Here is a 113,953-nt window from a genome sequence, read left to right as displayed (position 1 = left end):
TTACAGGTCCGGCTTCTGGGGGTGCCTGGTCTCGCTGGACGTGAAGGGGCCGACGGCTGAGTTCTTCAGTGGGGACGGGTCGTTGCCCTGGTGGTCGCTGCGGGCTGATTTTGGGAACTGGTCGTCGGTCTTCATTACTCTGTGTAATGATGCGAGGGCAGTTTCCCCGCGTGCCTCAACGATTCGGGCGGGTCGTTCGTCTGCGAGGGCTTCGTCCAGGCTTCTGCTCTTCCGCGTGGCGGGGCCGTCAGGTAGCGGCGGGCGGGCGGGTCGCGGATCGGTGAGGTCACGGGTGACGGCGGGGCGCCGGCTCCAGTGCAACCGGCGACCCGCCGTCACCACATGACGGCGTTACTACAAGGCGTCACTACAAACCATAACCACATGGCGGCGTTACCCGTGGCGCTACCACATGGCGGCGTCACATGGCGGCGTCACCACGTGGGGTCGCCATATGGCCACGTGGGGCCGCCATATGGCGGCGTCACCACGTCGGGTCGCCATATGGCGGCGATGCGGGGCAGCTGTGGCGGCGGCCGCGGAGACGCGCTCTAGTCGCCGAGAGGGGCGGAGCCGTCTCTGAGGTCGCAGGGGGCCACCGGGCCGTTGGAGATTCGGGCCCAGATGCCGGCGACGACGGTGCCCGCCTCAGCGTTCTCGTTCACGGCGAACTCCAGCACGCCGGTCTGGCCGGGCTTGATCTGCTGGGGGTCGATCTGGAAGCCGCCCGTGTCCACGGTGGGCGGGAAGACGGCGAGCGAGTCCTCCTCCTTCGGCACCCAGGTCGTGCCGCGCGGGCGGGTGGCGCACTTCTTGCCCTCGGGCAGATAGTCGACGACGATGTTGTAGCCCATCTGCCTCAGGTCGGACTCAAGGGCCTTCGGGTTCTTGGCCTCGTTGACGGTGATGGAGATGGTGCCGTCCGGGTTCTTGGCGACGGCGTAGGCGGGGGTGCCGCCGAACATCAGCGGCAGGGCCACCGCGGCCGCGGCGGCCAGGCCCAGTGCGGGAGCCAGAACGCCCGGGCGCAGCAGCTTTCGCCGCGGCCGGGATGAAGCGGGCGGAGTGGGTGAGGCGGGCGACGAAGTCGGCTGGGGAGGGGTGGGGTTGTTCTGGAGGGCGGTCATCACGAACTCCTTGAGCAGTTGGTGACGGCCCTCAGGAAGATCCCGTTCCGGCGGGAAGATGTTCATGAGGTGGACTCCTTGACGGACCGGACCGCGGTGCCGCGGTCACCATTCCTCTGTCGCCGGGCCACGGCCAGTTCCAGTTTTTTCCTGGCCCGTGACAACCGTGACCTGACGGTGCCGATCGGGATGCCGAGGGCTTCGGCCGCCTCGGCGTAGTCGAGCCCGGCCCCGGCGCACAGCAGCAGCACGTCCTGCTCGGGCTTGCGCAGCCGGCCGAGGGCCTCGCGCACCTCGGCTAACCGTTCCTGGTCGGTGAGTTGGCCGGCCAGGTCGTCGGCGAAATCAGGTACGGCGTCGTCGCGGGGCATCCTGGCCATCGCGTTCTCGTGCCGCCGCCTGGCCCGTCGCAGGTTGCGGGCCACGTTCGTGGCGACCCCGAGCAGCCAGGGCCGCAGTGAGCCGCCGTCCGGGGCGAGCCGTTCCCGCAGCCGCCACGCCTCCAGGAACGTCAGCGACACCACGTCCTCGGCCGCCGACCAGTCGCCGGTCAACCGCCAGGCGTGGTTGTAGACGGTTTTGGCGTACTGGTCGAAAAGCTGCTCGAAGGCGCGTTGGTCGCCGTCGCGTACGCGGGTCCGCAGGTTCACATCCACAAGCAGTACTGTCCGCCGGGCGCGGGCGGGTTCCCGGAACAGCGCGAGAGCCGGGCGCCCGTCGGCGCCCGGCTCTCGCCTTCATGAATGAGCTGAATCATCCGTCTTCAGTGAGGAGATCCTGCGCCGGCGGCAGGATCTCCCCGATCACCACTGCAGGAGCAGGGCGCGCCGGAGGCGGTCGTTGGCCTTCTGTACCTCGCGCTGCGCCCGTCGCACACGCTGTACGCGCAGCGCGAGACGCTCCTCCTCCGCCTCGCGGTGGAGGGTTTGTATTCGGTCGTTCACGAGGTCATGGATGAGATGGGACATTCCGGTGCTCCTCGTCGGTCGAGCGTTCATCAGTCTCGGTTTCCTCTCGGTGTGGTGCGTTCGTACGGGTGGGTCAGGCAGCGACCGGGTGCTTGCGGGGACGCCCGCGCGGACGCTTGCGGGGAACGACGGTCCCCCTGAGGATCAGCTCGCCGCCCCAGACGCCCCACGGCTCCTCGCGCTCGAGCGCGCGGTCGAGGCAGGCCTTCTGGATCGGGCAGCCGCCGCAGAGCGCCTTGGCGAACTCCACGTCATCCGGCGACTCGGCGAACCACAGGTCAGGGTCGGTACGACAGGGGATCTTGGCTTCGTCGATCAGGTCCATGATCGTCTTCGCCCCCATCTTCTTTCTCCTTCGATCGATCCTTTTGTTCTTGGTTGGACACCTCGTAGGTGGTCGGATCGCGGGCAACAAAATGGCCGCGGATCCGTCTGTGGATCCGCGGCCTGGGGGCTACTGTCGCCGGTCAGGTTATGACCGGTGTATCCCTCCAGGGCTGCGGACCGCACAGTCCACCGTTGGTGAGCTGGCTGGCCGGCAGTTCGATACGTCCTGCGTAGACAGCAGCCACCTGCGGAGCGGCGGCGCCGAAGTGGGCACGCGCGTAGAAGGCGGCGGACTGGCTACGGGCAGACTTCTCCTGCCGTGGCTTGGCGGGCTCGTGGGCGAGCAGCACCGAATCACGGCATGCGGAAGCGAGCCACGGCGTGGCTGCAGTCTTCAGAATGCTCATCACTGGGCTCACCTCCACTCTGCTGATCGTCGGAAACAGTCGTGTCCGACTCGCTTGCCCATGACCCTAAACCGGAAGGCCGGGACCCGGCAACATATTTTCTACCTGCGATTTCGCTATCGCAGCGGCCGGATCATCGCCTCCTGGACGACGGAGACCACGAGGTCACCGGACGCGGTGAACATCTCACCGCGCGCCAACCCCCGCGCCCCCGCAGACCACGGTGACTCCTGAGCATAGAGCAACCAGTCGTCGGCCCTGAAAGGGCGGTGGAACCACATGGCGTGGTCGAGGGAGGCGCCCATGACGTTGGACATCCCCCACGCCATGCCGTGCGCCAGCAGGATGGTGTCCACGAGCGTGAAGTCGGAGGCGTACGCGGCCAGCACGACGTGCAGCAGCGGGTCGTCGGGCAGCTCGGCGTCGTAGCGGAACCAGACGTTGGTCTCGGCGCTGCGCAGCGACGGGTCGTTGTACGCCTCCCACGTCAGCGGCGAGGCGTAGCGGGAGTCGACCGGCCGGGGGCGCGACACCCAGTCGCGGAACTCGGGGTGGTCGCCGACCAGGGCGAACATGCGCTCCTGGAACGTGGGCAGCGTCTCGGGCGCCGGCACGGCCGGCATCACCGACGCCTGGTGCTCCACCCCCTCCTCCGCGATGTGGAACGACACCGACATCGTGAAGATCGCCTTGCCGTGCTGGACCGCCTGGACCCGGCGGGTGCTGAACGAGCGCCCGTCGCGCACCCGCTCCACGTTGTAGACGATCGGGATCGACGGGTCGCCCGGCCGGATGAAGTAGGCGTGCAGCGAGTGGACGAAGCGGTCCTTGGTGACGGTGCGCCCGGCCGCCACGAGGGCCTGGGCCGCCACCTGGCCGCCGAAGACGCGTTGGATGCGCTCCTCGGGGCTCCTCCCCCGGAAGATGTCCAGCTCGATCTGCTCCAGGTCGAGCAGGTCGAGCAGCTCCTTGAGCGCCTCGTTCACGTGTCGGTCCCCCTCGCGGGCCCCGGCGCCGTCCGGTGCGTGAGGGCGGCGGGGCAGGTCTTCTTCTCGGACAGGTATCCGGTCCTGACACAAGTTTGACGTGCCGCCGGAGCCGGTCCGCATCCGGCCCGGCGGTCCGATGATGACCGGCCGGCGTTTCGCGGTTGTTACACCGTGCCGGGACAGGCGCTTGTTACACCGCGCTTGTCACGCCGCGCCGCGGCAGAGGGCGAGGACGGCCTCGCCGTAGCGGTCGATCTTGACGCGGCCGACGCCCGGGATCGACAGCAGCTCCTGCTCGGTCGCGGGCGCGCGCTCGGCGATGGCCTGGAGGGTGACGTCGGTGAAGACGACGTACGGCGGGATCTTGTTGTCCTTGGCCGTGGCGGTGCGCCACGCCTTCAGCCGCTCCAGCAGCTCCTCGTCGTAGTCGGCGGGGCAGGTCGCGCAGCGGCCCAGCTTCTGCTCGGCCGCGGCCGTGAGCGTCTTGGCGCAGATCCGGCAGTGCACCGGCGCGGCCACGGTGCGCCGCTCGCGGGCGGCGCCCGGGATCGGGCGCGACGGGGCGGCGGCGCGGCCGGTGAGGCCGTCGAGGAAGCGGGAGGGCCGGCGGCCCTTGCGCCCGCCCGGCGCGCGGGCCAGCGCCCAGGAGAGCGTCAGGTGCTCGCGGGCGCGGGTGATGCCGACGTAGAGCAGGCGGCGCTCCTCCTCGATCTGCTCGGGGGTCTCGGCGTAGACGATGGGCAGCATGCCGTCGGTGAGGCCGACGAGGAACACGGCGTCCCACTCCAGGCCCTTGGCGGCGTGCAGGGAGGCCAGCGTGACGCCCTCGACGGGCGGCGCGTGCTGCTCGGCCGCGCGGCGTTCCAGCTCGGCGACGAACGCCGGCAGGTCGGCGCCCTCGGCCGCCAGGTCCTCGGCCAGGTCGGCCAGCGCCTTCAGCGACTCCCACCGCTCCCTCGCCTTGCCGCCGCCGGGCGGCGCGGGGGTGAGGCCGACGCCGGCGAGGATGTGGTGCACCTCGGCGGCCAGCGGCTCGCCGGCCGCCGAACGGGCCGCGCCGCGCAGCAGCACGACCGCCTGGCGGACCTCGGGGCGTTCGAAGAAGCGCTCCGCGCCCCGCAGCAGGTAGGGGATCTCGGCCTTGGCGAGCGCCTCTTCGTACGCCTCCGACTGCGAGTTGACCCGGAACAGCACCGCGATCTCGCGGGCCGGCACGCCCTTGTCGAGCAGCTTTCTGATGGCCCTCGCGACCCCGGCGGCCTCGGCCGGCTCGTCGTCGTAGTCGGCGAAGGCGGGCCGTGGGCCGTCGGGCCGCTGGGCGACCAGCTCCAGCCGGTGGGGCGAGCGGCCGCGGGCGATGACCCGGTTGGCGAGGTCGACGACCTGGGGGGTGGAGCGGTAGTCGCGGACGAGCCTGATGACGGCGGCCTGCGGATGCTCGACCGCGAAGTTGGTGAGGTAGCGCGGGCTGGCCCCGGTGAAGGAGTAGATGGTCTGGTTGGGGTCGCCGACCACGCAGATGTCGTCGCGGCCGCCGAGCCAGGTGTCGAGCAGGAGCTTCTGCAGCGGGTTGACGTCCTGATACTCGTCGACGACGAAGTAGCGGTATTGCTGGCGGATCTGCGTGGCGACCTCCTGGTGCTCGGTCATCACGGCCGCGGTCAGCTCAAGGATGGTCTCGAAGTCGACCAGGTGGCGCTCGCGCCGGAGCTGCTCGTACGCCTCGTACAGGCGGGAGATCTCCTCGGCGGCCACCGGGGGCGTGCGGTGGTGCTTGGCCGCGGCGGCGGCGTAGTCCTCGGGGCCGATCTGGGTGACCTTGGCCCACTCGATCTCGGAGGCGATGTCGCGCAGCTCGGACCGGTCGGGGCTCTTGCGGATCAGCCGGCACGCCTCGACGAGCACCGGCAGCTTCGACTCGATGACCGAGGGCGCCTCGCCGCCGATCACCCGCGGCCAGAAGTAGGTGAGCTGGCGCAGCGCGGCGGCGTGGAACGTGCGGGCCTGCACGCCGGGCGCGCCGAGCGCGCGCAGCCGCTGGCGCAGCTCCCCCGCCGCGCGCGTGGTGAAAGTCACAGCGAGAACGCTCTGCGCGTCGACGACCCCGCTCCGCACCGCGTGCGCGATCCGGTGGGTGATCGCCCTGGTCTTGCCCGTCCCGGCCCCGGCCAGCACGCAGACGGGGCCGCGCACCGCCTCGGCGACGGCGCGCTGCTCGGGGTCGAGGCCGATCAGGACGTCATCCACGTGTGTCACCCCTTCATCTTCCCAGCACTGGCGGCCAGGGGCTTTATTCTGGCAACATGCGGGCCGTCGTATGTTCCTGGGCGGCGAGATGCAAAGAACTGGTCTCTTCCCCCACAATGGGGCCGACCATTGACCCTGGGGGAAAGGAAGGCCGTGCGGATAGCGGTTCATGTGGGCGCTCTGGCGCTCGCTGCCGTCGTGCTCACGCCCGTCAGCGCCGATGCGGTCAGCGTGGGCGCGACCGCGGCGCAGCCCACTCCCTCACCCAGCGTCGCCACCTCGGCGACCACGGACGACGTCTACGGACTGAGCACGGAGACCATCGCGTACGGCGCGCACAGGCGGCAGCAGATGGACGTGTGGTGGACCCCCGACGGCCAGCAGCGGCCCGGCGTGTTCCTGATCCACGGCGGCTGGTGGTCCAGCGGCGACAAGCGCTACATGAAGGAGATCACCCGCAGCTACGCCGAGCTCGGCTACACGGTCTTCAACCTCAACTACCGCCTGTCCGGTGACGCGGCCTGGCCGGCGCAGCGCACCGACGCGCTCACGGCGATCGCGACGGCACGCAAGTTCGCCGACCGGTGGTCGTTCGACCCGGGCAACTACGTGGTGGTCGGCTTCTCGGCGGGCGGGCACATCGCGGCGGCGGTCGGCACGTACGGCGACGGCGTGAGCGGGCTGAAGGGCGTGGTCGGCCTGTCGCCGATCACCTCGCCGCTGCAGGCGTACGCCGACGGCGACGCGAGGAAGACCACCGACCTCAACAAGCGCAGGCTGCGCAAGGCCGCGATCAAGCTGGCCGGCGGCTGCGCGCCCAAGGGCAAGTGCGCGCGCGTGTGGGCCAGCATGGAGGTCGCCTGGCACGCGAGCAGGCGCGATGCCCCGGTGCTGACCATTCACTCGCAGGACGAGTTCGTGCCGCCGTCGCAGGGCATCCTGCTGCGGGAGATGCTGGCCAAGGTGGGCGTGCCGGTGACCGTGCTGACGCAGCCGGGCATCAACCACAGCGCGCCGCTCTACCGGGAGCCGGGCGTGGCCGAGCGGGTGCAGACCTGGATCGCCGAGCGCATCGGCTGAGCGCATCGGCTGAGCACAGGCCTCTTGGCCAAGGGATTAAGCGGGCATGCCGGGTTGTTGCACCGGACGCCTGACTTCTGACCTGGGAGGGATCACCCGACATGGCGCTCACCGTCTACAGCACGAGCTGGTGCGGCCCCTGCAAGCGGCTCAAGGCCCAGCTGACCCGTGAGGGCATCAGCTTCGACGAGGTGGACATCGAGCGCGACCCGTCGGCGGCGGAGTTCGTGATGAGCGTCAACAACGGCAACCAGACGGTGCCGACCGTGGTGATCGACACGCCTGGCGGCCGCGTGGTGCGGACGAACCCGTCGGCCCTGGAGGTCAAGGCCATCCTCGGCGCCGCCTGATCGGGCCGCCTGATCGGGCCGCCTGATCGGGCCGGTCACTCGTAGTCGAGCTGCCCGCCGTACCACGTCTCGATGAGGCGGCGGGCGATCGACACCGCGGGCGGCAGGCGCAGCTCGCCGGAGTCGAGTGCCGCGGTCAGCTCCTCGCGGGAGAACCAGCGCGCCTCGGCGATCTCCTCGGCGTCGGGCCGCAGCTCGGTCGTGACGGCCTCGGCGAAGAAGCCGAGCATGAGGCTGCGCGGGAACGGCCAGGGCTGGCTGCCGAGGTAGCGCGGCCTGATCACGCTGACGCCGACCTCCTCGGCGACCTCGCGCACCACGGCGTGCTCCAGCGACTCGCCCGGCTCGACGAACCCGGCCAGGATCGACATGCGCCCCTGCGGCCACTGCGGACCGCGGGCCAGCAGGCAGCGGTCGTTCTCGTCGCGGATCAGCATGATCACGGCGGGGTCGACGCGCGGGAAGTGCTGGCTGCCGTCCTCGGGGCAGACGCGGATGTGGCCGCCCGTCCGGATCTCGGTGCGGTTGCCGCAGCGCGGGCAGAACTCGTGGGTGGCGTGCCAGGCCTCCAGCGCGACGGCGTAGACCAGCAGGCCCGCGTCGCGGTCGCCGAGCAGCCCGCCGACCTGGCGCAGCCCGGCCGCGACCGGGTCGCCGTCGGGGGTGTCGGCCAGCTTCATCGCGAACGTGACCCGCCCGTTGGCCTCCTGCCTGGGCACGCCGGGCAGCGGCGCGGCGACCGCGAAGTAGGCGACCTCGCCCTCGACGCCGAGCAGGTAGCGCGGCCCTTCCGGCGCCTCGTCGGTGCTGAACAGCACCGCCCGCACCTGGTCGCCCTCCCTGCGCACCAGCGTGTGGCCGTCGTCGATGACCAGCACCCTGGTCGCCGGGTCGGCCCAGGCACGTTCCAGCCACCGCTCGTCGGCGCGCAACGCCGCGGAGCGGTCGATGGTGCCGCGTGCGAGAAGCAGGGGTCCGATCAGTTGTTCTTCCGCCGTGATCTCCACAGGCCCGCCCCCTCCAGAATTTCCATGTCATCCTATGACCTCGCGGGTCAGCGCCCGATCGCCGATTCGGGCCCGCCGCCGTCCGCGCTCCGGCTAAGATCATCGGGTTAGGTTAGCCTTACCTGATTCCGGGGGTGCCTCGACGTTGCGGCTCTACCTCACCGCGCTCAAACCGACCGACTCGGTGACCGCCGGCTTCCTGCCCGCCGCGCGTGCCCTGGGCTGCGAGGTGACCGTGCTGACGGACCGGCCCGAGCAGCATCCCGGCGCGGTGGCCTGCGACGTCCGCGATCCCCGCGCCCTGATCGACACGGTCGAGCGGCTCGGCCAGCCGGACGCGATCTTCTCCAACTCCGACCACCTGCAGGCGGAGACCGCGCTCGCGGCCGACTACTTCGGGCTGCCCGGCAAGGACTGGCGGGCCTGCCTGGCCGCCAAGAACAAGTTCCTCATGCGCCGCGCGCTGCGCGAGGCCGGGATCGAGCGGGTCAGGTCCGCCCGGCTCGCGCCCGGCGATCCCGTACCGGAGGGGTGGCACCTCCCCGTGGTGCTGAAGCCCAGGGAGGGCGTGGCCAGCGAGGACGTCGTCCTCGTCGAGAAGGACCTCCCCGGGGCCGTCGCCGAGGCGCGGCGGCGGCGGCCCGGCCAGGCCCTCGTCGTGGAGGAGTACCTGGAGGGCCCGCTGCGCACGCTGGAGACCCTCGGGGACGGCGCGGAGGTGCGGGTGCTCGGCGGGTTCGAGACCCGGCTCGGGCCGCTGCCGCACTTCGTCGAGGAGCGCCTGGACTGGGCCCCGCCGCAGGACGGGGCCGCCGAGCACGTGCTGGCGGCGCTGCGGGCGCTCGGCGCCGGGTTCGGGGCCTGCCACACCGAGTACGCCCTGACCGCCGCGGGCCCGCGGATCATCGAGATCAACTACCGCGTCATCGGCGACACCTGCGACTTCCTGCTGGCCGACGTGCTCGGCATCCCGCTGTTCGAGTGGATCCTGCGGACACACCTCGGCGAGCGCCTGCCCCAGGCCGGGCCGGCTCCGGCCGGGCACGGCTGCGCGGTGAGCGTGGTCGCCGACCGGCCGGGAACGGTCAAGGAGGCCCCCGCCGACGAGTACGTCGACCGCGACGGCGTCCGCCTCTGGCACCGCCCGCTGCGCGCCGAAGGCGACCAGGTCTCCGTCACCGGCACCAACCGCGACTACCTGGGCGTCATCCGGGCGGTCGGGCCCTCGAGGGCGCGGGTGGACGCCGCGGTGACCGCGTACCAGGCGGCCCGGCCGTGGGTGGTCGGATGAGCGAGCGGGAGGCTTACCTGGCCGCCCGGGTGCTGAACGCGCTGCTGCGGGAGGACTACGGCGGCCTGGCCGGGCGGGTGACCCGCACCAAGGACGGCGTGGGCCTGCTGCTGGCCGACGGGCGATGGGCGCGGCTGGAGCCCGGCCTGCTGTTCCAGGACTTCGTGGTGGCCGGGGACGAGCGGCTGGGGCTGGAGCAGGTGCTGGAGACGCTGGTGGAGGTGGCCGACCCGGCCGACTCCGAAGGCGTCGCGGCCTTCTTCGAGGAGTGCCTGGCGGCGCTCGCGGGGCTGGAGCTGATGGACGCGCACGCGGCGGAGGTGCTGCGGGGCGGGCCCTCGTACGAGACGCTGGCGGCGCTGGCGGACCATCCGGTCTACCCGACGTCGCGGGCGCGGGTCGGGTTGTCGGAGGAGGAGCTGCTGGCGTACGCGCCGGAGTTCGGGCCCCGGTTCCTCCTGCGGTGGGCCGTGGCGCCGCGTGACCTGCTCGCGCCGGGCTCGGCGGCGTCGCTGCCCGCCGAGCTCACGCCGCCCGGCGTCCGTCCCGAGGGGGTGCTGTTCCCCGTGCATCCGCTGGCCGTCGAGCATGTACGCAAGATCGACGGCGTACGGGTGCTGGAGGAGGAAGCGCTGGAGGTGCGGCCGACGCTGTCCATGCGGACGGTGGAGGTCGATGCGCGTACGCATCTCAAGCTGCCCCTGCCGATCAGTACGCTCGGCCTGCGCAACCGGCGCTCGATCAAGCCGGGCTCGCTGGCCGACGGCGCGCGGGCGGAGACGCTGCTGCGGCGGCTGGCCGGCCCGGACGTCCTGCTGGCCGACGAGCAGACCTACGCGGCCACCGGGGACGAGCACCTGGCCTGGATGGTGCGGCGGCTGCCCGAGGGCACGATCGTGCCGGTGGCCGCGCTCACCGCGCCCGGTGTGGACCTCGGCCACCTCGTCCCCGCCTACCTGCGGCTGCTGCTGCGCTGGAACGTCGAGCTGTTCGTCCGCTACGGCGTCGCCCTGGAGGCGCACCAGCAGAACCTGGCCCTGGTCCTTCAGGGCGAGGAGCTGAAGCTGCTGGTCAAGGACAACGACGGCCTGCTGGCGTCGCCGTCGCGGCTGCGCGCGGCCGGGATCGAGGCGCCGGCGTTCGCCGACGAGCGGATGCTGACCGACGACCCGCACGCCCTCGCCGACGTGTTCGTCACCATCACCCTGCACCTGTCGGCCGCCGCCGTCGCGTTCGGGACGCTGCCGCCGGCCCGCGCCGCCGCGCTGCTGCGCGACAGCCTCGCCGAGGCGCTGGACGAGCACGGCGACCACCCCATGGCCCGGCTGTTACGCGCGAGGACCCTCGACGCGGTCCGCCTGACCGGCAAGTCCATGGTCACCGCGGGAACGCTCGCGCCCAAGTGGCGCACCGGCGCGCGCGACGTCAACAAGCACTACGGGACCAGCGGCCCCAACTACCTGAGGAGAGCCTGAATGCCCGGACCGGCCATCGACGCGCCCTGCGCGCCGGCCGAGGAGGCGACGCTGGCGGCGCTGCTGCGCTGCTGCGTCCGGGAGGTGGCCGGGCCGCGCGGCCTGGTGTGGCCGGCGCCGCCGAACCTGCTGCTGCGGGTCGCGGGGACGCTGCTGCGGGTGCGTACGTACGGGGGCGCCGCCCTGCGCTTCGACGGCCCCGCCGAGCGCCTGGACGCCGGGGCCTGGCGTCCGCTGACCACGGCCGAGCTGGTGGAGCTGGTCCAGGCCGAGCTCGGCGGGCACAACGGCGAGTTCGCCGGACAGGTCGCCGCCAGCAGGGACGCGGTCGCGGCCATCCTGCGCGCCAGGGCGGCGGCCGAGCCGCCCGCCGACCCGTGGCTGGCCTCGGAGCAGTCCCTGGTGTACGGGCACCCGTTCCATCCGAGCCCGAAGGCGCGCGGCGGCGACGGCTGGCTGCGCTACGCGCCGGAGGCGCACGCCGCGTTCCCGCTCCGGCTGCTGGGCGTGCGCGCGCCGACCACGATCGAGGAGGGCGAGGTCGGGGCGCTGGACGGGCTGGGCCGCGCGCCGGACGGCTACCTGCTGCTCCCCGCGCACCCGTGGCAGCTCGACCTGCTGCGGCCCGCGCTCGACGGGGACGAGCTGATCGACCTCGGCCCCGGCCCCGAGGCGGTGCCGACGTCGTCGGTGCGTACGCTCTACGTCCCGGACGCGGGAGTCTGCCTGAAGTTCTCCCTCGACGTGCGGATCACCAACTGCGTGCGCAAGAACGCCTGGTACGAGCTGGCCGGCGCGGTGGAGCTGACCACGCGCCTGGGCCCGGTCTTCGAGCGGGTCACGGCGGCGCACCCGGCCACCCGGTGGCTGCCCGAGCCCGGCTACCGCACGGCCGCCCGGCATCCCGAGGAGCTGGGCGTGATCGTCAGGCGGAGCCCGTGGGAGGTGTGCGACCCCGGGGTGACGCCGGTGCTGGCCGCCGCGCTCGCCCTGGACGCGCGGCCGGCCGAGTCGCCTGCTGGGCCGCTCGCCTGGTGGCGGGCGTACGTGGTGAAGGTCGCGCTGCCGGTGCTGGAGCTGTTCTTCGCGCATGGCGTGGTCCTGGAGCCCCACCTGCAGAACGTCCTCGTCGGGCTGGACGGCGACGGGATGCCCGCCCAGGCCGTCTTCCGCGACCTGGAGGGGACCAAGCTCGTCGCGGGCCGGCACGACCTGTCCGGGGTGCGGCCCGAGGTGGCGGCGGCGCTGACGTACGACGCCGGGCGCGGCTGGGCCCGGGTCGTCTACTGCCTGCTGGTCAACCACCTGACCGAGATCGCGGCGGCCGTCGCCGGGCGCGACGACGCGCTGCTGCGCACGCTGTGGGAGGCCGCCCGCGAGCTGATCGCCGGGCAGGCCGACGCGCTCGGCCGGCCGCTGCCGCTGTCCGACCTGCTGGCGGGCGCGCCGCTGCCGGCCAAGGCCAACCTGGGCGTGCGCTGGGCGCGAGCCGCCGACCGCGCCGCCGGGTACGTGCCGATCGCGAACCCGCTCGCGTGATCCCCTTGATCCCCGGCCGGGTCAGAGAGTCCGCCGCCGCGCTCCCGGCACCGGCCTATGTCTACGACCTGCCGGGCCTCGACGCGCACGCCGCGGCCGTGCGGCGGGCGCTCGCGGGCGTCGAGCTGTACTACGCCGTGAAGGCCAACCCCGACGCCGAGCTGCTGCGGGTGCTGGCCGGGCACGTGGACGGGTTCGAGGTGTCGTCGGGCGGCGAGCACGCGCACGTCACCGGCCTGTTCCCCGCGATGCCGGTGGCGCTCGGCGGGCCCGGCAAGACCGACGCCGAGCTGCGGCTGCCGCACCACCGCCTGCACGTCGAGTCCCCGAACGAGCTGCGCCGCCTGCGTGCCACCGGCCTGCCCGCCGACGTGCTGCTGCGGATCAACCCTGACCTGCCGGTCGAGGGGGCGGCGCTGACGATGAGCGGGCCGTTCGGGATGGACGAGGCGGGCGTGGCGGAGTGCCTGCCGCTGTTCGGGGGGCGGCTGCGGCTGCGCGGCCTGCACGCACACCTGGCCAGCGGCCTGGACGCCTCTCAGCTCCTGCGCCTGGCCGCGCGGCTGCTCGACACCGAGCACGAGGAGGTCAACCTCGGCGGCGGCATGGCCGTGTCGTACGCCGAGCCGGAGCGCCGCTTCGACTGGGTTGCCTACGGCGCGGGCCTGCGGGCCCTCGCGAAAGGGCGGCGGCTGCGGATCGAGCCGGGCCGGGCGCTGACCGCGTACTGCGGCTACTACGTGACCCGGGTGGTGGACGTGAAGCGGGTGCGCGGCCAGGCGTACGCGATCCTGCTGGGCGGCACCCACCACCTGCGTACGCCGGTGACCAAGGGCCACGACCAGCCGTTCGAGGTGCTGCCGACGGGCGCGGGGCCGGGCGTGACGGACGAGCCCGTGACGCTCGCCGGTCAGCTCTGCACGCCGAAGGACGTCTTCGCGCGCGCCGTGCCGGCCTCGCTCAGGATCGGCGACACGGTGGTGTTCGCGATGGCCGGCGCCTACGCCTGGAACATCTCACACCACGACTTCCTCATGCACCCGAAGCCGGCTTTCCGTCATCTTCGTTCCTGACGCTCTCCACGAGCGCGACCAGCCCGGCCTCGTCCAGCAGGTCGACCGGGCGGACGGTGCGGCCCGCGCGTACGTAGTGGAAGGCCGCGCCCACCCGCTCCAGCGGCACCCCGGCCAGGTGCGACCAGGCCATCCGGTAGGCCGCGAGCTGCACCGACGCCGCCTTCGCCGCCTTGCCGCGCGGCGGCTGCCCGGTCTTCCAGTCGACGACCTCGTAGCCGCCGTCCGGCGTGGCGAAGACCGCGTCCATGCGCCCGCGCACCAGCCGGTCGCCGATCATGGTCTCGAACGGGACCTCCAGGTCCACCGGTCGCCGGTCGGCCCACTCGCTGCGTTCGAAGCGCTCCTGCAGCTCGGCGAGGCGCACGTCGGCCTCCTCCGGCTCCAGCTCGTCGTAGAGCTCGAAGTCGTCGATGAGCCGCTGCTGGTCCCAGCGCGTCTCCAGCCACCGGTGGAACGAGGTGCCGCGCCTGGCCAGCGGCGCCGGCTTGACCGGCACCGGGCGGCGGATCCTGCGGGCCAGCTCGCGCGGGTCGGCGGCCAGGGTGACCAGCGACGAGACGGTCAGCTTGGCGGGCAGCTCGACGATCGTGGGCGGGCGGCGCAGGTGCCGCTCGCGCTCGCGCAGCAGCAGGTCGGTGTCGCGTTCCCAGGCCCGCATGCGCTCCTGCTCGTAGGCGCGTACGGGCTCGTCGTCCTCGTCGTCGTCCTCGCCGAGCGCTCCGGACAGGACGTCCTCGACCAGCCGGGCGCCGTCGAGCACGGACTCGTAGCGCAGGCCCTCGGGCGTGACCGGCCAGACGGCCTCGGCGGGCTCGGCGAGCAGCGGGTTGGCCGCGCCCTCGGCGAGGCCGCCGGCCCAGACGGCGACCCGGTCGGCGGTGTCGCGGATCTCCAGCAGGAACTCCGAGGGCTCCAGCGGCTTGGTGGCGCTGCCCCAGCGGTAGCCGGAGGCGATGAGGTGGTAGTGGGCGCGGGTGACGGCGACGTAGGCGAGCCTGCGCTCCTCCGTCAGGTCCCGCTCGCGGCACAGCTCGTCGAAGACCGCGAGGTCCTCCTTGCCGAGCCCGCCGAGCCGCGGCAGGTCGGCGGCGTCGCCGCGCAGCGGGTACGGCAGCTTGCGCGGGTTCTCCGTCCACCGGCTGTTCATGACCGGCGAGGCGGGGAAGACGCTGCCGGTCGAGACGTGCCCCTTGGAGTTGACGAGCTGCGACAGCCCCGGCACCACCACGACCGGCCACTCCAGGCCCTTGGAGGCGTGCACGGTCATGAGCTTGACGCTGTTGCTCTCGCCGACCCGCCCGGCCTCCAGCCCGAACTCCTCGCTCTCGGCCGCCTGGAGGTAGGCGAGGAACGCCCCGAGCGTCGGGTCCTCGGCGTCGCCCGCGAAGCGGGAGGCCGCGTCGATGAAGGCGTCGAGGTCGGCCCGCGCCGCGAACGCGCCCGCCGTGCCGCTGCGGGCCGCCACCTCGATGTCGAGGCCGAGCCTCCGCTCCACCTCGGTGATCAGGTCGGGCAGCGGCTGCGCGGCGTGCGCGCGGAGCTGGCGCAGCTCGTGCGCGAGCGCGACCAGCCGGGTGCGGGCCAGCGGGGAGAACGCCGCCAGCCACTCCTCGCGGTCGGGCAGCTCGTCGAGGGCGTCCACCAGGCTGCCGCGCTCCTCGGCGAGGTCGGCCACCACCTGGTCGAGCGGGTCGGTGGCGCGCTCGCTCTCGCTCAGCTCGCGGGCCAGCTCGCGCGCGCACTCGCCGAGCACCCGCAGGTCGGCGGGGCCGATCCGCCAGCGCGGCCCGGCCAGCAGCCGGGCGAGCGCGTCGCCCGCGGTGGCGTCGTAGAGCACGCGGAGGGTGGCGACGATGTCGCTGACCTCGGGCACGGTCAGCAGGCCGCCGAGGCCGACCACCTCGACCGGGATGTCGCGCTCCTCCAGCGCCCGGCGCAGCGCCGGGAACTGGGAGCGGCGGCGGGCCAGGATCGCGACGTCCTGGGGCTGGAGCGCGAGGGTCTTCTTGCGCTCCTTGTCGCCCCAGGGCAGGCCGTCGGGGGCGACCTCCTGGCCGAGGATCTTCGCGATGCCGTCGGCGACCCACGTGGCCTCGTCCTCGGCGGTCTCGTGGAAGGCGCAGGTCACCCGGCCGCGCTCGACCCGGTTGGGACCCGGCACCAGGACCGGGACCTCGCGCGCCTCCATGCGCAGCGGGAGCTGGACGCGGGCGGCCACGTCGAGCACCCGGTCGCCGTTGCGGAAGCTGACGCTGAGCTGGCGTACGGGGGCCGGATCGCCCGCGGCGGTGCGGAAGTCGCGGGCGAAGCGGCGCAGGTTGCCCGCGGACGCGCCGCGCCAGCCGTAGATGGACTGGCAGGGGTCGCCGACGGCGGTCACCGGGTGACCGCCGCCGAACAGCGAGCGCAGCAGGACGAGCTGGGCGTGGCTGGTGTCCTGGTACTCGTCGAGCAGCACGACCGCGTAGCGCTCGCGCTCGATCTCGCCGACCTCCTTGTGGCGGGCCGCGATCCTGGCGGCGAGGGCCATCTGGTCGCCGTAGTCGATGACCTCCCTGCGGCGCTTGAGCCGTTCGTACGCCTCCACCAGCGGCAGCAGCTGCTCCCTGGCCGCCTGCACGGCGAGCGGACGGCGCTGCGCGAGCGTGGCGCGGCCGGGCACGCGGCCCAGCCACTCGCGCAGCCGCTCCCCCACCTCGCGTACGTCGTCGGGGCCGCGCAGGTGCTCCGACAGCTCGCCCGCCAGCTCCAGGAGGGCCGCGGTGACCGAGGGCGGGCCCAGCTCGACGCGGTCCATCGGCCCGTCGTAGGCGGCGACCACGCGCGAGGCGAGCTGCCACGACACGGCCGGGGTGACCAGGCGCATCGTCGGCTCCAGGCCCTCGCGCAGCGCGTGGTCGGTGACCAGGCGGGCGGCGTAGGCGTGGTAGGTGGAGACCGTGGGCTCGTCGTCGAGCGCGCCGGGGTCGACCAGGCCCGCCTCGGCCAGCCCGGTCAGGCGCTCGCGTACGCGGGTGGCGAGCTCGGCGGCGGCCTTGCGGGTGAACGTCAGGCCCAGCACGTTCGCGGGCTTGACCAGGCCGTTGGCGACCAGCCAGACCACCCGTCCCGCCATGGTCTCGCTCTTGCCCGAGCCGGCTCCGGCCATGACGACCATCGGCTCCAGCGGCGCCTCGATGACCGCCGCCTGCTCGCTCGTGGGGGGAAGGACGCCGAGCTTCTCGGCGAGTTCGGCGGGGGTCAGCACACCTGGCCCCCGTTGTCGTTGACCGGGCAGCTCGACCGGGCCGCGCAGGTGCGGCAGCCGTCGTTGACCTTGGCCTGGAAGAACGGGCCCGACATGCCGGTGGCCACGGTGTCGACGAGGTCGGCGGCCCAGCCGGGGTTGGCGTCGTCGGCCAGCGCGCCCTGGCGCTGCTCCAGTGCGTCGTTCTTGCCGCCCGCCTTGCCGAGCTGCACCAGGGCGGCCCCGCCGGGCTCGGTCATGCCGTGCCTGGCGAAGGCGCCGAGCAGCGCGGCGAGCTGGTAGACGCCGAGCTGCGGATGCCGGTCCAGCTCGCCGGCCTTCGGCTTGGAGCCGCCGGTCTTGAGGTCGATGATCACCGCCCGGTTGTCGGAGTCGCGCTCGACGCGGTCGACCCGGCCCTTGATCTGCACGCCCTCGGAGATCGTCGCGGTGAACGACTCCTCCAGCGCGACCAGCTCGCGCGGGTTCTCCTTGTGCCAGCGCAGGAACTTGCCGATCATCTGCTCGGCGACCTGGCGCTGCTTGCGGTTGTACCAGGTGCCGCCGAAGTCCAGCTCGTGCCAGACCTGGTCGAGGCGCTCGCCCAGCAGGTCCTCGCTCGGCAGGTCGGTGGCGGCCAGCACGGCCAGGGCGTGGATGACGTTGCCGAGACCCTGGGCGGTGCTGGTGCCTGCCGCGCCGACGGCGGTCTCCAGCAGCCAGCGCAGGCCGCACTTGGTGAAGCTCTCCACCGCCGACGGCGAGATGCTGACGACGCCCTCGGGCCAGCTCAGGGGGCGGTCGTCGGTCATGGGCGTGAGGGCGTACCAGTCGTTGGGGTGGGCGCCTTGGACGCCGGCGGCGGCCAGGCGGGCGAGCTGCCTGGCGGCCTTCCTGCGGACCTTGGCCGGTTTCGTCGGGTCCGTCACGGCGCTGCGCAGGTCGGCCACCAGCGCGGACATGTTGAGCCAGCGGGCGCGGTCGTCCACGGTGGCGGTCTCGACCTCGCCGGGGGCCAGCTCGGACAGGAACCGCGAGGGACGCTCGTCGGTGTCCTCGCCGCCGACGGCGGTGACGACCAGCCTGCGCCTGGCCCGCGTGGCGGCCACGTAGAACAGCCGGCGCTCCTCGGCCAGCAGCTTGGAGACCAGGGACGCGGCGTTGGGCTCGCCGCCCTCGACGGTCTCGACGAGGTCCTCCACGCCCAGCAGGGAGCCGCGCAGCCGCAGGTCCGGCCAGACGCCCTCCTGCACGCCCGCGACCACGACGACGTCCCACTCCAGGCCCTTGGCGCGGTGGGCGGTCAGCACGCGTACGGCGTCGCCGTCGGGGGCGCGCTCGGCCAGGGTGTCGCCGGGGATCTCCTGGGCGGCCAGGTCGTCGATGAAGACCTCGGGGCCGGCCTTGGGCATGCGGTCCACGAACTTGGCCGCCTGGTCGAACAGGGCCACCACGGCGTCGAGGTCGCGGTCGGCCTGCGCGCCGCGTGGACCGCCCGACATGGCGAGGTCGCTCCAGCGGGAGGCGAGCCCGGCGGCGTCCCAGACGGCCCACAGCAGGTCCTCGGCGGTGCCGCCGGAGGCGACCGACTCCCTCGCCACGCCGAGGAGCCGCGCCACGCGCTCGGCGGGCAGCGCGACGTGCGGCTCGATCCTGGTCAGCTCGCGGGCGTCGCGCACGGCCGCGACCAGCAGCTCGCCGGACGAGCGGGCCTCGCCCTGCTCGGACGCCTCGTTCTCGGCGATCTTGAGCGCCCGGCGCAGGCGGCGTACGCCGATCATGTCGGTGCCGCCGAGCGGGCCGGTCAGCAGCTCCTCGGCCACGTTCTCGTCCAGCAGGGCCGGGTCGAGGGCGACCTTGAGCACGGTGAGCAGCGGGCGCACACCCGGCTCCTGCGCGATCGGCACCTCGTCGCCGGCGATCATCGTGGGCACGCCGGCGTTGGTCAGCGCGCGGCGCAGCAGCGGCACCTGCCGCTTGGCCGAACGCACCAGGATCGCCATCCGGTGCCACGGCACGCCCTCGATCAGGTGGGCGCGGCGCAGCGTGTCGGCCACGATCGCGGCCTCCTGGCTGGTGCTGTCGGCCAGCAGCACGCGTACTTCGCCCTCGGGCAGGCCGGGCACCGGCACCAGGTCGCGGTGGTCGTGCCGGTGGTCGAAGCCGGGGGCGACGGGCAGCTTGGCGGCCAGGCGGCGGCTGGCCCGCAGCAGGCCCGCGCCGCTCCTGCGGCACACGCGCAGGGCCAGCACGGGCGCGTCGCGGCCGTCGAGGGTGCGGAAGCGCTGCGGGAAGCCCATGATGCCGTGGACGTCGGCGCCGCGGAAGCCGTAGATCGACTGGTCGGGGTCGCCCACCGCGACCAGGTCGCGGCCGTCGCCCGCGAGGTGGTGGAGCAGCAGTTCCTGGGCCGGGTCGGAGTCCTGGTACTCGTCCACGAAGACCGCCTCGTGCGCGGCCCGCTCGCGCGCCCGCACCTCCGGCCTGGCCAGCAGCGCCGAGGCCGCGCCGACCAGCTCGGCGTAGTCGAAGGTCTCCTCCGGGTCGAGGTCGAAGCGGTCCTCGTAGCGCTCGGCGAAGCGGCCGGCCGCCACCCAGTCGCGGCGGCCGTGGCGGCGGCCCAGCTCGACCAGGCGGGGGCCGTCCAGCCCGCGCTCGTTGGCCCGGGACAGGAAGTCGCGCAGCTCCTCGGCGAAGCCGCGGGTGCGCAGCGGCTCGCGCAGCGACGCCGGCCAGTCGGGCGCGCCGTTCTCCAGCTCTCCGTGGAGCAGGCGGCGGATCTCCAGCAGTTGCTCGGGGCCGGTCAGCAGGCGCGGCGGGGCCTTGCCGGCGAGGACCGCCTCGCGGCGCAGCAGGGCGTAGGCGTAGGAGTGGAAGGTCATCGCGAGCGGGGTGCGGGTGGTGCGGCGCAGCCGGGCGGTGACACGCCTGCGCAGCTCCTCGGCGGCCTTGCGGCTGAAGGTGAGGATGAGCGCCCGCTCGGGGTCGAGGCCGCGCCGCTCGATGCGGTCGACGACGCTCTCGACGATCGTGGTGGTCTTGCCGGTGCCAGGACCGGCGAGCACGAGCAGCGGGCCGCCGGGATGCCCGACCACGGCACGCTGATGCTCGTCCAGCACAGGGGGCACATCAGGGGCGGTGTTGCCACGTCGTACCAGGCGCCAGGTCTGACCACTCACAGCACTAGATTCCACCAGACCACAGGGGTAGATCGTGCCGAGTTGCCCGGTCTTCTCGCGCGAACCGCCTACGTTAGCGGCGGAAATCGCGGAAATCGCGACGACACGCCGAGGTCCCGGGCCCCGGGACCTCGGCGGACGCCCTCTTTAGGAAAAGAGGTGGTCCACGACACGGACCGTCGCCTTGCCGTCGTCCCGGGGAGCGAAGGTGGCGCGGAAGGCGTCGTAGCGGTCGGCGTGGGCGGCCGCGACCTCGTCGATCGAGCGCAGCGCCTCGACGACCTGCGCCGAGGTGGACAGCACCGGGCCGGGGGCCTGCTCGGCGAGGTCGAGGTAGAGGCCGCGCTTGTTGGCGTATTTGACCTGGTCGTAGGCGTAGAGGACGATCGGGCGGCCGGTGGCGGCGAAGTCGAACATCACCGAGGAGTAGTCGGTGACCAGGACGTCCGCGATCAGCAGCAGCTCGGCGATGTCCGGATATGTGGTGACGTCACGCGCGATCTCGGGGACCGCGGGGACGGCCTGCATCGGGTGCGCCCGGACCAGGATCTCGTGGTCGGCCCCCAGCGCCTCGCGCGCCTTGGCGAGGTCGAGCTTGACCATCGCGTTCTTGCGGTCGTAGTCGCGGTAGGTCGGCGCGTACAGGACGACCCGCTTGCCCTCCGCCAGGCCCAGCCGCTCGCGCACGGCCGCGGCGAGCTCCTCGCGGTCGGGCGAGTTGAGCACGTCGTTGCGCGGCAGCCCGCTCTCCAGCACCTCGCCCTTGTAGCCGAACGCCTTGCGCAGCACCGGCGTGGCCCACGGCGACTGCGACAGCAGCAGGTCCCAGCCGCGCACCTCGGCGGCCTGGCGGTGCCAGATCGGCGGCCTCGGGTCGCGCTGCATGTGCGGCAGGTCGTTGCCGACGTGCTTGGCCGGGGTGCCGTTCCAGGTCTGCACCACCACCTGGTCCTCGCGGGCGCGGAACCAGGTGGGCAGGAACGCGTTGGTGATGATGTGCCGGGAGCGCGCCAGTGCGGCGTGGTGCTCGCGGCTGCCCGCGCGCACGACCGTGGCCGGGCCGGGCGGCACGAAGGCGCCGTCCTTGACGATCCAGATGTGCTCGCGGTCGTCGCCGCGCCGCAGCCGCTCCTCGTAGATGGCGCGGACGCTGTCGGCGTAGAGGCGGCCGTCGTTGACGACGTAGACGGTGGCGTCGTTGAGCGGCTCGGTGCGCTGCGCCGGGTAGAAGACGCGGCGCAGCACGTGGGTGCCCGCCACGCCGCGCTCGTCCGCGGGCCGGGCCTCCTCGACCGTGACGACCGGCACGTCGAAGCGGGTGGAGAGCATGCGGTAGACGCGGCCGTCGAGCGTGCGCGGCTCCTCGTCCAGGCCCGCCAGCGCGGCGTGGTCCATGCGCAGCGGCACGATCTCGCCCGACGGGTGGCGCAGCGACAGGTTCCAGGTGCCGGCGGCCAGCGGCACAGGCTCGCCGAAGCGGTCCATCGCCGAGGGTGCGACCCGGACGGAGAAGCCCTCGCCGGACCGCTCCATCGGCAGCTGGTAGGACAGCCCCGACCGGTGCCGCAGGGTGAGCGTGCGCGGGCCGGGCGCGTCGGGGTAGCGGCCGCTCAGCACCAGCGCCGAGCCCTCCCACACGGCCGAGGTGATGACCGGCCTGATGCGGTGGGCGGAGACCACGACGCGGTCGCGCCGGTCGCCGAGCACGGTGATCTCGCGGTCGCCCACGACCTCGCGGGCCTCGGGCAGGTCGGCCAGCATGACGGAGGCCGCCGGGTCGCCCTTGGGCTCGACCCAGAGCCGCCGCCCGTCCTTCTCCTGGAGCAGGGCGGGCACGGCCAGCCCGACGACGACCTCGGTGCCGCCGGTGACCGGCGTGAACTCGGCCGCGATGCGGTGGCCGCCCAGCCGGGCGTGGCCCTTGGTGACGGTGCGGCCGGGCAGGGAGACCCTGAGCTCCAGGCGCTCGCCGTCGAGGGTGACGCCGGTCAGCTCGGCCCGGTTGGGCTGGAGCACGACCTGGAGCGCGCGGTCGGAGGTCCAGACCGGGCGCACCCACCAGCCGGGCTTGAGCTTGAGCCCCGCCGGCCGCTCGGGGCGGCCCAGCGAGGAGCCGCGCAGCAGGCCGGTGGCGCGGGCGCCGCGGCTCCAGAACACGATCTCGGCCCGCCACGTCGTGGTGTCGGGCACCGACGGGCGGTGCCGCATGCGGCGGCGCACCGCCGACACGACGTTGCGCACCGCGCCGCGCCAGCGCAGCGGCCACGGGCGCAGCTCGGCGGAGAAGCCGGACCAGTCGTAGTTGCAGCCGGGCTCGCGTGCCCCGTGGGTGGCCTCCGGCTCGTACGTCCGCCGCGTCCGCATCCGGATCGGCGGCAGCCAGCGCGGCCCGCGCAGCACCACGGTCGCCCAGTTGGCGCGCCTGCTGCGCACCGACAGGCCCGCCAGGTAGGCGAAGCCGGTGACGCGCAGCTTGCCGTCGACCCAGGCGATGTCGTCGATGTGCGTGACGGGCACCATGTCGGCCCGGCGCAGCCGGTAGAGGTCGGGCGCCAGCTCGTCCTGCAGCGGCAGGTCGGCGTACCAGCGCAGGCCCTTGCGGATGCGCCTGGACGGCTCGGCCGCGGCCTCGACGACCTTGACCAGCGTCTCGCCGTCGATCAGCTCGTCGTCGGGACGGGTCTCGATCAGGTGGACGATCACCCGCCGGGCGACCGGCAGGTCGCGTTTGACGCCCGCGTCCACGGCCGCGAGGTAGGGGCGCACGAGCGCCAGCATCTCGCGCCGCCGCGCGGGACCGCGTTTGACCGCGAGCTCGATCCGGCCCCCGAGGGGACCGCTGAGCACCTCGGTGTCGAACGCCGCGTCGCGTCCGCCGGGGCCGACCGCTCGCATGACCGCTTCGAGAGGCTCGCCACGATCGCAGAGATCCTGGACAGCCTTGAGGCGGTCGGCGAGGGGTTCGCCGCCCTGGCTCTGGGCTGTGACGCCGGTGGCCATAGGGGAGGCACCGCCTTTCGGGCCGCCATCAGTGTTCTGCCCATGGTAATGGGCGTCACATGTCACGAAATCGCCCGATCAAGGAATCCGCTGGTCAGGACCCTTACTGAAACTTCGCTGAAGGGTCCGCCCCGTCGTCTGCCGGGCGGCCGTCCCAGCGGGCGCGGCGCATGTCGACCCGCTCGCCGCGCAGCGGGGTGCCCTCCTCGCGCCAGTGGGCCAGGCATTCGCGCAGGTGGTCGGGCGCGGCGCCGCTGCCGTCCGCGTGCACGACGCGCCACCAGGGCACGCCGCCTCCCCAGGTGGACATCACCTTGCCGACCTGACGGGGGCCGCCCTCGCCGAGATATTCGGCGATGTCGCCGTAGGCCATCACCTTGCCGGGAGGGATGCGCTCGACCAGATCGAGCACCCGCTCGGCGAAGGGGTTCAGGGGGTCCACGCCGCCGGTCCGGCGTCCACGATCTCCTCGAACTTGCCGAGCTCGGCCACGCTGCCGCCGCTCTCGACCTCCATGACGCCGTCGCGCAGCCGGTAGACCTCGCCGTCCTCGCCCACGAGCCGGGCGCCGAGCGCGGCCGACAACCTCAGGAGCTGGGCCACCTGCCAGTCGGAGCCGGGCTCGCCCACCACCAGGCCGGTCCAGCGGGCGACCTGGTGCGTACGCCCGTCGTGACCGATGACGATCTCGTCAGATCCGCGCAGCTCGAATCCGGCCGGCGCGATGGCCTTCGCCAAGTCCGCGAAGGCGAGTGGCGACTCGCGTACCACTCGCAGCTCGTATCCCATGACGGGGGACCATAGCGGATCTTTCATGACTCTCTACGCTGATTCAGGACGACGATCGCACCACAGAACGTGATGAGCGCCACAAGCGTGCCGCCTCCGTAGAGCCAGAGCCGCAGCGGGTCGGGCCCCGGCCTCTGGGGCACCGGCGCCTCGCCGCTGCCGAAGTGCTCCTTGCCGCTCGGGTCGACGACGCCGCTCGGCCGGCCGGCCAGCGCGTCGGCGGCGTTGAGCGCGGCGGCGGCGTCGACCACGCCGAAGCCGATCTGGTCGTCGTAGCCGGCGGCGGGCCGGCCGCGGGCGCCGGTCGCGAGGGCCTGCGCCACCTGCTCGGGCCGCAGACCGGGATGCCGGGACTTGATCAGCGCGGCCACGCCGGAGATCAGCGCGGCGGCCGAGCTGGTGCCCTCCGACAGGTCGTAGCCGCTCCCGCGCCTGACCACCGGCACGCCGACGCCCGGCGCGGACACCAGCACCGACAGGTTGTCGCTGCTGAACGAGGCCCGCCTGCCCTGCTTGTCGGTGGCGGCCACGCCGATCACGCCCGGATAGCCCGCCGGGAAGCTCCAGTAGGAGGTGCCCTTGTCCTGGGCGTACTGGGTCAGGCCGTCGTTGCCCACGGCGGCGACCAGCACGACGCCCTTGTCCAGCGCGTACGACACCGCCTCCCGCTCCGACCTGACCGGGCCGTACGAGCCGATCGACATGCTGACGACCTGCGCCCCGTGGTTGGCCGCGTACCGCAGGGCGCGCGCGAGCGGGCTCTCCGCGGCGGTCTCGGCGTCGGGCGCGGGCGGGATGCCGATCACCGGCTCGTCGTCGGTCGCCATCGGCAACGACAGGATGCGCGACTCGGGCGCGATGCCGATGAGCCCGCCGCCGGTCCCGGAGCCGGCGATCAGGGCCGCCATGGCGGTGCCGTGCCGGCCGGGCGGCACGTCGTGCACGGCGGTGCCCGAGGTCATGTCGGGGCCCTTGGTGACGCGGCCCTTCAGCTCCTTGACGGTGTCGTCCACGCCGCTGTCCACGACCGCGACGGTGATCCCGGCGCCCTTGGTGACGCTCCACGCCTGCTCGACGTTGAGCGCGTCCAGCACCCACTGCTGCTGGTCCCTGACGGGGGTGGCGGCGGTCTGGCCGGTGAGGGCGAGCAGCACCGCGGCGACGGCGCGCGCGGCGGTCAGCACACGTTTCCCTGCGTGCAGGGCGGGACCTTGGGCGGGTCCGCGAGGAAGTAGGCGATCTGGTTGCCGATGGACTTGCCGGCCGGCCACAGCTCCGGGTGCAGGATCTCCTCGGGCGGGATCGCGGCCCTGGTGCGCCCGTCGGCGTAGCCGCCGGTGGAGAAGACGAGGTAGGGGCCCGCGCCGACCCAGCTCGTACGCTGCCGCTGCTCCGGCCCGAAGCGCTCGCTCACCGTGCCGGGGAAGGCCACGGGCAGCACGCCCACGCGGTCGTCCTGGGTGAGCTCCTCGCCGGCCGACATCCTGGACTCCTCGTCCTTGAGCACGGCCACGCCGACGGTGAAGACGAACGACGCCGTCTGGTCCATGTACGTGGCCCGCAGCATCGTGACGCAGCCGTGGCTGCGCAGCACGTCGGCCACGGGGGCGTCGACGCCCTTGGCGCACTCGGTCTCGGGGGCGATGCCGACCCGGCGGGCGTACTGCTGGGCCCGGTCCAGCCCGAGGTACTTGACCTCGTCGGGGAAGACGCCGGTCGTCGGCCACGCCTGCCAGCGCCGGGCGATCTCCTCCTGCTTGTACTGGTTCTGCTCGGCGGGGGTGAGCGGCCGCGAACGGGTCTCGCTGAGCAGCCCGATGGTGCCGAGCAGCACCACGGCCGCGGACACGGCGACGATGACGCCGAGCAGCGTCACGAAGATGCGCCGGTACTGGATGCCCTGCTGGAGCTCCAGCAACTCCGCGCGCTGCCGCGCGGCGCTCGCCCGCCTGCGGCCGTCGCCGGCCGGCCAGGCGCGCACCCGAGACCCGCGGCCGGTGGCGGCGCCGAGCGGATTCCTCCGACCCGGCGTGGCTTCCTCTCCGGCGCGCGGCAACCCTGACGTCGTCCTACGTGCCTTCACCACCGCCTCGTTCCCGGTTCGGTCTTGTGTCTAGTTCGTCCCCCTACGGGGACAGATCATGCGTCATGGGGGCTGTGCGCCCGGCGTACCCGTCTGACCAGGGTGAATATGACCCCCAGCGAGGCGAGCGCGCCCGCGCCCGCCGCCGTGGCGATGGCCGCAGAGACGGCCACCCGCCGGTCGTCCCGTACGACGACCCTGACCGGGCCCGTCCGGCCCCCGGCGAGGGGGCGGCCGGGATCCTGGACCGCGGCGCCGGTGGCGACCGCCGTGTGGCCGGCCAGCCGGTCGGCCGCCGAGAGGGCTCTGGCGGCGCTCACGACGCCGAAGCCCGTGGAGGTGTCGTAGCCGCCCGGCGGACGGTCGAGCGCGCCGGCGGTGAGCGCCTGCGCGACGAGCGGCGGCGACATCCGCGGGTGCCGCGCCTTGATGAGGGCGACGACGCCGGACACCAGCGCGGTCGCCTGCGAGGTGCCCCGCCCCACCCAGTACTCGTCGCCGGGGCCCGCGCCCATGATGTCCACGCCGGGCGCGGCCACCTGCACCGAGGGGTTCCAGTTCGAGAACGCGGCCCGGCGCAGCCGCCGGTCGGTCGCCCCCACCGCGACCACGCCGGGGAAGGCCGCCGGGTAGGAGTAGGGCGCGTAGTCGCGCATGAGCTTCCTGTCGCCCTCGTTGCCCGCGGCGGCCACCAGCACGACGCCCTTGGAGATCGCGTAGCGGACGGCGGCGCGCTCCTTCGCGGTGGCGAGCTCCTTGGAGATCGACAGGTTGATCACGTCCACCCCCTCGTCGACCGCGTACCTGATGCCGCGCGCCACGACGTCCTCGAAACGCTCGGCGGTGTTGAACTCCCGGAAACCGGGCTCCTCGTCCTCGAGGATGACCCTCACCGACAGTACGTCCGCTTCGGGCGCGACGCCGATGATCCCCCGTTTTCCGGCCGGCCCGTGCCCGTGGCCGGCGATCAGCGAGGCCATGTACGTGCCGTGCAGCCTGCGCGGCGGCACGCCCGGCGGGTTCGCGCCCGCCGTGAAGTCCTTGCCCGTGCGCACCGAGCCGGTCAGGTCGCGGTGGCCCGGGTCCACGCCGGAGTCGAGCACGGCCACGGTCGCGCCCGCGCCCTTGGTCACCTGCCACGCCTTCTGGAGCTCCAGCGTCTCGATGACCTGGCGCTGCCCGCTGCGTACGTCGTCGGGGTAGGCGGGCGGCGCGCCCAGCAGCAGCGCTCCCACCGCCGCCCCTGCGGCGAGCACCGGCCGCGGCACGCCTCTCAGCACGCCTCGGTGACTGCCCCGCCTCAGCACTGCCATTCCTCGCCGCCGCAGTCCGGCATGGCGGGGGTGCTGAGCGCGGCGAGGATCCGCTCGGAGATCTCGACGGCGAACGCGAACACCGCGGGCCGCGGCTCGCCGACGGCGCTCCCCGGCCGCCCGTCCACCTCGCCCGCCGTGGTGAGCACGAGGTACGGCCCCGCCTGCCCGACCGATCCGGCCTGACGGACGGCGGGCGTGAACCGCTCGGCGACCGTGCCGGGAAAGGCCAGCGGGAGCAGGCCGGGCACGGGCTCGCCGCCCTCGGGGAAGACGGCACGCGCGCGGGCGGCCTGTCGCTCGTCCGGCAGAGCCGCCACGCCGACGGTGACGAGCACGCCCTGCAGAGCGTCGAGGTACGTGGCCCGCAGCAGCCCCCGGCAGCCGGCCAGGCGCAGCCCCTCGGCCGCCTCGGGGTCGGCGTGCGCGCAGGAGGTGTCGGGCGAGATGCCGACGCGGCGGGCGTGCTCCTCGCCGCCCTGCTCGGCGGAGTAGGCCAGCGTCGCGGGGAACACCCGCCCGGCGGGCCAGGTGCGCCAGCGCTCGGCGACCTCCCGCGTGGCGGCGGCGCGCAGCTCGGCGGCCGTGGGACCGCGCGTGAGCTCGGTGCCCGCCGAACCGCCGGCGACCCCGGCGGCCACCGCGCAGACCAGGGTCAGCGCGGAGGCCGCCACCAGGGTCGGCCAGGGCCGGGACGTGTTCACGTCATCGACCTTAACCAGGGCGTCACCGGAACACCCCGCAAAAATGCCGCGATATGCCTAATAGCTGGGCAGGCTCGGGTCCACCGTCTTGACCCAGCTCAGCACGCCGCCGCCGACGTGCACGGCGTCGGAGAAACCGGCGTTCTTGACGACCGCCAGCGCCTCGGCCGAGCGCGCGCCCGACTTGCAGTGGAGCACGATGCGCTTGTCCTGCGGCAGCTTCTCCAGGGCCGAGCCGTTGAGGAACTCGCCCTTCGGGATCAGCGTGGCGCCGGGGATGGAGACGATCTCGTACTCGTTGGGCTCGCGGACGTCCACGAGGAAGATGTCCTCGCCGCGGTCCTGCATGCCCTTGAGCTCAAGGGCGGTGATGGTGGAGCCCGTCGCGGCCTCGGCGGCCTCGTCCGAGATCGCGCCGCAGAACGCCTCGTAGTCGTCGAGGAGCTGGGTGAGCGTCGGGTTCTTGCCGCACAGGACGCACTCGGGGTCCTTGCGGACCTTGACGTCGCGGTACTTCATCTCCAGGGCGTCGTAGATCATCAGCCGCCCGACCAGCGGCTCGCCGATGCCGGTCAGCAGCTTGATGGCCTCGTTGACCTGGATGGAGCCCACCGACGCGCACAGCACGCCGAGCACGCCGCCCTCGGCGCACGACGGCACCATGCCGGGAGGCGGGGGCTCGGGGTAGAGGCAGCGGTAGCACGGCCCGTGCTCGGCCCAGAAGACGCTCGCCTGGCCGTCGAAACGGTAGATGGAGCCCCAGACGTACGGCTTGCCGAGCAGCACCGCGGCGTCGTTCACCATGTAGCGCGTGGCGAAGTTGTCCGTGCCGTCGACGATGAGGTCGTAGCCGGAGAAGATCTCCATCACGTTCTCGGTGGTCAGCACCTCGTTGTGGACCACGACCTCGACGAGGGGGTTGATCTCGCGGATCGAGGCGGCGGCGCTCTCGGCCTTCGGCCGGCCCACGTCGGACTGGCCGTGGATGACCTGACGCTGCAGGTTGGACTCATCGACCACGTCGAAGTCGATGATGCCGAGGGTGCCGACGCCCGCCGCCGCGAGATACAGCAGCGCGGGCGAGCCCAGGCCCCCGGCGCCGACGCACAGCACCTTGGCGTTCTTCAGCCGCTTCTGCCCGGCCATGCCCACATCGGGGATGATCAGGTGGCGCGAGTAGCGGCGCACTTCGTCGACGGTCAGCTCGTCTGCCGGCTCGACCAGCGGTGGCAACGACACTTCAATACGCTCCCGTTTTCGGGGTCTCATCTCACTGTGAAACCTAGCTGGGCAGTGGGGCATTCCCCAATCGAGTCTCACGGATCAGACGGCCTGCTTCGGCCGCCACGACCTGCGGCATCTCCATCATCGCGACGTGGCCGGCGGTCGGCAGCAGCACGATCCTGACGTCGCGGAAGGCCCGCCACGCCCTGCGCGCCATCGCCGGGCGGACGAGCCGGTCGTGCCGGCCGTGCAGGATCAGCGTGGGCGCCTCGACCTTGGCGGCCTGGCGCCAGAGGTTGTCCTCGCCGCGGCGGAAGTACTCGGCCACGATGCCGCGGGCCGAGGCGATCATGGCCTCGCCCGCGTACGGGAGGTCGTCGCGGCGGCGCAGCTCGTCGATGGCGTCGCGCAGCCGGACGGGGTGGACCGCGCCCATGTCGGCCCAGACCATCGCCATGGAGGCGGTGACGCGCTGCTCGGCGGGGATGAGCTGCAGCTTGCCCGCCACCCACTCCCCCAGCACGGGGATCGCGGCGGCGGCCACCCGGGCGGGCCCGTAGCGCGGGACCAGGTCGGGCAGCGCCGGGGAGACCAGCGTGAGCGAGCGGACCAGCTCGGGACGGCTCGCGGCGACCCGCACGGAGACCGCGCCGCCCAGCGAGTTGCCGAACAGGTGGGCCGGCCCCGTCTGCTCCAGCAGGGCGATCACGGCCCTGGCGTGCCCGGCCACCGTGTAGTCGCCGTCCGGCGGCGCCGGGGAGAAGCCCGCGCCCGGCAGGTCGAGTGCGTGGCCCCTGACGGTGTCCTTGAGCTCGTCCATGAGGTCGGTCCAGTTGGTGGCGGACCCGGCCAGGCCGTGGACGAAGACCGCCTGTTCTGACGGGCCCTCGGGGGTGGACCGGACGTGCAACGAGCCGATCGTGCGTCCCGGCCAGTGCGGGATCGGCTCCGCGACCATGCGTCCTCCTCGTCGTTCATGGAACGCGGGGGTGCGTTCCCCCAACGATAACCATCGAGTCTAGAAGCGGCCCAAAAAGGGTCAGAACGGTCTTTACCGGAACATCGTCCGCCGGCCTCGACAGGGGCGAGTCGTCCCGACATGTCCAAGAGACCGGTAAAAAGCCGACGGATGTCGTTTGTGAGGGTCACCGGCGGAAACATGTCAGGCAGCGCCACGGATGGTGACTCGTTCGGCACTGACCGTATTCAGCGGGGACAGGCCGGCACGGAAGCATTGTCCGGGCGTACGTCTATTTCTTTGGGTGTGAAATGACGACCGCCGTCATTGTGTGACCGCGAATGTGCTACCCGTCGGCGGGTGCCCACGGGGGCCATTCCGGTCCGGCGGCCGGCCGGAGTGTTCGCGGCCATTCTCACCGCGCGAAGTCGCGCCGCTTTGTGCTGCCGCTTTTGGCGAATCCGGCAAATCGGACATTTCATCTCATTTCATGGGATAGACATGTAATGCAAGCAATAGGATTCTTAATACACAGCAAAATAGGGTGATCCCAGTTTGCCTGCCCGGCCCTGCGGAAATGACATGCAGCGGATGACTCTTAAGCAGCCGTCCAAGACCTTTTTCAGGTACCCGGAAACGTCTGAAACGGGGCACTCGATCCTTTAGGGGGAAAACGCAATGCCCAAGCTCAAGAGCCTTATCACCGGTCTCGCCTTCAGCACGGCGATGACCGGCGCCGCGGTCGCCATGGGGACCCCGGTCGCCAACGCCACCCCGGTCACCTCTCTCGTCTCCGTCACCACCGGCGACTGGGACGACGACGACACCCTGGGCGATGGCCTGGTCGACGGCCTGGGCACCAACCTGGGCAACAACTGGGGCGGCAACTGGAACAACTGGGGCGGCGGCTGGGGCCACCGCCGTCACGAGCGCTGCCACCGCCGGGGCGGGGGCGGCTGGGGCGGCTGGGGCCGTCGCGGCGGAGGCAGGATCTGCGTCGTGGTCCGCAACCACAACCGCAACATCAACGACCAGTTCGAGTTCGACCGCCACCGCCGTCACCACCACAACTTCGACGACGACAACGGGGCGTAATGGCGCGTCCGTGAAGCAACGGCGCAAGGAGTAAGGGGCCGTTTCGCACGACCGCCGGAAATCCGTCCATGAAACGGATGAAGGCGCCGTGATGAATGGCTTGTCTCAGGTCGGTCCGCACGAGCGCGTGCGGGCCGGCCTGAGATCTCTTTTCTCCTTACCTGCCACGGCACATTATCTTCGAGGGCCCCGCCGGCTGACAGCCGGCGGGGCTCTCGTCGTGCTTTTCCAGACTTTTCCCTATGTCACAAACCGGCAAAAGTGGACAATTCCGGTTTGTGTGGGTTGGTGGCCGGTTATATGAAGAGTGCGGATGAACGGACTCGTTCCGAACATCCCCCGCCCACACACAGGACGGCAGCAATCAGGCTGTTCAGGAAAGGGCGGTACGGGGCAATCGATCCTTTAGGGGGAAGACAAAATGCCCAAGCTCAAGAGTATTGTCGCGGGCCTCGCCCTCAGCACGGCGATGACCGGAGGCGCGGTCGCCGCGAGCGCGGCCACCTCTGCCGCAAGCGCCGCCACCCAGATCACCACGCAGACCGCCATCCAGACCGGGTGGGGCTGCGGCGTCCGCCGCCGCTGCGGCTGGGGCTGGCGCCGGGCCGGCTGGGGCGGCTGGGGCCGCCGGGGCCACGGCCGCATCAGGGTCGTCGTCGTCAACAACAACACCAACGTCAACAGCAACCAGCACCGCCGCTTCCGCCACTTCAACGGCGACGGCGACTGGGATTAGCGGCCAGGCCGGAGCCTGAGGTCTCCTGCGGGAGCCTTCCCAGGTGGTGAACCTCCGGCCGATGAAGCCGCGAGTGCCCGTGTTCACATGGTGAACACGGGCACTTCCTTATGCCGGGGTCGCCAAGGGAACGTGCCCATCGAGACCCCGGCCGCGTCGTCAAGGACCCCTGATGGCCGGACAGCCCTGAGCGGCGTCTCCGGGGCCGGCCGATCCCCCCGATCCCCCCTGGCCCACCGGACGCCGCCGACGCCCCCAGATTCGCGCTCAGCCCCTCGCACCACCCGCCCGAGGAACCTGACACGAGAAGGCCGTTCTTCCGTGACACGCAAATGAGGGTCCCCCGGCGGATGCCGGGAGACCCTCAACAGGATCACCAGGGAGACGAGGAAAAGGAATTCGCCCTCAGCGGGCCTTTCCTTCTTCCACCGTCACGCGACTGGATCAGTCGGTGTCGGTGTCGGCGTCGCTGGTGGTGGCGAGCCCACCGGTCACGCCGTACTCCCCGTTGTACATCGGGTTGTGGTGGTGGTGATGGTGGAACCGGCGGTCATGCTCCCGGCGGTTCGTGAAGGTGCGGTTGAAGTTGAAGTTGTTGTTGTGCACGTTCACATGCGTCCTCTGGTTGTGGTGGCGGCGCCCCCACCCGCCCCAGCCGCAGCGGCTCCGGTAGCCGCAGCCCCAGCCGGTCGTGACGGTGGTGCCCGTGCCGATCTGGGTGGCGGCGCTGGCGGCAGAGGTGGCGGCGCTCGCGGCGACCGCGCCACCGGTCATGGCCGTGCCGATGGCGAGGCCCGCGAGAACACTCCTGAGCTTGGGCATTGCGTTTTCCCCCTAAAGGATCGATTGCCCCGTACTCGATCTTTCCGGCATTGCCGGAAAAAACGTTGTGGATGACCGCCGTTGAGCCATCCGGTAAAAGTCATTTCCGACACCAGTGGCACACAAACAGAAATCGTCCCTTTTTGCCGCACATTAGGAGGGGCATTGCTTGTATTACACGTTTATGCATTGATTCAACATAAAATATCCGAAATGTCCTATTTGGGCGGTCATCCCTCTCTCCGGACGCCGCACCATAGATCCGCGGGCCCGCCCGCATCTAGGTGGGTGAGACCCGAGGAGAGCCCTTGCACCCCGACCAGCAGCGTGACTTCACCGAGTTCGTCATCAGCCGTTCCGACCGGCTGATCAGGCTCGCGTACCTCCTGACCGGCGATCAGCACGCCGCCGAGGACCTGCTCCAGACCGCGCTGGCCAAGACCGCCGGGCACTGGCGGCGGATCCGCGACAGTCCGGAGGCGTACGTGCGCCGGGTCATGTACCACGAACAGGCCGGCCGCTGGCGAAGCCCGCGCTGGGGACGCGAACGGCCGGTCACGTCACCACCCGACCGGACCGCCGGCGACCGGACCGACGAGGTCGAGACCCGCGTCACCCTGGCCCGGGCGCTCCGGACCCTGCCGCCGCGCAAGAGAGCGGTCCTGGTGCTCCGTCACTACGAGGACCTCCCGGAGTCGGAGGTCGCCAGGATCATGGGCTGCTCGGTGGGGACCGTACGCAGCCAGACGCACCAAGCCGTCGCCCGGTTGCGCGAGCTGATCGGCGAGACCATCACCCTGGAGGCCTGAGATGACCCTCGACGAACAGCGGATCTCCGCCGAGCTGCGGCGGATGGCGGACGAGGCGAGGCCCGTCGACCCGCTCGCCTACGCGGCACGGGCGCGGGCCGGCTCCACGCGGCGCCGCCGCCTCTCCTGGTCGGTCGCCGGGCTCGCCGCGGCCGCGTCGGTGATCGCCGCGGTGACCGTCGTCACCGGCGGGGGCCCCGGCCAGGTCACCGCGGCGGAGGTGGACCGCCTGCCGGACAACACCCCCGAGCAGACGCGGGCCGTACGCGCGTGCATGCCCCAGGGAGGTCCGGTGCACAGCATGGACGGTCGCCGGCGCATTCCCGAGCACGGCTCGGTGGAGGACTTCCGGATGCTGGCGGAGTACCGGGACAAGGGCGGATCGACCGCTCTGGTCGGCAGCCTGTCCGGCTTCGTCCTGTGCACGCCGAGCACGCCGCAGGATCTCGCGGAGCGGGCGGTCTTCACCTACTGGGGGTTCCAGGCTCCGGGGAACATGAGGGGCTTCCCCGGCGCGCTCCAGGTGGACGCCTACACCTCGCAATCGGACAACAAGGTGGAGGGGCCGGAGCGGGCGATGAGGACCAAGACCTACCGGGTCGTGGTCGGCCGGGTCACGGCGGACGTACGCCGGGTCGAGGTCGACTGGGCGGACGGGCGGCGTACCGACGCGCGCATCGCCGACGGCTTCTTCATCGCCCGGGTGCTCGGAAAGTCGGTCCCCGACCCCGACGGCGGCAAGGACGCCTTCGGCGAGCCTCTCACCATCCTGAACACGCCACCGGTGACGGTCACCGCCTACGGCCCGCGCGACCAGGTCCTGGAGCAGGTCACGGACGAGAGGTACAGCCCGTTGGGCCGGGGGACGGGGTACTGACCGGGCCGGGAGGAGGAGGTCAGGCGGACTTGCGGGTCTTGCGCCTGGCGGGGGCCTTCTCCTCCTTGGCGGTCTCGTCCTTGGAGCCCGTCTTCGCGTCCTTCGCCTTCCCCGAGGCGGCCTTCCCGCGCTTGGCGGGGGCGCCCTCCCGCTCCCGCTTGGCCGCCTCGACGCTGGCCCGCAGCGCCGCCATCAGGTCCACGGCCGGCCCGGCCTCCTCCTCCTCGGCAGCTGGGACGACCTCCTTGCCCTCCACCTTGGCCTCGATGACGTGCTGGAGCGCCTCGCGGTAGGTGTCGTGGTACTCGCCCGGGTCGAAGTCGGACTCCATCGTGCTGATGAGCGACTCGGCCATCTTGAGCTCCTGGGCGCGTACCTCGATGTCCTCCTCCAGGAACTCGAAGTCGGGCGCGCGGATCTCGTCCGGCCAGAGCATGGTCTCCAGGACGAAGACGCCGTCGCGGACGCGCAGCGTGGCCAGCGACTCCCGCTGCCGCAGCGCCACCTTGACCACCGCGACCTGACCCGAGCTCTCCAGGGCGTCCCGCAGCAGCACGTACGGCTTCGCCCCCTGCGCGTCGGGCTCCAGATAGTACGACTTCGCGAAGTAGATGGGGTCGATCTGCTCGGCCGGGGTGAACTGCAGCACGTCGATCCTGCGTGACGTGGTCAGGGGCAGGTCCTCGAAGTCCTCGTCGGTGAGCACGACCATCTCGCCCGTGGCCAGCTCGTAGCCCTTGGCGATGTCGGCGTAGGGGATCTCCTCGCCGTCGAGCTGGCACACGCGCTTGTAGCGGATGCGCCCGCCGTCCTCGCGGTGCACCTGATGGAACGACACGTCCTTCTGCTCGGTCGCGGAGTAGAGCTTGACGGGGATCGTGACCAGGCCGAAGGAGATCGCACCCTTCCAGATGCTGCGCATGGCTCACTCCTCAGGCTCTCCGTCGTCGTCGGCAGAAGGCACATACCCGGCATGACACGACCAATGCTTGCCATACGTGGCCGTGGCGAAATCGGTGGGTTAGGCGCGATCCATCCGGGGAGGTGGCGTACACCATGCGGACGGAGGTGCCCCCGTGGCCAAGAAGGTCCCCGTCAAGGTGGACGGACGCGAGCTGACCCTCAGCAACCTGGACAAGGTGCTCTATCCGGACTGCGGCTTCACCAAGGCCGAGGTCATCGACTACTACAGCCGGATCGCCCCCGTCCTGCTGCCGCACCTCGCGGGCCGCCCGCTGACCGTCAAGCGCTACCCCGACGGCGTGACCGGCCAGTCCTTCTTCGAGAAGAACGCCCCCGACCACACCCCCGACTGGGTACGCCGGGTCAACCTGCCCGTCCCCGGCAGCACCAAGAACCGCGAGAGCATCGACTTCGCCGTGATCGAGGACCTGCCGACGATCGTCTACTACGCCAACCTCGCCGCACTGGAGCTGCACGTGCCGCAGTGGCGCGTGGACGACGACGGTAACGCGCTGCCCCCCGACATGATCGTCTTCGACCTCGACCCCGGGGCGCCGGCGACGATCGTCCAGTGCGCCGAGGTCGCGCTGATGCTGCGCGAGGTGCTGAAGGCCGAGGGGCTGACCGCCCGGCCGAAGACGAGCGGCAGCAAGGGCATGCAGCTCTACGCGGACTGGGACTGCAGGGAGGAGCCCTCCGCGTACGCCAAGAGGCTGGCCCAGCTCCTGGAGAAGGAGCACCCGAAGCAGGTCGTGAGCGTCATGGCCAAGGCCGCGCGGCCCGGCAAGGTCTTCATCGACTGGAGCCAGAACAACCCCGCGAAGACCACCGTCGCGCCCTACTCCCTGCGGGCCCGCGAACGGCCGACCGTGTCGACGCCTCTTACGTGGAAAGAGGTGGAAAGCTGTGAGCGTCCGGAGGACCTGGTGTTCACAGCGCCGGACGTACTGGCGAGAGCGGAGAACCGCGGCGACCTTTTCGCGCGGGCGTAGTCTGGAGCCGTCCACACCTGGAGGGGGACCACGAGATGTCGGAGATGGACGTTCGCGGGGACGAGGGGCCCTACGACGAGGAGGTCGAGGAGTTGTCGATCGAGGCGCCCGAGGCCGACGTGGCCGAGCAGCAGCGCGAGGCGGATCGGGCGGCCGGCGGGCTGCGCCGCGAGCTGCCGCTGGACGTCAACCCCGCCGACGCGGCCGAGCAGGACCGCGAGGTCGAGCTCGACGACGACGAATACCGGTGACGACCGCCGCCGGGTGTGACGCCTGCCCGCGCGCGGGACGATCTTCTTCCTGCTCGCGCGCGGGGCGACCTGCCTACTCGTGCGTAGGACGACGTGACTACTCGCCCGTAGGATGTCCGCACGACCCGTTGAGAGCGCTGAGAGACCAATGGAGACCCGCGTGACCGCAACCCCGGACGCCAAGCCCCGGGGCACCCGGCTGCCCCGACTCGCCCGCCGCCGGCAGCTCCTGAGCGCGGCGCAGGAAGTGTTCGTCGAGAACGGCTACCACGCGGCCGCCATGGACGAGATCGCCGACCGGGCCGGGGTCAGCAAGCCCGTGCTCTACCAGCACTTCCCGGGCAAGCTGGAGCTCTACCTCGCGCTGCTCGACCTGCACGTCGACGACATGGTCAACCGCTGCAGGGAGGCCCTGGCCTCCACCAACGAGAACAAACTGCGCGTGCAGGCCACCTTCCAGGCGTTCTTCGACTTCGTCTCCACCCAGGGCGAGGCCTTCCGCCTCGTCTTCGAGTCCGACCTGCGCAACGTCGCCCCGGTGCGCCAGCGGGTGGAGCGGTCCCTGCGCGAGTGCGCGGAGATGGTCAGCGCGCTCATCCAGGAGGACACCGGCTGCACCAGCGACGAGGCCCATCTGCTGGGCGTCGGCCTGGTCGGCATGGCCGAGGTCAGCGCCCGCTACTGGGTGACGACGCACGGCTCCATCCCCAAGGACGCGGCCGAGCAGATGATGGCCCGCCTCGCCTGGCGCGGCATCAGCGGTTTTCCGCGTACGGCATAACCCGTTCGCTGGGCGCGATCATCCGCGTGTCCGTCGTGCGGCAAGGGCCACGATGGAGTTGAGCCAGCCCGTCCATGAGGGAGCCACGATGGAAGTCAAGATCGGCGTACGTTCCGTGCACCGCGAGCTCGTTGTCGAGACCGACCTGTCCGCCGAGCAGGTCGAGGAGGAGATCAGGAACGCGCTCTCCGTCGAGCGTGGCGTCTTCGCCATCACCGACGTCAAGGGGCGGCGGGTGGTCGTGCCGGTGGCCGCGCTCGGGTTCATCGAGATCGGCGAGGACGAGGCCAGGCCGGTGGGCTTCGGCGGCACGCTGTAACTTCTGACGGCGCCCGGCGTCGGGGGACGGCTCACCACCGCCGTGCCCCGGCGTCCTTCCGCGTCCGGCGCGGGAGGCGCGTCCGCACGGACGGCCTGCCCGCGTGGGAGGCGTTTCCGCGTGGTCAGCGTGGGAGGTGGCGGGCGGCGAGGCGGCAGCCCGGTGGCGGGCGGTGCGCCCTCGGGACGGGATGCCGGGGCTGGGCGATGGCCGGGCAGCGCGAGCTTTCCCGCCGCAGCACGGCCCGTGAGGTCCAGCGGTTAGGCCCGCATCTGGTCAAAGAACCGCCGTCGCGTCGCAAGGCCCTCATGCTCGAACGGTACCGCCGTTGCGCCGCTCCGCGCCGCCCATCCGGCCGACTTTCGGCTGCCCGGGCTTTCAGATGCCGAGGGCGGCCATGCGCTTGTTGTGCTCCTCGGTCAGCGTGGCGAAGAGCCGGGAGATGTCGGCCTGCCCACCGCTCGCCTCCATCAGCGACAGCGCCAGCTCCGGCCGCGCCGCCGCCACCTGCTGGGCCTGGCTGAGCGCCTCGCCCACGAGCCGCCGCGCCCACAGCGCCAGCCGCGCCCCCGCCGTCGGGTCCGCCTCGATCCCGGCGCGCACCCGCTCCACCGCGAACTGCGAGCGCCCCTCGTCCACCAGCACCTCGTCCACCAGCTTGGCGACCGCCGGGTCGAGATGCCTGGCCACCTCCCGGTAGAAGTCGTTGGCGATGCCGTCCCCGACGTACGTCTTGACCAGCGCCTGCAGCCAGTCGGCCGGACGGGTCTGGGCGTGCCAGGCGTCGAGCGCCCCGGCGAACGGCGCCATCGCCCCGTCAGGATCGGCGCCCAGCTCGGTGAGGCGGTCGCGCAGCAGACGGAAGTGGGCGTACTCGGCGACCGCCAGCTCGCTCAGCGCCGCGCGGTCGGCCAGCGAGGGCGCCAGCGTGGCCGCGTCCTCGGTCATCCGGGCGTAGGCGCTGAGTTCCGCGTACGCCAGCACGCCGAGCAGGTCGACGACTCCTGGAGACTGCTTCATGGTGGCAGCGTACTTCGGGAAATCTTCGGGAACATACGTGAGCTCGGCCAGCGTTGTGCTATCGAGTACACTGCTCTGTGAAAGTGCGACCGCACTGTGTAAATTCGGGGGTTTCTCCCGGATACCTCCGCTCCCAGGAGGCCGCGGTCGCTGATGACGCGAGAGGGCTGGCTCTACCGCGAGGACCCAAGACACGGGGTGTCCATCCACCCGTCGGTCCCGGCAGGCCCGCCTTCATTTGAGACTGAGGCAGGCCACGCTGACGACTTTCCGAGACCTCGGAGTCACACCAGAAATCGCCGACGCCCTCGAGACCGAGGGCATCGTGTCGCCGTTCCCCATTCAGGAAATGGCGCTCCCGCTCGCGCTGAGCGGCCAGGACCTCATCGGTCAGGCACGCACCGGCACGGGCAAGACCTACGCGTTCGGCATCGCCATGCTGCAAGGCATCGGCAAGCCGCGCAAGAATCGCAAGAAGCCCCGCGGGCTGGTCGTCGTACCGACCCGAGAGCTGGCCACCCAGGTCAGCGAGGACCTCGTGACCGCCGCGGGCAAGCTCGGCTCCCGGGTGCTGACCGTCTACGGCGGTCGGGCGTACGAGCCCCAGGTCGAAGCGCTCAAGGCGGGGGTCGACGTCGTCGTCGGCACTCCCGGCCGGCTGCTCGACCTGGTCAAGCAGAAGCACCTCGACCTGAGCCAGGTCACCTCCCTCGTCCTCGACGAGGCCGACCGCATGCTCGACCTGGGCTTCCTGCCCGACGTCGAGCGCATCTTCAAGCTGGTCCCGGCGGAGCGGCAGACGATGCTGTTCTCCGCGACGATGCCGGGTGAGGTCGTCGCGCTGTCGCGCAAATACCTCAACCGCCCGACGCACATCCGCGCCGAGCACGAGAGCGGCGAGGGCGAGGCGACGCCGCAGGTACGCCAGCTCGTGTGGCGCACCCACCGCATGGACAAGATCGAGATCCTGTCGCGGCTGCTCCAGGCCGAGGGCCGGGGGCTCACCATGGTCTTCTGCGAGACCAAGCGGGCCTGCGACATGGTCGCCGAGCAGCTCGACACGCGCGGCTTCGCCGTCGCGGCCGTGCACGGCGACCTCGGTCAGGGCCAGCGCGAGCAGGCGCTGCGGGCGTTCCGCAACGGCAAGATCGACGTGCTCGTGGCCACCGACGTGGCCGCGCGCGGCATCGACATCGACGACGTCACGCACGTGGTCAACTACGACTGCCCCACCGAGGACAAGACGTACGTGCACCGCATCGGCCGCACCGGCCGGGCCGGGCGCACGGGCATCGCGGTCACCTTCGTGGAGTGGGAGGAGCTGACCCGGTGGAAGATGATCAACAACATGCTCGGGCTGGCCTTCGCCGAGCCTGAGGAGACCTACTCCACCTCGCCGCACGTCTACGCCGAGCTCAACATCCCCAAGGGCACCAAGGGCGTCCTGCCGCACGCGAACCGCTCGCGCGCCGGGCTCTCCGCCGAGCACCTCGAGGACCTCGGCGAGACCGGCAGGGCACGCGGGCGTGGCGGTCGCCGCCGCGACGAGCGCGACCGTGACCGTGAGCGCGACCGTGAGCGTGACCGTGACCGTGAGCGTCCTGCTGCCCGTACGCAGCGCCAGCGCCGCCGCACCCGTGGCGGCAAGGAGCTGGCGGAGACCGCACCCGTCGAGACCTCGGAGGTCGAGCTCGTGGATGCCAAGGCGGAGGAGACTCCCGCGATCCTCACCCCCGACGAGGTCGGCGCCGCCAACGCGCAGCCGAAGCGGGCCCGTACGCGGAGGGGGGCGGCCTCGACGGCGATCGAGCAGGCGCTCGCCGTCGCGCCCGAGTCCGCGCTCGCCTCTTCCGGCGCCCCTTCCGGGGCTCCGGCGGACGGTGCGGTCGCGGAGGCGCCGGCGCGGAGCACGCGGAGCACCCGCTCCCGCCGGGTCGTCGCCGACGCCCCCGCCGCCCCGGCGCCGTTGCCGGAGACGCTGCCGGAGACGCTGCCGGAGTCGTCCCCGGTGGAGACGCCGGTGGAAGCACCGGCGGAGACGCCGGTGAAGGCACCGGTGGAGACGCCGGTGGAGGCACCGGCGCGGACCACCCGGTCCCGCCGCACCGCCGCCGCCAAGGCGACCGAACCGGCCGCCGCGGGCATCGAGCAGGCCCCGCCGGTCGCCGACCAGGCCCCGACCGCCAAGCGGCCGTCGGTCGCCGAGCAGGCCCCGGTTGCCAAGCAGGCCCCCGCCGCCAAGCAGGCGCCGGTGGCCGAGCAGGCGCCCGTCGTCGCGGAGCGTCGGGAGGCGCGGGTTCAGGCGGAGCCGGAGCCGAGCTTCCTCGCCCCGCCGCCCCCCGCCCCCGTTCGCCAGCCGGAGCGGATCATCCCGCCGAGCCCGTTCGCGGTGATCTTCCAGTCACCGGACCTGGCCACGGACGACGATGACATCGCGCCGTCCGCCGCCAGCGAGCGCAAGCAGCAGCGACGCCAGTCCCGAGGCGGCGGCGGCAACCGCCGCCGCGCCGGCTGACGTCCCGGCACCACCACGCAAGGCGCGCATCCCGCACTACGGGGTGCGCGCCTTTCGGCATGTGCGGCAGGATCGCTGTACGGCCCCACGGCGCGTCACCCGGCCGCGACGCCTCCACGTGGCCCCGACCCGCTCCAACACCCGCCCACGTGCCTCTGAAGCCGCGTACGCCGGGCGTACGGCGTCGCGTCCCGCCGGCCGCACGGCGACATCCGGCATTCGCGACATCTCCCCCAAAGTCGCACCAGCGTAACGGGCATGCCGGTGTCGAGGCGCTGACCTCTGGGTATTGTTGCCCCACGTGAGTACGCCGCGATTCCTCGACCTGCCTCCTGGCGTCACCCCACAGAAGATCGAGACGTCACAGGGCACGTTCGCGGCCCTGGAGGCCCTTCCGGTCAGTGGTGTGGTTGAGCGCTGGCCCGCGCTCCTCGTCCCCGGCCTGACCGGCAGCAAGGAGGACTTCATCGCGGTCCTGATGACGCTCGCGCAGTCCGGCCGCCGCGTGGTGGCGGTCGACCTGCGCGGCCAGTACGAGACCCCGGGCCCCGACGACCCCGCCGCCTACACCTGCGCGGCCCTCGGCGCCGACCTCGACACGCTCGCCCAGGTGATCGGCGGCGGCGGCCCCATGCACCTGGTGGGCCACTCCTTCGGCGGCCTGGTGGCCCGCGAGGCCGTCATCGACGGGCGTACGAAGTTCGCCTCGTTCACGCTCATGGGCTCGGGCCCGGGGGCGATCGAGGGCCGGCGGGCGCGCAACGGCAGGAAGATCATGGAGGAGGTGCCCGCGCTCGGCCTGGAGCACGTGTGGCACCACAGGTTCGAGCCGGACGCGCTGGCGGCCGACGTCCCCGACGACATCGTGGCGTTCCTGCACCGGCGGCTGCTGGCCAACTCGCCGACCGGCCTTTCGTCCATGGCCGAGCAGGTGCTCACCATGCGCGACCGCACCGACGAGCTGCGCCAGATCGAGGTGCCCACCCTCGTCCTCTACGGCGAGGACGACGACGGCTGGTCCCCCGAGACGCAGTCGGAGATGGCCGCCAGGCTGGGCGCGGAGTGCGTGGTCGTGCCGGGCGCCGTCCACTCCCCCGCCGTCGAGGCGCCGGAGACGACGGCGGCCGCGCTGGTCAGGTTCTGGAACGCGGCCGAGAAGCACTATTTGGACATCCATTCCAATAGCCTGTAATCATGTACTTACCATGAACGGCATCGAAGACCTCGTCGTCCAGCCGCCGCACACCGTCACCTACCGCGTGCACATCGACCGCACGATGTGGGTGGGCGGCGTCCGCGGGCTCATGCTGCAGGCGCTGCACCCCCTGGCCATGCGCGGCGTCTGGCAGAACTCCACCTTCCAGGAGGACCCGTTCGGCCGGCTGCGGCGCACCGCCGACTTCGTGGGGCGGGTCACGTTCGGCAGCCCGGAGGAGGCGGCCGAGGCCGGGCGGCGGGTGCGGGCGATCCACAAGACGCTGCGCGTGCGGGACCCCGACACCGAGCGCAGGCACCGGGTGGACGATCCCGAGCTGCTGCTGTGGGTGCACTGCGCCGAGGTGTCGTCCTACCTGGAGGCGGCCAGGCGCGGCGGGCTGCGGCTGAGCGAGCGCCAGGCCGACCGCTACCTGGCCGAGCAGCGCGCCGCCGCGGCCTACGTCGGGCTGCACCCCGAGGACGTGCCGGGCACGTGCGCCGAGCTGGACGCGTACGTCAAGCAGGTGCGGCCCGCACTCCGCGTCACCGAGGAGGCCGCCGCGACCGTGCGGTTCCTCATGTGGCCGCGACTGCCGGAGGAGCTGCGCATGCTGTCGCCGGGCAAGCCGGTCTACTTCCCGTTCGGGGCGCTCTGCTACTACACGCTCCCCGACTGGGCCAGGCGGATGTACGGCGTGCTGCCCGAGGTGCCGCGCGCGGCGGTCACGGCGGCGCTGCGGGCGTTCAGGCTGGCGATGAACTCCGTCCCCGAGCCCGTCCACGACCGGGCCTTCATGCCGGCCACCCGCGAGATGCTCCGTGCGACCAGGGAACGGCTGGGCGCGGCCGGCTACGACGTCAGCGAGGGGCTCAAGGGCCTCACGGACCCCCGCCGCTGGCCCAAGGGGGCAGCGGACCCGGCGCCCGCCGCCTGACCCCAGGAAGGGCCGAGGCGGCGGCGCTCATCCAGCGCGGTCGTCCCAGGGACGCTCACTCGGCGAGGCCGTCCCAGGGGTCGCGGTCGGGGGCCACGGCCTGGCCCTCGGGACAGTGGCGGCGGAAGTCGCACCAGGAGCAGATCGGGCCCGGACTGGGCGCGAACAGCTCGTCGATCTCGGGCGGCACCGCAGCGGGCCCCACGAACGGCCGCCCGGACGCCCCCGCGGGAGACGGGACAGAGGTGCGGGACGCCTGGCCGCGTGGGGCGGTGCGGCCCTTGGCGGGGGCGGCGACGGCCCCCCGGTAGCGCTCGTCGGCCTCCGCCGCCTCGCTCGCCAGCTCTTCGGCCCGCCTCAGATGGCGGGCCAGCGACTCGTCGGTGTGCCGCCACTGGACGATCTCGCCGGTGGGCAGGTGGTGCAGCTCGACCTCGTGGCACGGGGTGCGCAGCATGCTGGAGGCGGCCACGGCGTAGGCGGCGAGGGCGAGCGAGCCACGGGCGTCGTCCTGGGTGAGCGGGCGGCGGCCGGTCTTGTAGTCGACCACGACCAGCTCGTCGCCGCGCCGGTCGAGCCGGTCGATGCGGCCCGACAGGGCGATGACCTTGGTGCGCGTGGCGACCGTGCGTTCGACGCCGACGGGCTCATCCGCCGGATCTAAAGTCGCGACATATCCGGACACGAGGTCGCGGGTCCGCGCCAGCCACCGCCCGGACTGCTCGGCGTCCCTGAACCCCTCGGCGATCCACCCGTTGGTGAGCAGGACGGCCGCCGTCAGCGGCGTGCGCCGCTCGTACGGCTCCCGCCACCACCCCGCCAGCGCGTTGTGGACGCTCGCGCCGACGCTGTTGTGCGCCCAGGCGGGCCCCTTGGACGGCTGGGGCCGGTCGAGGTAGCTGAACCGGTAGCGGCGCCGGCAGTCGAGCCAGGCGTTCAACCGCGACGGCGTGCACGAATAGAGCCGCCGCGGCATGTCCTCCAGCGGGAGCTGGCCCTGCACCGAGCTCACCCGGCCGCCTACTCGTCGCCCGGACCGAGCTTGATCCCGGAGATCCTGGTGCCGTCGGCGAGCGGGCCCTCGGACTCCTCGCCCTCGGTGGCGACCCTGGTCAGCGAGCCGGACACCCAGTCGTCGAAGTGCGGCTCCAGGTCGCCGACCGTGACCTCGTCGCCGTGGACCGGCAGCACCCGCGTCTCCGGCGGCAGCGTGAACAGCCGCCCGCCGATCGAGGTGAGCTGGTCGGCCAGCGCCGGGTATTCGCCGCCCAGCTTGCCGGGGCCGTCGGCCTGGAGCGCCTTGCCGGTGAACACGGCCCCGAGCGCCTCGCAGTAGAGCGACACGCCGCCGGGGGTCACGCCCGGCGTCTCCATGACGTCGAGCTGGACGTCGGCGACCTCGAAGATGCCGTCGTCCTCCATGTCGATGTCGGGCCAGGTCTCGGACCAGGTCTCCCGCCACAGGGGCTTGTCCTTGGGGTGGAGCGCCACGACCGCCTCGTCCCTGCTGGCCACCTCGATGGCCGCGGAGACGTGGTCGGGCAGCCCGGCCGTGCAGATGACGGCCAGCACCTCGCGCTCGCCCACCTGCTCCATGATCTTCTCGGCGTCACGGGACGGGTCGATGACGATCACCTCGTCGTCGTCGCCTATGACCCAGGTGTTGTTCTCGACCTTGTGCTCGGTGCCGTCGAGGTCGACGACGCCCTCGGTCACCACTCTCTCGATACGCGCTGTCACGCCTCCGAACTCTAGCCCGTCTGCCTGACAGCGCGAATCGCGAAAGCGCGTCCTAGTCCTCGAGCCGTGGCGAGAAGGCCCCGAAGGGCACGTCCAGATCGTGGTCACGGGCGTCGACCAGGGACAGCTCGGCGAGCGCGATCATGCATCCGGCGTCGGCCGGCCAGCAGATCGTCCACAGCCAGTTGCCCAGGGCCTCGCCCGCGTAGACCGCGCGGTCGTCCTCGCCGTCGACGCACCAGAGCGGGGCGGGATGCCCGAGCACCTCGATCTTGGCGTTGGGCGGGCCCTCGTCGAAGCCCGTGCCGGGGTCGGGGCCGTCCAGCCCGGCGAACGCCGCGCCGAGCCCGATGCCCGGCTCCTCGGCGATGATCAGCATGTCGGCCGGCCCTTCGACCAGGGACGGCCCGGTGAGCGCGACAACGCTGGCGCGGGCGCCGGTGCGCTGGTCGCCCACCTCGGCGAAACCGGTCACCACCCATCGGGAGGGCAGCGGCCACGGTAGCCATACGGGCACGACGGAGCTCTTGCGCATCGCGTCCAGGGCCTCGCCGGTCGGCGGCCACGGAGGCTGATACGGCAGGACGTCGCCGTGCGTGTCACATCGGTACGCGCTTGACCAGGCGCCCGGCCCGTGAAGAGGGCCGAAACACCGTGGGCAGGTTGGAGCCGCTCTCACACCTACCCACGGTGCTTTCTCGGGTACGGCCCCGTCAAGGCCGCTCCCCGTTATCCCGTCGTAATCTTGGTCATGTGCGCGTAAATTGTGTCGGCGCCGTCATTCTCGACGCCGCCGGGCAGCGGATCCTGCTCGTCCAGCGGGGGCGTCCTCCTGGCGTGGGCCTGTGGTCCGTGCCCGGCGGCCGGCTGGAGCCCGGCGAGGACGACGAGACGGGCGTGCGGCGCGAGGTCCTGGAGGAGACCGGCCTGCGGGTCGAGGTGGGCCCGCTGGCCGGCGTGGTGGAGCGCCCCGGCCCCGGCGGCGTCACGTACGTGATCCGCGACTACCACGCCACCGTGACCGGCGGGACGGCGGCGGCCGGTGACGACGCCGCCGACCTGCGCTGGTGCACGCCGGCCGACCTCGCCCGGCTGCCGCTCACCGAGGGCCTGCTGGAGACGCTCACCGGCTGGGGAGCCCTACCGGCTTGAGGTCAGGCTGGAGGTCCACAGGATGAGGTGGTCGGCGTCGTACGTGGTGGACCGCCCGAGCGCCACCACCTCCGACCCCGACACCGCCACGGCGGTGAGCCACTGCATCCCCGGGCCGGCCAGCCGGTCCTTCGTGAGCGCCATGCGGTTCCAGTTCAGGCCGTCCTGGGAGGTCCAGGCGGCGCTGTCGCCCTCGCCCGGCGCGCCGTGCCAGCCGACCGCCACCAGGCCCTCGGCCGCCGCCGCGAGGTCGTAGACCGCGGCCGCCTGCTCGGCGGGCAGCCACGAGGTCTCCCAGCTCTCGCCGTCGTCGGCGGAGACCGCCGCGAAGGCGCGGCGGGAGCCGCCGGTGATCGCGGTGCCCATCGCCACCAGCCTGCCCTGGTGCTCGACGATCCGGCGCAGCCCGGCGGACGTGGCGTCCGGCGGGGCCACGCGGGGGCGTGCGCTCCAGTTGAGCCCGTCATCGGAGTACCAGACGAGGCTGCTCTCCCGGTCGGCCGGGCCCGCGCCGCCCACCGCCACGAACCCGTCCGCCGTCGCGGTCACGTCGTGCACGCGCGCGCCGGCGCCGCCGTTCGGCAGCTTGGCCGCCCTGGTGAACCTGCGCAGGTCGGAGGTGAACCACATGGCCGCGCCCGCGTTGTTCGCCTGGTCGGTGTCCTGGCCGGCGAGCACGTAGCCCTTCTTGCCCGCGGCGACGACCCGCGGCTCCAGGCCCACATGGCCGGAGCGCCTGGCCAGGTCGCCCGAGACGTTCACCCGCCGCCAGCTCTCGCCGTCGGCCGAGGTCACCAGCAGGGGGTCGGTGACGCCGACGTTGGTCTCGGTGCCGCCGACCGCGAGCCAGCCACGGGAGCCGTGGGCCACGTCCTCCAGCCGCTGGCGGCCGGAGCCGCCGAGACTCATGGACTTCCAGCTCTGCCAGTTCCTGATCGTCCACAGTCCGGCGTCGCCGGAGGCCGAGCCGACGGCGACGTACCGGCCGCCGAAGCTGGTCAGGGCGCTCGTCTCGCGGGCCATGCGGGTCAGCCCCGCGACGTCGCCGAGCGGCACGCGGGCGGCCTGCCCGCGCGGCGGCGCGGACATCAGCACGAGCTGGTTGTCCACGTCGGAGGCGGCCTGGTCGCCGCCCGCGAACAGGGTGCCGCCCTCGGCGATGGTGAAGCCGCGCAACGTGGCGTTGCGCAGGTTGCCGAGCTCGGCCCGCTTGGTCCAGCCACGGCCGTCCGTCGTGGTCAGCACGGCGTACCGGCCGAGGCCGGCCTGCGTGATCGCGGCCGCCCCCGACTCGTACGAGATCAGCGACTCCACGCCGACGCTCTCGCCGCCGAGCCCCGCGATCGAGCCGCACTGCGCCCATTCGTCGCCGCCCGGCGAGCAGTAGACGCGTACGTCGCCCGTGATCGTCCGCTGCCGCGTCGGCACCAGCACGAACCGCTTGGGCAGCACCGCCAGCGTCCCCGCGCGCGGCATCGCCTCGGGGAGCAGGAACGCCGTGACCTGCCACGTACGCCCGCCGTCGGCCGACCGGACGACCCGCGAACCCTCGCCTTCCGCGGGTCGCCCGATGGCCACGACGGTGTCGCCCTTGGCGACCACCGCGTTGATCTCGCGTATCTGCAGGCCCGTCGCCTCGGCCCGCTCCCAGGCGCGGCCGTCGGCCGACCGCCAGGCGGCCGGGCCGGGCGCGCCGTCGTCGCCCGTGGTGGTGCCGACCGCGACGAACCCCGATGACGTACGGGCGATGTCGGCGATCCGGTCGCCGGCCCGGAACGCGGTCAGGGCGGAGGCGGGCACGGCGTCCCAGCTGAAGCCGTCGGCGCTGGTCCACAGGCCGCGCTCGCCGGTGCCGTAGTCCTCGCCGCTGGCCAGCCAGCGCCCGCCGCCGCCGACGACGCGCTGGACGGTGGGGGCGGAGGCGCCGTTGACCTGGCCGAGCTGCCACGTCTTGCCACTGTCAGGCGAGAACAGGAACAGCGGGCGCGGGGTGGGATCGGTGATGTCGCTGCCCACGGCGACGACCGCGCGGCCGACCGAGGCCATGTCGTTGAGCTTCTGGTTGACGCCGTCGCCGGCGGCGGGGACGGTGAACAGCTCGTCGCCCGAGCGGCCCGTCCCGGCGGCCAGGCTGAGACCCTGGGGCTCGTCGCCGGCCCACTGCCAGACGAGCACGCCGGTCGCCACCAGGAGGGCGGCGGCGACGGTGAGGACGACGGGGGTGGCGCGGCTGCCCCGGCGTACGGGGCTGGACCTGCGGACAGCGGCGGGGGCCGGGCCCCTGTGGTGGCGTCCGCTCGCGCCCTGGGGGCGGGCCGGGCCGCTCGCCACGAGCAGGTCGGGCCTGGTCGGCCGACCGGCCGGCGGGCGGCCGACGCGCCGCACCTCCGGCTCGTCCTCCCCGCCGGGCTCCGCCGGCGCGGCTCCGTCGGCCGGGACCACCAGCCGGTACGGCGCCGTACGCGGGTCCCTGCGCGGCGTCTCCCCCTCCGCGCCCTCCCGCGCCCCGGAGACGGCCTCCTGGCCCTCCCGGCCCTCCCCGCGCCGCGACTCCTCCTGAGCCCCCTGTACGGCCTCCTGAGCGTCCTCCTGCGGCTCGGGCGGCGCGTGCCCGGCAGAGGGGGGTTGGGCGGACGGAGTGTCATGGGGACCCGCCGGGCGATGAGCTGCGCCCTGGGGGACCCCCGCATCATGCGGGGCTGCTGTGCCATCAGCGGCCGTTGCCCCAGAGGGCGCCGCATCCTGCGGGGCCGCTGCGCCTTCGGGGGCCGTGTGCGAAGAGGCCGCCGCGCCCTGAGAGGCCGATGGACCAAGGGGAGCCGACGGGCTCTCGGGGGCCGCCGCATCCTGCGGGGCTGTGTCCTGGGGGGCCGATGGGCCCTGGGGGGCCGGGGGCTTTCTGGGGGGGCCGGAGGCGACGAGTTTGTCCGGGCGGTTGACCACGCGGCGCGGCCGGCGGCGCGGCTCGGCCTCGGGCTCCGCGGTCGGCGAGCTGTAGGGCCTGCGTCCCTTGGGGGGCTCCTGCGGCGTCTCGTCCGGTACGGGCGCCGCGAAGGGCGGCATGCCCCACGGGGACGTCAGGGGTAAGCCCCGGGCCCGGTCGTCGGTGGGCCCGGGCGGGGAGTGGCGGATCCTCGGCTCTGGAGAAGATTGCGGCTCGGACACGCCCTCGGAGCGGGGGTCGTCGTCACCTGGCGGTCGCCGTGGCGGTTCGCTGGGGCCGGAGGCCACGCGCCGTACCTCCTAGTCGAACTAGTCGTACGGGAACGGTCACCATCCGGGACCGTTCCAGGAAGGATGTCCATCCTTATGCGCTTATTTCGAGTTTTTCTGTCTCACTCGACGAAGTATCACACGCGCCCACCCCTACCCCGCCGGACCGAAACGATCACCTCCGGAAGACCTCGCCCTCCCCACAGGTTCCAGAGCAGCACGAATGAGCGCGAATGGCGAGACCTCTCTAGTGAGATTCCCCCAACCACTAGCCCGATTTATCTCGAAATTGTGGCGATTGACCGCTTTTTGGCCAGGTACAAAACCCCGAGCGAGAACACCAGGAACTGCACCGCCGTCCCCGTCAGCGCCTGCCACGGCACCGCCACCTCCGCCTGGTTCAGCGACTCCTGCAACTCCCCCGCCGCCGCGCTCAGCCCGAACGCCACCACGTTGTTGAGCACGTGCAGCGCGATCGCCGCCTCCAGCCCCCCGGTACGCACCGACAACCAGCCCATCACCACGCCGAAGGCGAACACGTCGGCGAGCCCCGTCCACGAGTAGCCGTGCAGCGAGGCGAACAGCGCCGCCCCGACGACGATGCCCCACACGGGGTTGCGCACGTGCGCCCCGACGGCCTGGAGGAACCAGCCGCGGAAGACGTACTCCTCGGCGGCGGCCTGGAACGGCACCAGCACCAGGATCACCACGAACACGGGCAGGAACCGCTCCCAGCCCACCCAGCCGAACATGCCGGCCTCCGCGCCCGTCAGGGTCAGCATCAGCCACTGCGCGGCCTGCCCGAGCACCATCGCCAGCACCGCCAGCCCCGCGCACCGGACCATCCAGCCCCAGCGCAGCCGGCCGGCCACCGACGACAACGTCCCCGGCCTGCGCCGCTGCACCAGCGCCGTCACGCCCACCACGAGGAGCAGCACGGGCGCGATCGACATCAGCGTCGTGCCCAGCCCGAACGGGGTGCCCTCGGGCAGCCCGGTGTTCACGTCCACCGGCGAGGGCAGGCCGAACACGGCGGCGAACAGCATGGCCGCGGTGATCACCACGAACCCGATGACGAAGAACCCGATCGCGATCACCAGCGTGCCGACGATCGAGCGCCACGGCCGGGCGGCCTCGTTCCGCGCCAGATGGTCGAAGCGGGCGCCCGAGGGCATCGGCAGGAACCAGGACCGCTGCGGCGGCACGGGCGGATAGGGATATTGCGGCTGCGGGTACGCGGCCCCGTACGGGTGGCGCGGCGGACCAGGGTTCTCCTGCATTCCTCCATTCTGTCCATCTGATGCGCAATAGTTCACAGACGGATCGCGCTTTTGGGCGGATGCTCTCAGAGGTAGGCACTTCAACCCTGGGAGCAGTCCATGTCAAGGCTGGGACCTGTCATCACCCTCGTGGCGGGAGCCGTGCTCGCCGCGGGGCTCGGTGTCGCCAGCGTCAACGCGACACCTGCGGCGAACACCGCCGCCCCCAACGTGGAGAACACCGTTCCCGACGAGGAACAGACGGCTGAACAGACGGCTGAGGAGCCGGCGCAGGAGGCGCAGCCGACGCCCGCCCCCGAGCGCACGGAGGCCAAGAAGATCGACAAGGCCGACTACGGCGGCCGCGTCACCGGCAACGGCGGCCTCATCGCCATCTCGATCAGGAACGGCAAGGCCGTCGGCTACTTCTGCGACGGCCGCGCGGAAGCCTGGTTCAAGGGCACCCAGTCGGGCGACTCGGTCAGCCTGACGGGGGTCAAGACCGGCAAGGTGACCGCCGACCTCGGCGCCGGCAAGGCCACGGGCCAGTTGTCGCTCGGCGGCAGGAAGTGGAGCTTCGTCGCCCAGTCCGTGCGCAAGCCGTCGGGCCTGTACCGGGCCACCGCCCTCGTGCGCGGCGCCCAGTACCGCGCCGGCTGGATCCGGCTCAAGAACCCGGACGGCAGCTACACCTCGGTCGGCGCCGCCACCTCGAACGACAGCCTGGTGCCCGTCCCCGCGCTGAACCCCGACCAGCCGACCGCGCCGCTGACGGTGGACGGCACCACGGTCCAACCGAAGGACGTCGACGGCTTCATCGAGGAGATGTCATGACCGCCATCCACCGGACGCCCTCGCGCGGCCTGGCCTCGTTGCTGGTGCCGCTGCTGATCGGCGGGCTCGTGGTGCTCGCGCTCGGCGTGTACGGCCGCGCGCACACCCCCACGGGCTACGCCGTCGGCGTGGCGGGCTTCTCCGCCGCCCTGCCGATGAAGGCGTGGCTGACCACGGCCGCGCTCGTGCTGGCGTTCGTCCAGGTCGTCTCGGCCCTGTCGATGTGGGGCAAGCTCGGGATCGCCATACCGGCCGGGGTGCACCGCTGGTCGGGACGGCTGGCGTTCCTGGTGACGATCCCGGTCGCCTTCCACTGCCTGTACGCGCTCGGCCTCCAGTACGACGTGCCCAGGGTGCTCGCGCACTCCCTGCTCGGCTGCTTCTTCTACGGGGTGTTCACCGCGAAGATGCTGGCCCTGCCCAAGCGGGACACGCCGGGCTGGACGCTGCCGGTGTTCGGCGGGCTGGCGTTCACCGCGCTGGTGGGGCTCTGGCTGACCTCGGCGTTCTGGTTCTTCACGGCCGTGGGCATCAGGGTGTGAAGGTGACGGTCCTGCTCAGCCCGGCCGCCCGCCCCTTGGCGGCCACGACGAGCGCCATCTTGCGCGAGGCCTCGTCGATCATCTCGTCGCCCAGCATGACCGCGCCGCGCTTCTCCACGGTGGTGTAGTACTCGTACGCCTCCAGGATCAGCTCGGCGTGGTCGTAGTCCTCCTGCGCCGGCGAGAACACCTCGTTGGCCGCGTCCACCTGGGAGGGGTGCAGCACCCACTTGCCGTCGAAGCCCAGCGCCGCCGACCGCCTGGCGACCCGGCGGAAGCCGTCGACGTCCTTGATCTGGAGGTAGGGGCCGTCGATGACCTGCAGGTCGTGGCTGCGGGCCGCCATGAGCAGGCGCATGAGGATGTAGTGGTAGGCGTCGCCCTCTGTGTAGCCGGGGGGCTGCTCGCCGACGACGAGCGTGCGCATGTTGATCGAGGCCATGAAGTCGGCGGGCCCGAACACCAGCGTCTCCAGCCTCCGCGACGAGCTGGCGATCATGTCGACGTTGACCAGGCCGCGGGCGTTCTCGATCTGAGCCTCGATCCCGATCCTGCCGGGCTCGTAGCCCATGGCCTTCTCGATCTGCGTGAGCAGCGTGTCGAGCCAGACCACCTCGGTCGGGTCCTGCACCTTGGGCAGCATCACGCAGTCGAGGAACTGCCCGGCGCCCTCGACGACCTCGATGACGTCGCGGTAGGTCCACTGCGTGGCGAGGTCGTTGACCCGCACCACGCGCGTCTTGCCCGACCAGTCGCCCTCGCGCAGCGCGGCGACGACGTTGCGCCGCGCGCCCTCCTTGGCGGCCGGCGCGACGGAGTCCTCCAGGTCGAGGAAGACCTCGTCGACGGGCAGGGTCTGGGCCTTCTCCAGGAAGCGCGGGTTGCTCCCCGGCACCGCGAGAACCGAACGACGTGAGCGCATGCGCACACGCTACTGGTGGCGCCGCCTCCTCCCGGTGGCGGCACCCACCCGTACGTCTTCGCTCAGCGGCGCGGGGCCAGACCCAGCTGGAGGCCCTTCAGGCTGGAGGAGCGCTTGCTCAGGGCGCCCGCGATCGAGCGCAGCTCGGCCGCGGCGGGCGAGTCGGGGTCGGTGAGGACCAGCGGCTTGCCCTCGTCGCCGCCCTCGCGCAGCCGCATGTCGATCGGGACCTGCCCGAGCAGCGGCACCCGCGCGCCGAGGATGCGGGTCAGCGCGTCGGCGACGGTCTGGCCGCCGCCCTCGCCGAACACCGAGATGCGCTCGTCGCAGTGGGGGCAGGGCAGCCAGGACATGTTCTCGATGACGCCGGCGATCTGCTGGTGGGTCTGCGCGGCGATGGAGCCGGCGCGCTCGGCCACCTCGGCGGCGGCCATCTGCGGCGTGGTCACGACCAGGATCTCGGCCCCCGGGAGCCGCTGCGCCACGGAGATGGCGATGTCGCCGGTGCCGGGCGGCAGGTCGAGCAGCAGGACGTCGAGGTCGCCCCAGTAGACGTCGGCCAGGAACTGGTGGAGCGCCCGGTCGAGCATCGGACCGCGCCAGACGACCGGGGTGTTGCCCTCCGGGGGCTTGAACATGCCGACCGAGATGACCTTGATGTCGTGGGCCACCGGCGGCATGATCATGTCTTCGACCTTGGTGGGCCGCTCGGCGGCCCCCAGCATGCGCGGGATGCTGTGGCCGTAGATGTCGGCGTCGACGATGCCCACCTTGAGGCCGCTCGCGGCCATGGAGGCGGCCAGGTTGACGGTCACCGACGACTTGCCGACGCCGCCCTTGCCGCTCGCCACGGCGAACACGCGGGTCAGCGAGCCGGGCTGGTTGAAGGGGATCTCCTTCTCCGGCCCGCGGTTGCCGCGCAGCTTGGTCTGGAGCTCCTTGCGCTGCTCGGTGCTCATCACGTCCAGCTCGATCTGGACGCCGGTCACGCCTTCGACCTTGGAGACGGCGGTGGTGACGTCGCGGGTGATGGTGTCCCGCATGGGACAACCCGCCACGGTGAGGTAGACGCCGACGCGCACCGCACCGCCGGGAGCGATATCGATGCTCTTGACCATGCCGAGGTCCGTGATCGGACGGCGGATCTCGGGGTCGATGACGGTGGAAAGAGCCGCCGTCACCAGTTCCTGGGTAGGTGCCATCGAAGTCTCGGCACGAGGGAGTGCCGTCCCTCCTTTGTCGGTATATGTGTGACAGGCGCTGGACGCCAGCGAGGATGCCCCTCCATGGTATGAACCGGCGGCCCCGCTGAGTTAATCCGTGCTGTTAGATGTCTGTGCAACAACGTCCTAAGGTTACTCCGTGACTCTTCTGCGCGACGAGGGCCTCACCGCCGAGGAGCTGGCGGTCTGGCGGATGTTGCAGCGCGCCCAGGTCCGCATCACCCGCCGCCTGGAGGCTGAGCTGCTCGTCGCCCACGATCTGCCCCTGGCCTCGTACGAGGTGCTCATGCAGCTCGCCGAGGCGGACGGGCGGCGGCTGCGGATGAACGACCTGGCCGATCGCGTGCTGCTGTCCCGCAGCGGCCTGACCCGCCTCATCGACCGGCTGCAGCGCGACGGCCTGGTGACCCGCGAGGCGTGCCCCGACGACGCCCGCGGCCTGTTCGCGGTGCTGACCGACGCGGGAGCGGGCCGGCTGGCCGAGGCCACGCCCACCTATCTGCGCGGCATCAGGACGCAGTTCCTCGACATGCTGGGCAGCGGCGAGATCGGCCAGATCAGGGCCATGCTCGGCAGACTCGACGGCGCCGAAGCAGGTGCCGGAGCAGGCACAGGCACAGCCGCTAGCGCGGCTGGCGGCGGCGCTCCCTGACCTCGGGCTCCTGGAGCTCCTCCAGCAGCCGGCCCAGCTCGGCGCGCAGGTAGTCGCGGGTGGCGACCTCGTTGATCGCCAGACGCAGCCCGGCGATCTCCCGCGTCAGATACTCGATCTCGGCCTGGTTGCGCTCGGCGGCCTCGCGGTCCTGCTCGTACTGGATGCGGTCGCGGTCGTCCTGGCGGTTCTGGGCCAGCAGGATGAGCGGCGCCGCGTAGCTGGCCTGCAGCGACAGCATGAGCGTCAGGAAGATGAACGGGTACGGGTCGAACTTGAGCGAGGGCGGCGCGGCCACGTTCCAGATCACCCAGACCCCGACGAACACCGTCATGTAGACGATGAACCTGGCGGTGCCGAGGAAGCGCGCGATCCGCTCGGACAGCCGGCCGAAGGTCTCCGGGTCGTAGTGCGGCCGCAGCGTGCGGCGCAGCTCGCGCGGCTGGTCGAGTCGTTCGGTGGTCACGTGTCGTCCCTCTCGCGCCAGTCCTCGGGCAGCAGGTGGTCCAGCACGTCGTCGACGGTCACCGCGCCGACGAGCCGGCCCAGCTCGTCCACGACGGGCGCCGCGACGAGGTTGTAGTTGGCGAGGTACGAGGTGACCTCGATCAGCGTGAACTCCGGCTTGATGGGGTCGATCGACGGGTCCAGCGCCGCGCCGAGCAGCGTGGAGGGCGGCTCGCGCAGCAGGCGCTGGAAGTGCGCCACCCCCAGGTAGGTGCCGGTGGGGGTCTCGGTCGGCGGCCTGGACACGAACACCTGGGCCGCGACGGCGGGCGAGAGGTCCTGCTGGCGGATGTGCGCCAGCGCCTCGGCCACCGTGGACGAGGGCGGCAGGATGACCGGCTCGCTGGTCATGACGCCGCCCGCGCTGTTCTCCGGGTAGGTGAGCAGCCGCCGCACCGGCGCGGCCTCCCCCGGCTCCATGAGCGCCAGCAGCTCGGACGCCTGCTCGTCGGGCAGCTCGTGCAGCAGGTCGGCGGCGTCGTCGGGGCCCATCTCCTCCAGGACGCGGGCCGCCCGCTCGGGCCCCAGCATGCCGAGGATGCCGACCTGGTCGTCCGGCGGCATCTCCTCCAGCACGTCGGCGAGGCGGTCGTCGTCGAGCGCGCGGGCGATCTCGGTGCGCCGCTTGGGCGGCAGGTGGTGCAGGGCGCTCGCCACGTCGGCGGCCCGCATGGACGAGAACGCCGCGATCAGCCCGGCCGCGCCCTGGTCCTGCTGGAGGGTGTCGAAGCCGGTGACCTCGTTCCAGTCGACCACGCGGGGGTCGCGCCGCCTGCGCCGGTAGACGGCGACCTTGGTGATCTCCCAGGTGGACGGCTTGACCTCCTCCATGGCCACGTCGTAGACGGTGACCTGCTCGCCGCCGACGCGTACGGACAGGTCGAGCAGCTCGCCGACGACCAGCGTCTCGCTCGCGCGCTGCTCGAACCTGCGCATGTTGAGCCGGCCGCTGAAGACGACGGCCCCGGCCTCGATGCGGCGGACGCGGGTGATGGGCAGGAAGACGCGGCGGCGCGGCTGCACCTCCACGACCAGGCCGTGGATGTTGGGGCGGCGGCCGGGGCGCAGGCCCGCCACCAGGTCGCGGACGCGGCCGATCTGGTCGCCCGCCGGGTCGAAGACCGGGGTCCCAGGGAGCCGCGCCACGAAGATCCTCACGTGGCCAGGCTAACAGCGCCGTCCCATTGCGCCAGGTGAGGGCGACATGTCAGGATCAAACCTGCTTGACGGTAATTACGAGGCGGGAATGGTGTTGCGATGAGATATGCGGGGCTGGCGCTCGCGTTCGTGTCCTCGTGTTGTTTCGCGTTCTCGGGGCCCATGGCCAAATATCTGATCGCGGCAGGGCTGGCGCCGATCGAGGCGGTGTGGACGCGGATGGCGGGCGCGGGGCTGCTGCTGCTCGCCGTGCTGGCCATCGTACGGCCACGGGCGCTGCGCATCCCCCGCTCCCGCATGCCGTTCTTCGCCCTGTACGCGATCATGGCCGTGGCCGGGGTCCAGTCGCTCTACTTCGTGGCCATCACGCGGCTGCCGGTGGGCATCGCCCTGCTGCTGGAGTTCATGGCGCCGGTGATGGTCGTGGCCTGGGTGCGGCTCGTGCGCAGGATCCGGCTGGCCCCCGCCGCCTACGTCGGCGCCGTGGCGGCCGTCCTCGGGCTCGCCATCGTGGTCGAGGCGTGGCAGGGCATGCGGATCGACGCGCTCGGCCTGCTGCTCGGGCTGGCGGCCGGGGCCTGCTGCGCGGGCTACTTCCTCATGAGCGACAGCTTCGGCGACGACGTCGACCCGCTCGGGCTCATCGCCTGGGGCATGGCGGGCGCTGCCGTGGTGCTGGTGCCCTTCGCCCGGCCCTGGGACATCCCCTGGGACGCCTTCACCCTCACCACCACCCCGGCCGGGGGCGGGGTGAGCCTGCCGGTGCTGGGGGCGTACGTGTGGATGGTGCTGGTCGCGACCGTGGTGGCGTACATCCTGGGCGTCAACGCGGTGCGGCGGCTGTCGGCCGCCGTCGGGGCCACGGTCGCGTCGCTGGAGGTCATCGGCGGCGCCCTGGTGGCCTGGGGGCTGGTCGGCGAGACCCTCGGCGTGTTCCAGATCACCGGCGGGCTGCTCGTGCTGGCCGGCGCGCTGCTCGCGCAGACCGCGACCGCCTCGGCGCGGCCGGCGGAGGCGCCCGAGGAGCCCGGCGAGCCCGGGCTGGCGTCCCTGGACGGGGTCAGCTCACGGGGGTGAGCCGGACGACGACGCACTCGCGGGCCCACCGCTCGGCGAGGTGCTCGGCGTCGCGGGCGTTGAGCCGCTCCTTGGCGAGCGCGGCCACCGCTTCGGGGGCCCGCTCCTGGTCGACGACCGACACCGCGGCGTCGAACTCCACCAGCCTGGCGCCGTTGTCCTTGCTGCGCAGCGTCACGTGGACCCGGTCGAGCGCGTCGAGCCCGGGCAGGCTCTGCTCCTCGCCGCCCGTCACGAGGTGGATCGCGCCGTCGTGCCAGACGTGCCAGGCCAGCCGGGGCCCGTCGGCCAGGCCGAGCCACAGGATGCCCGACTTCTTCGCGCCCTCCTCGACGCCGGGCGCCAGGGAGGGCTCCACGGGCATCAGGTGGCCTCGGAGTCGTACGGCGGGACCTCGCCGTAGCCCAGCTCGTCCACGACCGGCTCCGGCGAGTAGGAGGCCGCGACGGAGTCCAGCTCCTTCGGCTTGTCGTTCCAGGTGTCCTCGATGTCGTCGAGGAGATGCTTGCGGACGAACGTGCGCGGGTTGAGGTCGGCCGGGTCGAAGTTCTGGAACTCCGGGCCCAGCCCGGCCCGCAGGTCGTCGCGCGCGTTGTTGGCCATGCGGCGCAGGTTGCGCAGCGTCCGGCCCGCCTGCGCGGCGGCCTGGGGCAGCTTGTCGGGGCCGAAGACCAGCAGCGCGAGGACGACCAGCGCCGCTATCTCCCCCCACCCGAGTCCGAACACCGTGAGCTCCTACCGCAGTCAACGCCTCCGAGGACAACCCCGGCCTATCCACAGACTAAGGGCTCCCGGGCACCGCTACGATGCCCGGGCTCAGGACAGCCCCGGGACGGCCTCGGATCGGCGTCAGGACGGCGTCGGCGACGGCCCGTCCTCGGCCACCACCGTCAGCGTGGCCGTGCGTTCCTGCCCGGCGCGCTGGTACTTGATGTTGATCTTCGAGCCGGGGGCCTTGCTGCGGATCAGCGCGATCAGCTCGTTGCCGTCCTGCAGGGCGAGGCCGTCCATCTCCAGGATCACGTCACCGGCCCGGAGCCCGGCCTTGTCGGCGGGCCCGCCGGGGGTCACCGGCTGCTGGCCGCTCACGTTCGCGGTGGCGATCTTCACGCCCTGGCCGCGGTAGTCCTTCTCCAGCACGATGCCGATCTTCGGCCGCTTGGCCCGGCCGGTGCTGATCAGCTCCTCGGCCACCCGCCGCGTCTGGTTGACCGGGATCGCGAAGCCCAGGCCGATGCTGCCGCTCTGGCCGCCGATCGACCGGCTGAGCGTGGCGATGGCCGAGTTGACGCCGACGACCTCGCCACGGCTGTTGACCAGCGGGCCGCCCGAGTTGCCGGGGTTGATCGCGGCGTCGGTCTGGATGGCGCTGATGTACGCCGTCTCCTCGCTGCCCCCGCCGGCCTCGTCGCCGGCGATGACGGGGCGGTTGAGCGAGCTGACGATGCCCGTCGTGACCGTGCCCGTGAGCCCGAGCGGCGAGCCGATCGCGATGACCGGGTCGCCCACGACCACCTGGTCGGAGTTGCCGAGGGTGATCTCCGGCGTCCCGAACGTCTCCTCCGGCTTGACCACGGCCAGGTCGGAGCCGGGGTCGCGGCCGACGATGCGGGCCGAGGTGGTCTTGCGGTTGTTGAACTGGATCTTGATCTCGCCGCCGCTGGCCGCCAGGGCGACCACGTGGTTGTTGGTCACCACGTAGCCGTTCTTGATCAGGAAGCCGGAGCCGGTGGCGCCCTCGGTGTTGGAGCCGTTGCCGACCTCCAGGGAGACCACGCTGGGCAGCACCCGCGCGGCCACGCCCGCGATGGAGCCGGGCTCGCGGCTGGCCGCGCCGGTGGGCACGGGGCCGAGGCTGTAGGAGGGGTCGGTGGCGGCCGAGCCGCTGGGCCTGGTCAGCAGGTAGGTGCCGACGCTGCCGAGGCCGGAGGCCACCAGCGCGATGGCGAGGGCGATGGCGATCAGCCCGCCGGTGCCGGGACCGCGCCGCCGGTCGCCCGCCGGCCCGCCGTGGGCCAGGGGCGGCGGGGCCCAGCCCGCGCCCATCCCGAGCGCCTGCCGGGGAGGCGGCGGCGTCCCGCCCCCGTACGGCGCACCGCCGAACGGCGGGGCCGCGGAGTACGGTCCCTCGAACGACGGACCCCCGAACGAGGCGCCACCGGACGACGGGCTCTCGAACGACGCACCGCCGAACGACGGGGCCGATGATGACGGGCTCTCGAACGACGCGCCACCATAGGGCGGGGTCGAGGACGACGCGCCGCCGAACGACGGCGCCGATGACGACGGGCTCTCGAACGACGCGCCGCCGTAGGACGGTGCCGAGGAGGACGGTGCCGAGGAGGACGGGCCGGCGAACGACGGGCCGCTGATGGTGTCGGCGAGCGGCCGGTCACCGGACGCCCCGTCGCCGTAGGGGTTGTCGCCGGACGCCGGGCCGCCGTCGGGCCGCCCGAAGCCGGGGCTCTCGTACTGGCGGGTGCCGTTGTCCTGGCCGCCGCCGGGCGCGCCGAAGCCGGGCGCGTACGACGGCCCGCTCCCGCCCCGCTGCTCCCCCGACGACTCGGGCGAGCCGCCGTAGGGCGCGTAGGACGGCTGGTACGGCGGCGCCCCCGCGGGCTCGGCGGCGCGGCCCGACGGATCGCCCCAGGAGGTGCCGCCGAAGGAGGCGGGGGGTTCCGCGCGCCCGCCCGGCGACTCGGCCGGGTGGTCGGCGGGCAGGAACTCCGGCCGCCCCTGTGACTCGGGGTAGTCCGACGGCGTGCGTCCTTCGGTGGGGCGCGGCGTCTCGTCGGTCATCTAAGTCTCACCACTCCTTGGCTCGGCCGCCGCAATCGTCGCCATTGCGACATACGAGGGTTATAAGGACCCGAACCCAGATCGTATGCCCGTACCATGCACGGCTACGCCAACCTCGGCCATCTCCGGCATATCGGAACCTCAGGGAGTGTGGACCGTCGGGGCGCCCGTCGGCGAGTGCTGCAACTTGTACAGCTCGACCGGCGGCGTCGGGGTCTCCTGACCCGCGCCGGAGACGGCGAAGAAGGTGCCGAGCGCCACGGCGGCCGAGACCACGCTCACCGCGACGTACGCCGAGCGCCGCCTACCGCCACGGCCGGGGCCCGAAGCCCCTCCAGTGGCGTCCCTGCGGGGCCGGTTGTCCAGCGGAGCGATGCTGTGCGGGCCCGGGATGGGCACACCCCCGAAGGTACGGGTAGGAAAAGGGCGCTCCCTCGGCGGCAGCGGACCGCCCGGCTCCGCCATGCGGAGCAGGGACATCGTGAGGTCGGCCGGCATCGCCGGGCTCTCCAGCGAGCGCAGCCGCGCCTTCAGCGCGCGTACGGACTCGACCTCCGCCCTGCAGTCGGCGCAGAAGGTCAGGTGCGCGAGCGCGCGCTCGCGCTCGTGGTGGCCGAGTTCGCCGTCGACCAGCGCGGAAACGCGTTCTCCAAGATGAGCCATATCAGACTTCCTCCCCAGGGATCACGGACGGGGGGAGTTGGTTGGCACGGGGGGCCCGGTGGTCGAGGGCCTCCCGCAACTGCGCCCGACCACGGTGGATGCGGCTGCGGACCGTGCCCAGCTTGACGCCGAGCGTTTTGGCGATCTCCTCGTAGGAGAGCCCCTCGATGTCACAGAGCACGATCGCGGCACGGAACTCGGGCGCGAGCGCGTCGAGTGCGGCCTGGATGTCGGGCTCCAGATGGGCGTCGTCGAACGCCTGCGCCGGCGACGGCTCCCGGCCGCGCAGCCGCTCGGCGGCGTCGTCGGCCAGCCCCTCGAACCTGATGCGCTGCTTGCGCCGCGCCATGTCGAGGAACAGGTTGGTCGTGATCCGGTGCAGCCACCCCTCGAACGTGCCGGGGGTGTAGCTGGACAACGACCTGAAGACCCGGACGAAGACCTCCTGCGTGAGGTCCTCGGCGTCGTGGACGTTGCCGGTCAGCCGGTACGCGAGCCGGTACACGCGCGCGGAGTGCGTCCGCACGACTTCCTCCCACGTGGGAGGCGTCCAGTCAGACGACACGGGAGCATCCGTCTGGTGGTCGCTCTCGTCCACCAGAACTCCTCTCTCTGGGACCACCGCTATCGCCATAGTGCCTGGTTTCGTCCCTTCGTGCGCACTGCCTGCCTTCCGGACCGGCAAAGCCCGTTTAAACCTGCAACGCCTCGGGACCCTCCTGAGTTCCCGTCCCGGCGTGTCTCCCCTAGGCTGCGATCGGTGCCAATCACGCGGACACATCGCACGAAAGTGGGGGGAGGCGGCCGATGACCGATCAGGTGGAGGCCACTCTGGCCTATGCGGAGCAGTTTCATCAGGAGGATGAGATCCTGCACGCGGCGCGGCAGCGCGGGCTGGAGATGGGGGCCGTGCCCGTCCTTCCCGGCGCGGGCGCGGCGCTGTGCTTTCTCGCCACCGCGGTCAACGCCAAGGCGGTGGTGGAGATCGGCACGGGCTGCGGCGTCTCGGGGCTGTGGCTGCTGCGCGGCATGCGCGCCGACGGCACGCTGACCAGCGTGGACGTCGAGCCCGAGCACCAGCGCCTGGCCCGGCGGGCGTACGCGGAGGCCGGGTTCTCCGGCGCGCGGGTGCGGCTGATCTCCGGTCGGGCGCTCGACGTGCTGCCCCGCCTGTCCGACGGCGGCTACGACATGGTCTTCGCCGACGGCGCGAAGCAGGAGTACGTCGACTATCTGGCCGAGGCCGTCCGCCTGCTGCGCGTGGGCGGCATCGTGGCCTTCGACAACATGTTGTGGCACAACCGTGTGGCCGACCCGTCGCAGCGCGACCCCGACACGGTCGCGCTGCGCGAGCTCGGCAAGCTGGTGCAGTCGGACGAACGGCTGCGCTCGGTGCTCATGCCCCTTGGCGACGGCCTGCTGGCCGCCGTCAAGGTGTCGGCGTAGGGCCGCGGCTCACCCCCCGGGTGAGTCGGCGTAGGGCGGCGACTCACCCCCGGGTGAGCCACTCCAGCAGGACGCGGACGCCGAACCCGGTGGCGCCCTTGCTGAGCGTGCCCTCGTCCACGGTGCTGCGGCCGACCCCGGCGATGTCGAGGTGCGCCCACGGCCGCTTGCCCGCGAACTCCCGCAGGAACAGCGCCGCCGTGATCGAGCCCGCCCCGAAGCGCGAGCCCGCCTCGACGTTGGCGAGGTCGGCGACGGACGACTCCAGCGCGGGGGCGTACTCGTCGATGAGCGGCATCCGCCACAGCCGGTCGTCGCTCGCCTGCCCGGCCGCGACGAGCCGCCCGGCGAGGTCGTCGTCGGAGGCGTAGACGGCGCCGACGCTGCGGCCGAGCGCCACGCTGATGGCCCCGGTGAGGGTGGCGATGTCCACCACCGCGTCGGGGTCGAGCTCGGCGTCGGCGTAGGCGAGCGCGTCGGCCAGCACGAGCCGCCCCTCCGCGTCGGTGTTGAGCACCTCGACCGTGCGGCCGCCGTAGTGGGTGATGACGTCGGTGGGCCGCTGCGCGGTGCCGGAGGGCATGTTCTCGGCGGCGGCGACCAGCCCGGTGACCCGCACCGGGGCCTTCAGCTCGGCGAGGGCGCGCAGCACCGCGATGACGACCGCCCCGCCCGCCATGTCGGTCTTCTGGGTCTTCATGTTCTCGGTCGGCTTGAGCGACAGGCCGCCCGAGTCGAACGTGATGCCCTTGCCGACCAGCACCACGTGCCGCTCCGCGGGCTGCTCGGGGGTGTAGGAGAGCTGGATGAGGCGCGGCGGGCTGACCGAGCCCTGCCCGACGGCGAGGATGCCGCCGAAGCCCTCGGCCCGCAGCTGCTCCTCGTCCCACACCCGCACCGGCAGCCCGGTCTCGGCGGCCCGCTCGGCGAGCCAGGCGGGGTTCTTGACCGAGGAGGGCGTGTTGGCGAGGTCGCGCGCCAGCGCCACCGCCCGCGCCGTGACCTCCGCCCGCTCCAGGGCCGCCTGGTCGGCCCCGGCGAACACCAGCCGCGCCACGGCCCTGCGCCCGGCGTCGCCGATGCGGAAGGTGTAGGCGGCCAGCAGCGCGGCCTCGGCGAACGCGGTGATCTCCCCGTCCGGCGGCACCACGGTCAAGGTGTCCTTGCCCTTGGCCCGGCGGGCGAGCGCGGCGCCCGCCTTGCGCAGCGCGGCCGGCTTGCCGTCGCCGACGCCGTAGAACAGCACCCGGCCCACGCCCCCCGCGCGGGCCACGGGCACCTCCACGATCTCCCCGGCCTCCCCCTTCGCCTCGTAGTGGGCCAGCAGGTCGCGTACGGGCAGGTGCAGCTCCACGTCGTGCGCGGGAGCGAGGTCGGAGGCGTACGGGATCGCCAGCAGCTCGGCGTCGGCGGGCACCTCGGCGACCACCGCGGCAGTGGTCTCAATGGGCACGGGAAATTCTCCTCAAACGTCAGCGACCCTGGCGCCGGTTCAGCCGGGTACGCGCCAGGGTCGTGAAACAGGTTGTCTCTCGGGAGCGCTCAGCCGACGACGTTCTTCAACGCCTCACCGAGGGCCTTGGCCTCGTCGGCGGAGATCTCCACGACGAGCCGGCCGCCACCTTCGAGAGGGACCCGCATGACTATGCCGCGCCCTTCCTTGGTGACCTCGAGCGGACCATCGCCGGTCCGCGGCTTCATCGCCGCCATGCGTGCATCCCTTCCTGCCTTGGGCTCCCGCGGCCCGCGATTTCCGACCTCCCAGGAGGGGTGGTCGGCGCATTCACGTCTTCTGTGATGTCCTATTCTCCCGCATCGAGAGCGCTCATGGGTAACGATCTCCTCCCAGAATGCGTTGTCGGGGCGTGCGAAGACGGCCAAACTGGACTGCGTGCACGCTCGCGCCGCTCTGTTCGATCTCTACGGGGACCACCTGCGCCGGCGAGGCGGAGAGGCGTCCGTCGCCGCGCTCGTCAGGCTCATGAAACCCCTGGAAATCGCGGCCCCTGCCGTCCGCACGGCGGTCTCCCGGATGGTGCGCCAGGGCTGGCTGCGTCCGGTCAGGCTGCCGCAGGGGCCCGGCTACGGCCTGACGCCCAAGTGCGTGCGCCGGCTCGATGAGGCGGCCGTGAGAATTTACCGAGCCGGGGCCCCTCCCTGGGCGGGCCGCTGGCATGTCGTCGTCCTCGAGCCGGTCAGGGAACGCCCGCGCAGGGAGCGGCTGCGGGCCGACCTCACCTTCCTCGGCTACGCCGCTCTGTCGGAGACGACCTGGATCGGTCCACGCCACTCCAGTGAGCTGGACGCCCTGCTGGAGGGCGAGGGCGTGCGGGCCGACCGGTTCGAGGCCGCGCTCGACGGCGACCCGCGCGAGCTGGTGGCGCGGGCCTGGGATCTGGACGCCATCGGCGAGGCGTACGAGCAATGGCTCGCCGAGGCTGTCACGCTGATCAGCACGCTGCCCGGGTCGGCCCCGGACGACCAGGTCTTCGCCGCCCGCAGCAGGCTCGTCCACGGCTGGCGGAACTTCCTGTTCCGCGACCCCGGCCTGCCGGGCGAGCTGCTGCCGGCCGACTGGCCAGGTGAGAAGGCCAGGGCCTACTTCGAGCAGGAGGCCGCCAGGCTGCTGCCCGCAGCCACCGCGTTCGTCGACAGGGAGTTGCCTTGATCCGCTACGACGTGGCCGACGCCGTCGCCACCATCACCCTCGACCGCCCCGACGCGATGAACTCGCTCACCACCGAGCTCAAAGTGGCGCTGCTCGACGCGCTGCGGCGCGCCGCGGACGACCGCGCGATCCGCGCCGTGCTGCTGACCGGCGCGGGCCGGGCCTTCTGCGCGGGCCAGGACCTGCGCGAGCACGCCGGCAACCTGGAGGCGGGGCGCGGCCTCGACGACACCGTACGCCTCCACTACAACCCGGTCGTCGAGCTGCTGACCACCATGCCGAAGCCGGTCGTCGCCGCCGTCAACGGGGTCGCGGCGGGCGCGGGGGCGTCGCTCGCCTTCGCCTGCGACCTGCGGGTGGCCTCGGAGAAGGCGAAGTTCGCGCTCGCCTTCACGGGCATCGGCCTCGCCCCCGACTCCGGCGCGTCGTGGACGTTGCAGCGCCTCGTCGGGCTCGGCCGGGCCGCCGAGCTGCTGCTGCTCGGCGAGCCGCTGGACGCCGCCCGCGCCCTGGAGCTGGGGCTGGTCACGCGGGTGGTGCCCGCCGACGACGTGCTGAAGACCGCGTACGAGCTGGCGGCGCGGCTGGCGCAGGGGCCGACGGTGGCGTACGCGGCCACCAAGCGGGCCCTCGCCCACGCCGCCACGCACGCGCTGCCGGACGCGCTCGCCCTGGAGGCCGACCTTCAGGACGAGTGCGCGGCCACCCGCGACCATCGCGAGGCGACCCGGGCCTTCCTCGCCAAGCAGCGCCCCGCCTTCACGGGCGAGTGACGCGCGCCACGCAGTCCGCGAGGTGGTCGTTGACCAGGCCGATCGCCTGCATGAGCGCGTAGGCCGTGGTGGGGCCGACGAACCTGAAGCCGTGCCGCTTCAGCTCCTTGGCCAGCGCCTTTGAGCCGGGGGTGACGGCGGGGACGTCGGCCATCGTCTTCGGCACCGGCGAATCGGGGTCGGCGTGCCGCCACACCAGCTCCGACAGGCCGACGGGGAGGTCCTGAGCGGCTCTCGCGTTGCTGATGGCCGCCTCGATCTTGGCGCGGTTGCGGACGATGCCGGCGTCGCCGAGCAGCCGTTCGACGTCCTGCTCGGTGTAGGCGGCGACCTTCGGGATGGAGAAGCCGTCGAAGGCGGCGCGGAAGTTCTCGCGCTTGCGCAGGATGGTCAGCCAGGACAGGCCGGACTGGAACGCCTCCAGCGCGACGCGCTCGAACACCGCGTCGTCGCCCCTCACCGGGCGGCCCCACTCCTCGTCGTGGTAGGCGAGGTACATCGGGTCGGACATGCCGGCCCAGGTGCAGCGGATCAGCTCGGTCACGTCCGGTCGTCCCCGTCGGCGTCCTTGGTCCGCGCGGCGGGCGCGGGCTCCCCGTCCTCAGCCGCGCCGTCCTTCTCCGCGCCTTCCTTCTCCACCTCGTCCTGCTCCAACTCGTCCTTCTCGGCGAGGTCCTTCTTCGTCTCGTCGTTCCCCGGCTCGGCGTTCCCCGGCTCGGCGTTCCCCGGCTCGGCGTTCTCCGGCTCGGCGTCGGCGGGCAGCCGCCACTCGGGGTCCTCGGGCGGATGCTGGAGCTCGGCCCCGCCGTCCCACGACACCGACGCGCCGCTCGACGTGACGGGATCGCCGGACTCCGGCAGCTCCCTGTCCACGGCCGGCGCCTCGGGCTCGTGCTCGGTCCGCAGCCCGGCGCCCGGCGAGGCGTAGACCTCCTGGCGCGCGTACAGCCGGCTGGACAGCAGCTCGGAGACGCGCTGCTCCAGCACGGCGATCCTGGTGTCGCGCTCGCTGAGCGCGGTGGCCGCCCGGCGCAGGGCCTCATCGACGCTCGCCGTGTGGTAGCCGACCAGGTTGACCGGCAGTTGGAGCGCCATGAAGTCGACCGCCGTGAGCTGTCCCGGCTCGGGCAGGCCGAGCGGAGGCACGTCCGGCGGGAACTCGGTCAGCTCACCGCCCCGGCCGAGGGAGACCACGACCACGCAGGCCAGAATGGCGATGGCGGCGATGGCGAGTATGACCAGCACATTGGCATCGTACTCATACCATCGGGGCATGAGGTCCGCACTTGCCGCGGCAGGTGCCGCTTCGGGCACGACCGTCCTGGTCAGCGGGGCGGGCCCCGATCAGGGGCCCGATCAGGGAGTGGCCTCGCCCAGCTCGGCGACGCTCGGCCGGACCGGCTGGGGGCGGGCCTCCAGCCGGGCGAACGCCTCTTCGACGGTCGTGGTCCACGAGATCGCGTCGAACACCTCGGGCCGGGTGAAGCCCTCGTCGTAGAGGTGGTGCATGAGCCGCTTGAGCGGTTCGTACAGGCCCCAGGGGTCGAGCACCACCAGGGGCTTGTCGTGCATGCCCAGCACCCGCGCGGTCCAGATCTCGAACAGCTCCTCCAGCGTGCCGATGCCGCCCGGCAGCACCAGGAACGCGTCGGAGCGGGCGTCCATGACGCCCTTGCGCTCGCGCATGTCACCGGTGACGATCAGCTCGTGCGACTCCTCGTCGGCCACCTCCATGTCGACCAGCACCTGCGGGATCACCCCGACCGTGCGCCCGCCCGCCGCGCGGGCGGCCGAGGTGACCGCGCCCATGCAGGAGACCGATCCCCCGCCGCTGACGAGCGTGTGACCGCGCCGGCCGAGCTCGGCGCCGACGCGGGCGGCCAGGTCGAGGTATTTCCTGTCGATGTGCAGGCTGGAGGCGCAGAAGACGCAGATGTTCACGTCGCGGAAGCCTATTGCGGCTCGGCGTGGTGGCCGGCGGCGGCCTCGACCTCATCCTGACGCTGCCTGCTGCGGGCCCGGTCGGACTCCACGATGATGCGTACGGCCTCGTCGACGTCGTCGGTGACGGTGATGAGGTCGAGGTCCTTCGAGGCGATCTTGCCGGTGCCGAGCAGGCTGCTCTTGACCCAGTCGAGCAGGCCGCCCCAGAACTCGCTGCCCACCAGCACGACGGGGAACGAGGTGACCTTGTGCGTCTGCACCAGCGTCAGCGCCTCGAACAGCTCGTCCAGGGTGCCGAAGCCGCCGGGCAGGGCGATGAAGCCGCAGGAGTACTTCACGAACATGGTCTTGCGCACGAAGAAGTAGCGGAACTCGATGCCGAGGTCCACGAAGTCGTTCATGCGCTGCTCGAACGGCAGCTCGATGCCGAGCCCGACCGAGATCGCGCCCTCCACGTCGCGCGCCCCGCGGTTGGCCGCCTCCATCACGCCGGGCCCGCCGCCGGTGATGACGGCGTAGCCGGCCTCGGCCAGCGCCCGGCCGAGCGCCCGGCCGAGGCCGTATTCGGCGGAGTCGCCGGGCGTGCGGGCCGAGCCGAACACGGTGACGGCGGGCGGCAGCTCGGCGAGCTGGCCGAAGCCCTCCACGAACTCGGCCTGGATGCGCATGACCCGCCACGGGTCCATGTGCACCCAGTCGGAGGGGCCCTGGCGGGCCAGCAGCCGCTGGTCGTGGGTGGAGCTGGGCACCAGGCTGCCGCGGACGAAGGCCTGGCCCTGACGGCGCTCGCGACGGTTCTGTTCCATGCGGATCACGCTAGCCCTTCTCCCGCGCGGTTCGCGGCCTGACGGCGAAAGCCCAGGTGGCGGGGTGGTTACGGGAATCGAAAAAAACTTTGGAGGCGGGGAACCGGATTTCGGCTCCCTCGCGTCTAACTGGCGAGGGTGCTGCTCGGGACTGAAAGTGGTCTTCCCCGCCAAATGGCCGGCGAGGAAGGCCACTTTCATTTGGTGAGCCAGTCCCGCATCGCGCGCTCGCCCTCCACGATCTTCGGCAGCGACACGTACTCCCCCTGCTGGTGCGCCAGGTTGGGATCGCCGGGGCCGTAGTTCACGGCGGGGACGCCGAGCGCGGAGAAGCGGGCGACGTCCGTCCAGCCCAGCTTGGCCCGCGGCGTGCCGCCCACCGCCGCGGCGAACGCCGCCGCCACCGGATGCGTCAGCCCCGGCCGGGCCGCAGGCGCCGCGTCGGTGAAGGTCACCTCGAAGCCGTCGAACACCTCGCGTACGTGCTGCTCGGCCTGCTCGACGGTCAGGTCGGGGGCGAAGCGGTAGTTGACGGTGACCACGCAACGGTCGGGGATGACGTTGCCGGCCACGCCGCCGGTGACGCCGACCGCGTTGAGCCCCTCGTGGTACTCCAGCCCGTCGACCACCGGCCGGCGGGCCTCGTAGGCGTTGAGCCGGGCGAGCACCGGCTCGATCCCGTGGATGGCGTTGACCCCGAACCACGAGCGGGCGCTGTGGGCGCGCTTGCCGGTCACCGCGACCTCGGCGCGCAGCGTGCCCTGGCAGCCGCCCTCGATCACGCCGTCGGTCGGCTCCATCAGCACCGCGAAGTCGGCGAGCAGCCAGTCGGGGTGCTCCCTCGCGACCCGGGTGAGCCCGTTGCGCTCGGCCTCGATCTCCTCGCAGTCGTAGAAGACGTAGGTGACGTCCCTGTTGGGGGCGGGCACGGTGGCGGCCAGCCGGAGCGCGACCGCCACGCCGGCCTTCATGTCGGAGGTGCCGCACCCGTACAGCAGGTCGCCCTCGACCCGGCTCGGCAGGTTGCCCGCGACCGGGACGGTGTCGAGGTGGCCGGCGATCAGCACGCGCTCGCCGCGGCCGAGCTCGGTGCGGGCGACGACGGTCTCGCCGGAACGCTCCACCTTCAGGTACGGCAGCGCGGCCAGCGCCCGCTCGACGGCGTCGGCCAGGCCGCGCTCGGCGCCGCTCACCGACTCGATGTCCACGATCGCGGCGGTGAGCGCGCGTACGTCCTGGGTCAGGTCCAGCATCAGGTGTTCACCCCGTGTTCCCGCAGCACCTCGTTGAGCGCCGCCTTGTCGTGCCGCTGCCCCGGCTCCAGCCGCTTGATCACCAGCACGCACGGCAGCCCGAACGTGCCTCCGGGGAACTCCCGCTGCCGCGTGCCGCTCACGGCCACGCACCAGTCGGGGATCCGGCCCCGCGTCAGCTCCTCGCCGGTCTCCACGTCTATCACGGGGATCGAGGCGGACAGGATCACCCCGGCGCCCACCACCGCGCCCCTGCCGACCCTGGCGCCCTCGACGAGCATCGCCCGGCTGCCCACGAGCGCGTCGTCCTCGACCACGACCGGCACGGCGTTGGGCGGCTCCAGCACGCCGCCGACGCCCACCCCGCCGGACAGGTGCACGTTCTTGCCGATCTGGGCGCAGGAGCCGACGGTGGCCCAGGTGTCGACCATCGTGTTCTCGTCCACGTACGCGCCGATGTTGGTGAACGACGGCATCAGCACCACCCCGGGCGCCAGGTAGGACCCCCAGCGGGCGATCGCGCCGGGCACCACGCGCACGCCCTCGAAGGAGTTCTTCAGCGGGACGCGGTCCTGGTGGTGGAAGTCGCCCACCTGGGAGCGGGCCATGCCGAGCAGCTTGAAGGCGAGCAGGATCGCCCTCCTGGCCCGCTCGTCGACCTCCAGCTCGCCGTCCACCAGCCGGGCGGTGCGGGCCACCCCGGCGTCGAGCAGGTCCACCGCGCCGATCACCAGGTGGCGGGCCTCGTCGTCCTGCGGTGACAGCTCCGCGCGGCGCTCCCAGAGCTCGTCGATGACCGGGGCTATCGGTGAGGAGGTGCTCGCGTCACTCATGGGCACGGAGCTTATCCGTACGGGTAGGTTCTTCAGGGTGCGCATGCGGTTCTCCCGTGAGGTCATCACCATCGTGGTCATCGTGGTCGTCCTCGCCGTCGGCATCTCCGTGGGGCTCTACCACCTGCTGAAGAGGACCCCCCACCTGGCCGAGCCCGTGGCGGCCCACTGCAGCGTGCGCGCTCTGGGGTTCGACCTCGCCCTCGATCCCGAGCAGGCGCAGATCGCCGCCACGATCGCCGCCGTCGCGGCGCGCAGGAAGCTGCCCGAGCGGGCCGTGGTCATCGCCTACGCCACCGCGATCCAGGAGTCGAAGCTCTACAACCTCGACTACGGCGACCGCGACTCGGTGGGCGTGTTCCAGCAGCGCGAGTCGCAGGGCTGGGGCACGAAGAAGCAGATCATGGACCCGGTCTACGCCACCAACCGGTTCTTCGCCGCGCTGGTCAAGGTGAAGAACTACCGGAAGATCCCGCTGGCGGAGGCGGCGCAGGCGGTGCAGCGCTCGGCGGGCGGCTACGCCTACGCGCCCCACGAGGAGCAGGCGAAGGCCCTCGCGGCGGCGTTCACGGGGCGGGTGCCCGAGTCGGTGCACTGCTGGTATCCGTCGGGCGGCCGGACCCCGGCCCCTGCGCCGCGCACGGAGGAGGCGCGCAAGCAGCTCGCCCGCGCCCTCGGCAGCACGACGATCACCTCGCGCAAGCGGGGGTGGCTGGTGGCCGCCTGGTCGGTGGCCCACGCCGAGAAGTACGGCCTGAGCCGGGTGCGCTACGCGGGCGCGTCCTGGTCGAACGACCTGGAGGCCAAGGGATGGCGCACCGGCGACGGGTCGGGCACCGGCAAGGTCGAGCTGTCCTGAACCCGCGCCCCACTACGGTGATTGCGCGCAATTCCCGCGAGATTGCGGCGCGTCAGGAGGCGCGGCGGATGACGGAGATGGAGCCGGGCGGGAGGGGCTGGGCGTAGCTGGCGGTCCAGGACTGGCCCTGGATGCGTTCGAAGGAGAGCAGCCGGCCGTCGCCCGCGCGGTAGTCGGCGAAGTCGAGCAGGCCCCGGTCGGGGTTGCCCGTGTCGCCCTCGCTGCGGAAGGCGGCCGTGCCCCGCTCGACGGGGAAGAACTCCACGCCCTCCATGATGAGCATGTGCTTGGCGGGGACCATGCCCTGGGTGGGCACCTCGGTCCAGAGCAGCACCACCAGGTGCGGCGGGTCGCCGGCGCGGACCTCGACCGACAGCCACTGCCGGCGCCGCGCGCTGTCGCGCAGCAGGAACTCCGTCCACTGCTGGCCCTGGCCGGAGATGTGCAGGGCGCCGAGCACCCGCGCGACCGAGCCCTGGATGTCGATCTTGTCGCCCACCCGGAGGGTGCGGGGGTCGGTGTATTCGGCGCCGACCTGACGGGGGACGCCGGAGGGCACGTTCGGGGGCATGGCGGCGGACGCGGGGACGGGCGCGCTCACGGGCCCGCTCGTCGGGGCCGGCATCGGGCTCTCCGCGCGCGCGGACCCGGCCGCCGGCGGCGGCGTGCCCGCGCGGCCTCTCCTGTCTTGCCGCAACGTCGCCAGGAAGGCTCCGAGCAGGAGCAGGACGAGGGCGATGCTCAGCCCGAGAACGACCATGGAGGTCATGCTCATCGATCAGCTCGCTCCACTCGCGGTCTGCCTCGGCATAAGCCCTTATCGATTTATGCGTGCCAAACCTCACGGTTTGCTCTGACGCGCGATCCTACTGGAGGCGGCGCACCGCCGCACTGATGCGTTCGTCGGTGGCGGTGACGGCGATGCGGATGTGCCGCTCACCTGCCGATCCGTAGAACTCGCCCGGCGCGACCAAAATCCCTATTTCGGAAAGCTTTCGTACCTGGTCCCATGCGTTCTGCCCGTTGGATGCCCAGAAGTACAACCCTGCGGTCGAATGGTCGATGTGCCAGCCGGCCTTCTCCAGCGCGGGGCGGAGCAGGGCGCGGCGGGCGGCGTAGCGCTCGCGCTGGGCGTCGGCGTGGGCGTCGTCCGCCAGCGCGGCCGTCATCGCGGCCTGGACCGGGGCGGGCATGAGCATGCCGGCGTGCTTGCGGATCTCCAGCAGCCGCTTGACCAGGGCGGGGTCGCCCGTCACGAACCCGGCGCGGTAGCCCGCCAGGTTGGAGCGCTTGGAGAGCGAGTGGACGGCGAGCAGCCCCTCGTGGGAGCCGCCGCAGATGTCGGGGTGGAGGATGGAGATCGGCTCCTCCTCCCAGCCGAGCTCGATGTAGCACTCGTCGGAGGCGACGACCGCGCCGCGCTCGCGCGCCCAGGCCACCACCTTGCGCAGGTGCTCGGCGGGCAGCACCCGGCCCGTCGGGTTGCCGGGCGAGTTGACCCAGACGAGGTCGACGCGCTCGGGGCCGAGCGCGAGCGTGCTGTCGGAGGCCGTGCCCTCCGCCCCCGCGAGCCGCGCGCCCACGTCGTACGTGGGATAGGCCAGCTCGGGGAAGACCACCCTGCGCGCGCCCAGATAGGTGGGCAGCCAGGCGACGAACTCCTTGGAACCGATCAGCGGGAGCACGTCACGCTGGCCGACCTCGACGCCGTGCCGACGGCGCAGCCAGCCGGCCGCCGCCTCGCGCAGCGCCTTGGTGCCGTGCGTCAAGGGATAGCCGGGGCTGTCGGCGGCCCCGGTCAGCGCCTGCCGGACGATCTCGGGCACGGGATCGACCGGCGTGCCGACCGAGAGGTCGACGATGCCGTCGGGATGAGCGAGCGCGCGCTCTTTGTACGGCTCCAGCCGGTCCCAGGGAAAGTCAGGCAGGTTGTTCACGGTGCTCCAGGGTGTCGCTCTGCCGTACGGCGCGTGCGCGGGCACGCCACGCGGACGGGGCGCATCCAGACGTGGATGCCCCCGTGCCCGACGTGGGACCGCTCAGTGATCCTCGCCCTGCGGCGGCAGCGCCGCCACCACCGGGTGGTCCTTGTCGATCTTGCCGACCTTCGAGGCGCCGCCCGGCGAGCCGAGCTCCTCGAAGAAGTCGACGTTGGCCTTGTAGAAGTCCTTCCACTGCTCGGGAAGGTCGTCCTCATAGAAAATGGCCTCGACGGGGCATACAGGCTCACACGCGCCGCAGTCCACGCACTCGTCGGGGTGGATGTAAAGCATGCGCTCGCCCTCGTAGATGCAATCGACGGGGCACTCCTCGATGCACGCCTTGTCCAGGACGTCCACGCAAGGCTGCGCGATGACGTAGGTCACCTCGAGCTCCTTCTTCTCCGCACCATGGCATGACTTCTGACCGCGGTTTGCTACGCCCTAGTATTGCCGTGCTTGCCAGCTGGCCGAAACGGAGGGTGGCAAACTCGTGGCCGCACGGCTCGTCATCGCGATCACAACTCAGGACATAGGCGCCCGGATCACCACGCGGCGCAGGGTTCCCGGCGGGTTCCGTGACGCGGTGGGCGTCCTGGAGTCCTGGGAGCACGGGGTTCTGCGCGTACGTAAAAAAGACGGCACGCTGGTGGAGATCTCCGAGGAGACGCTGGTCGCGGCCAGGGTCGTTCCCGCCGCGCCTCCTCGACCTGCGGCGCGGTAGCGGTCAGTATTCGTCATGTGACCGTACGTACCTGCGCCGCCGCAGCCGCAATCCTCGCCAGCGCCGGATGCGGCGCGTCGTCCACCGAGCCCGCCCCGGCCAAGAACCTGCCGCCGGTGAACGTGCAGGCGGGCTCGCTCAAGGCGGGCTTCTCCAGCATGGACCGCCTGGTCGAGGCGGCCAAGCGCGAGGGGCAGCTCAACGTCATCGCGCTGCCGCGCGAATGGGTCAACTACGGCGAGGTGATCGACGCCTTCGCCGACAAATACGGCATCAAGGTCAACGAGCTGGAGCCGAACGCCAGCAGCAGGCGGCAGATCGACGCCGCCGCCACGCTCAAGCCCGACGTGTTCGATCTCACGCTGGACGTGGCGGTCAAGGAGGCGGCCAGGTTCGCGCCGTACAAGGTGCAGGGCTGGCTGGACGTCCCCGACCGCGTCAAGGACCCGTCCGGCGCCTGGTACGCCGCCTACGGCGGCTACATGTCCATCGGCTACGACCCTCGCGCCGTCAAGGCCCCGGCCAGTTTCGCCGACCTGCTCAACCCCGGCTACCAGGTGGCGCTCGACGGCGACCCGCTCCGCTCGGCCTCCGCCTTCGGCGGCGTGATGGCGGCCTCCATGCGCGGCGGCGTGCCGCGGCCCGACCAGGGCGTGAGCCTGTTCGCCAGGCTCAAGCAGGCCGGGCGGCTCACCGACCTCGCCAAGGCCAACACCATCGTGGCCTGGGACCACCTCAACGCCGCCCGCGGCGCCGCGCACTCCGACCGCTGGAAGGTCGTCATCCCGAGGGACGCGGCGCTCGGCGACTACCACGTGCAGGCGATCAACAAGGCCGCCCCGCATCCGGCCGCCGCCCGGCTGTGGCAGGAGTTCCTGTTCTCCGACGAGGGCCAGAACCTGCTGCAGAAGGGCTGGGCCCGTCCGTCCCGGAGCGAGGCCATGGCCATGAAGGGCACGCTGGACGCCGAGCAGGCCGCCAGGCTGCCCAAGGCGCCCGGCCCGCCGATCCTGCTCACGATCCCGCAGGAGGATGCCGGGAAGGCGTACCTGCGTAAGGAATGGGCCAAGAGTGTGGGATGAGTCGGTAGTGACTTGATATGTCGTAGGGACGATCAGGCTCTAAAGTGAACAGACAGCACGGCCACGGGGGCCCGATGTCTGAGGAAAAGTGAGCTGATCGTCTTGCGATACGACACACCGAGTTTGGAGCGGTGGAACAGTCGCGCCTACGACAGCAGCTTCGGCTACGTCTCCACCCAGGGCGCGCCACTGGTCGACCTGCTGGATCCGCGGCCCGGCGAGCGGGTGCTCGACCTCGGCTGCGGCACCGGCGTGCTCACCGCGCAGATCGCCTTCCGCGGCGCCGAGGTCCTCGGCATCGACGGCTCGTCCGCGATGATCGAGAAGGCGCTGGCGCAGTACCCGGGCATCAACTTCATCGTCGGCGACGGGCACGACTTCTCCGTGGTGGACCCGTACGACGCGGTCTTCTCCAACGCGGCGCTGCACTGGATGAGCCGCGACCCCGACACCGTGATCGCCAACGTGCGCGAGTCGCTGACGCCCGGCGGGCGCTTCGTCGCCGAGATGGGCGGGGCCGGCAACTGCGCCGAGCTGACCGCCGCGATGCTGACCGCCTGGCGCGAGTACGGCCTGCGCGAGCCCGAGATGCCGTGGTATTTTCCCTCGCCCGCGGAATACGCCCGCCGTCTGGAGAAAGAGGGTTTCGTCGTCCGGTTGCTGGAATACTTCGACCGGCCGACCCCGCTCGACGAATGCCCTGGCGGAGCCGCCGACTGGGTGCGGATGTTCGCCTCGTCGGCCCTCGCCGGGCTGCCCCCGGAGATCGTGGAGCCCCTGCTTCATCGCGTCAACGAACTGGCGGCGCCCGCGCTTCGCAGGGAGACTGGCTGGATGGCCGACTACGTGCGTCTACGCTTCGCCGCCGTACGGCGCTGATGCGTAGTGCATGATGCGTAGGGCTAATTTGCCGGACTATGGTCTGTTCCGTGGGCGGCGAGATGACGGCTGCACCGCCGCGGCGGCGTGAGGGGTGAACGGAACGGGATGAATTTCTGCCTGAGCGACCTCGTTCCACCGTTGAGGTGGAGCGACGCGTCGACGATCACGCTGTTGACCGGGCAGCCGGATCTGCCGGATGCGTGGTGGCGCACTCTGCCCGTGCCGCACGTCCTCGCCGCGATCGGCCCCGAGGCGCTGGCCGAGCTGCTCACGGAGATCGCCCTTGAGCACTGGCCGGCGGCGGCGGTGGGCGACGTGCTGCCCGCGCTGCACGTCCTCGACCCCGAGGAGGCCGACGAGCCGCCGGTCGCCATCGCGCTGGACCGTGCCGGATCGTGGACGGGGCTGCTCGCGCTGACCGGGCGGGAGCTGGCCGACCAGCCGTTCATCAGGGCGCGGCCGGTGCTGAGCACGTTGTTCGGGGCGGTGTTCACGCGGCTGGCGCAGCCGTACGCGGGCGCGGCCGGCGCGGGGTCCGCCCCCGCGGTGCCCGCTCCCCGGAGCGAGGCCGCGCCGGCCACGGCGGACGAGGCGCTGCCGCTCCTCGCGGTCCCCGCCCCGGCGGACCCGGAGCCCGCCCAGGACGACCTGCGCCTCCCGGCCCCCGAGGTCCCGGCAGTCCCCGAGACTCCCGGGACCCCGGAGCCGGCCGGCACGAAGGCCGAGGCGGCGGACGCCGTGGCTGCCCAGGACGCCGCGCCGGTGGCGGAGGCCGAGGACGCGCAGGACGTGGCGGCTCCGGCTCAGGACGCCCCACGGCCCGAGGACGCCGCGCCGGAGGCCGAGGACGCGCAGGACGTGGCGGCTCACGCTGAGGAGGCCCCACTGCCGGAACCTCGCGTCCGGGAGTTCGCCGCCGAGGCCCCCGCCGGGGAGGCGGAGCCCGGGGACGCCGACGGGGAGGAGGCGTCAGAGGACGCCGCCCCCTCCGAGGGCAAGCAGGCTTCCGGCGATGCCGAGCCCCGCGCGCACGGGTTCGCCGAGGAGGGCGAAGCCTCCCGCGCCGAGGAGCACGAAGCCTCCGCAGACGTCGCGTCCGGCCCCGCGGCGAACGAGCGCGCCCCGCACGCCTTCGCCGCCCTGGAGGAGGTCCCCGCCTTCGCCGCCCCGCGTACCGGCGAGGAGAACGACGCTCCGGCGCACGCCTTCGCCGCCGTCCCCCTGAAGGAGGAGGACGAGCGGCCGGTGCTGGACGCGGACGCCGAGCCCGCAGCCGACGCGGGTGACGGTCCCGAGCCCACGCCCGACTCCGTCGAGGAGCCCGCCCCTGAGCCCGCCGCCGCGGAGGCCGAGGCCCTGGAGGCGGACGGCCCCTCGTCCGGCGCCCCCACCGAGGACGACGAGGTGGAGAGCCCCGAGGGCCAGGAGGACCGGGAGCTGCCCGAGCTCATCGAGGCCGCTTTCGCCGGCCTGGACGACAAGAGCTGGGCCGTGGCCCAGAACCGGGTCTTCACCGACGAGCCGTCGGCGGTGGACCAGCTCGCCAAGCTGTTCGCCGTCCCCCCGGCGGAGATCACGGCCACGGAGAAGCAGTTCCGCGTCCGGCTCGGCGAGTGGCTGGACAGCGACGAGGCCGCCCCCTACCGGGCCTATCTGGACGAGCTGCGCAGCACGCTCGGCCCGGAGGCTCCCAAGGAGCGGGTGATCGGCGCGGCCGACTGGCACAAGGTCGAGATCCGCGCCCTGGAGGTCCCCGCCTGGCAGTTCGTGCTGGCGACCCTGCCCGGCAAGCAGGCGGTGCTGACAGTGCAGGCCCCTGGGCAGGCCGCTGGGCCGGCCGCCGTGGCGGCCCCGCCGCCCCCGGTCGAGCTGCCGCCTCCCCCGCCCTCGCCGTCCCCGAGGCTCGATCCGGTGCTGCACTTCGACGCGCCGCGGCAGCCGCCGATGGACATGCCGCCGCAGTCGGCGTTCGGGCCGGTGCCGCTGCCGCCGCCGCCTCCGGGGCCGCCGCAGTTCCAGGCGTTCAAGCCGGTGACGGCCCACGAGCAGAACGGCGGCTCGGGCGAGCAGAAGCCGTACCAGCCGCTCAAGGACGTCTCGCAGACCAGGCGCTGCTTCCGCCAGCCGGACGGCCGGTGGTGGCTGCGCGTGGACGTCACCGCCGAGCAGATGGCGGGCGGCGAGTGCGCGCTGCCGACGGGCTTCGCGGCCTACCTGGGGCTGTCGCCGGGCGAGTCGAGGACGGTCAGGAGCGCCGCGGGCGAGCTGACCATGACCTGGCACGGCCGCCCGGTGCTGGAGTCCATCGAGCACCTGCTCGGCGACGTGGGCGCGCGCGAGGGCGGGCACCTGTTCCTCACGCTGTCGGACGAGGGCGTGCTGCGGGCCAGGCACCTGCCGGCGGCCGCGCAGGGCGCCGAGAAGATCACCAAGGCGCTGCGCCTGGTCGGCTACACCGCTCCCGGCGGCACGCGTGACCAGGCGGCCCGGGTGATCGCGACGAGGATCGGCTTGACGGGCCCGGTCAGCCTGCCGGACCTGCTCACCAGGCTCCGCGAGCGCGGGGACCGCGACCTGCTCGCCCTGCTGGACTGAGCCGTGCCGCGGCTCGCGATCGGCCCTGAGTTTCCCAGGGAGCTCAGCGCACTGGCCCAGCCGGTGCGCAGGGACGCCGTGGTCGCGCTGCGCCGCTTTCTGCTCAACGTGGCCGGCGCCCCGCACCCCGAACGGGTGCGGGGCGCCAGGGACCCGCGGGTCGCCACGCTCCGGCTGGCCGACGGGCACCGGGGGGTGGTGGTGCGCCGCCGGGACGTCTACTGGCTGCGTACGGTGCTGCCGGACGCCGCGGCCTGGTCGTACGCCCGCCGCCACCGCTACAGCGTCAACCCCGTGCTCGGGGTGGTCGAGGAGTGGGACGCCGAGGCCCTGGAACGCGTCGAGCCCGCCTTACGCCGCTCGGCGCGCTCGTCCGGGCTGTTCGCGCCGGTGTGCGACGGCGACCTGCTCTCGCTCGGCCTGGACGTGCACGCGCTGCCGCTGTTCCGCCTGATCACGACCGAGGCCGACGTGGCCGCGCTCGAACCGCTGCTCCCGCCCACCCAGCACCTGCCGCTCGCGGTGCTGGCCAGGGGCGGCTCGCTGGCGGAGGCGTGGCGCGAGCTGGACTCCTGGCGGGCCGCCGACGACCTGGAGCCGGTCGATCCCGACGACCTCTACGCGGCCCTGCTCCGCACCCCCGACCAGGCCGCGTTCGCGGCGGACAAGGTGGCGCTGGAGCGGGTGCTGGGCGCGCCGGAGTGGTGCACGTTCCTGCATCCGGCGCAGCACCGGCTGGCCAAGGCGCCCCGCTACGACCATCCGGTGCTGGTCGTCGGCGGCGCGGGCACCGGCAAGACCGTGGTGGCCCTGCACCGCGCCGCCTATCTCGCCGCGCACGGCAGCGGTCCCGTCCTGCTGGTCACGTTCTCGCAGGGGCTGGCCGAGGAGCTGTCCGCGCGCCTCGACACGCTCGTCGAGGACGAGCTGGTACGCAAACGGATCGAGGTGGACAACCCGGAGCGGCTGGCGCTGCGCATCGTGGCCGACGCGGAGGGCCGCCGCCCGGCGCTGGTGGGGCCGGGGGCGCGGACCCTCGCCCAGCTCACCGACGAGGCGCTGCGGCTGATGTCGCTGTCCACCGGCGACCTGCTGGACGACGTGGAGCCGGGGCGCAAGCCGTACCGGCACGTGGTGGTGGACGAGGCGCAGGACGTGAGCCCGGCGCAGTGGCGGCTGCTGCGGGCCGTCGCGCCGCACGCGCCCGACGACCTGTTCGTCGTGGGCGATCCGCACCAGCGGGTCACCGACACGCGGGTGTCGCTCGGCGCGGTGGGCATCCCGGCCGAGCAGCACACGCTGAGGACCAGCTTCCGGCTGCCGCAGGAGCTGTTGTCGTTCGTGGTGCGGCTGCGCGGCGGCGGCCTCGCGACGGGGCTGGCGAGGGGCGCGACCGACATGTACGGCTACCGCGCCACGCACAACGGCGAACGGCCGCGCGTGCGGGCGTACGAGTCGGCCGAGGCGGAGCTGGCCGGCCTGCGCGCCACGGTCGAGTCGTGGCTGGCCGAGGGGGTGCCGCCGGGCGAGATCGCGGTCGGGGCGCGTACGACGACGCTGGTGCGGCAGGCCAGGAAGGCGCTGGAGGGCCTGGACGTGCGGGCCGCGACCTTCAGGAACCTGAAGGGGCTGGAGTTCGAGCGGGTGGCGCTCGTCGGCGTGGCGGAGGGCGTGGTGCCCGAGCCGCCGCCCGAGGATCCCGGCGCGCGGGCGAGGTTTCTGCAGCGCGAACGGAGCATACTGTTCGTCGCCTGCACCCGGGCCCGTGCGATGCTCTATATCTCCCATTACGGAAGAGGCAGCCCCTTTTTACCACTCTGATCACATAGTCTGAACTGCGGATACTTCCCATTGCCGGTTGGACCTCAATGAACCTCAGCCTGAGCGACCTCGCGCCACCCGTGCGCTGGACCTCCCCTGGGCAGGTCGCGCCTGTCCTGGAGGAGCCACAGCTGCCCGAGGCCTGGTGGCAGGCGCTCCCCCTCGACCGTGCTTGCGCCGTCGTCGGCACGCAGACCGTGGCCGGCCGCCTGGCCGACCTCGCCGTGGCCTTCTGGGGGCACCTGCAGCTGGGCGACATCCTGCCGCTGCTGCGCTTCTCCGACCCCGCCGAGGCCGAGCGGACGCCGGAGACGCTGGGCAAGGACGTGGCGCAGAAGCTGTTCGCCGGCGTGTTCGAGCGGCTGCTCGAACCCGTCCCCGAGCCGGCCCCGGCCCCCGTCCGTCCGGACCGGCCGCTGCCCGAGGTGATCGACGAGCTGTTCGCCGCGCTGGACGACCGGCAGCGCGCCATCGCCCGCGACCGCCTGTACGCCGCGCAGCGCGCCACGCTGGACGAGCTGGCGCAGCGGTTCTCGGTGACGCGCGAGCGCATCAGGCAGATCGAGCGCGACCTGCGCGACCACGTCGAGAGCTGGCTGGGCGGCCAGGACGCCGCGCCGCTCGTGGCCCACGTGACGTGGCTGCGCGGCCGGCTCGGCTCCGCGGCCCCCGCCGACGACCTCCAGGCCACCGTGCCCTGGCACCGCACCGAGCTGCGCTCCCTGGGCATCCCGGCCTGGCGTTTCGTGCGTACGCTGCTGACCGGCTACGAGCAGTCCGACGGCTGGCTGGTCGCGGGCGGCGCCGACGAACTGCGCGAGAAGACCCGCCAGCTCTTCGCCGACGGCCCGCGCCCGATCGGCGAGGCCGTGGGCCTGGTCTCCGGGCTCGGCGTGCGCGAGGACGTCGCCGAGCGGTGGATCCTGGACGTGCCGCACCTGCGCGTGCTCGGACAGCACGTGGTGCCGTGGCCGCGCAGCATCAACGAGAAGGCCGAGGCGGTGCTCGCCGTGTCCGGCGCGCCGCTGTCGCCTGAGGAGATCCAGGAGCGCATCGGCGAGGACTACAGCCTGGTCGGCATCCGCAACCAGCTCACCGCCGACGACCGCTTCCTGCGGGTCGACCGCAACAAGTACGGCCTGACCCGCTGGGGCGGCGACGAGTACCTCGGCATCAGGGAGATGATCGCCCGCGAGATCGAGCGGGCCGGCGGCGAGGCGTCGGTCTCCACGATCGTGACGAACCTGACCTCCCGCTACGACGTCAGCGAGAGCTCGGTGCGCGCCTACTCCGGCGGTCCCGGGTTCGAGCGGACGCAGCGGGGCTGGATCAGGGTGGCGGGCACCTCGCCGAGCGGGGAGGCCGAGCCGTACCAGCCGCGCAAGGACGTCTCGCTGACCCGGCGGAGCTTCCGCTCCCGGGACGGGCGCTGGTGGCACCGGGTGGACGTCAACGCCGAGCACCTGCGCGGGTCGGGCTCGCCGCTGCCGACGGGGTTCGCGGCCTACCTGGGGATGGCGCCCGGCGGGCAGCTCACGGCCTCGGCGACGTCCGGCGACGTGGTGATCAGCTGGCACAACCAGCCCACCATGGGGTCGATCCGCAACGTGCTGTCGGAGTACAAAGCGAGCGAGGGCGACCACGTCTTCCTGACCGTCTCCGACGGCGGCGAGCTGCTGACCCGCTACCTGCCGGCCGCTCCGGTCGGGATGCCGCCCGTCAACCGGGCCCTCTACCTGCTCGGCTACACCGCTCCGGTCAGCTCGGAGATGGAGGGCCTGCGGCTCATCGGGGCCAGGATCGGGCTGCCCGACACCGCGACGCGCGAGGAGATCCTCGGGCGGCTGCGCGAGCGCGGCGACCGGGACATCCTCGCTTTCCTGGGCGGATGACGCCCGGCTAGGCTCGGGAGAATGCTGCGGATCCACGACACGCGCGCCGGTCAGGTCGTCCCGGTCCAGTTCGGCAGGCTGGTGCGGATCTACACCTGCGGGCCTGCCGTCCACCGGCGGGCTCATGTCGGTGATCTGCGCACGTACGTGCTGTCCGACCTGGTGAGGCGGGTCCTGGAGCGGCGGCGGGCGCGTGTGCTGGCCTGCCAGGACATCACCGACCTCGGCCATCCCACCGACTACGCGGACGCCTTCCGCGCGGACGCCACCGCGCTCAACATCCGGCCGCCCGAGCACGAGCCGCGGGCGAGCGAGAACGTCGAGCCCATCGTCGAGCTGATCGCCAGGCTGGTCGAGCGCGGCCACGCCTACGCGGCGCCGGACGGCTCGGTCTTCTTCGACGTACGCACGTTCCCCGGCTACGGCGAGCTCTCCCAGCTGGAGGAGCCACGGCCCGCCGACTGGGCCCTGTGGGAGCCCGGAGACGGCGAGGCGGCCTGGGACTCGCCCTGGGGGCGCGGGTTCCCCGGCCCGCACGTCGCGTGCTCGGCCATGTCGCTGCGTTTCCTCGGCCCGGCCGTCGACCTGCACCTCGGCGGCATCGACCGGCGTTTCCCCCACCACGAGGACGAGCGGGCGCAGTCCGACGCGGTGACCGGGCACGAGGTCGTGCGGCACTGGGTGCACGGCGAGCGCCTGCTGTTCGACGGGCGCGAGATGGCCGGGTCCGCCGGGAACGTCGTGCTGCTTTCCGACGTGACGGCGGCCGGGCTCGACCCGCTGGCGGTGCGGATGGCGTTCCTGGAGCACCACTACCGCCGGCCGCTCGACCTCACCTGGGACACCCTGCGGGCCGCCAACGGCACGCTGCGGCGCTGGCGTTCGCGGGTCGCCGAGTGGGCCGAGTCGCCCAGCGCGCCGATGGCGGCCGGGCACGTGGAGCGGGTGGAGTCGGCGCTCGGCGACGACCTCGACACCCCGGCGGCGCTGCGCGTGCTGCGCGAGCTCGAACGCGACGAGTCGGTGGCTCCCGGGGCGAAGCTGGAGGCGTTCCTGCACGTCGACCAGGTGCTCGGGCTCGACCTGCCGATCGACATCGGCAAGGCGCCGACGCTGCCCTCGGGTCAGACCTGGATGTGAACCGGCATACCCTGCCAATCCGCTGCGAAGGTGAACGAAGACGGACGAACACGTCCGGAGTAGTGATCAAGGGCTGCCAGACTTAGTGCCAGTTCCAGGGAAGTTGGAGGTGTCGGTCGGTGAGGCCCTATGCGTGGTTGCCGCGGCCGTTGCGGTGGTTCGCTCGGGTGGTGACCGTTCTTCTCGTGCTGGCGCTGGTGCTGGCCGGTGTGCTCGTCCTCATCGTGCGGCAGTCGTTCCCGCAGGTGGACGGGTCGGTGCGGCTCTCGGGACTGTCCGGGAGCGTGGAGATTTATCGCGATAAATCAGGAATCCCGCACATTTACGCCTCCAGTCCGGGCGACCTCTTCATGGCGCAGGGCTACGTCCACGCCCAGGACCGCTTCTACGAGATGGACTTCCGCCGTCACATGACCGCCGGACGCCTCTCGGAGCTCTACGGCAAGTCCACCCTGGACACCGACAAGGCCCTGCGGACCATGGGCTGGCGCCGCGTCGCCGAGCAGGAGCTGCCCCTGCTGTCCGAGGACACCCGCGAGTATCTGGACGCGTACGCCAAGGGCGTCAACGCCTGGCTCAGCGCGAACCCCAACGCCTCCGACCGCAGCCTCGAATACTCCATCCTGAAGATTCAGAACGGCGACTACCACCCCGAGCCGTGGGGCCCCGCCGACTCCCTCGCCTGGCTCAAGGCCATGGCCTGGGACCTGCGCTCCAACATGGAGGACGAGATCGACCGGGCGCTGATCGCCGCGAAGCTGCCCCGCGACCGCGTCGAGCAGCTCTACCCCGGCTACCCGTTCGAGCGCCACTCCCCCATCGTCACCACGGGCGGCATCGACCGCGAGCGCTTCGACCAGGAGGCCGAGCCGCGCCTGCGCCTCGGCACCGGCGCCGTCTTCCAGTCGGCGGCCCGGACCCTCGACGCCGTGCCGAGCACCATGGGCACCGCCGACCGCGAGGGCATCGGCTCCAACTCGTGGGTGGTCTCCGGCGCGCACACCAAGAGCGGCAAGCCGCTGCTCGCCAACGACCCGCACCTGTCGCCGCAGCTCCCGTCCGTCTGGTACCAGGCGGGGCTGCACTGCCGGCAGGTGGGCCCGGAGTGCCCGTACGACGTGACCGGCTTCACCTTCTCCGGCGTGCCCGGCGTGATCATCGGGCACAACGCCAAGATCGCGTGGGGCTTCACGAATCTGGGGCCCGACGTCGCCGACCTGTTCCTGGAGAAGGTGGACGGCGACACGTACCTGTACCGGGGCGAGCGGCGCAAACTGGAGAGCCGCAAGGAGCAGATCAAGGTCGCCGGCGGCTCCACCGTCACGATCACCGTGCGCAGCACCGTGCACGGCCCGCTGATCAACGAGGTCATGCCCGACGCCCAGCCCTCCGGGGAGGCGAACGCGGTCGCGCTCCAGTGGACGGCGCTGACGCCCGGCCACACCGCCAGCGCCATCTTCGCGCTGAACAAGGCGGGCGACTGGGCGCAGTTCCGCTCGGCGGCCGCGCTGTTCGAGGTGCCCGCCCAGAACCTCGTGTACGCCGACACCTCCGGCAAGATCGGCTACCAGGCGCCCGGCCGCATCCCCGTACGCGCGAAGGGCGACGGCAGGTGGCCGGTGCCCGGCTGGACCGGCGACTACGACTGGCAGCCAGGCCCGATCCCCTTCGAACAGCTCCCGTCCGTCGAGGACCCCGCCGAGGGCTTCGTGGTGACCGCCAACAACGCGGTCATCGACCCCTCGCGCTACAAGCCGCTGCTGACCCAGGACTGGGCCTACGGCTACCGCTCCGAACGCATCCGCACCCTCGTCGAGGAGGCCGTCGGCAAGGGCAAGGTGGACGCGGCCACCATGTCCGCCATCCAGGCCGACACCCGCAACGCCTTCGCCGCGACCCTGGTGCCCGCGCTGGAGAAGGTGGACCTGGCCGGCCCCGCGAAGCAGGCCAGGGAGCTGCTGACGTCGTGGGACGGCTCACAGGGGCTCGACTCGGCGCCGGCCGCGTACTTCAACGCCGTGTGGCGGCAGGTGCTCGCCCTGACCTTCCACGACGAGCTGCCCGAGCAGGCCCGGCCCGCGGGCGGCGACCGCTGGTACGAGGTCGTCAGGCGGCTGCTCGACACCCCCGACGACCCCTTCTGGGACGACGTCACCACCAAGAACGTCACCGAGCGGCGGGACGACGTGCTGCGGCAGGCGATGGCGTCGGCGTACCAGGAGCTGGCCGACCGGTTCGGCGAGAAGGTCTCCGACTGGCGGTGGGGCGATCTCCATCAGCTCGACCTGGTCAACGGCTCCCTCGGCACGTCCGGCATCGCGCCCGTGGAGGCGTTGTTCAACCGCGGGCCGATCGCGGTGCCGGGCGGCAAGGACGCGGTGAACGCGACCGGATGGAACGCCCAGAAGGGCTACGCGGTGACCGCGGTGCCGTCGATGCGGATGGTGGTGGACCTGTCCGACCTGGACAAGTCCCAGTGGATCAACCTGACGGGCGCGTCGGGGCACGCCTTCCACGAGAACTACTGGGACCAGGCCGAGATTTGGGCCAGGGGCGGGCTGCTGCCGATGCGCTCCAGCCCCGACGCCGTGCGCAAGGCGGCCGCGCACACGCTGAAGCTGAGCCCCTGACCTGACGGGGTCACCCCGGGTGCCGCCGCCAGCGCGGCGGCACCCGCGGATATCCGCCGTCCTCCAGGTCGGCCAGCCGCTCGAACACGTTGTACGCCGCCTGGTGCCCGCACACCACCACCGAGGCCAGCATGGCGAGCAGGTAGAGCGGCAGCATGGGCAGCCCGACGCACCAGGCCCACTGCGTGGCGTGCCGCCCTTCGTGCAGGATGAGCCGCTCGTCGAGGGAGTTACGCCTGGTCAGGACCACGTTCCCGACCGTGAACGCGCCCGCGATCGGGAAGCGGTAGCGGTAGCCGAAGGCGAGGATGAGCCCGTCGGGGCCGGGCCGGCGGGTGGCCCCGCCGACGACCGAGATCAGCAGTCCGAACGGCGTGGCGAGGTTGACGTAGTTGGCCGCCCGCCGGACTCGATAGCGCCTTTCCATGAGACCCCTCCCACCGCCGATGATGCCGCGTTCACGGCGGTGGTCAAGGACGGGCTGACTCAGCGGTGCCGCCGGTACCTCAGCTCCAGGATCCCGTTGTCGGAGGTGGCGCTGGAGACCAGGTCGAGGCGGTAGGAGCTGGGGACGCCGTCGAACAGCCGGGTGCCCTCCCCCGCGATGTAGGGGAACATGCTCACCCGGAGCTCGTCGAGCAGGTCGAGCCGCATGAGCGAGCGCCAGAGGCCGACGCCGCCCCAGACCAGGACGTGGCCGTCGCCGCCCAGCCTGAGCTTGTCGACCTCTTCCTTCGTGTCACCGGCGGCGATGGTGGTGTTGGCCCAGTCGGCCGTCTTCAGCGTCCGGGAGAAGACGACCTTGCGTCCCGGGTTCAGGATGCCGGCGATCGGGTGGTCGGTGGCGGTCGTCATGCCCTTGGAGATGGACTCGTAGGCGGCGCGGCCCATGACGTGCGCGTGGGCGCTCCGGAGGAAGTCGAGGTAGGCCGGGTCGTCGGGCCGGTCGTTCTCCGGCAGGCCGAAGCAGAACTTCCAGAAGTCGGTGCCCTCGTCGGCGAGCAGGCCGTCGAGGGAGTAGTTGAACACGGTCGCGATGAGTTTCCGCATGCGCTTGAGACCCCGGCGCGGCCGGGAAGTCATCGGTGCGCTAGAGATTCTTGTAGCGGCCCTCGTGGTACAGCAGCGGCGGCCCGTCCGACGGCATCCCCAGGGACGTCACCTCGCCCACCACGATCGAGTGGTCGCCGGCGTCGTGCACCGCGTTCGTGGCGACCTCCAGCGTGGCGATGGCCCCGTCGAACAGCGCCACCCCGGTGTCCCCCCGGCGATGCGGCCACCGCGCCAGCTGCCCGTCCAGCGGGCGGCCGCGGTGGGCGAAGAAGCGCGAGGTGTCCTCCATGACGGCGGGCAGCACCGACACCCCCCACACCCCCGCCTCCAGCACCGCGTCGTGGAACCTGGCCACCTTCTCGGCGCAGAACAGCACGAGGAGCGGATCGAGCGAGACGGACGTGAACGAGTTGACGGTCATGGCGTGATCGAGGTCGCCCACCCTGGTCGTCACGATCGCGACCCCGGTGGCGAAGCGGCCGACGACCTTACGGTAGGTATCCGGGTCCACGTGCCGCTCTGTCGAATGCACCCAGATACTTTATGCCCTCAACTTGGGCTCTTCGGTGGGTACCCTCTCAAAAGCCACGATCCCCTGCTAGACGATGGCGAAAGCAGATAAGCCGCCACAAGAGCCACCAGACCCCCGTACAAATAGACATATCCCGGCAATCCGCTGGCGATGACCAGATCGCCCGACGCCAGCTGCACCGTGAACGGCATCGTCACCAGCAGCCACCCGGCCCCGGCCACTGCCGCGCCCAGCCGCGCCCGCAGCAGCCTGCCCGCCCCCAGGCACACCAGGAACAACATCAGCACCCACACCACGGCCGCCCCCGGCAGCGGACCGACCGGCCACAGGGGATGCGTGAAGCCGCCCACGACCCCCATGACGACCCCCAGCACGAACAGCATGCCGTACGCCGCTCCACCCAGGGCCGACTCGGCCTGGCTGCGATGTTCCATGCCGACTGAGGTTAGTGGATGCCCGCGAAGAGATCGTTCTCGCGGTTGTGCGGCTCGCCGAGCCCGCCCGCCTCGACCGGCGGCCCCGGCACCGGCCGGCCGGGCACGCCGGACGCCAGCACGAAGTGCTCGACGCCCAGCACCTCCTGGCCGATGTTGTTCGACAGCGCGAACCACGGCTCGCGGACGGTGATCTGGGTGACGTGCGCCCGCATCGCCGCGACCTTGTGGCCGAGCCACGGCCGGGCGTCGATCTCGGTCGTGACGTCGTCGTCGCGGTTGCCGAAGGGCATGTCGTCCACGTCCTCCAGCAGGAAGCCGGTGCCGGCCTCGCGCAGCGCCTCCGCCGTGCGCCGCATCACGGACCTGGGCAGGGCGGTGTGGTAGAACTTCGCGATCTGCCAGGGCTCGCCGTCGCCGAAGTCCGGCTTCGCCGCCAGCTCGAACGCCCTGCGCGCCACCCGGTGGGCCTGGATGTGGTCGGGATGGCCGTAGAAGCCGTTGGCGTCGTAGGTGACCAGGACCTGGGGGCGTACCTCGCGGATGACCTCGACCAGCTCGCCCGCCGCCTCGTCGAGGTCGGCGCGCCAGAACGCCCTCGGGTGGTCGTTGGTGGCCGCGCCCATCATGCCCGAGTCGCGCCAGCGCCCCGGCCCGCCGAGGAAGCGGTGGTCCTCGACGCCGAGCGCCGCGCAGGCCGCGGCGAGCTCGCCGACCCGGTAAGGCCCCAGCCGGTCCTCCCCGTCGGCGGCCAGGTGCGCGAGCTCGGCGGGGATGACCTCGCCCTCCTCGCCCAGCGTGCAGGTGACCAGCGTGACGTGGGCGCCTTCTGCCGCGTATTTGGCCATGGTGGCGCCGGTGCCGATCGACTCGTCGTCCGGGTGGGCGTGCACGAGCAGCAGGCGTCGATCCGTCATGGCCACGAGCGTAACAAGGGCGCATTCCTGGCAGGATTGGCCCCATGAGTGAGAGCTTCCCGCGTCTGTCTGCCAGGACCCGCCGGTTCACCCTCGGGGTGCCCAGGGGCTTCACCATCTCCCCCGACGGCGGCCGGGTGGTCTTCCTGCGCACCCGCACCGGCACCGACGCCGTGACCTGCCTGTGGGAGCTCAACACCGCCACCCACGTCGAGCGGCTGGTCGTCGATCCGCGGCTGCTCCACGGCGACGAGGAGGAGAACCTCCCGCCGGAGGAGCGGGCGAGGCGCGAGCGCAGCCGGGAGGCGGCGGGCGGCATCGTGGCCTACGCCACCGACTCGATGGTGGCACGGGCCTCCTTCGCGCTGTCCGGCGGCCTCTACGTCGTCGAGCTGGCCTCCGGCGAGACCCGCCGGCTGGAGACGCCCGGCGCGGTCATCGACCCCCGGCTGTCGCCCGACGGGCGGCACGTCGCCTACGTCACGGGCGGCGCCCTCCGCGTCCAGGACCTCGTCACGGGCGAGGACCGCGCGCTCGCCACGCCGGAGACGGAGACGGTGACGTACGGGCTGGCCGAGTTCATCGCCGCCGAGGAGATGGACCGGATGCGCGGCTACTGGTGGGCGCCGTCGAGCGACGCGCTGCTGGTCGAGCGGGCCGACGAGGCGCCGGTGCGGATCTGGCACATCGCCGACCCGGCCAACCCCGAGCGCACCCCGGTGGCCCACCGCTATCCGGCCGCCGGCACGCCCAACGCCCGCACCGAGCTCTTCGTGCTCGGGCTCGACGGGTCGCGGGTCGCGGTGCCGTACGACGAGGAATACCTCACCACGGCCGCCTGGGACGCCCACGCGTTGTCCATCGTGACCCTGACCCGCGACCAGAGGACCATGCGGCTGTTCACGGTCGACCCGGCCACCGGGGCCACCACGCTCGTGCGCGAGGACACCGACCCGGCCTGGGTCGACATCGTCACCGGCGTGCCCGCGCACCTCGACGACGGCTCCCTCGTCTGGGTGGCGGGCGGCGAGGGCGGCCACCGCCTGCACGTCGGCGACCGCGTGGTGACGCCGCCGACGCTCCAGGTCAGGGCGGTGCTCGACGTCGACCACGACAGCGTGCTGTTCAGCGCGAGCGGCGACCCGACCGAGATCCAGCTCTGGACCTGGGACGGTCACTCGCTGCTGCCGGTCTCGACCAGGTCCGGGGTGTTCTCGGGGCGGATGGCCGGCGGGGTCGGCGTGCTCGCCGAGCAGAGCCTCGACACCGAGGGCGTGTCGGTGACGGTCGTGCGGCGCGACGGCATGGCGGTGCCGATCCCGTCGTTCGCCGAGCGGCCCGGCCTCGACCTGCGGGTGTCCATCGGGCGTTCGGGGCGGCGCGAGCTGGCCACCGCCGTGGTGCTGCCCTCGTGGTACGAGCAGGGCTCGGGCAAGCTGCCCGTGCTCATGGACCCGTACGGCGGGCCGCACGCGCAGCGGGTGCTCAACCGGCGGGGCGCGTTCCTGGAGAGCCAGTGGTTCGCCGAGCAGGGCTTCGCCGTGGTCGTGGCCGACGGCCGCGGCACGCCGGGGCGGGGCACGGCGTTCGAGCGGGCGGTGCTCAACGACCTCGCGACCCCGGCGCTGGAGGACCAGGTCGACGCCCTGCAGGGCGTGGCCGAGCAGTACGGCGACGACCTCGACCTGTCGCGGGTGGCGATCCGCGGCTGGTCGTTCGGCGGCTACCTGGCGGCGCTGGCGGTGCTGCGGCGGCCGGACGTCTTCCACGCGGCCGTGGCCGGGGCGCCGGTGATCGACTGGCGGCTGTACGACACGTGCTACACCGAGCGCTACCTGGGCCACCCCGACGAGCAGCCCGAGGTGTACGAGAACTCCTCACTCCTCGCGGACGCCGCCAAGCTGGAGCGCCCGCTCATGATCATTCATGGGCTCGCGGACGACAACGTGGTGGCGGCCCACACGCTGCGCCTGTCGTCGGCGCTGCTGGCCGCCGGTCGCCCGCACACGGTGCTGCCGCTGTCGGGGGTCACGCACATGACGCCGCAGGAGGTGGTGGCGGAGAACCTGCTGCTGCTCCAGGTCGACTTCCTGAAGAAGTCGCTGGGCATCACCTCCTGACCTCCTCGGGCCGGGGGACAGGGGTGCCGTGCCAGCTCGCCCAGAGCGCGGCATAGGACCCTCCCTCGGCCACCAGCTCGTCGTGCGACCCCAGCTCGGTGATCCGCCCGTCCTCCACCACGGCCACCCGGTCCGCGTCGTGCGCGGTGTGCAGCCGGTGCGCGATCGCGATGACCGTGCGCCCGTCCAGCACGGCCGCCAGAGACCGTTCCAGGTGCCTGGCGGCCCGTGGGTCGATGAGGGAGGTGGCCTCGTCCAGCACCAGGGTGTGCGGGTCGGCCAGCACCAGCCGGGCCAGGGCGAGCTGCTGGGCCTGGGCCGCCGAGACGGCCTGCCCGCCGGACCCCACCTGGGTCTCCAGCCCGTCCGGCAGGCCGAGCACCCAGTCCAGCGCGTCCACGGCCGCCAGCGCCTCGCGCACGGCCTCGTCACCCGCGTCAGGCCGGGCGATGAGCAGGTTGTCGCGCACGGTGCCCTTGAACACGTGGTGCTCCTGGGTGACCAGGGCCACGTGCCCGCGCAGCTCGTCCAGCGGCAGGTCCACGAGCGGCACCCCGCCCACCGTCACCGACCCGGCGCGCGGCCCGTGGATGCCCGCGAGCAGCCGTCCCAGCGTGGATTTGCCCGCCCCTGACGGCCCCACCATCGCCAGCCGCTCACCGGGCCGCACGGTCAGGGACACGCCGTGCAGCACGTCGTGGCCCTCGCGGTAGGCGTAGCGGACGTCGCGGGCCTCCAGCAGCTCGCTCGCCGGGCGCTCGGCGGCGGGCTCCCGGTCGTCGGGGACGTTCGCCACGCCGAGCAGCCGGGCCATGGCGGCGCCGCCCACCTGCAGCTCGTCGATCCACATCAGGAACCGGTCGAGCGGGTCGATGAGCTGCTGCGCGTAGAGCGCGGCGGCGGTGACCTGGGCGAGCGTCACCCAGCCCTCGGTGTAGAAGAGCCCGCCGACCAGCAGCGCGCTCACCACGGGGATGACGTAGCCGAGCTCGACCGCGGGATACCAGACGACCCGCAGCCCGAGGGTGTAGCGCTCGGCGGCGTAGGAGCGGGCGATGTCGTCGTCGGTGCGGGCCCGGCGGCGCTCCTGCAGCCTCAGCGCCTCGACGGCCCTGGCCCCCTCGACGGTCTCGGCGAGCCCTTCCGTCATGTCCGCGTAGGCGGCGTTCTCGCGCAGGTAGCCGTCCCTGGCCCGCTGGAGATACCAGCGGGTGGCGACGTAGATGACCGGCCCGGCGAGCAGCATCGGCAGCATGAGCAGCGGGCTGACCAGCACCAGCGCGCCCATGGTGATGAGGAACGTGACCCCCGCGATCAGCGTCTCCGGCACCGCGTGCCGCACCGTGCGCGACAACGAGTCGACGTCCCGCGACGTGCGGGTGATCAGGTCGCCGGACCCGGCCCGCTCGACGGTCGACAGCGGCAGCGCGAGCACCCGGTCCACGAACTCCTCGCGCAGCTCGGCCAGCACCTTCTCGCCCAGCCTGGCCGAGGCCAGCACGGCGTAGCGCATGAGCAGCCCCTGCACCAGCAGGAAGGCGCCGATGGCGACCGCCACCACGGCGACGTTCACCGCGACGCCCCGCTCGATGTCGTCCACCAGCCCGCCGAGCTGCCAGGGGACCACGAGCCCCGACACGGCGGCCAGCGCGTGCAGCGCCAGCGCCGTGAGGAGCTGCCGCGGATATTTGAGCGTCAGCCGCCGGGCGTAGGCCCGCACCTGCTTCCTGTCGGCGATCGGCAGGATCTCCTTGGCCATGGTCAGCCCTCCCCGCGGGTGACGGTCGTCGCGTAAGCAGGCGAGGTGTCGAGCAGCTGCCGATGCGTCCCCTCCGCCAGCACCCGCCCGTCCTCGACGTAGACCACGTGATCGGTGCGGTCGAGCACGAGCGGGCTGGTCGTGCAGACCAGCGTCGTCCGCCCGACCCGGCTCTCCGCCAGCCGCTGGGCGATGCGCGCCTCGCTGTGGGCGTCGACCGCGCTGGTCGGCTCCACCAGGATCAGCACCTCGGGGTCGGCCAGCAGCGCGCGGGCGAGCCGCAGCCGCTGCTGCTGCCCGCCGGAGAACTCCCGGCCGGCCTCGGCCACCCAGGTGTCGAGCCCGTCGGGCAACGCCTCGACGATGTCCTCGGCGCAGGCGACGTGCAGCGCCTCCTTCAGCCGCCCCTCGTCGCCGGCGGCGTCCGTGTCGCGGGGGCGTACGTCCAGCTCGTCCCGCAGCCGGCCGGTGAAGAGGCGGGCGCTGTTGTCGGCGACCAGGATCCGGCGGCGGACCTCGTCCAGAGGCAGCACGCGGAGATCGGCCGAGCCGAACGTGACGTCGCCGTCGGCGTAGCGGCCGAGGCGGTCGGCGATGGCGACGGCGTCCTCGGGGGAGCTCGCGGCCACGGCCGTCAGGACGCCGGGCTGGACGGTCACGCCGCTGTAGGAGTCGCGCAGCACCCCGCCCCCGCTGCCGCCCTTGCCGCCGTTGATCTCGGGCTCGATGGACAGGATCCGGATCACCCGGCCGGCCGCCACGTGCCCTTTGGTGAGCTTGTCGGCGGCCTCGGTCAGCGTGCGCATGGGGCCGATGAGGAACACCGCGTACAGGTAGAACGCGACGAGCTGGCCGGTCGGGATCTGGCCGGCGACCGCGAAGGAGGCGCCGACGCCGGTGACGATCGCGATGAGCAGGCCGGGCAGCAGGATCTGCGCGCCTTCCAGCACCGACTCGACGTGCGCGACCCCCACGCCGGCGTGCCGCACCCGCTGCGACTCCTCGCGGTAGCGCCTGGCGAACACCTGCTCGCCGCCGATCCCGCGCAGCACCCGCAGCCCCGCGACGATGTCGGCGGCCCTGGTGGACAGGTCGCCGGTCAGCTCACGCTGCCTGGCCTGCCGCCGGTGCAGGGGTTTGAGCAGCGGCCCGACGGCGACGGCCATGAGCGGGACGCCGAACAGCACGAGCAGCCCGAGCGGCAGCGAGGTCGAGATGAGGATCACGGTCACGGTGACGATCGCCACGATGGAGCCGGTGCCGCGCAGCAGGATGTCCATGGAGCTGCCGATGTGCGCGATGTCGGAGTTGCCGACGCTGACGACCTCTCCGGTGGAGAGCCGCTTCGGCAGCGTCGCGCCCAGCCTGGCGGCGTGGCGCGCGGTCAGCTGCACGGTGCGGTAGGCGGCGGCCAGCCAGTTGTAGACGGCCATCCGGTGGCGCATGATGCCGCTGAACGCCTGCACCAGCCCCAGCCCGAACAGGATGGCCGACCAGGTGAGCAGCGCGCCGGTGTCCTTGGCGGTGACCGCTTCGATGCCCTTCCCGAGCACGGCCGGCATGAGCGCCTGCACCAGCCACCAGAGGGTGGCGTAGCCGATGCCGACGAGCAGGGCCGTGGCCTGCCGCCGGGCGTTCCACCACAGGTAACGGAGCGGGCTGCGGAGGTCGGGCACGCCGGGATCGGCGTCAGGAAGGGAGCGCATAGCCTGACCACCTTGACAAGGGTCAGGCCGCACGGCAAACCATTTTCATGGGCGTTCACGCCTGGCGGAACGCCCGCCACGTGTACAGCAGGGCGGCCGCCGCGGTGAGGGCCAGCAGGACATATCCGATCGTGTACGTGCCGGTCGCCGAGTAGACCGCGCCCATGACGAGAGGCGGGAAGTAGCCGCCGAGACCGCCGGCCGCGCCCACCAGGCCGGTGACCGTCCCCACCTTGGACGCCTCGACCAGCTTGGCGACCAGCGCGAACACGCCGCCCGTCCCCAGCCCGAGGAAGAAGGCCATGAGGACGAAGCTCGCCCCGGCGGGCACCTCCACGGGCGGACGGAACATGAGGACGACCGCCATGACCACCACTCCGCCGAACGCGACGATCAGCACCCGGACGGCCCCCAGCCGGTCGGACAGCGTGCCGCCCAGCGGACGGGACAGCACGGCCGCGATCGAGAAGCCGGCGGCGCGCATCCCCGCCTCGGTCTGGGCGAAGCGGTAGGCGTTCTCCAGCAGGGCCGGCAGGTACGTCGAGAAGGCCACGAACCCGCCGAACGCCACCGCGTACAGGAAGGAGCACTGCCAGGTGGCCCTGACCTTCAGCGCGTCGCGGATGCGCGGCAGCGCGGGCGCGGTCGCCGGGGACCAGAGCGGCGAGTCACGGCTCGCGCCCAGCATGAGCACCCCGGTCAGCGCCAGCACGGCCGCCATCAGCACGTGCGTGCCCGGCCGCCCGAACGCCTCCGTCAGGCGCGGGGTGAAGAAGGCCGACAGCGCGGTCCCGCCCATGCCGGCCCCGAAGACGCCGGTGGCGAAGCCGCGGCGGGCGGGCTCGTACCAGGCGTTGACGAAGGGGATGCCGATGGCGAACGACGTCCCGGGGATGCCGAGGAGGAAGCCCCAGAAGAGCAGCCAGCCGTACGAGCCGGACCAGCCGACGCACAGGACGGGGACGATCGAGACGAAGCAGACGGCAGCGAACATGCGCCGCCCGCCGAACCGGTCGGCCAGCACCCCGACCGGGATCCGCCCCAGCGCGCCGACCACGACGGGGATCGCGACGAGCAGCGAGGTCTGCGTGGGGGTGAGCCCGAGTCGCCGGTTGTAGGTGGCGGCGAGCGGGCCGATGAGGTTCCAGGCCCAGAAGGTGACGGCGAAGGCGAAGGTGGCGAGGACCAGGTTGCGGGCCTGACCCGCGCGCAAACCTTTACGAAGCTCAGACATACACCCTGTGTAACAGAGAATTACTTTCTGTGATGAAGTGGGGGTATGAGCGCCCAGGACGTCCTCCTCAGGACCGGCCGTTTCCTGCGCAGATCGGCGGCCACGAGCGGTGACCTGCACACCCTGCGCCTGGCCGGCGGCACGGAGGGCGACGCCTTCTACCGGGACCGGTGGAGCCACGACAAGGTCGTCCGCTCCACGCACGGGGTGAACTGCACGGGTTCGTGCTCGTGGAAGGTGTACGTCAAGGACGGCATCATCACCTGGGAGACCCAGGAGACCGACTACCCGAGCGTGGGCCCCGACCGCCCCGAGTACGAGCCCCGCGGCTGCCCGCGCGGCGCCGCCTTCTCCTGGTACACCTACTCCCCCACCAGGATCCGTTACCCGTACGCGCGGGGCGTGCTGGTCGAGATGTACGCCGAGGCCCGCGAGCGGCTCGGCGACCCGGTCGCGGCCTGGGCGGAGGTCACCGGCGACCCTGCGAAGCGGCGCGCCTACCAGCAGGCGCGTGGCAGGGGCGGGCTGGTCAGGGTCAGCTGGGACCTGGCGGCCGAGATGGTGGCCGCCGCGCACGTCCACACGATCAGCGCCTACGGGCCCGACCGGATCGCCGGCTTCTCGCCGATCCCGGCCATGTCGATGGTCTCGCACGCGATCGGCTCGCGCTTCGTGTCGCTGCTCGGCGGCACCATGCTCTCCTTCTACGACTGGTACGCCGACCTGCCGGTCGCCTCGCCGCAGGTGTTCGGCGACCAGACGGACGTGCCGGAGTCCGCCGACTGGTGGGACGCCGCGTACCTGATGATGTGGGGCTCCAACGTGCCGGTGACGCGCACGCCGGACGCCCACTGGATGGCCGAGGCCCGCTACCGGGGCCAGAAGGTCGTGGTGGTCAGCCCCGACTTCAGCGACGCCGCCAAGTTCGCCGACGAGTTCCTGAGCGTGCGCCCCGGCACGGACGGCGCGCTCGCGATGGCGATGGGCCACGTGCTGCTGAAGGAGTTCTTCGTGGAGCGCGACACGCCGTCCTTCACCGGCTACGTCAAGCGTTTCACCGACCTGCCCTTCCTCGTCCGCCTGGAGCGGCGGGACGGCCGGCACGTGCCGGGCAGGTTCCTCACGGCCCGCGATCTCGGCCTCCAGGAGGAGGCGGCGGAGTGGAAGACGGTCCTGCTGTCGCGCAACGGCCGCCCGGTGGTGCCGAACGGCTCGGCGGGCTTCCGCTGGAGCGAGTCGGGCAAGGGCCGCTGGAACCTCGACCTCGGCACCGACCCCAAGCTCACCGTGATGGACGACTGGAGCCAGGCCGCCGAGGTGCTGCTGCCCCGGTTCGACGGCGGCGAGCCGCTGGTCAGGGGCGTTCCGGTGACCAGGATCAACGGGCATCTCGTCACCACGGTCTACGACCTGCTCCTCGCCCAGTACGGCGTCCGCCGCCCCGGCCTGCCGGGCGACTGGCCGGAGGGCTACGAGGACGCGGCGCGGCCGTACACGCCGGCGTGGCAGGAGCCGATCACCGGCGTGCCGGCCGAGCGGGCGGCCCGCCTGGCCCGCGAGTTCGCGCGGACCGCCGAGGCCACCGGCGGCCGCTGCATGATCATCATGGGGGCGGGCGCGGCGCAGTGGTTCCACGGCGACACGATCTACCGGGCGTTCCTGTCGCTGCTGCTGCTGACCGGCTGCCAGGGACGCAACGGCGGCGGCTGGGCGCACTACGTGGGCCAGGAGAAGTGCCGTCCGCTGGCGGGCTGGGGGGTGCTGGCGAGCGCCGCCGACTGGGTGCGGCCGGCCAGGATGGTCCCCGGCACGCCGTTCTGGTACCTGCACACCGGCCAGTGGCGTTACGACCGTTTCGACGCGGGCGAGCTGGCCTCGCCGGTGGGGCCCGGCGTGTTCCGCGGGAGGCGCACCGCCGACCTGGTGGCCGAGGCGGTGCGCAACGGCTGGATACCGATGGCTCCGGCGTTCGACCGCAATCCGCTGGAGCTCGGGGAGGCCGCCGATCCGGTCGCGTACACGCGGGAGGAGCTGCGCGCGGGCCGGCTCCGCTACGCCGCCGAGAACCCGGAGGACCCGCGCAACTGGCCGCGCGTGCTCACGCTCTGGCGCTCCAACCTGTTCGGCTCCAGCGCCAAGGGCAACGAGTATTTCCTGCACCACCTCCTCGGCGCGACCTCCAACCTGGAGCACCCCGATCCCGAGGCGGCGAGCGGCAAGCTGGACCTGCTGGTCACGCTCGACTTCCGCATGACGTCCTCGACGGTCTTCTCCGACGTGGTGCTGCCGGCCGCCACCTGGTACGAGAAACACGACCTCTCCTCGACCGACATGCACCCGTTCGTCCACGCCTTCAACCCGGCGATCAGCCCGCCCTGGGAGACCCGGACGGACTTCGCCGCCTTCCACACGATCGCCCGCGCCTTCAGCGACCTGGCCCGCGAACGCCTCGGCGTGCGCAGGGACGTGGTGGCGACCGCACACCAGCACGACACGCCGAGCGAGCTCAGCCACGACCGCGAGCCCGCCCTGCACGTCGTCGAGCGCGACTACGGCGCGGTCGCCGACCAGCTCGCCGCGCTCGGCCCGCTGACGGAGCGGCTGGGCGTGCCGGTCAAGGGGGTGACGTTCCGTCCCGACGAGGAGGTCGCCTGGCTCGGCGCGCGGTGCGGCCTGGTGCCGCGCGGCGTGGCGAAGGGGCGTCCCGAGCTGGACACCGACGCCAAGGCGTGCGAGGCGATCCTCGCGCTGTCGGGCGCGAGCAACGGCCGGCTCGCCGTCCAGGGCTTCCGTGAGCTGGCCGAACGCACCGGGACCGACCTGTCAGGGCTGGCCGACGAGGGCCACAGGATCGTCTTCTCCGACACCCAGGCGCGGCCGGTGCACGTGTCCACGAGCCCGGAGTGGTCGGGCAAGGAGTCGTCGGGCCGCCGCTACGCCCCGTTCACGATCAACGTCGAGCACGGCAAGCCGTGGCACACGCTGACCGGCCGGATGCACTTCTTCCTCGACCACGACTGGATGCACGAGTACGGCGAGGCGCTGCCGGTCTACCGCCCGCCGCTGGACCTCGCCGCGCTGTTCGGCGAGAGCGGCCGGCTGCGCTATCTGACGCCGCACAGCAAATGGTCGATCCACTCCGAGTATCAGGACAACCTGCTCATGCTGTCGCTGTCCAGGGGCGGCCCGGCGATCTGGATGTCGGACGAGGACGCGGCCCGGCTCGGCGTGGCCGACAACGACTGGGTGGAGGCCGTCAACCGCAACGGCGTGGTCGTGGCCCGCGCCATCGTCTCCCACCGCATGCCGCCGGGGACGGTCTACATGTACCACGCCCAGGACCGCCTGATCGACGTGCCGCTGTCGGAGGCGACCGGCCGCCGCGGCGGCATCCACAACGCGCTGACCAGGGTGCTGATCAAGCCGACGCACCTGATCGGCGGCCACGCCCAGCTCTCGTACGGGTTCAACTACTTCGGCCCGACGGGCAACCAGCGCGACGAGCTCACGACCATCCGCCGCCGCTCCCAGGAGGTGCGCTACTGATGCGGATCATGGCCCAGATCGCCATGGTGATGAACCTGGACAAGTGCATCGGCTGCCACACCTGTTCCGTCACCTGCAAGCAGACGTGGACGAACCGCCCCGGAGTCGAGTACGTCTGGTTCAACAACGTCGAGACCCGGCCCGGCCAGGGCTACCCGCGCCGCTACGAGGACCAGGACCGCTGGCGGGGCGGCTGGACGCTGGACCGCAAGGGCCGGCTCCAGCTCCGGGCCGGCGGCCGGCTGCGCAAGCTCCTCACCATCTTCGCCAACCCGCTGCTGCCCTCCATCCAGGACTACTACGAGCCCTGGACCTACGACTACGAGAACCTCACGCGGGCCCCGCTGTCGGCCGACGTGCCCGTGGCGCCGCCGAGGTCGCTGCTGAGCAACCAGCCGACCAAGATCGAGTGGAGCGCCAACTGGGACGACGACCTCGGCGGCGACCCGTCGCCCGACCCGGTGCTCGCGCAGGTGTCGGAGCAGGTCAGGCTGTCGTTCGAAGAGGCGTACATGTTCTATCTGCCGCGCATCTGCGAGCACTGCCTCAACCCGTCGTGCGTGGCCTCCTGCCCCTCCGGCGCGCTGTACAAGCGCGAGGAGGACGGCATCGTGCTCGTGGACCAGGACCGGTGCCGGGGGTGGCGCATGTGCGTGACCGGCTGCCCGTACAAGAAGGTGTACTTCAACCACCGCACCGGCAAGGCGGAGAAGTGCACGTTCTGCTTCCCGCGGGTCGAGGTGGGGCTGCCGACCGTCTGCTCGGAGACGTGCGTCGGCCGCCTGCGTTATATCGGCGTCCTGCTGTACGACGCCGACCGGGTCGCCGAGGCCGCCGCGACGCCGGACGAGCGCGACCTGTACGAGGCCCAGCTCGACCTGTTCGCCGACCCGCACGATCCGGTCGTCGCGGCGGCCGCCCAGGCCGCGGGGCTGCCCGCCGAGTGGCTGGAGGCCGCCCGGCGCTCGCCGGTGTATGACCTGGTCAAGCGCTACCGCATCGCGCTCCCCCTGCATCCCGAATACCGGACGCTGCCCATGGTCTGGTACGTCCCGCCGCTCTCGCCGGTCGTGGACGCGCTCGCCGGCACCGGCCACGACGGCGAGGACGCGGTCAACCTGTTCGCCGCCATCGACGCGCTGCGCATCCCGGTCGGCTACCTGGCGGGGCTGTTCACGGCGGGCGATCCCGCGCCGGTGACGGCGGCGCTGCGCAAGCTGGCCGCGATGCGGTCGTACATGCGGGCCGTCAACCTGGGCCGCCCGCCGGTCCTGCCCCCGGAGGCGGGCATGAGCGAGGAGGACCTGGCGGCGATGTACCGGCTGCTCGCCCTCGCCAAGTACGACGAGCGCTACGTCATCCCCACCGCGTACGGCAACCAGCCAGGCGTGGTGGAGGAGGCCGGCTGCAGCCTCGACTACGACGGCGGTCCCGGCATGCAGGGGCCGTTCGGCGAGGCGTCGGGCCGTCCGCAGCCGGTGTCGGTCGAGAGCTTCCACGGGCTGAAGGAGCGCCAGACCGGCGACGAGGTGACCCACAAGCGGGTCAACCTGCTCAACTGGGACGGCCGGGGCATGCCCGCGGGGCTGTTCCCGCCGCGACGGGAGCGCTCGTGAAGGTGCTCTGGCAGGCCGCGGCCCATCTGCTGGCCTACCCGGACGAGCGGTTCTGGCGGCGGCTGCCGCTGATCAGGGAGGCGGCGGAGCCGTACTTCGCCGGGTTCCTCGACCGGGCCGCCGAGCTGGGGGCGGGCGAGCTGGCCGCGCACTACGTGGAGACGTTCGACCTGGACCGGCGCTGCTGCCTCTACCTGACCTACTACGCCGACGGCGACACCCGCCGCCGGGGCGCGTCGCTGGCCGCGCTGAAGCGCCGCTACCGGGCCGCCGGGTGGGAGCTGATGGAGGACGAGCTGCCCGACTTCCTGCCGGTGGTGCTGGAGTTCGCCGCGCTCGACGCGGCGGGGGCCGAGGTGCTGCGGGAGCATCGGGTGGGGCTGGAGCTGCTGCGGGCGGCGCTGGAGGGGCGCGGGTCGCCGTACGCGCTGGTGGTCGGCGCCGTGTGCGGCACGCTGCCGCCCGCGACCGCCGAACAGCGGGCGGAGGTGCGGCGGCTGGCGGCCGGCGGCCCGCCGGCCGAGAGCGTCGGGAGGCAGGCGTGAACGCGAGCGAGAGCCTGCTCTGGACCGTGGCGCCCTACGTCACCGCGGTGATCTTCGTCGGCGGCCTGGTCTGGCGCTACCGCTACGACCAGTTCGGCTGGACCACCCGCTCCTCCCAGCTCTACGAGCGGCGGCTGCTCCGGGTGGCGAGCCCGCTGTTCCACTACGCGCTGATCTTCGTGATCGTCGGCCACGTCACCGGCCTGCTCGTCCCGCTGTCCTGGACCGACGCGATCGGCGTGAGCAACGCCACCTACCACGCGAACGCCCTGGTCTGGGGCGGGATCGCCGGGGTGGCCGCGCTCGCGGGGCTGGTCCTGCTGATCTACCGGCGGCGCACCCGGGGGCCGGTGTTCCTCGCGACGACGGCCAACGACAAGACCATGTACGTGGTGCTGGCGGCGGCGATCGTCACCGGCGTGGTGACGACGGTGGCGGGGTTCACGCCGAGCGAGGAGAGCTACCGGACGACGGTCGCGCCGTGGTTCCGGGGGGTGCTCACCTTCAGTCCCGACACGATGGCGATGAGTAACGCGAGCGGTCTTTACAAACTGCACACGGTCGTGGGGATGGGGCTGGTCGTACTCTTCCCGTTCAGCCGCTTGGTCCACGCACTTTCCGCCCCCGTGGGGTATTTGTTCCGTCCTTACATCGTGTATCGGAGCCGGGCGAGGTAGCGTGGCGCGGGTCCCGGGAGGGGTCCGGGTAGGCCAGAATCGTCCCTTGTGAAGCACGGGTACACCAACAGCACATTCGGCGACGGGGCCCTGGTCGTGAAGTGCTACCAGGGCCCCGAGGCGGCGTTCAGGCTGAGCACGGAGAGCAGATACCTGCGCCGCCTGCGCGGCCGCATCCCGGTCCCCCGCGTTCACAAGATCACCGCCGACAGCCTGACCACCCGCTTCGTCTCCGGCGAGCACGGCCAGGACCTCCTGGACGACGGCCACGCCGTCGAGGTGCTCACCGAGTGCGGCCGGATCCTCGGCGGCATCCACCGCCTGGGGATCGTCCACGGCGACTACGGCCCCCAGAACATGCTCTTCGACCCGGCCACCTTCCGCACCACCGCGATCCTCGACTGGGAGTGGGCGCACCCGGGCCGGCCGGTCGAGGACCTCGCCTGGTGCGAGTGGATCATCCGCAGCCACCACCCGGAGCACGTGCCGCTGCTGGAGCACTTCTTCGCCGCCTACGACGGGTTCGTCCCCGACTGGACGGAGCGGCAGGCGGCCATGCTCGCGCGCTGCCGGGCACTGCTCGACTTCTGCGCGCGCTGGGAGCCGGGCGGCGACGGCGAGAAACTCTGGCTCCACCGCCTCGACACCACCACCGCCTGGTCGGAGTGACCCCCTCTCACCCCGCGCCGGCCAGCCGGGCCAGCTCGGCCTCGTGCGCTCGGGCCATCGTGGCGGCGAGCCGCCGCACCTCCTCGGATGCCCCCGAACGCCGCTCCCCCTCGGCGACCAGCACGAGCTGATCGAGGTACGCCCGTACCAACGGGACGAACCGCCGATCGAACTTCTTCCCCCGCAGCCCCCGCAGCGCCTCCAGGTCATCGGCGGTCGGCATCCCGGGCATGTCATGGCCGGCATGCGGATTCTCCCCCGCATTCCGGGGGAGCAGCGCACGCAACCGCTCCCGCCCCTCCCCGTGCTCCTTCGCCAGCCGTCCCGCCAGCTCCACGAGTTCAGGGGAGGCGGAACGGCCGGGTGCGAGCGCGAGCATCGGCAACGCCCGCGCGTGCAGCGCCTCGGCGAGCTGCAACCAGGCGACGTCGGTGGCGTTGAAGGGTGAGCCTGAGCTCGCCACCGTACCGCCGGCCGTGGCGCCGCAGCCTCCCACCAGCAGCGACAGCACGAACGCCGCCGACACCCACGCCCTCACCATGAGGAACACGGCACCTAGACCGGCCGCCCGTCCGCGCCGCACTTCACGACCGGACGGATGCAGTCACGCACCCGGCGCTCCATCTCCGCCTGCGGCCAGGCGTTGAAGAAGTCGCCGTGCATCGTGTACCCGCCGCCGGAAGCCAGCCGGAAGTGCGACGGGTCCCCGCTGACCGGATACCGGATGACCTGCCGCAACTTCGGCACCGGCACCGGATGCGTGCTCGGGCACGCCCCCGCCACCGGGTACGCCATGTGGCTCTTGTGGTCGGCGGAGTCGAGGTCGCGCCCGTTCCAGCACTGCGGGAAGTCCAGGTACGACTCCAGCATCGTCCCGCTCGGGCACGTCACGAAGTCCTTGGACGGCGGCACCTGCCCGGCGTGCAGACACGACCACCGCGCGATGGACGACCCGTCCCCCGGCCCGGTCGCCTTGGCGTTCCCCGCGACGATCCGCAGCCCCAGCGGAAGCGGCTGCGTCCGCGCGACGATGTCGTCCCGGACGCCCTCCCCCAGGTAGTAGAACGTGATGATGGCCGGCTCGACCGGCGCCCCGTCCCGGTAGAAGGTCGGCACCCAGTACGACGACTTGTCCACGGCCGGGTTGCAGTTGGTGGCACCATTCTGCAGATCGGCGAGCGTGGTGGAGGCGTTGGTGACCCGGCTGCCGAAGAAGCTGTGCATGTGCGAGGCCCCGGGCAGCCCGGGGAAGACGATCGGATCGTCCGGCAGCCGATGGCTGAACGGGCAGTCGGCGAGGAACTCCGCGACCCGGACGACCTGCGCGTCCACCGGCCGCGGGGCGACGGCGAACGTGGCGAGCAGCACGGACAGGAGGGCGAGCAGTCGCGTGACACGCATGGCGGCTCCCTTGGGGGGTGGGCGATCGTTTCGAGAGAGCGCTCCCTTGACCAGAAGACTGCTCGCCCACTTGACGGCTGTCAAGAACCCCGTTAACCACCATGAAACCCGCACATACTCAAGTAGCGCTCCCCTTGGCCGGTCCGATCCGCTGTGGGGAGCGCTCTCTCAGTGGAAGGGGATAGGCACCGCTACCCCTCACTCAATACGTAAAGCAGCGCGTTCATACTGGTCCCGCCCACGATGTCGCGCTTGTCGATCAGCCGCCGGATCTCCGCGAGCGGCACCCACTCGACGCGCTCGGCCTCCCATGCCTCGGTCGGCGGCCCGATGTGCCGTGCGTTGTCGGCGCGGAAGATGTGGTGCTCGGAGTCGGAGATGCCGTTGGTCGGCTGGGTGTAGAGCAGGGGCCGCAACGGGCCGGGCCGCCAGCCGGTCTCCTCTTCGACCTCACGCGCGGCGGCCGTGATCGGCTCCTCGCCTTCCTCGATCTTGCCGATGGGAATCTCCCAGCCCCAGGTGTCGGTGATGAAGCGGTGCCGCCAGATGAGCAGTACGCGATTCTGCTCGTCGATGACGACGGCACCCGCTCCGGGCGCGGTACGGATGAGCCGGTGGTCGAGATGCCTCCCGTCCGGAAGCTCCACGTCGGCCACCCGGACGTCGAGCCAACGGTCGGCGTAGAGAGCTTCTTCCGAGTGAACCTGCCAGCGCATACCGCCGCTCCCCTGGGTGGACACCTGGACCGGCACCACGCTACAAGGGGATGCCCACCTGCTGCCTCGCCCTGGCGACGAACGCGTTGACCGGTCGCGTGTCGTGAGCACTCAAGGCCATCGTCACCGACTTGATGCGCTCGGCAAGGCGCTCGGACTCCATGCCCTCGGTGCAGTCGAGCATGGCCTCCGCGATGAAGACTGACTGCTCCAGCTCGCCGCGCTCGGCCAGGATCAAGGCGAGAGTCGCCTGCCTATGAGCCTGCCCTCGCAGATGGCAGGCGCCGGCCAGCCGTAGGGCCTCCTCGGCGTACTCCTGAGCAGGTGTCAGGTCGCCGAGACGCCGCAGGGCCTCGGCGTGCTGGCACTCAAGCAGACCAGGCTGTACGTAACCGGTCTCCGGCGGCTCTTCTCCTCGCTGAATCCGCCCGGCGGTGGTCTCCGCCAGGCGCATGTGCGCGTGACAGCTCGCCCGATCGCCGACACGCGCGTACGCCTTCGCCTGGAGAATGTGCAGGTCCGTCGCAAGGGCAGGGCTCAGATGACCCCGCGCTCCCCGCAGTGCCGTCTCGCAGTACTGGATGACGCGCGGGTAGGTCGCCTGCGCCATCGCCTGGTTCGCCAGCAGCGCGATCACATAGCCGCCGAAGGCCAGGTTGCTTGACGCCTTGGCCATCCTGAGCGCATGGAACAGATAGCGCTGCGACAGCGCCTGCCTGTCGGAGTCGTACGCGCAGACACCGGCCAGCGCGACGAGCCCACCGGCGGCCCTGAGCAACTGCCTGCCGACCTCGTCGTCATGGCTTCCCCTGAGCAACGGCGTCACGCTGACATTGAGAAAGGTCACGAGCCGAGGCCGTACGGGAACGCCGCCCACTCTGCGGTACATCTGCTCGTAGCGCACGCGCACGTTCTTGAGCGCCTCCACATCATCCATCGACACCGATCGGGGACCCTGCCGGGACACGTCGATCTCATGCGGTGGGTTCTCCCACTCGAAGACAGGTGCGATGGCCGCCGCTCCCTCGACCATCGGCCCCCCCACCGGAAGGACCTTGTCGGTGAGGTCGCCCCGCCATAAGGCCACGGCCTGGTCGACGGCCTTGGGCAGCTCCAGCCCGAAGCCGTCACCCGCCGTCCTCGCCATCCCGATATCCGCCAGATGAAGAACCCTGCCGATCCTGGCTCCGATGATCTCGCAGATGATCTCAGGGACATCGCCTCTTGGAGTGGCGTTGTCCCTGATCCACCTTGCTACGGCGGTGTGGTCGTACCGCGTGGGCCGGCGCGTTGTCGAGGTGGCTCTGTTGATGCGCGCGGCCAGACCCGCATGCGAGATGCCCGCCTCTATGAGCAACGAGTCCAGCAAGATGTTCGGCTCACCCACTGCCGGCCCCCTCCGCCTGGTGACGCCATGTCCGGAGTGTAAGCAGTCAGTCACACAACGAACAGAGGGGGTCACGGTCGGCCAGGTCACAGCTCCGTCGCATTCACACGGGGTGTGAAGAGCCCTCCACCTCGTGTCCCGAGCACACGCTTATGGAGGAGGTGTCGAGCGAAGTCCACTTGCGTCGTGACCCGAAACCAAGTTGCGATCACAACGCCCCCGTTCCCCCTGGGTGCTGCCCGCGACATGGGCAACGCCCTCCAGGCACTCGGTGTCCCTGCCGACGTTCACGCCGGGTACGGTCTGGCCCTGGTCTCCGTCTGGGTGGGCCTCGTCGTCTGGTGCGACGGCGAGCGCTACTGGTGGCGGACAGGCTGGGACGCACACCGTAAGCGAGCCATCTACGCCTGGCACTCGGCCTTCGAGCCTGAACGAGCTGCCCGCCGCGTCGCCTTTCGATACGCAGAACTCCGCAGGAGTCCTCTCTCCGAGCCGGCCGGTTGACCCTCCAGGCTCCACAGGCAGGAAACCGGACAACGATCGTCCGCCTGCTCCACAGCAATCCGAGAACCCGCGCCTACCATGCTCTCCTCATCGGGCGGCGCGGGACAGTGACCTGCATCCATGCTCACGGCGGTCATGCCCTGATCGCCCTTGACGGCGACGAGTACGACCTCCCCTTTGGAGTCCGTCGCTGGTCCGTACACGTGGATGACCTCGCCGTCGAACCCGAGCCCCCTCCGAGGAGGCCATCAGCACCCGAATATCGAGCAGGGATCTCCGGCAGAGGTCACAAGGCCACCTTGCACGCCGTACCCGTCGGGACGTCAACCACCCTCTGCGCGCAGCGGGCGCGACCTCTGCCGGTCTGTCACTGGTCAGTGCCGTTCCCTCGGCTCTCTCCCCGGGCCTGCGCCGAGTGCGCCGCCCACGTCCTGGTCAGCCCTTGATGCAGATGAGCTGGCGCAGGTGGGCGACGACCTCGACCAGGTCGGTCTGGGCCGCCATCACCGACTCGAGGTCCTTGTACGCCCCCGGAATCTCGTCCAGCACCCCCGCGTCCTTCCTGCACTCCACCCCGAACGTCTGCTCCTGCAGATCCTTCAGGGTGAACGTCTTCTTCGCCTTGTTGCGGCTCATCTTGCGGCCGGCCCCGTGCGAGGCCGAGTTGTACGCCAGCCCGTTCCCCAGCCCCTTGACGATGTACGTCCCGGTGGCCATCGAGCCCGGGATGATGCCGAGGTCGCCCGAGCCGGCCCGGATCGCGCCCTTGCGGGTGACGAGCACGTCCACGCCCTCGTAGCGCTCCTCCGCCACGTAGTTGTGGTGGCAGGAGATGGGCTGGTCGAAGGTGACGCCCGGCAGGTGGCGGCGGAGGACGTCGCAGACCAGGCCCATCATGAGCGCCCGGTTGCGGCGGGCGTAGTCCTGGGCCCAGTAGAGGTCGCGGCGGTAGGCGTGCATCTCCGGCGTGCCGCCGAGGAAGACGGCGAGGTCGCGGTCCACCAGGTCCTGGTTGTGCGACAGGCCGCGGGCGACGCCGATGTGGTGCTCGGCCAGCTCCTTGCCGATGTTGCGGGAGCCGGAGTGGAGGACGACCCAGACGGTGCCCTCGTCGTCGGAGCAGACCTCCAGGAAGTGGTTGCCGCCGCCGAGGGTGCCCATCTGCGCCTCGGCCCGCTCGCGGCGGGCGCGTACCGCCGGGGCGAGGTCGTCGAAGCTCTTCCAGAACTCGGCCCAGCCGGCCGTACGCATCCCGAAGATCTTGCCGGGGTCGACCGGGCGCTTGTGGTGCGAGAAGCCGACCGGCACCGCCTGCTCCAGCTTCCCGCGCAGGTAGGCGAGGTTGTCCGGGAGCTGCGAAGCCTTGTACGAGGTCTTGACCGCGCTCATCCCGCAGCCGATGTCCACGCCGACGGCGGCCGGCGAGACGGCCTCGCGCATGGCGATGACCGACCCGACCGTCGCGCCCTTGCCGTGGTGGACGTCGGGCATGACGGCGACGCCGTGGACCCAGGGGAGGTTCGCGACGTTGCGCAGTTGCTGCATCGCCTGCGGATCGACGGCCTCTGGCTCCGCCCACATCCTGAGCGGATGCCTGGTCCCGGTCACCTCGTGGTACGTCATCGCGTGTCGCCTCCTCTCGCTGGTCCAACTGGAACGCGATCTATCAGGCCAGACATCCCATACCCGCCGCAACCGAATTAGGCGCGGTCAACACGGACTCAACGCAGGCTCAACACCTGGTCGCCTACGTTCCTCTCGTCACCGAGCCGAGAGGACCCGACATGAACCTGCCTCGCCGCCACCTCACGACGGCCGGCGTCGTCGCCGGCACCGCGATCATCGTCTTCGGCGCGCTTCCCGCCCAGGCCGCCACCGCCGACAGCGCCCTGGTCGAGGCGTACCTGGCCGCCATGCCCGGCGGAACGAGGGTGAGCAGCAACGAGATCGTCTGGGACGGCGGCGACGTGCGCGTGGTGCTCGCCGCCACCGCCAAGGCGTGCAAGAAGGGCTACTACTGCGTGTACGAGCACCAGTACTGGCGCGGCGCCATGGGGTCGTGGCGCGCCTCGGCCAAGAACTGCAAGAAGTTCGAGTTCACGGGGCCCTGGCGGGACCGGGTCTCGTCGTTCTGGGCGCGCGGCACCTGCCCGTCCGACAACTACTTCCTGAAGAACAAGAAGAAGCTCCAGCCCGACCCGTTCGAGCCGTTCGTCGGCAAGAAGGCGTACGTCCGCTTCAACGACGCCTACGACTACGCCGCGCGCGGCTACACGGGCTGACCGCCGGCGGGGACGGCGGAAGGGCGGCCGGGCAGGAGCGGGACGGCGGCCAGGACGAGTGCGATCATGACGACGGACATCCAGGCGACGTGGTGGAAGCCGGTCATCGCGTCGCCGGCGGTCTGCAGGACGAGCGTGACGAGGGCGACGCCGAGGGCCGCGCCGAGCTGGTTGAGCATGTAGAGCACGGAGCTGCCCTGCGCCACCAGCGGCGCCGGCAGCGTCCGGTAGAGGGAGCCCATCGTCGGCGCGCTGAAGCAGCCGCTCCCCAGGCCGAACGCGAAGGCCGCGAGCACCGGCCACACCTCGGGCGTGTCCGCCCCGACCTGAGTGAGGGCGAACGCGCTCAGCAGGGACCCGATCGCTCCCGCCGTGGCCAGCCCGCGGGCGCCGATCCGGTCCGACAGCCGCCCGGCCAGCGGCATGGCGAGCGAGCCGCCGAGCCCGATCGGGGTCATGAGCAGCCCGGCGGCGAGCACGCCGTGGCCGTGGGCCTGCTGGTAGTACAGCGGCAGGGCGAACAGCGCGGCGTACAGGCCGAGGCCGCCGATCCCCATGATCGCGACGCTCGCGCAGAACCCCCGCCCGGCGAACAGCCGCAGCTCGATCAGCGGCGCGGCGGCCCGCCGGGCGTGCAGCCCGTAGCCGAGCAGCAGCGCGGCCCCGAGCGCGAGCGGCAGCAGCGCCTGCCAGGCCGCGACGCCGCCCTGCTCCGCCGTCTGCGACAGCGCCAGCACGACCGCCGCGAAGCCCGGCCCGAGCATTGCCAGCCCGAGCACGTCGAGCCGCCCCGCCACCGCATCCGGGGCGGCGGCGTCGGCGGGGAGCACGCGCCGCGCCAGCACGTACGCGACCGCCGCCAGCAGCACGCTGAGCAGGAACATCCACCGCCACGACAGCCCGTTCAGCACCACTCCGCCCGCGATCGGCCCCAGGACGGGCCCGAGCGACAGGACCACGCCCATCAGCCCCATCACCCGTCCGGCGCGGTGCGGCCCGGCGGCGCGGGCCAGCAGGATCAGCACGAGCGGGTCGAGCAGCCCGGCCCCGAACCCCTGGAGCACGCGGAAGCCGATCAGCGCGCCGACGTTCCAGGCCAGCCCCGCCCCGAGCGAGCCGGCCGCGAACAGCACCAGCCCGGCCAGCCACAGCCGCCGGCCGCCGAACCGGTCGACGGCCCAGGTGGTGAACGGGATCGTGGCGGTCACCGCCAGCAGGAACCCGGTGGACGTCCAGCCGACCGTGCTGAGCGAGGTGTCGAAGATCCGCGCGAGGGTGCCGGTGGCGACGGCGGCCATCGTGCTGTTGAGGATGCCCAGCAGGCCGCCGAGCAGCACGACGCCGATCACTGCCGTCAGCCGACCGCCCAGACGGTCGGCGGTATTTGAACTCATGGGTTCAACATAGTGATCTCATGCGTATGCATGCAACAGCTCGGTCCATTGACTTGAACCGACGAGTACAATCAGGCTATGGACAGCACCACGCGGGGCCGGATCGACAAGCGGCAGGCGATCCTGGAGGGGGCGTTCACGGTGTTCGCCCGTCAGGGCTACGCGCAGGCGTGCGTCCAGGAGATCGCCGCCGAGGCGGGCGTGGCCAAGCCGACGGTCTACAACCACCTGTCCGACAAGGCCACGCTGTTCAGGCACGCGATGGAGGCGAGCGCCCGCACGGCGCTGGAGGAGCGGCTGGCCGCGCTGGAGCCGCTGGCGCGTCCGGGGGACGACCTCGCCGCCACCCTGACGGACGTCGGCCACGCGCTGCTGCGCCTGCACGCCGGCGGCCGCTCGTGCGCGCTGCGCCGCCTCCTCTACGCCGAGATCGCCCACTTCCCCGACCTGCTGGAGATCACCACCCAGTACGGTCCCGACCGGCTCAACCAGGCACTCGCCGACCGGCTGGCCAGGCTCACGCTCGCCGGCCGGCTGCGCGCCGCCGAGCCCGACCTGGCCGCCGAGCAGTTCACGTCCCTGCTGCTCGGGCCCCTGGAGGCCAGGACCAGGCTCGGCACCCGCACCCTGGAGGACGCCGAGCTGCGCGAGCTGGCCGAGGCGGCGGTGCGGACGTTCCTCACCGCCTGGGGGTGAGGGGTCAGCGGCGCGGCGCGGCGGACGTCCAGCCCGCCTCCAGCACCGCGACCGAGTTGAACACCGAGCCCGGCTCCAGGCCCGCCTGGAGCCCGCCGGGCTTGACCACGACGTTCTCGTTGGCGAGCCCGCGGCCGGTCGCCTCGTCGAAGACCAGCCGGTTGCGCAGCACCGCGCCGCCCTTGATCCGCTCCTCGATCGAGACGGCGGTGCCGGTGCGGCCCTCGGCGTCCGTAATGTCCTCGGTGACCTCCACCGTGTCGAGCCCGGCCAGCATCCGGAACGCCGCGCCGCGCACCTTCGGCGTCACCGGCATGTCGGTGATCAGCCCGGCGCTGACCTTGAACAGCCACACGTCCGAGGCCATCGGCACGCCGTCCGACTCCGTGTCGTGCCCCTCGTACGAGCGCAGCAGCCACGCGCGCAGCGCCTCGGGCTCGTCAGGCAGCCCGCGCAGGTCCTTCATGGTGACGTTGCGGCCCAGCCAGAACACCTTGTCCCCGTCCACGAGCGGGCTGCGGTCGGTCCTGACCTTCCCCGGAGCGGCCGGCATCGTGAGCGCCCCCCGCTTGCCCGGCACCTTGACCTCGAACTCGGCCGGCGACCCGGCCGCCTCCCACGCCTGACGGTCCGCCTCGCTGGCGGGGGCCGCGCCGAGGGACTGGCCGCGGCTCCACTGCTCGCCGCCCGTGGCCCGGGGCGTCCACATCTCGTCGCGGCCGCGCGACTCGACCCGGTAACCCCCGGTCGCGGTGAACAAGGTGCGGGTCACGGTCGCCGTGTGCCACCAGTCGCCCTCGGCCTCGGCCTGCCGGCCGGCGTTCGCGGCGGCGGCGAGCAGCACCTCCCGCGCCGACAGGCGCGTCTTCTCCGCGACGGCCGGCGCGTTCTCCGTCGCCGCGACGGCGGGCGCCCGCGGTGGCGGGGTCGCGCCGCCGCCCGGCAGGACGACCGCCGCCGCCGCGACGGCCGCCGCCGCCGCCCCGGCCAGCGCCAGCCCCCACGCGGGGCGGAAGGCCGGACGTCGCCGCCGCTCCCCCTGTCGCGGCCGGGACATCGCGTACGCCAGCTCGGCCGCCCGCGTGCGCCCGTCCACCGGACGGTCGCCGAGATGGGCGGGCCGGGCGGCCCTGAGCTCGTCGATCGGGTTCATGACCACTCCTGGGTGAGGTTCCTTACGGGGGACAGGGGCGCCGGCGCGGGATGCTGAACGGCCCGCTCCAGCCGCTTGCGGGCCCGGTGCAGGCGTACCCGGAAGGCCGCCGACGAGCAGCCCACGACCCGGGCCGCCTCCTTCGGCGACAATCCCTGCCAGGCCACCAGCAGCAGGATCTCCCTGTCGTCGTCGGACAGCTCGGCCAGCGCCCGCAGCACCCCCAGGCGCTCGGTCACCTGCTCGGCCACGTCCCCTTCGGTCCAGGAGCGCAGCTCGGCCGCCAGCGCCTCCCTGCGGGCCTCGGCGCGCACGTTGTCGCGCAGGACGTTCCGCGCCACGCCGAGCAGCCACGGCAGCGCCGGCTCCGGCACGTCCCCGAACCGCCGCCAGGCGATCGCGAACGTCTCGCTCACCACCTCGTCGGCCACCTGCCGGCCCGCCCGGCTGACCACGTAGGCCCAGACGCGTTGCCGGCATTCGTCGTACATGCCGGTGAACCGGTCCGTATCATCCGCCACCGCCCAGCCCCTTCGTTCGGATGCGTTCCACTGACACCACGAAGTGGTCCGAACGGCCCCTTTGTTACACCCCGCCCGGCACGACGGCCGGCTCGCCGCAGCCCGCGACGGCGGCCAGATCGACCAGCAGGACGTCTCCTCTGCGCCGCGCCAGGTCCACGAGGTCCGGCTGAAACCCCTCCATCGAGAACAGCGCCAGCACCGCCTTCCCCGCGTCGTGCCCCTGCTCGGCCAGCAGCGCCTTCAGCCGGTCGAGCCGGTCGAGGTCCGCGACGCTCCGCCGGAGCAGCGTGGCCTTCGCCTCCCCCACGAGGGCGATCTCGGCCCGCCCCGCCCGCTTGTCGAGGGCGAC

Annotated in this window: 105 protein-coding genes and 1 pseudogene; 42 read left to right on the top strand and 64 right to left on the bottom strand. The window is 72.2% G+C overall.

Annotated features, from left to right (window positions below; genetic code table 11):
* Positions 1-551: 551 nt before the first annotated feature.
* From AC27IY_RS45915 to AC27IY_RS45885, 7 genes are all read right to left on the bottom strand, one after another.
* The gene (locus tag AC27IY_RS45915; RefSeq protein WP_487181813.1) at positions 552-1,193 is read right to left on the bottom strand and encodes a hypothetical protein; all 642 of its coding nucleotides are present in this window, start codon (positions 1,191-1,193) and stop codon (positions 552-554) included.
* A complete protein-coding gene (locus AC27IY_RS45910) occupies positions 1,190-1,783 on the bottom strand; it encodes an RNA polymerase sigma factor (protein ID WP_423452558.1) in 594 nt (197 codons plus the stop codon). The genes AC27IY_RS45915 and AC27IY_RS45910 overlap by 4 nt, the downstream gene beginning before the upstream one ends.
* Before the next feature lie 147 nt (positions 1,784-1,930).
* Positions 1,931-2,095, bottom strand: a complete 165-nt coding sequence (locus AC27IY_RS45905; protein WP_177240918.1) for a hypothetical protein — start codon at positions 2,093-2,095, stop codon at positions 1,931-1,933.
* Between the two features lie 73 nt (positions 2,096-2,168).
* Positions 2,169-2,438 (bottom strand): WhiB family transcriptional regulator, encoded by a 270-nt coding sequence (locus AC27IY_RS45900; RefSeq protein WP_020544973.1) that lies wholly within the window; start codon positions 2,436-2,438, stop codon positions 2,169-2,171.
* A gap of 124 nt (positions 2,439-2,562) precedes the next feature.
* The gene (locus AC27IY_RS45895) at positions 2,563-2,829 is read right to left on the bottom strand and encodes a hypothetical protein (RefSeq protein ID WP_364454553.1); all 267 of its coding nucleotides are present in this window, start codon (positions 2,827-2,829) and stop codon (positions 2,563-2,565) included.
* Between the two features lie 116 nt (positions 2,830-2,945).
* Positions 2,946-3,815: an acyl-CoA thioesterase II gene (gene tesB / locus AC27IY_RS45890; RefSeq protein WP_423452557.1), complete on the bottom strand. Its 870-nt coding sequence runs from the start codon at positions 3,813-3,815 to the stop codon at positions 2,946-2,948.
* Between the two features lie 207 nt (positions 3,816-4,022).
* Positions 4,023-6,065, bottom strand: coding sequence for an ATP-dependent DNA helicase UvrD2 (locus AC27IY_RS45885; RefSeq protein ID WP_423452556.1), 2,043 nt, complete (start codon positions 6,063-6,065; stop codon positions 4,023-4,025).
* A 153-nt stretch (positions 6,066-6,218) separates the two neighbouring features.
* Here AC27IY_RS45885 and AC27IY_RS45880 point away from each other — a divergent pair, with 153 nt between their 5' ends.
* Together AC27IY_RS45880 and AC27IY_RS45875 are read left to right on the top strand one after the other, a co-directional pair.
* Positions 6,219-7,145 carry an alpha/beta hydrolase gene (locus tag AC27IY_RS45880; RefSeq protein ID WP_344210533.1) on the top strand — a complete coding sequence of 309 codons (927 nt, stop codon included), beginning with the start codon at positions 6,219-6,221 and terminating at the stop codon, positions 7,143-7,145.
* A gap of 101 nt (positions 7,146-7,246) precedes the next feature.
* Entirely contained in the window at positions 7,247-7,495 is a 249-nt protein-coding gene (locus AC27IY_RS45875; protein WP_344210535.1) for a mycoredoxin, read from the top strand.
* A 35-nt stretch (positions 7,496-7,530) separates the two neighbouring features.
* On the opposite strand, the gene nudC is transcribed toward AC27IY_RS45875, so the two are convergent.
* Positions 7,531-8,502, bottom strand: coding sequence for an NAD(+) diphosphatase (gene nudC / locus AC27IY_RS45870; RefSeq protein ID WP_344210537.1), 972 nt, complete (start codon positions 8,500-8,502; stop codon positions 7,531-7,533).
* Positions 8,503-8,647: 145 nt separating this feature from the next.
* On the opposite strand from nudC, the gene AC27IY_RS45865 reads away from it, so the two are divergent.
* Genes AC27IY_RS45865 through AC27IY_RS45850 form a run of 4 tightly spaced genes read left to right on the top strand, consistent with a single transcriptional unit; the run spans position 8,648 to position 13,880 of the window.
* On the top strand, positions 8,648-9,793 hold the full coding sequence (locus tag AC27IY_RS45865) for an ATP-grasp domain-containing protein (RefSeq protein ID WP_487181812.1): 1,146 nt from the start codon (positions 8,648-8,650) through the stop codon (positions 9,791-9,793).
* Complete coding sequence (locus tag AC27IY_RS45860; protein ID WP_423452554.1) at positions 9,790-11,268, top strand: IucA/IucC family protein; 1,479 nt, start codon at positions 9,790-9,792, stop codon at positions 11,266-11,268. Before AC27IY_RS45865 ends, AC27IY_RS45860 begins: the two co-directional genes overlap by 4 nt.
* On the top strand, positions 11,269-12,807 hold the full coding sequence (locus AC27IY_RS45855; RefSeq protein ID WP_487181811.1) for an IucA/IucC family protein: 1,539 nt from the start codon (positions 11,269-11,271) through the stop codon (positions 12,805-12,807).
* A complete protein-coding gene (locus AC27IY_RS45850) occupies positions 12,804-13,880 on the top strand; it encodes a type III PLP-dependent enzyme domain-containing protein (protein ID WP_487181810.1) in 1,077 nt (358 codons plus the stop codon). The genes AC27IY_RS45855 and AC27IY_RS45850 overlap by 4 nt, the downstream gene beginning before the upstream one ends.
* On the opposite strand, the gene AC27IY_RS45845 is transcribed toward AC27IY_RS45850, so the two are convergent.
* The 11 genes from AC27IY_RS45845 to AC27IY_RS45795 form a co-directional block, all read right to left on the bottom strand.
* Positions 13,840-17,130 carry an ATP-dependent helicase gene (locus tag AC27IY_RS45845; RefSeq protein ID WP_487181809.1) on the bottom strand — a complete coding sequence of 1,097 codons (3,291 nt, stop codon included), beginning with the start codon at positions 17,128-17,130 and terminating at the stop codon, positions 13,840-13,842. The two genes, AC27IY_RS45850 and AC27IY_RS45845, sit on opposite strands and share 41 nt — an antisense overlap.
* Positions 17,124-20,228 carry an ATP-dependent helicase gene (locus tag AC27IY_RS45840; RefSeq protein ID WP_423452550.1) on the bottom strand — a complete coding sequence of 1,035 codons (3,105 nt, stop codon included), beginning with the start codon at positions 20,226-20,228 and terminating at the stop codon, positions 17,124-17,126. Before AC27IY_RS45840 ends, AC27IY_RS45845 begins: the two co-directional genes overlap by 7 nt.
* Before the next feature lie 207 nt (positions 20,229-20,435).
* Positions 20,436-23,183, bottom strand: coding sequence for a CDP-glycerol glycerophosphotransferase family protein (locus AC27IY_RS45835; protein WP_487181808.1), 2,748 nt, complete (start codon positions 23,181-23,183; stop codon positions 20,436-20,438).
* A 208-nt stretch (positions 23,184-23,391) separates the two neighbouring features.
* The gene (locus AC27IY_RS45830; RefSeq protein ID WP_423477139.1) at positions 23,392-23,730 is read right to left on the bottom strand and encodes an MGMT family protein; all 339 of its coding nucleotides are present in this window, start codon (positions 23,728-23,730) and stop codon (positions 23,392-23,394) included.
* Positions 23,718-24,077, bottom strand: a complete 360-nt coding sequence (locus AC27IY_RS45825) for a Maf family protein (RefSeq protein ID WP_344210551.1) — start codon at positions 24,075-24,077, stop codon at positions 23,718-23,720. The genes AC27IY_RS45830 and AC27IY_RS45825 overlap by 13 nt, the downstream gene beginning before the upstream one ends.
* Positions 24,078-24,100: 23 nt before the next feature.
* The gene (locus tag AC27IY_RS45820) at positions 24,101-25,261 is read right to left on the bottom strand and encodes a S8 family peptidase (RefSeq protein ID WP_487181807.1); all 1,161 of its coding nucleotides are present in this window, start codon (positions 25,259-25,261) and stop codon (positions 24,101-24,103) included.
* On the bottom strand, positions 25,255-26,058 hold the full coding sequence (locus AC27IY_RS45815; protein WP_344210555.1) for a hypothetical protein: 804 nt from the start codon (positions 26,056-26,058) through the stop codon (positions 25,255-25,257). The genes AC27IY_RS45820 and AC27IY_RS45815 overlap by 7 nt, the downstream gene beginning before the upstream one ends.
* Positions 26,059-26,216: 158 nt before the next feature.
* On the bottom strand, positions 26,217-27,440 hold the full coding sequence (locus AC27IY_RS45810) for a S8 family serine peptidase (RefSeq protein WP_487181806.1): 1,224 nt from the start codon (positions 27,438-27,440) through the stop codon (positions 26,217-26,219).
* A gap of 20 nt (positions 27,441-27,460) precedes the next feature.
* The gene (locus AC27IY_RS45805) at positions 27,461-28,177 is read right to left on the bottom strand and encodes a hypothetical protein (RefSeq protein ID WP_423452547.1); all 717 of its coding nucleotides are present in this window, start codon (positions 28,175-28,177) and stop codon (positions 27,461-27,463) included.
* Positions 28,178-28,234: 57 nt separating this feature from the next.
* The gene (gene moeZ, locus AC27IY_RS45800; protein ID WP_344210561.1) at positions 28,235-29,416 is read right to left on the bottom strand and encodes an adenylyltransferase/sulfurtransferase MoeZ; all 1,182 of its coding nucleotides are present in this window, start codon (positions 29,414-29,416) and stop codon (positions 28,235-28,237) included.
* Positions 29,417-29,459: 43 nt separating this feature from the next.
* Positions 29,460-30,359 (bottom strand): alpha/beta fold hydrolase, encoded by a 900-nt coding sequence (locus tag AC27IY_RS45795; protein WP_344210563.1) that lies wholly within the window; start codon positions 30,357-30,359, stop codon positions 29,460-29,462.
* 678 nt (positions 30,360-31,037) lie between these two features.
* On the opposite strand from AC27IY_RS45795, the gene AC27IY_RS45790 reads away from it, so the two are divergent.
* Together AC27IY_RS45790 and AC27IY_RS45785 are read left to right on the top strand one after the other, a co-directional pair.
* On the top strand, positions 31,038-31,454 hold the full coding sequence (locus tag AC27IY_RS45790) for a hypothetical protein (protein ID WP_423477137.1): 417 nt from the start codon (positions 31,038-31,040) through the stop codon (positions 31,452-31,454).
* A 421-nt stretch (positions 31,455-31,875) separates the two neighbouring features.
* Positions 31,876-32,190 (top strand): hypothetical protein, encoded by a 315-nt coding sequence (locus AC27IY_RS45785; protein ID WP_449951323.1) that lies wholly within the window; start codon positions 31,876-31,878, stop codon positions 32,188-32,190.
* Between the two features lie 444 nt (positions 32,191-32,634).
* Here AC27IY_RS45785 and AC27IY_RS45780 read toward each other — a convergent pair whose 3' ends face one another.
* Positions 32,635-33,012 carry a hypothetical protein gene (locus AC27IY_RS45780; protein ID WP_487181805.1) on the bottom strand — a complete coding sequence of 126 codons (378 nt, stop codon included), beginning with the start codon at positions 33,010-33,012 and terminating at the stop codon, positions 32,635-32,637.
* Between the two features lie 308 nt (positions 33,013-33,320).
* Here AC27IY_RS45780 and AC27IY_RS45775 point away from each other — a divergent pair, with 308 nt between their 5' ends.
* The gene (locus tag AC27IY_RS45775; protein ID WP_487181804.1) at positions 33,321-33,821 is read left to right on the top strand and encodes a SigE family RNA polymerase sigma factor; all 501 of its coding nucleotides are present in this window, start codon (positions 33,321-33,323) and stop codon (positions 33,819-33,821) included.
* Position 33,822: 1 nt separating this feature from the next.
* Positions 33,823-34,698, top strand: coding sequence for a hypothetical protein (locus AC27IY_RS45770; protein WP_487181803.1), 876 nt, complete (start codon positions 33,823-33,825; stop codon positions 34,696-34,698).
* A 19-nt stretch (positions 34,699-34,717) separates the two neighbouring features.
* On the opposite strand, the gene ku is transcribed toward AC27IY_RS45770, so the two are convergent.
* Positions 34,718-35,620 (bottom strand): non-homologous end joining protein Ku, encoded by a 903-nt coding sequence (ku, locus tag AC27IY_RS45765; RefSeq protein ID WP_487181802.1) that lies wholly within the window; start codon positions 35,618-35,620, stop codon positions 34,718-34,720.
* Between the two features lie 154 nt (positions 35,621-35,774).
* On the opposite strand from ku, the gene ligD reads away from it, so the two are divergent.
* The 4 genes from ligD to AC27IY_RS45745 all read left to right on the top strand — a co-directional run bounded on the left by ligD (position 35,775) and on the right by AC27IY_RS45745 (position 38,004).
* Entirely contained in the window at positions 35,775-36,653 is an 879-nt protein-coding gene (ligD, locus tag AC27IY_RS45760) for a non-homologous end-joining DNA ligase (protein ID WP_344210577.1), read from the top strand.
* A 44-nt stretch (positions 36,654-36,697) separates the two neighbouring features.
* Positions 36,698-36,904 carry a hypothetical protein gene (locus AC27IY_RS45755; protein WP_344210579.1) on the top strand — a complete coding sequence of 69 codons (207 nt, stop codon included), beginning with the start codon at positions 36,698-36,700 and terminating at the stop codon, positions 36,902-36,904.
* A 160-nt stretch (positions 36,905-37,064) separates the two neighbouring features.
* The gene (locus AC27IY_RS45750; protein WP_218155950.1) at positions 37,065-37,685 is read left to right on the top strand and encodes a TetR/AcrR family transcriptional regulator; all 621 of its coding nucleotides are present in this window, start codon (positions 37,065-37,067) and stop codon (positions 37,683-37,685) included.
* Between the two features lie 88 nt (positions 37,686-37,773).
* On the top strand, positions 37,774-38,004 hold the full coding sequence (locus AC27IY_RS45745; RefSeq protein ID WP_344210582.1) for a DUF3107 domain-containing protein: 231 nt from the start codon (positions 37,774-37,776) through the stop codon (positions 38,002-38,004).
* Between the two features lie 378 nt (positions 38,005-38,382).
* On the opposite strand, the gene AC27IY_RS45740 is transcribed toward AC27IY_RS45745, so the two are convergent.
* Positions 38,383-39,024, bottom strand: a complete 642-nt coding sequence (locus AC27IY_RS45740; RefSeq protein ID WP_371252171.1) for a ferritin-like fold-containing protein — start codon at positions 39,022-39,024, stop codon at positions 38,383-38,385.
* A gap of 349 nt (positions 39,025-39,373) precedes the next feature.
* On the opposite strand from AC27IY_RS45740, the gene AC27IY_RS45735 reads away from it, so the two are divergent.
* The 3 genes from AC27IY_RS45735 (at position 39,374) to AC27IY_RS45725 (ending at position 43,671) form a co-directional block, all read left to right on the top strand.
* Complete coding sequence (locus AC27IY_RS45735; protein ID WP_487181801.1) at positions 39,374-41,539, top strand: DEAD/DEAH box helicase; 2,166 nt, start codon at positions 39,374-39,376, stop codon at positions 41,537-41,539.
* Between the two features lie 301 nt (positions 41,540-41,840).
* Complete coding sequence (locus tag AC27IY_RS45730; protein WP_364454619.1) at positions 41,841-42,731, top strand: alpha/beta fold hydrolase; 891 nt, start codon at positions 41,841-41,843, stop codon at positions 42,729-42,731.
* Between the two features lie 13 nt (positions 42,732-42,744).
* Entirely contained in the window at positions 42,745-43,671 is a 927-nt protein-coding gene (locus tag AC27IY_RS45725) for an oxygenase MpaB family protein (RefSeq protein WP_487181800.1), read from the top strand.
* A 55-nt stretch (positions 43,672-43,726) separates the two neighbouring features.
* Here AC27IY_RS45725 and AC27IY_RS45720 read toward each other — a convergent pair whose 3' ends face one another.
* From AC27IY_RS45720 to AC27IY_RS45710, 3 genes are read right to left on the bottom strand one after another with little or no spacing between them, the layout of a single operon-like run.
* Positions 43,727-44,683 carry a RecB family exonuclease gene (locus AC27IY_RS45720; RefSeq protein WP_487181799.1) on the bottom strand — a complete coding sequence of 319 codons (957 nt, stop codon included), beginning with the start codon at positions 44,681-44,683 and terminating at the stop codon, positions 43,727-43,729.
* Between the two features lie 8 nt (positions 44,684-44,691).
* Positions 44,692-45,411 (bottom strand): MBL fold metallo-hydrolase, encoded by a 720-nt coding sequence (locus AC27IY_RS45715; RefSeq protein ID WP_423452537.1) that lies wholly within the window; start codon positions 45,409-45,411, stop codon positions 44,692-44,694.
* 52 nt (positions 45,412-45,463) lie between these two features.
* The gene (locus AC27IY_RS45710) at positions 45,464-46,090 is read right to left on the bottom strand and encodes a DUF6758 family protein (protein WP_344210594.1); all 627 of its coding nucleotides are present in this window, start codon (positions 46,088-46,090) and stop codon (positions 45,464-45,466) included.
* A gap of 74 nt (positions 46,091-46,164) precedes the next feature.
* Here AC27IY_RS45710 and AC27IY_RS45705 point away from each other — a divergent pair, with 74 nt between their 5' ends.
* Positions 46,165-46,563, top strand: a complete 399-nt coding sequence (locus AC27IY_RS45705) for an NUDIX hydrolase (RefSeq protein WP_371252166.1) — start codon at positions 46,165-46,167, stop codon at positions 46,561-46,563.
* Here the strand turns inward: AC27IY_RS45705 and AC27IY_RS45700 are convergent.
* Positions 46,552-49,005, bottom strand: coding sequence for a sialidase family protein (locus AC27IY_RS45700; RefSeq protein ID WP_487181798.1), 2,454 nt, complete (start codon positions 49,003-49,005; stop codon positions 46,552-46,554). The two genes, AC27IY_RS45705 and AC27IY_RS45700, sit on opposite strands and share 12 nt — an antisense overlap.
* Before the next feature lie 1,049 nt (positions 49,006-50,054).
* Positions 50,055-51,056, bottom strand: coding sequence for a CPBP family intramembrane glutamic endopeptidase (locus AC27IY_RS45695; protein ID WP_364454635.1), 1,002 nt, complete (start codon positions 51,054-51,056; stop codon positions 50,055-50,057).
* Between the two features lie 99 nt (positions 51,057-51,155).
* Between AC27IY_RS45695 and AC27IY_RS45690 the strand changes: the two genes are divergently transcribed.
* Together AC27IY_RS45690 and AC27IY_RS45685 are read left to right on the top strand one after the other, a co-directional pair.
* Positions 51,156-51,869 carry a hypothetical protein gene (locus AC27IY_RS45690; RefSeq protein WP_487181797.1) on the top strand — a complete coding sequence of 238 codons (714 nt, stop codon included), beginning with the start codon at positions 51,156-51,158 and terminating at the stop codon, positions 51,867-51,869.
* A complete protein-coding gene (locus AC27IY_RS45685) occupies positions 51,866-52,411 on the top strand; it encodes a DUF6529 family protein (protein ID WP_487181796.1) in 546 nt (181 codons plus the stop codon). Before AC27IY_RS45690 ends, AC27IY_RS45685 begins: the two co-directional genes overlap by 4 nt.
* Here AC27IY_RS45685 and AC27IY_RS45680 read toward each other — a convergent pair.
* Together AC27IY_RS45680 and AC27IY_RS45675 are read right to left on the bottom strand one after the other, a co-directional pair.
* Positions 52,401-53,333: an HpcH/HpaI aldolase/citrate lyase family protein gene (locus tag AC27IY_RS45680; RefSeq protein WP_487181795.1), complete on the bottom strand. Its 933-nt coding sequence runs from the start codon at positions 53,331-53,333 to the stop codon at positions 52,401-52,403. The two genes, AC27IY_RS45685 and AC27IY_RS45680, sit on opposite strands and share 11 nt — an antisense overlap.
* 62 nt (positions 53,334-53,395) lie before the next feature.
* Positions 53,396-54,535 carry an Mrp/NBP35 family ATP-binding protein gene (locus tag AC27IY_RS45675; protein ID WP_344210608.1) on the bottom strand — a complete coding sequence of 380 codons (1,140 nt, stop codon included), beginning with the start codon at positions 54,533-54,535 and terminating at the stop codon, positions 53,396-53,398.
* 160 nt (positions 54,536-54,695) lie between these two features.
* On the opposite strand from AC27IY_RS45675, the gene AC27IY_RS45670 reads away from it, so the two are divergent.
* Entirely contained in the window at positions 54,696-55,208 is a 513-nt protein-coding gene (locus AC27IY_RS45670; RefSeq protein ID WP_423477127.1) for a MarR family winged helix-turn-helix transcriptional regulator, read from the top strand.
* Here the strand turns inward: AC27IY_RS45670 and AC27IY_RS45665 are convergent.
* Positions 55,180-55,674, bottom strand: a complete 495-nt coding sequence (locus AC27IY_RS45665) for a DUF1003 domain-containing protein (RefSeq protein ID WP_364454649.1) — start codon at positions 55,672-55,674, stop codon at positions 55,180-55,182. The genes AC27IY_RS45670 and AC27IY_RS45665 overlap by 29 nt on opposite strands.
* The gene (locus AC27IY_RS45660) at positions 55,671-56,873 is read right to left on the bottom strand and encodes a magnesium transporter MgtE N-terminal domain-containing protein (protein WP_423477126.1); all 1,203 of its coding nucleotides are present in this window, start codon (positions 56,871-56,873) and stop codon (positions 55,671-55,673) included. Before AC27IY_RS45660 ends, AC27IY_RS45665 begins: the two co-directional genes overlap by 4 nt.
* Before the next feature lie 99 nt (positions 56,874-56,972).
* On the opposite strand from AC27IY_RS45660, the gene AC27IY_RS45655 reads away from it, so the two are divergent.
* On the top strand, positions 56,973-57,950 hold the full coding sequence (locus AC27IY_RS45655) for an EamA family transporter (RefSeq protein ID WP_487181794.1): 978 nt from the start codon (positions 56,973-56,975) through the stop codon (positions 57,948-57,950).
* On the opposite strand, the gene AC27IY_RS45650 is transcribed toward AC27IY_RS45655, so the two are convergent.
* The 5 genes from AC27IY_RS45650 to sigE form a co-directional block, all read right to left on the bottom strand.
* Positions 57,934-58,314 (bottom strand): hypothetical protein, encoded by a 381-nt coding sequence (locus tag AC27IY_RS45650; RefSeq protein ID WP_364454658.1) that lies wholly within the window; start codon positions 58,312-58,314, stop codon positions 57,934-57,936. The two genes, AC27IY_RS45655 and AC27IY_RS45650, sit on opposite strands and share 17 nt — an antisense overlap.
* The gene (locus AC27IY_RS45645) at positions 58,314-58,676 is read right to left on the bottom strand and encodes a sec-independent translocase (protein WP_329590060.1); all 363 of its coding nucleotides are present in this window, start codon (positions 58,674-58,676) and stop codon (positions 58,314-58,316) included. The genes AC27IY_RS45650 and AC27IY_RS45645 overlap by 1 nt, the downstream gene beginning before the upstream one ends.
* Before the next feature lie 123 nt (positions 58,677-58,799).
* Positions 58,800-60,749, bottom strand: coding sequence for a S1C family serine protease (locus AC27IY_RS45640; RefSeq protein ID WP_487181793.1), 1,950 nt, complete (start codon positions 60,747-60,749; stop codon positions 58,800-58,802).
* Between the two features lie 141 nt (positions 60,750-60,890).
* Positions 60,891-61,412, bottom strand: coding sequence for an anti-sigma factor family protein (locus tag AC27IY_RS45635; RefSeq protein WP_423452528.1), 522 nt, complete (start codon positions 61,410-61,412; stop codon positions 60,891-60,893).
* Between the two features lies 1 nt (position 61,413).
* Complete coding sequence (sigE, locus tag AC27IY_RS45630) at positions 61,414-62,046, bottom strand: RNA polymerase sigma factor SigE (RefSeq protein ID WP_329590055.1); 633 nt, start codon at positions 62,044-62,046, stop codon at positions 61,414-61,416.
* A gap of 173 nt (positions 62,047-62,219) precedes the next feature.
* Here sigE and AC27IY_RS45625 point away from each other — a divergent pair, with 173 nt between their 5' ends.
* A complete protein-coding gene (locus AC27IY_RS45625; protein ID WP_487181792.1) occupies positions 62,220-62,858 on the top strand; it encodes an O-methyltransferase in 639 nt (212 codons plus the stop codon).
* A 43-nt stretch (positions 62,859-62,901) separates the two neighbouring features.
* Here the strand turns inward: AC27IY_RS45625 and AC27IY_RS45620 are convergent, their stop codons facing one another.
* Together AC27IY_RS45620 and AC27IY_RS45615 are read right to left on the bottom strand one after the other, a co-directional pair.
* A complete protein-coding gene (locus AC27IY_RS45620; RefSeq protein ID WP_487181791.1) occupies positions 62,902-64,311 on the bottom strand; it encodes a leucyl aminopeptidase in 1,410 nt (469 codons plus the stop codon).
* An 89-nt stretch (positions 64,312-64,400) separates the two neighbouring features.
* Complete coding sequence (locus tag AC27IY_RS45615; RefSeq protein ID WP_020545024.1) at positions 64,401-64,568, bottom strand: DUF3117 domain-containing protein; 168 nt, start codon at positions 64,566-64,568, stop codon at positions 64,401-64,403.
* 181 nt (positions 64,569-64,749) lie between these two features.
* On the opposite strand from AC27IY_RS45615, the gene AC27IY_RS45610 reads away from it, so the two are divergent.
* Together AC27IY_RS45610 and AC27IY_RS45605 are read left to right on the top strand one after the other, a co-directional pair.
* Entirely contained in the window at positions 64,750-65,526 is a 777-nt protein-coding gene (locus AC27IY_RS45610; protein ID WP_487181790.1) for a PaaX family transcriptional regulator, read from the top strand.
* Complete coding sequence (locus AC27IY_RS45605; RefSeq protein WP_344210633.1) at positions 65,523-66,299, top strand: enoyl-CoA hydratase-related protein; 777 nt, start codon at positions 65,523-65,525, stop codon at positions 66,297-66,299. The genes AC27IY_RS45610 and AC27IY_RS45605 overlap by 4 nt, the downstream gene beginning before the upstream one ends.
* Here the strand turns inward: AC27IY_RS45605 and AC27IY_RS45600 are convergent.
* From AC27IY_RS45600 to AC27IY_RS45575, 6 genes are all read right to left on the bottom strand, one after another.
* A complete protein-coding gene (locus tag AC27IY_RS45600; protein WP_487181912.1) occupies positions 66,286-66,810 on the bottom strand; it encodes a DNA-3-methyladenine glycosylase I in 525 nt (174 codons plus the stop codon). The two genes, AC27IY_RS45605 and AC27IY_RS45600, sit on opposite strands and share 14 nt — an antisense overlap.
* 29 nt (positions 66,811-66,839) lie before the next feature.
* Complete coding sequence (locus tag AC27IY_RS45595) at positions 66,840-67,544, bottom strand: hypothetical protein (protein WP_487181789.1); 705 nt, start codon at positions 67,542-67,544, stop codon at positions 66,840-66,842.
* Between the two features lie 111 nt (positions 67,545-67,655).
* Positions 67,656-68,240, bottom strand: coding sequence for an LOG family protein (locus AC27IY_RS45590; RefSeq protein WP_487181788.1), 585 nt, complete (start codon positions 68,238-68,240; stop codon positions 67,656-67,658).
* An 11-nt stretch (positions 68,241-68,251) separates the two neighbouring features.
* Positions 68,252-69,049 carry an LOG family protein gene (locus AC27IY_RS45585; RefSeq protein WP_487181787.1) on the bottom strand — a complete coding sequence of 266 codons (798 nt, stop codon included), beginning with the start codon at positions 69,047-69,049 and terminating at the stop codon, positions 68,252-68,254.
* Positions 69,050-69,246: 197 nt separating this feature from the next.
* The gene (gene dapE / locus AC27IY_RS45580) at positions 69,247-70,302 is read right to left on the bottom strand and encodes a succinyl-diaminopimelate desuccinylase (RefSeq protein ID WP_487181786.1); all 1,056 of its coding nucleotides are present in this window, start codon (positions 70,300-70,302) and stop codon (positions 69,247-69,249) included.
* Positions 70,302-71,135: a 2,3,4,5-tetrahydropyridine-2,6-dicarboxylate N-succinyltransferase gene (locus tag AC27IY_RS45575; RefSeq protein WP_344210645.1), complete on the bottom strand. Its 834-nt coding sequence runs from the start codon at positions 71,133-71,135 to the stop codon at positions 70,302-70,304. Before AC27IY_RS45575 ends, dapE begins: the two co-directional genes overlap by 1 nt.
* A gap of 43 nt (positions 71,136-71,178) precedes the next feature.
* Between AC27IY_RS45575 and AC27IY_RS45570 the strand changes: the two genes are divergently transcribed.
* A complete protein-coding gene (locus tag AC27IY_RS45570; protein ID WP_487181911.1) occupies positions 71,179-71,994 on the top strand; it encodes a hypothetical protein in 816 nt (271 codons plus the stop codon).
* A 52-nt stretch (positions 71,995-72,046) separates the two neighbouring features.
* Here AC27IY_RS45570 and AC27IY_RS45565 read toward each other — a convergent pair whose 3' ends face one another.
* From AC27IY_RS45565 to fdxA, 3 genes are all read right to left on the bottom strand, one after another.
* Positions 72,047-72,769 carry a DUF4178 domain-containing protein gene (locus AC27IY_RS45565; protein ID WP_487181785.1) on the bottom strand — a complete coding sequence of 241 codons (723 nt, stop codon included), beginning with the start codon at positions 72,767-72,769 and terminating at the stop codon, positions 72,047-72,049.
* A gap of 91 nt (positions 72,770-72,860) precedes the next feature.
* On the bottom strand, positions 72,861-73,931 hold the full coding sequence (gene dapC / locus AC27IY_RS45560; protein WP_364454694.1) for a succinyldiaminopimelate transaminase: 1,071 nt from the start codon (positions 73,929-73,931) through the stop codon (positions 72,861-72,863).
* Between the two features lie 102 nt (positions 73,932-74,033).
* Positions 74,034-74,360, bottom strand: coding sequence for a ferredoxin (gene fdxA, locus AC27IY_RS45555; RefSeq protein WP_242372683.1), 327 nt, complete (start codon positions 74,358-74,360; stop codon positions 74,034-74,036).
* 106 nt (positions 74,361-74,466) lie between these two features.
* On the opposite strand from fdxA, the gene AC27IY_RS45550 reads away from it, so the two are divergent.
* From AC27IY_RS45550 to AC27IY_RS45515, 8 genes are all read left to right on the top strand, one after another.
* Positions 74,467-74,697 (top strand): putative acetyltransferase, encoded by a 231-nt coding sequence (locus tag AC27IY_RS45550; protein WP_344210654.1) that lies wholly within the window; start codon positions 74,467-74,469, stop codon positions 74,695-74,697.
* Positions 74,698-74,714: 17 nt separating this feature from the next.
* On the top strand, positions 74,715-75,779 hold the full coding sequence (locus tag AC27IY_RS45545; protein WP_364454698.1) for an ABC transporter substrate-binding protein: 1,065 nt from the start codon (positions 74,715-74,717) through the stop codon (positions 75,777-75,779).
* A 102-nt stretch (positions 75,780-75,881) separates the two neighbouring features.
* On the top strand, positions 75,882-76,658 hold the full coding sequence (locus AC27IY_RS45540; protein ID WP_344210658.1) for a class I SAM-dependent methyltransferase: 777 nt from the start codon (positions 75,882-75,884) through the stop codon (positions 76,656-76,658).
* A gap of 174 nt (positions 76,659-76,832) precedes the next feature.
* Positions 76,833-79,256 (top strand): hypothetical protein, encoded by a 2,424-nt coding sequence (locus AC27IY_RS45535; RefSeq protein ID WP_487181784.1) that lies wholly within the window; start codon positions 76,833-76,835, stop codon positions 79,254-79,256.
* 3 nt (positions 79,257-79,259) lie between these two features.
* Positions 79,260-81,077 carry a UvrD-helicase domain-containing protein gene (locus AC27IY_RS45530; protein ID WP_487181783.1) on the top strand — a complete coding sequence of 606 codons (1,818 nt, stop codon included), beginning with the start codon at positions 79,260-79,262 and terminating at the stop codon, positions 81,075-81,077.
* A 47-nt stretch (positions 81,078-81,124) separates the two neighbouring features.
* On the top strand, positions 81,125-82,969 hold the full coding sequence (locus tag AC27IY_RS45525; RefSeq protein WP_423452518.1) for a sigma factor-like helix-turn-helix DNA-binding protein: 1,845 nt from the start codon (positions 81,125-81,127) through the stop codon (positions 82,967-82,969).
* A gap of 21 nt (positions 82,970-82,990) precedes the next feature.
* Entirely contained in the window at positions 82,991-84,109 is a 1,119-nt protein-coding gene (locus AC27IY_RS45520; protein ID WP_487181782.1) for a cysteine--tRNA ligase, read from the top strand.
* Positions 84,110-84,279: 170 nt separating this feature from the next.
* Positions 84,280-86,739, top strand: coding sequence for a penicillin acylase family protein (locus AC27IY_RS45515; protein WP_487181781.1), 2,460 nt, complete (start codon positions 84,280-84,282; stop codon positions 86,737-86,739).
* 10 nt (positions 86,740-86,749) lie between these two features.
* Here AC27IY_RS45515 and AC27IY_RS45510 read toward each other — a convergent pair whose 3' ends face one another.
* Genes AC27IY_RS45510 through mshB form a run of 5 tightly spaced genes read right to left on the bottom strand, consistent with a single transcriptional unit; the run spans position 86,750 to position 89,675 of the window.
* Positions 86,750-87,166 (bottom strand): hypothetical protein, encoded by a 417-nt coding sequence (locus AC27IY_RS45510; protein WP_487181780.1) that lies wholly within the window; start codon positions 87,164-87,166, stop codon positions 86,750-86,752.
* A 59-nt stretch (positions 87,167-87,225) separates the two neighbouring features.
* Positions 87,226-87,789, bottom strand: coding sequence for a dihydrofolate reductase family protein (locus AC27IY_RS45505; protein WP_487181779.1), 564 nt, complete (start codon positions 87,787-87,789; stop codon positions 87,226-87,228).
* A gap of 40 nt (positions 87,790-87,829) precedes the next feature.
* Positions 87,830-88,324, bottom strand: a complete 495-nt coding sequence (locus tag AC27IY_RS45500) for a flavin reductase family protein (protein ID WP_487181778.1) — start codon at positions 88,322-88,324, stop codon at positions 87,830-87,832.
* Positions 88,325-88,341: 17 nt separating this feature from the next.
* Entirely contained in the window at positions 88,342-88,758 is a 417-nt protein-coding gene (locus tag AC27IY_RS45495; RefSeq protein ID WP_371252147.1) for a DUF6113 family protein, read from the bottom strand.
* A gap of 11 nt (positions 88,759-88,769) precedes the next feature.
* Positions 88,770-89,675, bottom strand: a complete 906-nt coding sequence (gene mshB / locus AC27IY_RS45490) for an N-acetyl-1-D-myo-inositol-2-amino-2-deoxy-alpha-D-glucopyranoside deacetylase (protein WP_371252146.1) — start codon at positions 89,673-89,675, stop codon at positions 88,770-88,772.
* Between the two features lie 44 nt (positions 89,676-89,719).
* Between mshB and AC27IY_RS45485 the strand changes: the two genes are divergently transcribed.
* Positions 89,720-91,795, top strand: a complete 2,076-nt coding sequence (locus AC27IY_RS45485; protein WP_487181777.1) for a S9 family peptidase — start codon at positions 89,720-89,722, stop codon at positions 91,793-91,795.
* Here the strand turns inward: AC27IY_RS45485 and AC27IY_RS45480 are convergent.
* The 3 genes from AC27IY_RS45480 to AC27IY_RS45470 are packed head-to-tail and all read right to left on the bottom strand — an operon-like array spanning position 91,785 to position 96,494.
* Positions 91,785-93,554: an ABC transporter ATP-binding protein gene (locus AC27IY_RS45480; RefSeq protein WP_364454729.1), complete on the bottom strand. Its 1,770-nt coding sequence runs from the start codon at positions 93,552-93,554 to the stop codon at positions 91,785-91,787. The two genes, AC27IY_RS45485 and AC27IY_RS45480, sit on opposite strands and share 11 nt — an antisense overlap.
* Before the next feature lie 2 nt (positions 93,555-93,556).
* Positions 93,557-95,260, bottom strand: a complete 1,704-nt coding sequence (locus tag AC27IY_RS45475) for an ABC transporter transmembrane domain-containing protein (RefSeq protein WP_487181776.1) — start codon at positions 95,258-95,260, stop codon at positions 93,557-93,559.
* Between the two features lie 55 nt (positions 95,261-95,315).
* Positions 95,316-96,494 carry an MFS transporter gene (locus AC27IY_RS45470; protein WP_487181775.1) on the bottom strand — a complete coding sequence of 393 codons (1,179 nt, stop codon included), beginning with the start codon at positions 96,492-96,494 and terminating at the stop codon, positions 95,316-95,318.
* 45 nt (positions 96,495-96,539) lie between these two features.
* Between AC27IY_RS45470 and AC27IY_RS45465 the strand changes: the two genes are divergently transcribed.
* Genes AC27IY_RS45465 through AC27IY_RS45445 form a run of 5 tightly spaced genes read left to right on the top strand, consistent with a single transcriptional unit; the run spans position 96,540 to position 103,547 of the window.
* Positions 96,540-100,040, top strand: a complete 3,501-nt coding sequence (locus tag AC27IY_RS45465; RefSeq protein WP_487181774.1) for a nitrate reductase subunit alpha — start codon at positions 96,540-96,542, stop codon at positions 100,038-100,040.
* Positions 100,040-101,656 (top strand): nitrate reductase subunit beta, encoded by a 1,617-nt coding sequence (narH, locus tag AC27IY_RS45460; RefSeq protein WP_344210690.1) that lies wholly within the window; start codon positions 100,040-100,042, stop codon positions 101,654-101,656. Before AC27IY_RS45465 ends, narH begins: the two co-directional genes overlap by 1 nt.
* On the top strand, positions 101,653-102,201 hold the full coding sequence (gene narJ, locus AC27IY_RS45455) for a nitrate reductase molybdenum cofactor assembly chaperone (RefSeq protein ID WP_344210692.1): 549 nt from the start codon (positions 101,653-101,655) through the stop codon (positions 102,199-102,201). The genes narH and narJ overlap by 4 nt, the downstream gene beginning before the upstream one ends.
* Positions 102,198-102,878 (top strand): respiratory nitrate reductase subunit gamma, encoded by a 681-nt coding sequence (gene narI, locus AC27IY_RS45450; protein WP_344210694.1) that lies wholly within the window; start codon positions 102,198-102,200, stop codon positions 102,876-102,878. Before narJ ends, narI begins: the two co-directional genes overlap by 4 nt.
* Positions 102,879-102,926: 48 nt before the next feature.
* Positions 102,927-103,547: a phosphotransferase gene (locus AC27IY_RS45445; protein ID WP_344210696.1), complete on the top strand. Its 621-nt coding sequence runs from the start codon at positions 102,927-102,929 to the stop codon at positions 103,545-103,547.
* 7 nt (positions 103,548-103,554) lie between these two features.
* On the opposite strand, the gene AC27IY_RS45440 is transcribed toward AC27IY_RS45445, so the two are convergent.
* The 5 genes from AC27IY_RS45440 to AC27IY_RS45420 form a co-directional block, all read right to left on the bottom strand.
* Complete coding sequence (locus tag AC27IY_RS45440; RefSeq protein WP_487181773.1) at positions 103,555-104,088, bottom strand: DUF305 domain-containing protein; 534 nt, start codon at positions 104,086-104,088, stop codon at positions 103,555-103,557.
* 14 nt (positions 104,089-104,102) lie between these two features.
* On the bottom strand, positions 104,103-104,948 hold the full coding sequence (locus AC27IY_RS45435) for a DUF1996 domain-containing protein (RefSeq protein ID WP_344210700.1): 846 nt from the start codon (positions 104,946-104,948) through the stop codon (positions 104,103-104,105).
* A gap of 191 nt (positions 104,949-105,139) precedes the next feature.
* Positions 105,140-105,664, bottom strand: coding sequence for an NUDIX hydrolase (locus AC27IY_RS45430; RefSeq protein ID WP_487181910.1), 525 nt, complete (start codon positions 105,662-105,664; stop codon positions 105,140-105,142).
* Between the two features lie 40 nt (positions 105,665-105,704).
* Positions 105,705-107,051 carry an NsdA family TPR-like regulatory protein gene (locus tag AC27IY_RS45425; RefSeq protein ID WP_487181772.1) on the bottom strand — a complete coding sequence of 449 codons (1,347 nt, stop codon included), beginning with the start codon at positions 107,049-107,051 and terminating at the stop codon, positions 105,705-105,707.
* A 939-nt stretch (positions 107,052-107,990) separates the two neighbouring features.
* Entirely contained in the window at positions 107,991-109,178 is a 1,188-nt protein-coding gene (locus AC27IY_RS45420) for an RtcB family protein (RefSeq protein ID WP_487181771.1), read from the bottom strand.
* A 161-nt stretch (positions 109,179-109,339) separates the two neighbouring features.
* Between AC27IY_RS45420 and AC27IY_RS45415 the strand changes: the two genes are divergently transcribed.
* The gene (locus AC27IY_RS45415) at positions 109,340-109,837 is read left to right on the top strand and encodes a peptidase inhibitor family I36 protein (RefSeq protein ID WP_487181770.1); all 498 of its coding nucleotides are present in this window, start codon (positions 109,340-109,342) and stop codon (positions 109,835-109,837) included.
* Here the strand turns inward: AC27IY_RS45415 and AC27IY_RS45410 are convergent.
* A complete protein-coding gene (locus tag AC27IY_RS45410) occupies positions 109,825-111,231 on the bottom strand; it encodes a DHA2 family efflux MFS transporter permease subunit (RefSeq protein ID WP_487181769.1) in 1,407 nt (468 codons plus the stop codon). The two genes, AC27IY_RS45415 and AC27IY_RS45410, sit on opposite strands and share 13 nt — an antisense overlap.
* A 78-nt stretch (positions 111,232-111,309) precedes the next feature.
* Here AC27IY_RS45410 and AC27IY_RS45405 point away from each other — a divergent pair, with 78 nt between their 5' ends.
* Complete coding sequence (locus AC27IY_RS45405) at positions 111,310-111,927, top strand: TetR/AcrR family transcriptional regulator (protein WP_487181768.1); 618 nt, start codon at positions 111,310-111,312, stop codon at positions 111,925-111,927.
* 4 nt (positions 111,928-111,931) lie between these two features.
* Here the strand turns inward: AC27IY_RS45405 and AC27IY_RS45400 are convergent, their stop codons facing one another.
* From AC27IY_RS45400 to AC27IY_RS45390, 3 genes and pseudogenes are all read right to left on the bottom strand, one after another.
* Positions 111,932-113,080, bottom strand: coding sequence for a CU044_5270 family protein (locus AC27IY_RS45400; RefSeq protein ID WP_487181767.1), 1,149 nt, complete (start codon positions 113,078-113,080; stop codon positions 111,932-111,934).
* Complete coding sequence (locus tag AC27IY_RS45395; protein WP_487177783.1) at positions 113,077-113,601, bottom strand: RNA polymerase sigma factor; 525 nt, start codon at positions 113,599-113,601, stop codon at positions 113,077-113,079. The genes AC27IY_RS45400 and AC27IY_RS45395 overlap by 4 nt, the downstream gene beginning before the upstream one ends.
* Positions 113,602-113,665: 64 nt before the next feature.
* Positions 113,666-113,953: pseudogene (locus AC27IY_RS45390) on the bottom strand (ATP-binding protein); the annotation flags it as partial.

This window comes from Nonomuraea sp. B208 (assembly GCF_057536035.1).
This window is presented reverse-complemented; position numbering and strand designations above follow the sequence as displayed.

What these genes read in the sequence shown, in the direction of transcription:
- AC27IY_RS45915 (WP_487181813.1), bottom strand. Translation starts at nt 1,193, where the DNA reads ATGAACATCTTCCCGCCGGAACGGGATCTTCCTGAGGGCCGTCACCAA.
- AC27IY_RS45905 (WP_177240918.1), bottom strand. Translation starts at nt 2,095, where the DNA reads ATGTCCCATCTCATCCATGACCTCGTGAACGACCGAATACAAACCCTC.
- AC27IY_RS45900 (WP_020544973.1), bottom strand. Translation starts at nt 2,438, where the DNA reads ATGGGGGCGAAGACGATCATGGACCTGATCGACGAAGCCAAGATCCCC.
- AC27IY_RS45895 (WP_364454553.1), bottom strand. Translation starts at nt 2,829, where the DNA reads ATGAGCATTCTGAAGACTGCAGCCACGCCGTGGCTCGCTTCCGCATGC.
- AC27IY_RS45875 (WP_344210535.1), top strand. Translation starts at nt 7,247, where the DNA reads ATGGCGCTCACCGTCTACAGCACGAGCTGGTGCGGCCCCTGCAAGCGG.
- AC27IY_RS45860 (WP_423452554.1), top strand. Translation starts at nt 9,790, where the DNA reads ATGAGCGAGCGGGAGGCTTACCTGGCCGCCCGGGTGCTGAACGCGCTG.
- AC27IY_RS45855 (WP_487181811.1), top strand. Translation starts at nt 11,269, where the DNA reads ATGCCCGGACCGGCCATCGACGCGCCCTGCGCGCCGGCCGAGGAGGCG.
- AC27IY_RS45835 (WP_487181808.1), bottom strand. Translation starts at nt 23,183, where the DNA reads ATGCGAGCGGTCGGCCCCGGCGGACGCGACGCGGCGTTCGACACCGAG.
- AC27IY_RS45825 (WP_344210551.1), bottom strand. Translation starts at nt 24,077, where the DNA reads ATGGGATACGAGCTGCGAGTGGTACGCGAGTCGCCACTCGCCTTCGCG.
- AC27IY_RS45795 (WP_344210563.1), bottom strand. Translation starts at nt 30,359, where the DNA reads ATGGTCGCGGAGCCGATCCCGCACTGGCCGGGACGCACGATCGGCTCG.
- AC27IY_RS45790 (WP_423477137.1), top strand. Translation starts at nt 31,038, where the DNA reads ATGCCCAAGCTCAAGAGCCTTATCACCGGTCTCGCCTTCAGCACGGCG.
- AC27IY_RS45785 (WP_449951323.1), top strand. Translation starts at nt 31,876, where the DNA reads ATGCCCAAGCTCAAGAGTATTGTCGCGGGCCTCGCCCTCAGCACGGCG.
- AC27IY_RS45780 (WP_487181805.1), bottom strand. Translation starts at nt 33,012, where the DNA reads ATGCCCAAGCTCAGGAGTGTTCTCGCGGGCCTCGCCATCGGCACGGCC.
- AC27IY_RS45770 (WP_487181803.1), top strand. Translation starts at nt 33,823, where the DNA reads ATGACCCTCGACGAACAGCGGATCTCCGCCGAGCTGCGGCGGATGGCG.
- ku (WP_487181802.1), bottom strand. Translation starts at nt 35,620, where the DNA reads ATGCGCAGCATCTGGAAGGGTGCGATCTCCTTCGGCCTGGTCACGATC.
- AC27IY_RS45755 (WP_344210579.1), top strand. Translation starts at nt 36,698, where the DNA reads ATGGACGTTCGCGGGGACGAGGGGCCCTACGACGAGGAGGTCGAGGAG.
- AC27IY_RS45745 (WP_344210582.1), top strand. Translation starts at nt 37,774, where the DNA reads ATGGAAGTCAAGATCGGCGTACGTTCCGTGCACCGCGAGCTCGTTGTC.
- AC27IY_RS45740 (WP_371252171.1), bottom strand. Translation starts at nt 39,024, where the DNA reads ATGAAGCAGTCTCCAGGAGTCGTCGACCTGCTCGGCGTGCTGGCGTAC.
- AC27IY_RS45735 (WP_487181801.1), top strand. Translation starts at nt 39,374, where the DNA reads ATGGCGCTCCCGCTCGCGCTGAGCGGCCAGGACCTCATCGGTCAGGCA.
- AC27IY_RS45725 (WP_487181800.1), top strand. Translation starts at nt 42,745, where the DNA reads ATGAACGGCATCGAAGACCTCGTCGTCCAGCCGCCGCACACCGTCACC.
- AC27IY_RS45695 (WP_364454635.1), bottom strand. Translation starts at nt 51,056, where the DNA reads ATGCAGGAGAACCCTGGTCCGCCGCGCCACCCGTACGGGGCCGCGTAC.
- AC27IY_RS45690 (WP_487181797.1), top strand. Translation starts at nt 51,156, where the DNA reads ATGTCAAGGCTGGGACCTGTCATCACCCTCGTGGCGGGAGCCGTGCTC.
- AC27IY_RS45685 (WP_487181796.1), top strand. Translation starts at nt 51,866, where the DNA reads ATGACCGCCATCCACCGGACGCCCTCGCGCGGCCTGGCCTCGTTGCTG.
- AC27IY_RS45680 (WP_487181795.1), bottom strand. Translation starts at nt 53,333, where the DNA reads ATGCGCTCACGTCGTTCGGTTCTCGCGGTGCCGGGGAGCAACCCGCGC.
- AC27IY_RS45675 (WP_344210608.1), bottom strand. Translation starts at nt 54,535, where the DNA reads ATGGCACCTACCCAGGAACTGGTGACGGCGGCTCTTTCCACCGTCATC.
- AC27IY_RS45655 (WP_487181794.1), top strand. Translation starts at nt 56,973, where the DNA reads ATGAGATATGCGGGGCTGGCGCTCGCGTTCGTGTCCTCGTGTTGTTTC.
- AC27IY_RS45650 (WP_364454658.1), bottom strand. Translation starts at nt 58,314, where the DNA reads ATGCCCGTGGAGCCCTCCCTGGCGCCCGGCGTCGAGGAGGGCGCGAAG.
- AC27IY_RS45640 (WP_487181793.1), bottom strand. Translation starts at nt 60,749, where the DNA reads ATGACCGACGAGACGCCGCGCCCCACCGAAGGACGCACGCCGTCGGAC.
- AC27IY_RS45635 (WP_423452528.1), bottom strand. Translation starts at nt 61,412, where the DNA reads ATGGCTCATCTTGGAGAACGCGTTTCCGCGCTGGTCGACGGCGAACTC.
- sigE (WP_329590055.1), bottom strand. Translation starts at nt 62,046, where the DNA reads ATGGCGATAGCGGTGGTCCCAGAGAGAGGAGTTCTGGTGGACGAGAGC.
- AC27IY_RS45625 (WP_487181792.1), top strand. Translation starts at nt 62,220, where the DNA reads ATGACCGATCAGGTGGAGGCCACTCTGGCCTATGCGGAGCAGTTTCAT.
- AC27IY_RS45615 (WP_020545024.1), bottom strand. Translation starts at nt 64,568, where the DNA reads ATGGCGGCGATGAAGCCGCGGACCGGCGATGGTCCGCTCGAGGTCACC.
- AC27IY_RS45600 (WP_487181912.1), bottom strand. Translation starts at nt 66,810, where the DNA reads ATGTCCGACCCGATGTACCTCGCCTACCACGACGAGGAGTGGGGCCGC.
- AC27IY_RS45585 (WP_487181787.1), bottom strand. Translation starts at nt 69,049, where the DNA reads ATGGAACAGAACCGTCGCGAGCGCCGTCAGGGCCAGGCCTTCGTCCGC.
- dapE (WP_487181786.1), bottom strand. Translation starts at nt 70,302, where the DNA reads ATGCTGGACCTGACCCAGGACGTACGCGCGCTCACCGCCGCGATCGTG.
- AC27IY_RS45575 (WP_344210645.1), bottom strand. Translation starts at nt 71,135, where the DNA reads ATGAGTGACGCGAGCACCTCCTCACCGATAGCCCCGGTCATCGACGAG.
- AC27IY_RS45570 (WP_487181911.1), top strand. Translation starts at nt 71,179, where the DNA reads ATGCGGTTCTCCCGTGAGGTCATCACCATCGTGGTCATCGTGGTCGTC.
- AC27IY_RS45565 (WP_487181785.1), bottom strand. Translation starts at nt 72,769, where the DNA reads ATGAGCATGACCTCCATGGTCGTTCTCGGGCTGAGCATCGCCCTCGTC.
- AC27IY_RS45525 (WP_423452518.1), top strand. Translation starts at nt 81,125, where the DNA reads ATGAACCTCAGCCTGAGCGACCTCGCGCCACCCGTGCGCTGGACCTCC.
- AC27IY_RS45520 (WP_487181782.1), top strand. Translation starts at nt 82,991, where the DNA reads ATGCTGCGGATCCACGACACGCGCGCCGGTCAGGTCGTCCCGGTCCAG.
- AC27IY_RS45510 (WP_487181780.1), bottom strand. Translation starts at nt 87,166, where the DNA reads ATGGAAAGGCGCTATCGAGTCCGGCGGGCGGCCAACTACGTCAACCTC.
- AC27IY_RS45505 (WP_487181779.1), bottom strand. Translation starts at nt 87,789, where the DNA reads ATGCGGAAACTCATCGCGACCGTGTTCAACTACTCCCTCGACGGCCTG.
- AC27IY_RS45495 (WP_371252147.1), bottom strand. Translation starts at nt 88,758, where the DNA reads ATGGAACATCGCAGCCAGGCCGAGTCGGCCCTGGGTGGAGCGGCGTAC.
- mshB (WP_371252146.1), bottom strand. Translation starts at nt 89,675, where the DNA reads ATGACGGATCGACGCCTGCTGCTCGTGCACGCCCACCCGGACGACGAG.
- AC27IY_RS45485 (WP_487181777.1), top strand. Translation starts at nt 89,720, where the DNA reads ATGAGTGAGAGCTTCCCGCGTCTGTCTGCCAGGACCCGCCGGTTCACC.
- AC27IY_RS45480 (WP_364454729.1), bottom strand. Translation starts at nt 93,554, where the DNA reads ATGGCCAAGGAGATCCTGCCGATCGCCGACAGGAAGCAGGTGCGGGCC.
- AC27IY_RS45475 (WP_487181776.1), bottom strand. Translation starts at nt 95,260, where the DNA reads ATGCGCTCCCTTCCTGACGCCGATCCCGGCGTGCCCGACCTCCGCAGC.
- AC27IY_RS45470 (WP_487181775.1), bottom strand. Translation starts at nt 96,494, where the DNA reads ATGTCTGAGCTTCGTAAAGGTTTGCGCGCGGGTCAGGCCCGCAACCTG.
- AC27IY_RS45465 (WP_487181774.1), top strand. Translation starts at nt 96,540, where the DNA reads ATGAGCGCCCAGGACGTCCTCCTCAGGACCGGCCGTTTCCTGCGCAGA.
- narH (WP_344210690.1), top strand. Translation starts at nt 100,040, where the DNA reads ATGCGGATCATGGCCCAGATCGCCATGGTGATGAACCTGGACAAGTGC.
- AC27IY_RS45440 (WP_487181773.1), bottom strand. Translation starts at nt 104,088, where the DNA reads ATGGTGAGGGCGTGGGTGTCGGCGGCGTTCGTGCTGTCGCTGCTGGTG.
- AC27IY_RS45435 (WP_344210700.1), bottom strand. Translation starts at nt 104,948, where the DNA reads ATGCGTGTCACGCGACTGCTCGCCCTCCTGTCCGTGCTGCTCGCCACG.
- AC27IY_RS45430 (WP_487181910.1), bottom strand. Translation starts at nt 105,664, where the DNA reads ATGCGCTGGCAGGTTCACTCGGAAGAAGCTCTCTACGCCGACCGTTGG.
- AC27IY_RS45420 (WP_487181771.1), bottom strand. Translation starts at nt 109,178, where the DNA reads ATGACGTACCACGAGGTGACCGGGACCAGGCATCCGCTCAGGATGTGG.
- AC27IY_RS45415 (WP_487181770.1), top strand. Translation starts at nt 109,340, where the DNA reads ATGAACCTGCCTCGCCGCCACCTCACGACGGCCGGCGTCGTCGCCGGC.
- AC27IY_RS45410 (WP_487181769.1), bottom strand. Translation starts at nt 111,231, where the DNA reads ATGAGTTCAAATACCGCCGACCGTCTGGGCGGTCGGCTGACGGCAGTG.
- AC27IY_RS45405 (WP_487181768.1), top strand. Translation starts at nt 111,310, where the DNA reads ATGGACAGCACCACGCGGGGCCGGATCGACAAGCGGCAGGCGATCCTG.
- AC27IY_RS45400 (WP_487181767.1), bottom strand. Translation starts at nt 113,080, where the DNA reads ATGAACCCGATCGACGAGCTCAGGGCCGCCCGGCCCGCCCATCTCGGC.